Source organism: Bacillus sp. FSL R7-0685 (genome assembly GCF_038002425.1).
GTDB classification, from domain to species: Bacteria; Bacillota; Bacilli; order Bacillales; family Bacillaceae; genus Bacillus; species Bacillus subtilis.
In genome coordinates this window covers 921,111-1,036,453 of sequence record NZ_JBBOCN010000001.1, presented here as the reverse complement: position 1 = coordinate 1,036,453, position 115,343 = coordinate 921,111, and the positions used below count along the sequence as shown (strand labels likewise).

Below are 115,343 nucleotides of genomic sequence, written 5' to 3'. Positions count from 1 at the left end.
CATCTCCCTGCTTTACTTCGCCCTTTTCTGTGTACACGCTTAGTTTTTCGGCAGTCCCTTTCGTCCGTTCGATCTTCAGCACCCCATACTCAGGATGTTCAGCTTCAAGAACACCGCCGTAGACACCGCCTGTTTTCGGTTCATATTTTTTCGTTTTCGGAAAACCGAACAGCATGCTTTCAATGAATGACATCATCGTCGTTTTTCCTGCCTCATTTAATCCGTAGATGACTTGGACAGGAGAGGCGGAAAAGTGAAAGGTCCGATTGGAAAATTTTCCGTATTGGTAGATATGTAAAGATATAATTCGCAAAGCTGTCACCGCCTCATGTATCAAGCACCTTAAGCTGTCTTTTCAATAATATCTGTGCCTGCTCTTTTATTTCCTTTACCTCCTCTTGGCTAAACCGGTCCGCGTGCCTTCTATACACTGGATGCCGCTCAAGCCCTTCCAGCACGTCTGACAGATCGCTGCGATCAATGTCTTCAAATAAACCGCCAAAAAAAGGATCAAGGTTTGTTAGGTTTGCTTCGTTTTCTGTCTCATCGTCCAATCTAAGAGGCCAAACGAAATGTTCCTCTTCCGCTTCTTGTTCCTGAAGAGCTTCAAGAAACTCATCCAAGGTGCCTTTTGGCGCCTCCAGCAGCCATTCCGGCGCCGTCCCTTGTAAAACAAGCCTTACACAAACAGGGCTCCCCTTTTTCCGCAGCTTCGAAAACGTGTCCTCCACCATTTGGAAGAGGGCTGTCATATTCTTTGCCTCCGTCACATCAACCGCCGCTTTTTCCCACAGGACATCATGCGCTCTCTGAAATTCATAAGATATATCTCCGTTTGTCACATGAACGAGATAATAGCCTTTATCTCCCGTCTCCTTTATATGGCGTGCTTGCGTGTTTCCCGGGTAAATGACTGCCGGATGCTCGGCAGATAGAACCTGGCGTTTATGTATATGGCCAAGCGCCCAATAATCCATCCCGCTTTTCACGAGGTCGTCATGTGTAAACGGGCAATACGGATCGTGTCCTTCAGATCCTGACAGCGTGCCGTGGAGCATGCCGATATGAAACGGTGCATCAGTTGATCTCCGATAGCGGGCGGCTTGGTTTTCCGTCACTGCTCTGGCTTGATAGCTGAAGCCGTAAATGCTTGCTATGCGCCTGCCTTCTTTAAAAAACGATTTTTCTTCTGGAACAGCGGACGAAAAAATATGGACATTCTCAGGCCATTCAATCGGCGTCCACTCCCCGCCAAGGTGATCGTGATTCCCAAAGATGACGTATACTGAAATCCCGCACTCTCTGAGTCTTTCAAACTGTTTTTTCACAAAGAGCTGAGCCTTTAAGCTTCGATTGGCTTCATCAAACAGATCTCCCGCCAGCAAAATGAAATCAACGTGCTCTCTCACTGCGGCGTCTATCATATGTCTCACGCTTGCAAACGTGCTTTCTTTAATCCGGGCAAAAATCGGCTCCGGCAGATGCGATATCCCGTAAAACGGGCTGTCAAGATGAAGATCTGCCGCATGAATAAAGGTTAGATCAGTCAACATTCTGCTCCTTTCCAGGATGAAGTACCCTTATTTTAGCACCGAATTCTTGCGAATGCACGTTCTGTCAATAAAGAAACAGCCTGAGAATCCCCAGGCTGTTTTCCAATCAGTTTTTCGCTAAACGAAGCGCTTGTTTGATCGCTTTGAACGCGCTTGAATTGCCGTAAATTAATACACCGCCTTTATAAATTCTGGCGCCGATAACGGCCAGTATGACAATGGTGAGCAGTGTGATTCCGATTCCGACAGCCGCCTGCCAGAACGGAATATCAAGCATGCCGACGCGCAGAAACATAATCATTGGCGTAAAGAACGGAATAAACGAAGTTACCGTAATAAATCCTGCGTCAGGCGCATTCAAACCGAACATCGCGATCATAAAACCGGCGACAACCAAAAGCGTCATCGGCGTGATCGTTTGCTGCACGTCCTCTATTCTGCTGACGACACTGCCGAGAAACGCGGCGAGTGTCGCGTACAAAAAGTATCCGAGCAAAAAGAAAATGACAGCATAGATGACAGTGGTTGCAGATACGTCGGTCAAATTAAGGAATCCGCCGACAGATGAAGCCGTTTCGCTCTTTTGGTTCAGCTTAAGCGACAGAGAGCCGGCTCCTATAATAATAGCAAGCTGTGTGATCCCGACAAGCCCGATACCAAGCAGCTTTGCAAACATTTGTTGGATCGGCGGCATACTTGAGATCAGGATTTCCATAACTCGCGAAGATTTTTCGGTTGCGACCTCCATCGCTATCATGCTGGCATACATAATCACCGAAAAATAAATGACGAACAGCATAATGTAAACAAGCCCTACTGTCTGGCCAAGCTCTTCCTCAGACTTCGCCCCTTCTTTCAGCGCCTTCTGCCCCACAGTAACGGGCGCATAAAGGCTGCTGATCGTTTCCTGCGACACGCCGAGCTCCGCTGTTCCGACAGCTGTTTTGGTTTGCGTCAGCGCCTGCTGCAGCGTTTGATACGTGCTTTCATCAGAAATCGTTAACGCTTTATATGTTCCTGAAATGGTCCCTTTTTCATCTCGTTTGATGATGAGCATGCCATCAAGTGATTCATCTTTGACTTGCTTTGTGACCTCATCCTCCGATTGCTTCGACAGCTTCACATCAAGATCGCCGTCTGTATCCACCGCTTTCAGCTGCTTAGAAAAAACCGGATATAATTCGTTTGTTTCATCAACAACGGCGATTTTTTCTTTCGCATCGTCACCTTGAAACAAAGAAATGATCGACTCCAGATTCGTTACAACTAAAACAAGCAGCACCGTGATGACAGTCGAAATAATAAAGGATTTTGCCATAATCTTATTTTTGTATGTATGAGAAAGCATGATCCAAAATTTATTCATAGACGGCCCCCACCTTTTCTATAAAAATATCATGCAGTGACGGCTCTTCAAGCTCAAACTTTCTGATAAACCCTTTTCCTTGGAGCATCGCAAAAATCTCTTGAGAAATGTCTTCATTGGCAATCTGCAGCTTGACGCCGTCTGCCGTTTCCTTCCATTGAAGAATGCCTTCATGGGACTGCAAAAAGCGCAGATCGTCATCGGAGTGAATGGTAACATTCTTTTTACCGAAAGAACGCTTGATCTCCTTCAGCTTGCCTTGCACGACCGGTCTTCCTTTCTGCAATATGCAAAGGTTCTCACAAAGCTCCTCCACATGTTCCATCCGGTGGCTTGAAAATAAAATAGAAACGCCGCTGTTTTTCAGCGAGATCACAGCCTCTTTTAGCAGCTCAACATTGACAGGGTCCAAGCCGCTGAATGGTTCATCAAGAATCAGGAGCTCCGGCTTATGCAAAACTGCCGAAATGAATTGGATTTTCTGCTGATTCCCCTTTGAAAGCTCTTCCACCTTCTTATTCTCGTAATCTGTAATATTGAAGCGTTCAAGCCATGTCCCGAGCTCTTTTACAGCCTCCCGCTTCTCCATCCCTTTTAATCTGGCAAGATAGACGAGCTGATCCCTTACCTTCATTTTCGGATAAAGGCCCCGCTCTTCCGGCAAATAACCGATTTTGTTGCTGATATGATAATTCACAGGACGGCCCTTCCAGCTGATTGAGCCCTCCGTAATGCTTAATAATCCTAGGATCATGCGAAACGTCGTTGTTTTTCCCGCTCCGTTTGCGCCTAATAGACCGAACATTTGCTGTTCCGGAATATCTAAGTCCAATCCGTCAACGGCTTTATAATCTCCAAATGTCTTCGTTACGTGATCAATTGTAAGCACTGAATCTCCTCCTTCCCTGACCCATTATATACTAATTTTGGATTAAGCATAATAAAGGATTTTGATTTCCTATTTAGAATATAAATGAAGAAAGACTGATAAACCTTAAAATGGAGGAGAAACCTGATGGCTGATTATTTCCTTACCGTATTTGATCCTTCGGGGAACACGCTGGTAAACGAGCAATTCGAGGCAGAACATGAAGAAGCGGCAAAAACGCATGGTGAAGCCCTCTTAAAAGAAAAAGAGCTTCATAGTCATACTCATCGTTTAGTCAATGCAGCCGGAAAGCTGATTTTGTTTCACAGATGATCAGCTTTCCGGCTGATCTGTTACGCTTGAAACTTCGGCTCCCGTTTTTCTAAAAAGGCACGGATTCCTTCTTGGTGATCCTTGGTCCTTCTCATTCTCTCTTGGGCGCTGCGCTCAAGGAATAGCACTTTTTTCAGTTCTTCAATTTGGAGGCTTTGAAAAATAGCTTTCGTTTCGATCATCGCCAAAAGAGGGGAGGCCAACAGGGTTTCGATAATGGGTCTTGCGCCTTCGGCAGGGTCTCCGGCAAATGTCCCATCAAGAAGCCCCATATCGGCAGCTTCTGAAGTAGATAGTTTTTTTCCGCTCCAAATCAGTTTTTTCGCTTTTGCTTCACCGATTCTTTTCTTCAGCAAATAATGTCCTCCGCCGTCCGGAACAAGCCCAATGCCGATAAAATTCATCGCGAGAACGGCGTTTTTTTCAGCGAGCACAATGTCCGCACAAAGCGCCAAACTCAGGCCCAGTCCCGCAGCAGCGCCATGAATGGCTGCAATTGTCACTTTCTTCATCTGATATAAATTCAGGGTGACAGCCTCAATCGTATCCATCAGCCGTTTAAATTGATCAGGGTCATGCTCTGATGTCATCATCCTGATATCACCGCCGGCCGAAAAGCCTTTCCCGCTTCCTCTCAGGAGAACGATGAGCGCCTCGCTTGCAGCCGCCATTTCGACTGCCTCCTTCAATTCAGACAGCATCTGTTCATTCAGGGCGTGATGGGCATCAGGCCGATTCAGGATAATCTCTGCAACAGCCCCATTACATGCATATTGAACAAACTCCATATAAAGCACCTCCATGTATGCGCTTACTTTTTTTCTTTCTCCTATACATTCCCCGCCATCCTCAAATAAACCTTTTTATTTTTCAAGGTCAATAGATACTGAAAAATGCATATTGTTTGAATAGAAACATAAAGTTTTATATAGTGAAAAAGAAGGGATATCTTGATGAGAAGGGAGGAAAGGAACATGGATAAATTGCTGATCAGTTTTCTGTTAAGTTTATTTATGGTGTACTTTCCCCCTTCGGACGTGGTTCTGCCTTCTCAGTTTGAAGCAAGCACTGACAGCTATGTGCCTATGACTTCATATCCGCAGGAAACACAATCGGCAAAAACGCCGTCGCCGGGCAGCATGCACCCGGCTGAGCTGATCAAAGAGTACAGCCCGCTGGCGCAGTCTGTCAGGCAGCTCTCTGTCAAACCACTTGACGAACCGCTAATAAACAGGCTGGAAAAGGCTTTGGCCGTCCCTGTCAAATACCAGTCTAATTACCTCCGAATATAATTTGCTCAAGTTTTATTTGTAACTCACCCCATACTGCCAACACTACATTCGGAGGGATTTTCATTGAATATTAAAGAAAACGATCTGCCGGGCATCGGCAAAAAGTTTGAAATCGAAACGAGAAGCCACGAAAAAATGACGATTATCATTCATGATGACGGAAGAAGGGAAATTTACCGGTTTAATGACCGGGACCCGGATGAGCTTCTTTCAAATATTTCATTGGATGATTCTGAAGCAAGGCAAATTGCAGCTATTCTCGGAGGCATGGTCTATAAACCGCAAGCTCTGGAGTCCATCGAAATGGCCTTCAGCGATCTGATTATTGAATGGTTTAAGGTCGAAAAAGGCGCCAAATCGATCGGGCGCACACTCGGAGAGCTTGATGTCCGCCAGAATTACGATGTCACTGTGATTGCCATTATCAAACACAACCAGGAAAAGCTCCTAAATCCCGGAGCCGATTCGATTATTGAAGAAAATGACACCCTTGTCCTCTCAGGTGAGAGAAAGCATCTGAAGAAACTGATTCACGATTTTCTTTCTGGAGAGGGCGTGTGAGCCCCGATGGACCATCTTGTATTTGAAGTCGGAACTGCACTTGTGCTTGTGGCAATCGCCAGTGTGATCGCCAATAAAATTAAATTTTCGATTATTCCGTTTCTGATTGTGCTGGGAATGCTTGTTGGACCGCACGCGCCGAAAATAGGGATTATTGATCTAACATTTATTCAAAGCAGTGAAATCATCGAGTTTTTCGGGCGAATGGGCGTACTGTTCCTCCTCTTCTATCTCGGACTCGAATTCTCTGTCGGGAAGTTAATCAAATCAGGAAAATCAATCGCGGTCGGCGGAACGATTTATATTTTGATTAACTTCAGCCTCGGACTGCTTTACGGGTTTATCACCGGATTTTCCTTTCTGGAAGTCCTCATCCTCGCAGGCGTCATCACAATCTCGTCAAGTGCGATTGTCGCAAAAGTGCTCGTTGATTTAAAAAGGACCGCCAATCCGGAAACCGAATTGATTCTCGGCATCATCATGTTTGAAGATATTTTCCTTGCCGTATATCTGTCCGTTGTTTCCGGGCTTGTGCTAGGTGATGCGACATCCGTAGGGAGTGCGCTCTTGTCCATTTTGATCGCCTTCGGTTATATGCTGCTGTTTTTTATCGCAGCAAGAAAACTCCCGCCGCTGTTGAACAAACTGTTGGACATTCGCTCAAACGAAGTGTTTATTATCGTCATTTTCGCAGCACTCTTTTTTATCGCCGGGTTTTCAGAGACGATTCATGTAGCAGAAGCAATCGGCGCGCTGCTGCTCGGTTTGGTCTTTTCAGAAACAGAGCATTCCGATAGGATTGAACACCTCGTCGTTCCGTTTCGCGACTTCTTCGGTGCGATGTTCTTTTTCAGCTTCGGCCTCAGCATCGATCCGTTTTCGCTTGGTGAAGCGGTTTGGCTTGCGTTGGGTGCAGTGATTTTGACCATTCTGGGAAATTTTATCGCCGGAATGGTGGCAGGACGACGCGCAGGGCTTTCTCATAAGGCTTCATCGAATATCGGGCTGACGATCGTATCGCGGGGAGAATTTTCGATTATCGTTGCGAATCTCGGAATAGCCGGCGGACTGTCAGCCACTTTAAAGCCGTTTGCCGCATTATATGTCCTCATTCTGGCGATTTTGGGACCGCTTGTCACAAAGGAATCAAAACGAATTTACCGCTTGCTGAACAAGGTATTTAAATGGAAGCCTGAGGTTCAGCCCGCAAAAAAACAGGGATAAAAAAAGCAGCACTGTAATCAGTGCTGCTTTGTCGTCTTTTCAAAAATCTGCTCTAAATATTTGATTTTTTCGTCCGTGTAGTGCTCGAAGCGCTCATTGTACGATTTTGGATCTTTCGGATTCGCAAAATGCGTGATTTTCCCTGTATCCCGATCAATAAATTTACTAGCAGCGCCGCAGCCGATTCCGATAATCGTCTGCACCTCTTCCATAATCATAATGTTGTAGATGCTTTCTTGTCCCGGCAAAGAGTATCCGACGTTTTCAAGGTTTCCAAGAATGTTTTTCTGGCGGTATAAATAATAAGGTACGTACCCATGCTCTTTCGTCCAGGCTACCGCGTCTTCCATCATTTGAGAAACCTCTTCTCTGCCGGCAACTTTGTACTTATGCTTGTTTCTCGTCATTTCTGACGCCCGTTTAAATGAAAGAGTATGAACGGTAAGGGATTCCGGCATCAGTTTTTCTGTTTCTGAAAGACTGTGCCTAAACTCCTTCACGCCTTCCCCAGGCAAACCAATAATCAAGTCCATGTTGATATTATTCATGCCGTGCTGGCGTGACAGATGATATTTCTCAATGGTCTCTTCAACCGTATGGTGCCGCCCGATCGCCTTTAGCGTTTCGTTTTCGTAGGATTGCGGATTGATGCTGATCCGATCAATGTCATATTTGTTTAAAACGGCGAGTTTTTCTTCTGTAATCGTGTCAGGACGACCGGCCTCCACCGTAATCTCACGAATGTTTTTCACATCCGGGAAGGAGCGGACCATTTCTTCATACAGCAGATCCATCTCCTCCGCTGTAATGCTTGTCGGCGTCCCGCCGCCAAAGTAAATGGTTGTAACCTTAACATCATGCTCCTTCAGCCATTCACCGATTTTCTGCATTTCGTAATGCAGTCCCCATAGGAATGAGCCGACTCTGCCTGCCTGTCCCTGGATGGCATACGCAGGGAATGTGCAATACGCGCATTTTGTCGGGCAGAACGGAATGCCGATATAAATGCTGACTTCATCCTTTACTCGGTACAAATCCGGCACTGCCGCCAGCTGACGATCAACAATTTCCTGCATTAGCATGATTTTTTCATCATGAATTAAATAGTCTTTTTTCAACTCAGCATGCGCTTGCTCCTTGGACATTCCGCTTTGCAGTTTTTTATGAAGCAGCTTTGTGGGCCGGATTCCTGTGAGGATTCCCCACTTCTGCGTAATGCCCGTATGCGCCTGAAGAAGATTGAGATACACATAAGAAATTGTGTTTTTCACTTGCTTAAAAGCTTCTTTTTCATTCATGCCGGGAGAAAAGAATTTTGTATGCTGTTCCTTTATGCCAGTTCCCTTCACTTCTCCCGAAACCGTCACATGCTCATCCGTTTGTGACAACGCTAAAGAAATGACAAAATCTGCGGGCTCCTCTCCGCCATACGCAAGCTCGCACTCTTCATAAAACAAATTTGCAATATTTTGCAGAGGCCGATGCAGGCGGTCATCATGTATGCCTTCTATTTTAATTTGCAACTTCATCACCTAATTTATCAGATTCAAAACTTTCTTTAGTGTACAGAAATAAACTGCTAAAATCAATCCGGCAAAAAAGCCGCCGCACCTGTCAGGGTGCGAGCGGCTTATTTACACACGTTTCATGTGGAACTTATCAAGAAATCCTTTTCGCTGCTGCATTCGGAAATATTCCTTCATCATATAAGCGACACCTTGCTCGTCATTGGACCTTGTAACCCAATCTGCCTTTCTCTTAATTTCCGGAACGGCATTCCCCATCGCTACCCCAAGACCGGCAAGTTCGATCATCGGCAGATCGTCATACTGATGCCCAATGGCCACGACATCATCCATACTCAGGCCCAGCTCTGAAGCGACGAGGGCCAAACCCGCTTCCTTCGAGACACCCTTCGGGACGATATTCAGTTTCTCATCGTTTACGCGAATCACGTCCACCGCAGGGAAGGCTTTTGTAATCGTTTCTGTAATGTCATGCTGAATGTCGTGCTCCGTGTACACCTCGATGACGGGTGCACTCACCGGCTCATCCATGAGGAGATCGCTTAATGATTCAACGAACTGGACTGGATAAAAGATCGGGTCAGACGGATGAATGAGTGCTTTCCCTAATAAATTCGAATTCACCTTTTTCTTGTTTCCGATGGAATACTTTTCGTGAAGAAGCCGAATATTGCATTGATAGCTCTCCAGCACTTGAACAATGTTAAAGGTATGATCATCAGAAATTCTTTTTTCAAAAAACGGGGCGTCAATTTTCTCAGCGATATATGCCCCGCTATGGGTGATCAGCTTGGCATCAAGCTTTAGCGATTTCGCTATTTTCTGTGCTGAGCGAAAATGACGGTTGGTCACAAGTGTGACGTAAATCCCTTTTTTCTTTACATATTCAATCGCGTCTTTCGTTGCCTGATGAATCTTCCCGTTCGACCGAAGCAGCGCTCCATCTATATTTAAGGCAAGCAATTGTTTTGACACAGAGATGTCCCCCTCCTTGATGACTGTACTTGTGTATAGGATATGACCCTGTCTCTGTGTTTAGAACAACCTTTTCTTAAAGCAAAAAAAGCCTGGCTCAGCAGACTTTATGTATGGCTTGTTGATAGGATACGATCGAAGCAGCCATTCTCCCTAATATCGTTATTTCGATTTACGAAAAATCATGTATCAGGAACCCCTTGTTTGACCAATGATGCGCTCCGAACACTTACTCTCTGTTGCTTATCCCCTCTATATAACGGCATGATATGCGACCGTATCCATTTGAAATAGGTAAGTGTAGGCGCTTTCAATGTTATTATCTCAGTTTTCTTTTCCGATGACAAGGGTTTTTTTAACTAAAAAAAGTAACCAACTTTTGTATATCCGTGGTAGGATCAGTTGTTAATTTTTAGGACTATACACTTGATCCAGAACGTACATTCCCATACAATATAAATAATAAACGAAAAAGCGGTGTTTATATGGCTGATTTAAAAGAAATATATAATGAAGAACTGATATCTCAGTTGATCCATCATGTAAGGTCATCCTATCCTGATTTTAACAAAAACAGATTCTTGGATACTTTACGGCTGGAGGACTGGCCTGAACTCACTTTAAAAGAGCGGATGCGCCGCGTGACAGTTTCTTTATACGAAACTTTGCCAAAACAATACGTTGAAGCGCTCACAATTTTACGGGATACAGCCCCTCATTTTAAAGGACTCAGCGGAATTTTATTTCCAGATTATGTGGAACAGTACGGGTTAGCGCATTGGGAAGAATCAATAAAGGCATTGGAATACTTTACGCAATATTCGACCTCAGAATTTGCTGTAAGGCCTTTTTTGCTGTTAGATCAAGAAAAGATGATTGCACAATTGCTTGCATGGTCTGAGCATAAAAATGAACACGTGAGAAGACTTGCGAGCGAAGGCAGCAGGCCCCGCCTGCCATGGGGAAAATCGATACCGGCTTTGAAATCGGACCCTTCCCCCGTATTGCCGATCCTTGAGAAGCTGATGCAGGACGAGTCTTTATATGTAAGAAAAAGCGTGGCCAACAACCTTAATGATATATCAAAAACGCATCCTCATTTACTGAGAAAAGTCGCAGATCAATGGTACGGAACACATCCCCATACAGACTGGATTATCAAACACGCCTATCGGACCTTATTAAAAAAGGGTGATAAACAGGCCTTAGCGCTTTTTGGTTATGAAAATGCTGATTCGATACAACTACATGATTTAACATGCCAGCCCAAACGTATAGTTATTGGCGAAAGCCTTGAATTTTCTTTCTATATTCATTCAGACAGGGATCAAAAAGTAAGAATTGAGTACGCAATTGATTTTGTAAAAGCAAGAGGCCAGCGTCATCAGAAAGTATTTAAAATAACAGAAACAAATATACGAAAAAACGAAACGAAGTCATACACAAGAATCCAATCCTTTAAGGATTTAACCACCAGAAAGCATTACAAAGGAATTCATACATTATCAGTCATCATCAATGGAGAGGTAAAAGATTCATTGGATTTCCAAGTTTGCTGAGTGAATAAAAAATCCCTTCTTATCCAAGAAGGGATTTTGCTTATTAGCCTTCAACACTGCCGTAAAGCTCTTCTAAAGGCTTCATAATGATTTTGTTCAATTCACCAATCAGCATGCTCATGCGCTGCTCCGCTTCCATCAGCTGAGAAATTTTTTCGTGCTGCTGTACAAGCGCAACTGTTTTTTGAGCCTGCGTCACTTCTTCTTGTGTAATCTCTTCTCCTGCCATTTGTTTTTGCTGGAGTCTAAGCTGTACATCACGGAAGTTTTCGAACATGCGCTTCGCTGATTCATCTGCGTTAACTTCGTCGTAAAGGTTTTTTAAACGGGTGAATTCTTCGCTCCCGCGTAATGCATTTTCCAGATCATACGCTACATCATAAAAATTAACAGCCATTGTAAATAGCTCCTTTCATCATTGCCGTTTGACATACCACTCCACTATAACAGACTATGGAGCTCCTTTCATTAATCAAAAACCATTTCTTCTTAAAAAAGGATGACAAACAATGCTTGAATCGCGCCTATAATTCCGCCGAGAAGGCCCCCCAAATAGGTAATCATTTTAAATTCTTTTTTTGAAATGGACAGCACCATTTCTTCAAGACGCTCCACCGGGAACTGATCCACCTGCTCCTTGACGATTTCCTCAAGACGCAACCGTTTTAAGACACTTTCAAGGTTGGACGAAATCCCTTCAAGCAATTTGTCTAACAGTGCCGGCAGCATTTGCTGGGTCAGCTCAGATTCATAGCGGACGGTAAGCGTGCCAATCGTATTGTCGAAGAAAGGGGCAGTCGAAAATGCTTGCAGCATTCTTCGTTTCAAACTGAAAATGAGCGCCTTTGCATTCCATTTTTCGTCTGCTTCATTAAACGTATACTCCCTCAGCTTGCCCCATTCGTTTTTTAAGAGATCAGAAAGCAATTTATTTGTTTCCTCATTGCGCAAGAATTTCAGCAGCTCCGGCAGCACGCGATCCGCAAGGCTTGAATTGCCAAGAAACATTTGCACCATGCTTCCAAGCATGCCGCGCTCTTTTAAAAAGTCATCAATCATATTGCCAAGACGGATTTTTCCTTCATCACTTTCAAAATAACGGACACTCCGTGACAATATATATCCTGAAATCATCGGAATTTTTTCCTCAAGCTTTTCCTGCACCTCTATAGGCACCAGCTCTTTTAACGATTGATCCCCGTATTGGCGGAAAAGCTCATTCAGCTTATCATCGGTCCAGCTGCTGATCCATGCATCAGCAGCTTTTTCTGGGCGCTTCATCCCGGCTTTTTCAAGCGCTTCTTTTACTGTCACTTCAGAAAGTGACAGCTTTTGAATCAGCTGTTCCCCCACGCGAAGAGCCTGCGTTTTGGCTGCATCAGAGACGAGCCGCTTTTTAATGCCTTCAGGGGTTAAGAGATGATTGACTACCATCAGTCCCATTTGTTTTGCAAGCTCATCTCGCCGTCTTGGAATCAGCCCGGGCGTAAAAGGAACTCGCTTCCCAAACAAATAGTACGCTTTATACGGCCTAAACAGCATTTGAATTGCTAAATGATTGGTCACCGCCCCAATGGCAGCGCCGATCACGATCATAAAAATAAAGGTTCCTGCAATACCCATTCCTATTCATCTTCCTCCATCTGTGCTTCAGCTTTTTTCATATAGATTATGTACCTATACGTATTATAGAGGCTCATGCAATCACTTAGCAAACGAGGAGACAAATTCCTGTTCTTAGAAAATCAGCTTGTTCTTTTGGAATAGGGCAAGGTGGAGAATCGTATTCTGTAAAGTAGAATACCGTCAGCTGCGTTCGTCTTACATGTATTTAGTGTAAAGCTGCGGACACCCGCCGGCAGCTTTTGAATAAAAGGGGGAGTCTCACCATGATAACACTCGGTTTTATGTCCTTATCCCGCCAGCATGAAGCGGATTATTCCGCAGAACTGGCCAAAAGAGCACCCGAATTCGGCATACGTTTCATCCGGTTTACACCATTTGATATTTCACCTGACACTTTGCGTGTCAAAGCATCGGTCTATCATTCGGCCAGCAGCACATGGAACGAAACTGAAATGGCGATTCCAGATTATATTTATGATCGCTGTTTTTACGGCAAGGATTCACATTCCCAAAAAGCAAAACCAATCGTTGAGTGGCTCAAAAAATATCCGAAAACGGAATTTATCGGGCGGGGTCTTCCCGATAAGTGGACCGTCCTTCACGATTTGCAGCAGCACTCTGTAATCAATCCCTATATTCCCGAAACGATAAAGGTGAGCCGCTACGAACAAATTCACTCCTTTTTATCCAAAGAAAAAGCCTGCATCCTTAAACCGGCATTTGGCGCGGGAGGCAGAGGCGTGATTCTTTTGAAGCTGGGCAAGAAAAACATCACTGCTACTTATCACATCGGAAAGGATAAGCAGACAAAAACGTTTTCCAACCAGACTTCTTTTAAAACATGGTGCAAAAAAGTGCTTCAGCATCAATATTTGCTTCAGCCTTACTTAAACATTCAAGATAAGGAACAATACCCTTGTGATATTCGTCTGTTTATGGAAAAAAACGAAGCAGGTGAATGGAATACAGTCGGAAAGGCAGTAAGACGCGGATACAAACACGGGCTGCTGGCCAATTTGTCAGGCGGATCTGATGCGCTGACATTTGACTCCTGGTTTGAAGATATACCGAAAAAACAGCAAGTGGTCTTACTAGATGATGTGTTTTCGATTACCCAATCGGTTCCGTATTATCTTGACGAGCGCTATGGGCCGTTGTTTGAACTCGGTCTTGATATATGTCTTGCTAAGGACGGGAGAATTTGGATTTTAGATATCAATTCCAAACCAGGCAGAAAGTCAATCCTGCGTGTCTCTCCCGAGCAAAAAGAACAGCTGTACACTTGTCCCCTAAAGCGCTGCCAATATCTGTTTTCTGAGCAAAGCCAGAAAGGAGTTCTTCCGCGTGAATCCTAAACGGTTTTTGATCGGCATAGACAAAACCAGTGAAAATACCCTGTTTCTGCCCTCTTCGCTGAAGCAAGACGGACTTTTGCATGCTGCATTCGGAACGAAGGTTGTCAGATGCCACGTTGCTTACAGACGGCATCTGGAACAAACCGTGCTTCTCTCTGAAAATCTGTTTCATGAGCTTTTGCTTCCCCACCGAAGCAGGGCAGATATACTGATTCATGATCATACAGTGCATATCGGGCCGTTAGTCGGCATCTTTACGGCAGGGTTTACTGTATCTCTTGAACGCCCATTTAAGGATCGTTCCCTCTTTTTTTCTAAGCTTGTCACGTTACACGAGCAAGCCGGGGGCTACTGCTTCGTTTTTGGCGCGCACCAAATCAATTGGGAGGAAGGCACGATTGAAGGCCTCCTTTACAGGGAAAACGGCTGGGAGAAAAAAATCGTTCCATTGCCGAACGTCGTTTATGACCGTTTGCCGAACCGAAAAATTGAAGATTCACTTCTCTTGCAACATACAAAAAAGAGGCTGATCGATGAATATCAGATCCCATGGTTTAATAAAACGTTTTTCAATAAATGGAACGTTCATCAATTGCTCGAAAAAGATCCAAGAACGGCACCCTTTTTGCCTAGATCCGAGCTGACACCGTCTGTGGAGCTGATAGATGAGCTCTGTGGCGCATACAAAAAAGTCTATATCAAACCGGCAAATGGAGCACTCGGCACCGGCATTTATCAGCTGACAAGAACAGATGGCGGCCTGACGGTAAAGCATACGAATGACGCCAAAACTTTTACATCAATTGATTATTCCGATGCCGCCTCATTCCTTGCAGAATTTCAAAAACATCACAACCCGTCCGACTTTCTCATTCAGCAAGGTGTTGATCTCATCGAATTTCAAGGCAAACCAGCGGATTTCCGTGTCCATACCAATAAAAACAGAAAAGGAAAATGGACAGTGACAGCAATCGCCGTAAAAATTTCCGGAAAGAACAGCATTACAACACATCTTTCTAACGGCGGCACTGTAAAGACACTTGCGGAAGTATACGATGATCCCGCTGAAAGAGTTGAGGTCATTAAAAAGCTTTCTGCAGCGGCACTGACTGCAAGCCATGTCCTTCATGATCATATCGAGGGGTTTATCGGGGAGATTGGTTTCGATTTTGGCATTGATCAGAACGGTAAAGTATGGATGTTTGAAGCGAATTCGCGCCCGGGCCGAAGCATTTTTTCTCATCCAAATTTGCATCATGTTGATTCTCTTACAAAACGAAGAAGCTTTGAATACGCGTCATATTTATCTGAGAAGGCAATCATATCTCCTGAAGCATTGTGGCCTTCGTAACCTGTCCGCTTTTTTAATAAAGCGGGCTTATCTTTATCCAAGGCTGGGACAAACTGCATATTAAGGCCTCTTCAATGATGTTCTGGAACAATGATACAATGAACATAAGCCGTTTATATTCAGGTCAATTGATACCAAATGTAAGGAGCGTGGCCGTAATGATTTCTCATTTCAGCTGGAAACCTTTGTTCCCAAAAGAAAAGCTGCCCGGATGGAAAATTTCATTTTATTATAAAGGGACCCATTATGAAGGCATCTATCATAAGAGCGGTGAGATTGAATGGGGAGACTTGTTTCCCGCCCGCGCTGACGAGCCTGCTCTTACAAACGAGATACATGAACTGATGCTTTTTCATATTTATGACTAGCTTAGCCGCCTAAACGGCTAAGCTTTTTTTCTTTCTCAAGATTTACCACACAATTCTCCGCATGAGTTTCCGGACATTTTAACATAATACGTAGTAACAAGCCGGCAAAGCATTGGGTTACGCCGAGGCGGCAGTGACACCCGAGAAGGGTTCACAGATTGGTGCAACTCCAGTTAACCCAACCATACTAAACAAAAAAGGAGATTTTACACATGGCTAACCAAAACTCTTCAAATGACTTACTAGTTCCTGGCGCAGCTCAGGCTATCGATCAAATGAAACTTGAAATCGCTTCTGAATTCGGCGTTAACCTTGGAGCGGACACAACTTCTCGCGCTAACGGTTCTGTCGGAGGAGAAATTACAAAACGTTTAGTATCTTTCGCTCAACAGCAAATGGGCGGCAGAGTTCAATAACAATTCAATATATGGCTATAGAGGGCGCGGTTTCCGCGCTCTCTTTATTTTGTCACCCTTTTTTCCTGCTCCACATATCCTAGAAAAAAAGGGAGGGAATCGGGGTGTCATTCATCACCATTGTGAATTGGGAGCTGGTTCAGTTCGTAAGTGTATCCATGATTCATGAATATGTTTCCCATCGTTCTGTTTATTTGTACAGGTATTCTTTCCCGCGCTGTTCAAACTGAGAACATCCTTTTATAATGAAAGGCGAGGAGGTTTTTTGATGAAAATCGCTTTATTAGGAGCCAGCGGCCGCGTCGGACAAGCCTTTTTAACACAAGCTGCAGCAGATGAAAGATTTGATATTTTCGCTCTGATCAGATCTCAACATGCTGATCTTCCCCTTTCAAAAGACAGAACCGTCATGGGGAACGCCCGCCGCTTAGAAGATGTGAAAAAAATAATGGAGAATGCTGAAATCGTGATCAGCTGTCTAGGCACAGATGGTGATGATACCTTGTCAACTGCTATGGCACACATTCTCTCCACTATGGAGGAACAGCATATCAAACGGCTTATTACGATCGGCACCGCAGGGATCCTAGATTCCCGATATGAACCGGGAAAATACCGGTTTGAAACAAATGAATCGAAACGAAAGCAGACCCGCGCAGCCAAGGAGCATGCAAAAGTATACGAAATGCTTAAAGAATCATCATTAGACTGGACAATCATCTGCCCCACTTACCTCCCGGACGGAACAGCAACCGGCGTTTATCGTACGGAGCGTAACGTTTTGCCTGAGGGCGGCACAAGCATTTCGGTCGGCGATACTGCGGACTTTTTATATCGTGAGCTCGTTACAGGTAAGCATGTCGGATACCGTGTCGGACTGGCTTATTGACTACATAAACCAAAAACCCAAAACACAATTGTTTTGGGTTTTTTGAGCATTATGCAATGGAATGTTTCTGTCCCTTTTGCAGTTCATACATTTGATAATATTGGCCTTCTAATGCCATCAATTCCTCGTGGTTCCCTCTCTCAACAATTTCTCCTTTATCAAGAACCAAAATCTGATCAGCATTTCTGATTGTTGAAAGCCGGTGAGCGATGACGAAGGTGGTGCGTCCTTGTTTGACGACATCAAGCGCTTTCTGGATTACGGCCTCTGTCTCTGTATCAATATGCGCCGTTGCCTCATCTAAAATCAAGATCGCGGGATCAAACGCCAAAGCTCTAGCGAAAGAAATTAACTGCCGCTCTCCAGAGGATAGCGTGCTGCCTTTTTCAATCACGGGCTCATTAATGCCCCTCGGAAGCTTCTTAAGAAGAGGCTCAGCACCGACTTGCCACAGTGCATTTTTTATTTCTTCTTCAGTCATTCTTTCGTCATCCAGACTTACGTTAGATCCGATTGTACCCGAGAATAAGTACGGGTCCTGAAGCACAATGCCCATATGGGATCTGAGTTCCTGTCTTGACATGTTGTAAATGCTTCTCCCATCAATCAGAATATCCCCTTTTTGCGCATCATAAAAACGAAACAGAAGATTCAAAATCGAGCTTTTTCCTGATCCGGTATGGCCGACGAGCGCTACGGTTTCGCCTTTTTGCGCAGTAAAGGAAATATGCTTTAATACCTCTTCACCTTCTTGATACGCAAATGACACATCACGAAATTCAACCCGCCCCAGCGCGCGCTCATTCGCCAATTCACCCGCTTCTTCCGTATTCTTTTCTTCAAGCAATTCAAAAACACGCCCGGCGGAGACCCTTGCAAGCTCCAGCTTTGAAAACTGATTGACGATGCCTGTGATCGGCTGAAATAACCGGTTCAAATAATCGACAAACGCGTACAGCACACCGATAGAAACAATCCCGGCCGCATTCAGGCTCGCACCGCCAAAATGCCAGATCAGACAGACGAACGCAAGATTGCGGATGACATTGACCAGATTATGGGACATTAAGGAGTTTAAATTCAGCATCCTGTTTTGGAAATAAAAATGTGATTCATTTAATTCCTCAAATTCTCTCATTGTTTCCTTTTGATGGCGGAAAGCCTGAATAATGGTCATGCCTTGAATTGACTCATTCATTTTTGCGTTAATGTCACTGTTGATCGAGCGGATTTTTTGGTTGTAATATGACGCATATCTCCGGTATATGACCGACCACAGCCAGATAATCGGCACAATTGCCAGACATACAAACGCAAGCTTCACATCAAGCAGAAACAAAGCCGTGAATATCCCGAACATATAGATTCCGCTTGTCACAAATGTTGAAAGCACTGTGACATATAAATCCCTGATAGCCTCCGTATCATTGGTAATCCGCGCAACGACTTTTCCGGCCGGAAGGTTGTCAAAATAGCGAATCGGCATTTTCTGTATGTGCGAAAACACGTCCTGCCTCATCTTTTGAATAATCCGATTGGCGCTCATCTGCAGCAGATAATGCTGTCCGTATTGAAAGAATACCGAAAACACAAGCAAGCCCCCATACAGGCAGATCAGAAACACCATTCCCTTTATTTCCGGCTGATAGAACTGGAAAAGTTCCTGCTTAGTCAGCTTTTCGGCAGCATATGCCCGGCTCTTGTCTCCGTTTGTGATCGTCAGCTTCCCGTCAGAAACCGTTCTATTCCCGTCGAAGCTGACAGCCTGATCAACAAAATAGAATGCCATTCCCACTTGATAAATATGCGCTTCTTTTGCTTTTGAAACAGGCTCCTGCAATCGGTCCTCTCTGACATATGAGACGCCGTGAAACTGAACGGCATTTTTATCTTTTTCCGCAGCTTCATACCATGTTTTCTCAATGCCGAGGATATGGTCGTCTATCATTTTTTTGCCAATAAAGGGCCCAGTCAGTTCTGCACCGACGGCAACAGCTAGCAAAAGGACGGCTGTGATCAGCAATTTTCGATAAAGAAGTGCGTATCTCCATAACGTTTTTCCTATTTTCATGCCCCTGCTCCCCCTTCTTCCGCAGTGAACAGCTGCTGTCTTTCATATTGTTCCCGGTACCACCCATTATTGGCCAGCAGTTCTTGATGCGTGCCACTCTCAGCAATGACGCCGCCGTCCATCACAAGGATCAGGTCAGCGTGCTCTACCGCGGATAATCGGTGCGTCAAAATAAATGTCGTTTTTCCTTTGCGGTTTTCTCTGATGTTCTTGATAATTGCAGCCTCTGTTTTGGCATCTACAGCGGAAAGCGAATCATCCAGGATCAAGATTTCCGGATTCGCCATGAGTGCTCTCGCAATCGAAATTCTTTGTTTCTGCCCGCCTGACAGTGCCACGCCTTTTTCACCGACCATTGTCTCCAGACCGGACGGAAGCATGTGCAAATCTTTTTCAAAATGTGCTTCGGCAATCGCTTGCTGAACCTCTTTATCAGTTGCATCCTGTTTTCCGTATAAAATATTTTCTTTTACAGTCCGTGAAAACAGTAAATGATCCTGCGGCACATATCCGATCCACCCGCGGAGCCGGTCAAGAGGGATTTGCTGAATCGGTACGCCTGAAAATGTAATGCTCCCTTCACCTGGAGGGTACTGGCGCAAAAGCTGCTTAATAATTGTCGTTTTTCCGCTCCCGGTTTTACCGGCAATCCCGACAGTCTGCCCTTTTCGCACCGTAAATGAAATATCCTGAAGATTGTCACTTGTTGAGCTTGGATATGTAAAGCTGACATGACTGAAAACGATATCTCCAGGCTCTTTAAGATCAGCGGGCTGTTTTGGATCTGTCACATCCGTTTCATAAGAAAGAGTTTCATTTACCCGATCTAATGACGCATTGCCGCGTTGCATCACATTAATGAGTTCACCGATTGCAAACATCGGCCAAATCATCATGCCGAGATAAACGTTAAAGGACACTAACTCTCCAAGCGTCAGCTCGTTCCGGAATACAAGAAACGCTCCGTAGCCGAGCCCAATCAGATAGCTTGCGCCGACAAGCAGTTTCACCGTCGGCTCAAACAGTGAATCAATAAAAGCCACTTTCATATTTTTCTGATAAACATCAGCGGTCATTTCATTAAACCGGCGAACATCGTTTGTTTCCTGAACATACGCGCGAATCACCCGCACGCCTGAAACAGATTCCAGCACTCTGTCATTCAGCGCCCCGAACGCGTTTTGGGCCTCAGTAAACCGCTCATGAATTTTACTTCCATATAGACTGATTGCAATCGCCATGACTGGAAGCGGGATAATGGCGGCGAAGGTCAGCTTCCAGCTGATCAAAAACCCCATCGTCAAAAAGATCGTCATCATAAACATCGTAGAATCGACTAACGTCAAGATGCCAAACCCTGTCGTTAAACTGACGGCCTGAAGATCATTTGTCCCTCGTGCCATTAAATCGCCTGTCCGGTTTTTTTCATAAAACGGCGGCGACATAGTCAGCAAATGCCCCATCAGCTTCGTACGAAGAATTTTCTCCATCAGATTCGCTCCGCCAAACAGCTGATGCATCCAAAAATAAGACAAGATATACACTGCCGCCGTCAGCACAAAAAAGATACCGATATAAAACAGCAGCCCTTCCGCAGTAAACGCCCCTGCTTTCATATCATCTATGGCGTTCCCCAAGAGCTTAGGCGGAAACATTTCAATGACATTGACTGCTAATAAAAGGACAATCGCAATCGTATAGCGCAGCCAGTACGCCTTAAAAAACCAGCCAAGCTTTTTCAAAACTGAAAACATCTATCCCCATCTCCTTATCAGCCGCCTTCTATTTTTTCCTTGCAGCTTTTTTCATCCAGTTTGGCACGAACAGCCCTCGCCTCTGTATTTGTCTTCACATCCCATACACCTGTCTTTCCTTAGATTTTGTATATAAAAAAGGCATGAAGCGTCAGCTCCATGCCTTTTTTAACCGATATGTTACGCACAGCGCTTTTCAGCGCGCGGTCCGACCTAAAAAACCGTTCACGAAAACAGAACAAAAGGTTTGCCGCGCCAATATGAAACTGTTTGATAAACACGCAAATTCCTTGGCATAGCAAACCCTCCTTCCATTCTGATTTCATCTTTTTATCATCATATAAACAAAACCTTTTATTGTCAATCATTACTTGAATAGGAAAAGGTTAATTGTGCTCAAATTCGGGTAGTAGTGTTGTAAGACGCTTTGAAAGGGTGAGAAGGATGTTCCATGCTGACCGTATCATCGTTGCGTTTGACGGAAGTGAAAATAGTAAGAAAGCGCTTCAGACAGCCATTGATCTTGCTAAAACCGTAAATGCCGCTATTACCGTCGCCCATTCACATGATATGAAAGACAATCAGACCGTCATCGACCCGCCCAGACCCGCAGCTGAGGCAAGCTATATCAGCGGAGGCATGACAAGTGTTCCTGATCCGCTGATATCGGATGTAACATCACCTGAGACAATGATCTATGAAGACCGTACGGAAGAAGTCATCGCCGAAGCCAGAATGATGCTTAATGAACAGCAGGCAGATGGAGATATCGATATATTAGAAGGCGATCCGGCTGAATCAATTATCGAGCATGCAAACCGCATTTCTGCCGATATGATCGTAACCGGAAGCAGAGACCAAAACAGGCTGAAAAAGCTAATATTCGGAAGTGTAAGTGAAAAGCTTTCAGCGAAATCGGATATACCCGTCCTGATTGTAAAGTGAGCACGCCCTGTGCTCACTTCTTTTATATTCATAATTGTGAAAAAACATAGATTTTCGTTTTTTTCTGTTATAATGCTTTCGTGCCCAAAAGCACAAAAGCATTAAAGATAAATATGGGGTGTTATTTTGGATTCTCAAAAAAAGCTGACGTTTCCGTTAGCCGTCGGTTTATTTATATTGATGTTATGCATTATTATTTCTTGCTTATTCTTGCTTCATGTAGAACCTCATATCCCGCTGTTTTTAAGTGTTGTCATGCTTTCAGCAGCAGCTTTATGGTTTGGATTTTCCTGGAAGAGTATTGAAAAAGGGATTGTAGACGGGATCAAAAACGGCGTACAGCCGATTATTGTTCTAGCGCTGATCGGCATCTTAATCGGCGCCTGGATGTACAGCGGCGCAATACCGACTGTGACAGTTTATGCCCTATCCTTTATTGAACCAAGCCACCTTCTGTTGACTGCTTTGTTTTCATGTATGATCATCAGCACACTTGTTGGCTCAAGCCTGACAACTGTAAGCACAATCGGAGTAGCGCTGATCGGCGTGGCGAGCGCGGCTAGCGTTCCGCTTGAATGGACAGCAGGCGCAGTCATATGCGGCGCTTGTTTTGGGGATAAAATGTCGCCGATGTCGGACACAACCAACTTTGCAGCCGGAATAGGCGAAATACCAATCTTTGAACACATTCGCCATATGATGGGCACAACCATTCCAGCTTTGCTCATCACTGTCGTTCTGTTTTACTTTCTCGGTTCATCAGTGTCAGCGGACGCTGCTTCAACCGATAATATTCAGCAGGTCATAACCGGAATAAAAGATGCTGCAAACGTGACACCGTGGGCCCTTCTTTCTCCGCTCTTAGTCGTTTTGCTGGCAATGAAACGGGTATCAGTAATCCCCGTTCTGACTGCCGGAATTATTTCCTCGGGAATTTTGACTGCTATTTTTGTACCCGACAGCAGCCTGCAGGCGTTTATGACAGCTTTACAAAATGGCACAACTTTCGAAACTGACAATGAGGCAGCCGCTAAAATTATTAACAGAGGCGGACTGCAATCCATGATGGGCTCTGTCTCTCTCATTATGATTGCTTTTGCACTCGGCGGATTGATGGAGAAAATCGGATTGATTTCTGCACTATTGGAAGGCGTCATGAAAGGCATCCGCTCAAAAGGCCGTCTTGTTGCAGCAACTGTCTGCTCAAGCATCGGCGTCAACTTGGCAACGGGCGAACAGTATTTATCGATATTAATACCGGGACAATCATTTAAATCTTTATATGACAAACGAAACATCCAGCGAAAATTTCTGACAAGATCATTAGAGGACGGCGGAACATTAATTAACCCATTGATTCCTTGGGGCGTCAGCGGCGCATTTATGGCGAGCGCACTTGGTGTTCCAGTCATAGACTACATCCCATTTACGTTCTTCCTCTATATATCGCCAATGATCTCCATTTTGATTGGATTTGTTAAAAAATAAAAAGAGCCCCGCTGTAAAAAGCGGGCTCTTTTCTTCGTTCATTTATGAAATGCTAGCAGCCTGTTGAATGCTTTCTTGAAAAGCAGCCTGAAGCTGTTTGGTCACCGGTCCGGGTTTCCCGCTTCCGATCGATTGTCCATCGAGCGTCACGACCGGAATAATTTCTGCCGTCGTTGACGAAATAAAGATCTCTTCCGCCTGTTTCAACTCTTCTTCACTGACAGGAGTCTCATCCAGTTTGATCCCATTCTTCTCAATCAGTCCTAAAATATTCATCCGTGTAATTCCATTGAGAATGAGCCGATTAGCCGGATGTGTTCGCACTGTGCCGTTGATAACGGCATAAACGTTAGAGGATGTACCCTCCGTAACAACGCCGTCCCTAAGTAAAATGGCTTCAAATGCTCCGGCTTCATAGGCCCTTTGCTTCGTCATGACATTATACAGTAAATTCAGACTTTTGATATCACATCTTAACCAGCGAAGATCCTCATCTGTAATGGCCGCCACTCCGTATGCCTGCTCTTGCTCCGGTTTTTTCACCGTAAACGTATAGGCAGTAGTCTGCGGCTCGAGGCCGGCTTCATACTGGTGTTTTCGCGGGGCCACACCTCTTGTTGTCTGAATGTATACCGCTCCCTCACTGACCGCATTTTCCTGTACAAGCTTTTGCAGGTCCCACTCGAGATCTTCTATACTGAATGGCAGTGAAATTCCGATTTCAGCAGCACTTCTGAAAAAACGCTCTGCATGCTCACGTAAGCCGAACAATACTCCTTTGTACACCCTGATCACTTCATAGATGCCGTCACCAAACTGATAACCGCGATCTTCCAAATCGATTGATGCTTCACTGCGCCCAATCAGCCGGCCATTGACTAAAACCTTCATAAAAGCCCTCCCTTTTCGAGATGTCCCTGATGTCATTCAAGCTGTCATTATCACTAATTCTACCATATTGGACAAGCTGAAAAACAGAAAGATCAAGAGATCTATAGCGGAAAGGAGTTTATTTTTTCCTTAAAATCTGACATTTCGACAAATTTTCTATGTGCTTTCCAGTTTTATTCCTGTATACTTGACTGGTAATACATAGGTTGTAAACATAAGGCATCTTCATAAGCTGCCTGCTGTACAGCATTATGTAGAGATTTTATGCCAATGGAGAGATTGTTATGCGACAAACGAGAGGAGAGGCTTCTCCTTCTGCAGTTTCGCTTGCTTTTAAATTTGCAAGTTTAGCAGTTTTATGTGTGCTGCTTTTGCTTATGGTGATTTTGGGTTATTCCAACAGTTCAACGAAAGCAAAGGAAGTCACTGTCACAACAAACGGCCAGCTTCGAGATGAGAAGGAAAGCCTTAAGCTGAAAAACGACTCCCCCGATCTCCTGATAAAACATCTGCAGACAAAGCAGAACATGGGAGATAAAACGGTTTACTTAACCTTCGACGACGGCCCTTCAGCCGTTACAACCCGCTTGCTCGACGTACTGAAAAGCGCTGATGTAAAAGCGACGTTTTTTATGCTGTCACCGCGGATGAACGAATTCAAGCAGGCTGTGAAAAGAGCAGAAAAGGAAGGCCACGCACTCGGTTTACATGGCGTTACCCACAATAACAGATTGTTCTATCAAACACCGACATCTCCGCTAAAAGAAATGCAGGAGGCGCGTGACACGCTGCAGGACATTACAGGATATAAAACCGATCTTGTCAGAACGCCATACGGAAGCAAGCCGTCACTAACCGCCTCACAAATTCGCAATCTGGAGAAAGATGGGTTTGTGTACTGGGATTGGACGATCGACAGCATGGACTGGAAATACCGGAATTCACAGTATGTGACCGCCGTATTACAGCAGCTTGAGAATATGGAACACAGCTCTTCAAGCCGCCCAAATGTAATTCTCATGCATGATCTTCCTGCTACTGTAAATGCGCTGCCGGTACTAATCAATAAATTAAAAGAAAAAGGCTATTCCTTCGGAGTGTTAGAGGACACAATGGTTCCTGTTCATGAATAAAAAAGTGAGGCGCATAAAGCGGCTCACTTTTTCATGCCCAAACTTCGGGCAAACTCGCCGATTTTTTGATGGATGACCATGTCAAACAAGCTGTCGCAATACGTTGGTTCAAGGTTTATGATGACTTTCTTCATGCCGGGAATCAGGCTTGCATCCTCAGGCACAAATCTAGCCGGAGCCACTTCGAGAGACGTGCCGATAACCAATAAAAGATCTGCTTGATCCAGCTTTTCATAAAGGGTGTCAAAGTGCATGACGGCATCGCCAAAGAGAACAACATCGGTTTTTAATACCGTTCCGCAAATGTCCCCATTGTTTCCGGCCGCCGTGCACTCCGGCACCTCCCGCTCCAGCAAATGGGGAAGATCATATCGGGCGCCGCATGCCGGACAAGCTGCTGTCTGGATAGAACCATGCAGTTCGTACACATGCCTGCTCCCCGCTTTTTTATGAAGACCGTCAATGTTTTGCGTGAAAATATCGACCTGCTTCCCTTGCTTCTCCAGCTCAGCTAAAAGCAAATGGCCTTCATTCGGTTCAAAGCTGCCGCTCATTTTCATCTGGAACAATTCTTTGAATTTGGGCCAAAACAGACGCGGATAACTTAAAAAATAATCAAGGCTCATCGCTTCCATTCTTGAGGCATCCTCCGTCCAAATGCCCCCTGCTGAACGAAAGTCGGGGATCCCTGATTCTGTGCTCATTCCCGCTCCGGTCAGCACAACAATTCTCTGTGCTTCATGTAGAATACTTTTGAATGTTTCCAACTCAACACCGCCTTTTTCTCTTATTTTACCATGAAAAAGACTCCGCCTCTGTCAGACGAAGTCTCTCTTTTAAGCCCGTTCCTTTTCCTCTTTATTTAGATTCACCTGGAATTGGTCGCTTTCGTGCTTTTGCTTGACAACAACCATTTGGCCGGGATATGCAAACTGAACGCCTTCTGCACCTAAAATCTCAATAATTTTATAGTTGATATCCTCTCTAATATTAAGGTTTTCAGCCCAAACCGTCGTTTTTGTATAGAAGTTAAAAAATAAATTGTAGTAGCTGTCGGCAAACGTATCAAAGTTGACCATGATTATTTCATTATCAACGCCCTCATGCTCTAAGAGCATTGTTCTGAGAGAATGAATGGAGCGTTCAAGGTTCTCAATCGGCGTAGCGTAGGACACATGGATGGAAAACGTAATCTGGCGTTTGGTCATTCTTGTCCAGTTCGTGATCGCTTCCATCGACAGCGTAGAGTTCGGCACCGTTACAAGCGCCCCCTGTGCTGTTCTGAATCTCGTGCTCCTAAAGGTAATATCCTCGACTGATCCTGTTACTGTCGACGTCTCCACCCAGTCACCAATTGTAAACGGCTTTTCAGTAATAATGATAATACCGCCGAAGAAGTTGCTGATGGTATCCTTCGCGGCAAGCGCAAAAGCCAGTCCGCCAAGACCAAGGCCCGCTACAAATCCGTTGACATCATAATTGAATTCCTGAGCGATCACACTGACACTGAGCGCAATGATCACAAAACGGAGCAATTTGGATAAAAACGGGGCCAGAATGTCATCCATGTCAAGCTCGAAGCGCTGGTTCACCTTATGGAAGATAAACGACGATGTTGCGGTCAAATTACAAAGACCCCAACACAAGAGCGCCACAATCAGTGAGCGGTATATTTTGCTGATGACCGGCATTTGCTCATCTAAAAACGGTGAATACCGGATCGCTAAAAACAGCCCAAGGGCAACAAAAAACCATCTGGCCGGCTTATCAAACGCCAGAACCACCTGTTTAAAAATTTCTGTTTTCGGCCGGTTTGTCAAATTAAAAAGCAGGTTAAAAAAATATCTTGTGAATAATTTTCTAAGTATAAGAAACACCAGCAAAATCGCCAAGCTGATGCCGATTTGTATGATGTTATCAAGCGTAAAATACTGCTGCAGATAATCCGGCATGACTGTCTCCCCTCTATCCCAATCAATTGTTTATTATACTAAAATATTCGTAAGGATGTTCATTTAAATGTCTTATGCAGCACAAAACCCCGGCGAAACGCCGGGGTCATTTCTCAATTCATCTATCAGCCAGATTCAATAGGGACAGTCACTTACCTTTTTTCGTTTGTGTCTGATCAAGGAGAGTTGCTTTTTGCATTTCAGCATCCGTTTCGGCTTTAATTCTTTCCTCCACTCTGATTCTCCCTTTTCCCATGATCTCGCCTCCTTTTTTGCTATTATAAAGGATCATATTTTGTTGTGAACATGTCGAAAGACCTAATTTTCTGACGAAATGTGTTCTGATACGCTGAGTGTCTTTTTTTAGTTATACGCATTCCTCAGCCCGGACCATTCCGATATGGCAGAAAAAATTCACCAGTTTGTATCGCGGTGCATATATGGATTTGATACAATAACAGAAATGCCCATACGAGGAGCTGACTTAGCTTGTACATCATTGCCCATCGCGGAGCATCCGGCTACGCTCCGGAAAATACGATTGCCGCATTTGACCTTGCGGTGAAAATGAATGCAGATATGATCGAACTGGATGTCCAGCTTACAAAAGACAGGCAGATTGTTGTGATACACGATGACAGGGTTGACCGAACAACAAACGGATCGGGCTTTGTTAAGGATTTTACCTTGGAGGAATTGCAAAAACTCGATGCAGGAAGCTGGTACGGTCCCGCTTTTCAAGGAGAGCGTATTCCAACCCTGGAAGCGGTGCTCAAGCGCTACCACAAAAAAATCGGCCTTTTAATTGAACTAAAAGGCCATCCGTCTCAAGTCGGAATTGAAGAAGAGGTGGGACAGCTATTAGGGCAATTTTCTTTTTCTATCAATAATATTGTTCAATCCTTTCAGTTCCGCTCCGTCCAAAGGTTCCGCGAGCTTTATCCTTCGATTCCGACAGCGGTCATTACAAGGCCCAACTTTGGCATGCTGTCCAGAAATCAGATGAAGGCCTTCCGCTCTTTTGCAAACTATGTCAATATAAAACACACACGGCTTAACCGTCTGATGATCGGCTCCATCAATAAAAATGGCTTAAACATATTTGCATGGACTGTCAACAATCAAAAGACAGCGGCAAAATTACAAGCCATGGGCGTGGACGGCATCGTTACAGATTACCCGGATTTCATCATAAAGGATGGCAAACATGAAAATATATAGCGCGGTTTTTATCGGAGGCGCGCTTGGCGCCTGCCTCCGATACGGATTAAACTTATGGATACACACCGGTCAGTTCCCGGCGGCAACCTGGCTGGAAAATGCGGCAGGCAGCCTTCTATTAGGCATTTTGACCGGATTTTTTATGATCGGGGCAAAACGGCCTCTGCTGTCGGCTTTTTTAGGCACCGGCTTTTGCGGAGGCTTCACAACAATGTCCACGTTTTCTAAGGAAACGGTGATGCTTTTGCAAGGACAACCCTCATTGGCTCTTTTATATGTGGCAGCCTCATTGATATCAGGGATCATATTTGCACTGATTGGTGTTTTTGCGGGACGGCGCATAGCAGGCATTCAGCAAAGAAAGGGGCTGCAGGAAAGATGACACTAGCGGGTATTTTCATAGGGGGCGGACTTGGCGCAATGCTTCGGTTCTGGCTTGGCAATGTCATAACCGCCAAAACCAAAGGTCTGAGCCTGCCCATTGGCATACTGACAGTCAATATTCTCGGAGCTCTCGGGCTCGGAATATTTACAGGACTTCACGTTGCAAATGCTTCGGTCTCGCTTATCATCGGCACGGGGTTTTTTGGCGCCTTTACGACCTTTTCCACCTTCAGCGTTGAAAGTATTCAACTCCTTATGGCCAAACGTGTAATAGAAAGCATCTTGTACATCGCCCTGACACTTTGTGGGTCGCTTTTGGCATTTTGGTGCGGCTGGACAATCACAATATAAAAAAACCTTGAGCTTATTTCTCGCTCAAGGTTGCACTGTTCAGCATCACAGGCTCAGGCAGCGGCAGCTTGTGGTGCGCCATAATCCCGGTTGTGTTGCCGGCTTCTTCTTTTATATCGATTTGCTTGATTAATCGGCCGTCCATCTTCAGCACCTTTATCGTATATGAACCGATGCGAATGGATTCACCAGCCTCAATATCGATGTTTTCTTTTAATATCAGCCCGCCGATCGTATCGACATCTTCTTGAATCGATGCGCCAAGAAGGCTGTTCACCTGATCGATCCGAACCTTTCCATCCATCACATAATGTCCGTCGCCAAGCTTTTGGATCAGCGGCTGTTCATCTTCATCAAATTCATCTCTGATCTCTCCGACAATTTCCTCAAGAATATCCTCTGTCGTCACAAGTCCCGAGGTTCCTCCGTATTCATCCGACAATATAGCCATATGAATGCGCTCGCGCTGCATTTTAATCAACAAGTCATGAACCGGGATCGTTTCAATCACTTCGATGACCGGCCTCACATACGGATGGATCGTCATCTTCATTCGTTCTTCTTCTGTCATAAACAGCAAATCAGAAAACAAATGCTTCGTATTGACCAAACCGATCACACTGTCTTTGTCTCCATCTGTGACTGGCCAGCGCGTGTATTTTTCCTTCAGCATGACTTCGAGCATCTCGGCCATCGTCATCTCAGTTGACACAGCAGCCATTTCCTTCCGCGGTATCATAATTTCTTTGGCGATCCGATTATCAAATTCAAAAATCTTATTCACATATTTATATTCAGACGGATTAATCTCTCCGTTTTTTAAACTCTCAGATAACAGCATCCTGAGTTCTTCCTCAGAATGGGAACCATCATGTTCTGACGCAGGCTTCAAACCGAACATCCCGCATAAAAACCGCGCCGATCCATTGAGGATCCAAATAAATGGAAACAGGAGCAAATAGAATAAACGCAAAGGGCCCGCTATCAGTAAAGTCAGCTGTTCTGCCTTTTGAATCGCGACCGTTTTCGGGGCCAGTTCACCTACAACAACGTGCAGGAACGTGATCAAGCCGTACGCGACTGCAAAAGAGGCTGCATGTGAAACCGAGTCTGGCAAGCCGAGCGGTTCAAACAGTGGATGCAGCAGCCGTTCAAAGGCCGGTTCACCCAGTACGCCAAGTCCAATTGATGTCAATGTAATGCCCAGCTGGGATGCGGATAAATATTCATCCAAATCTGTAATGACACGCCTTGCGAGTATCGCCCGTTTGTTTCCTTCTGTGATAAGCTGATCTATTCTGGATCTCCTTACTCTAACAATCGCAAACTCGCTTGCAACGAAAAACGCGGTTAAAGCAATGAGCACGCCAATTAAAATCAGACTGTCAATATCGTCCATTTAACCCTATCCTCTCAACAAAGGATAAGGAGTCACCTCCTGATATAATCATTTTTCCTTAACATTGAGGTACGCGGTGTATTGTTGCCTAAGCAGAGGGCCCCATCATACCACCTCCAAAAGTCAAAGTTTGATTATAAATTGTATATTTTATTGTAACACAACTCATTCCAAAAATGATTTTTAATTTTTAGACTTTTATCATGAAGAAAGCCTTAATTGCCTGCACTGCTTTTCAATTCCTGCCTGTCTGGATTGGAAGAGGAAGGTTTTTGCGGATATAAAAAGAAAACAGCCTTAAAAACTGTTTTCTTTTCTTTGCCTTCTTAAGCAAAATCTTTATATAAAGAAATGAAAATGTCCCGTGAGTTTTTAATCTGCTCGATCGGCACACTGAAGGATAATCGGAAATGCCCGCTCATTCCAAAACTGCTGCTCGGCACAATTAATAATTTGTATTTTTGGGCGGCATGCACGCAAAATGCAACTTCATCTTCAATCGGCGATTTCGGAAAAACAAAGAAACCTCCCTTTGGCATTTCAAATTCAAAACCGGCTTCTTTTAAAATGTCTACCATTAAATCCCGGCGCTCTTTATAAGCGCTCGCGTCTACTCTTAAATCATCCATTCGTGCCACAGCCCGCTGCATCATGACAGGGGCATTCACAAATCCAAGCGTTCGATTACAATACACAAAAGCGTTGATCAAAAGGTCCGCATCCGGCATTCGGCTGTCCAATCCGATATACCCGAGCCGCTCCCCGGCTATGCCTAGATCTTTACTGAATGAGCTGGCCAATATCACACGATGGTACGATTGAAACGGATTTGCCAGTTCTTCATCATAGATTAATTGACTGTACGGTTCATCAAACAGCACATAAATCGTCTGGCCGCTCTTCTCTTCTATTTCTTTTAATAAAGCGCCTAAATCGTCTATATTTTTCTGGCTGAGAACCGTGCCTGTGGGGTTATGCGGTGTATTGAGGATCAGCCCTTTCGTCTGTGGAGTGATCGATTGCCTTACCGCTTCAATGTCGATCTCAAACCGGCCTGTCAATGGGCAACTGACGGCCTTTCCCCCGTAGTTCTCAATATACAACTTATATTCGGCAAAATAAGGTGCGAGAATAATGACCTCTTCCCCAGGGTTTACGATGCTTTTTAACGCAACATTCAAAGCGCCTCCCGCGCCCACCGTCATGACGATGCGCTCCGCTGAGAAATCAGCTTCAAAACGCGAGCCCAGAAATTGCGCGACTTTTTCTCTCGCTGCAGGAAGCCCTTGATTTTGTATGTATCCGTGGCTGCCTTTTTCAGCTTCCTCTATTAACGCTCTCTTAAAAGCTTCAGGCGGTTCAACAATCGGGTTGCCGAGTGAAAAATCAAATACCTGGTCTTCCCCGAACTCCTTCTTCAGCCTTGCACCTTCATCAAACAGCTTGCGAATCCATGATCCTTTATTTAAATTTTCTTCAACTTCCCGGGATAACCCAGCCAATTTCATCTGTCCCTTCCGCATATAAAAATTTGAAAATTCTATCTTCCTATGTTACTTCAATCAGATGATGAATTCCACAACTTCCAATTCCGGTCTGAAAAAAACAATAAACTTGTGCAAGACACCGTTCATATATTAAACTATTCTCATAACTATAACGTGATGGTTGGGAGGGATATAGATGGGGCTGAGACTTATCGCATCAGTGAACTAGCGGCACTCGCCGGAGTAACGAAACGGACAGTTGATTATTATACGAATCTCGGTCTGCTTACGCCGGCCAGATCCTGTTCAAATTACCGTTACTACGACGAAAATGCACTCAAACGACTTATATTTATTGTAGATTGCAAGAAGCAGCGATTGGCCCTGTCCGATATTAAAGATCGACTGGAGAACCAGTTTCCCTCTTCAGCTAAACTTGATGATGAAATTGGAAATCTGGCATTAGAAATTGATCATATGAATCAAAACATCTCCGGAATCTTGCATCGGTTTGAACGGCTGAAGCCCGAGGATCGTGACAAGCTGAAAAGCAAACTCCCGCCTGAAAAGCTCGCCGTGTTCCAATCATTTATGCTGCTGTTAAGTTAAAACCATTTTATCTAACAGGAGGTGTTACCTTCATTCTCATTGCTAGAGTGAAGGTTCTAATTGGACATAGTGAATTTGATTTTAGTTGCTGTTTTAATCGCCCTGACGGCATTTTTCGTGGCATCTGAGTTTGCCATTATCAGAATCAGAGGCTCACGGATCGATCAGCTGATCGCGGAAGGAAATAAAGCAGCAATAGCCGTAAAAAAAGTGACCACGCATCTTGATGAATATTTATCTGCGTGTCAGCTCGGAATTACATTGACTTCCATCGGATTAGGGGTTTTAGGTGAATCAACGATTGAAAGGCTGCTTCACCCGCTTTTCGTCCAAATGAACGTTCCAGGTTCCCTTTCACATGTCATATCGTTTATTTTTGCGTATGCCATTATCACGTTCTTACACGTTGTTGTCGGAGAACTTGCACCTAAAACAGTCGCTATCCAAAAGGCGGAAGCAGTGTCTATGCTGTTTGCGAAACCGCTGATTTGGTTTTACCGCATCGCGTTCCCATTCATTTGGCTTTTGAACAATTCCGCACGGTTATTGACCAAAGCATTTGGCCTGGAGACCGTTTCAGAAAACGAACTGGCTCACTCAGAAGAAGAACTGCGAATCATTTTGTCTGAAAGCTATAAAAGCGGTGAAATCAACCAATCAGAGTTTAAATATGTGAATAAAATCTTTGAATTTGACGACAGGCTCGCGAAAGAAATTATGATTCCGCGGACCGAAATTGTCAGCCTTCCGCATGATATCAAGATTTCTGAAATGATGGACATCATTCAGATTGAAAAATATACCCGCTACCCTGTGGAAGAGGGCGATAAAGATAACATTATCGGGGTTATTAACATTAAAGAAGTGCTGACAGCCTGCATAAGCGGTGAGGTATCTGTTGATTCCACCATTTCTCAATTCGTCAACCCGATCATTCATGTCATTGAATCTGCGCCAATCCAAGACCTGCTTGTCAAAATGCAAAAAGAGAGGGTCCACATGGCCATTTTGTCTGATGAATACGGCGGTACTGCCGGGCTTGTGACGGTTGAGGACATCATTGAGGAAATTGTCGGTGAAATCCGCGACGAATTTGATATTGATGAAATTAGCGAAATCCGCAAAATCGGCGAAGGCCATTATATTCTTGACGGAAAAGTGTTAATTGACCAAGTAAACGACCTGCTAGGCATTCATTTAGAGAACGAAGAAGTCGACACAATCGGCGGCTGGTTCCTTACTCAAAAATACGATGTTGAAAAAGATGATTCCATCATCGAAGAGGGCTGCGAATTCATCATTAATGAAATTGACGGCCACCACGTGGCATATATTGAAGTGAAAAAGCTTCAAGAAGAAGAACTTCTGGAGACAGCTAACCAGCAGGAAGCATAATAAGAAAAGCACCTTGTATAAGGTGCTTTTCTTATTTTCACAGTTCAGGGCAATCTCTCAGAACGCCTTATAGCTGATCAAGTTTATTCTCTAGTTCTTTAATCCGCTGATTCAAAGCCTCTGTCATTGCTGCAAGTCTTTCCTTTGAAGGCAGGTGGGCAAAATCTGCCTGGTGAAGAGGCTCACCGATAATCAGCTTCATTTTTCCTTTTTTGAATAATTCTTTTCCGCTTGAAGGGCCCTGATATGCAGCGGGGACAAGCGGCGCTTTCCCCATTTGCGCAATTGTCACCGCACCTCTTTTCAAAGGCACATCCTCAGAGGTTCTTGTTCCGCTTGGGAAGATACCGACGATCTCTCCTTCTTTCAGCAGCTTAATCGGCGTTTTAATACTGCTTGGCCCGGGATTTTCCCGATCTACCGGAAAGGCATGAATTTTCTTCAGAAACGAACCGATCCATTTATTTTGAAAAAGCTCTTTTTTCGCCATGTAGTGTATTTGATAAGGAAGAATCCCGACTCCGAGTGTAATCACATCAACCCAGCCGGAATGTGTACACGCGATGACAAAACCTGAATCGGCCGGAAGGTTTTCTTTGTTATACACCTTCACTCCTCCGCGAAGAGAAAGAATAACTTTTAAAGCATTTGCACAAAACTTATACATATCGCACTTCCTTTGTCGTAATCAATGATTCTTTCTGTCATCTATTATAACAACATTTTTTATTACCTGGTACTAATTTTTAAGATTTCTCCCGTTAAAACGCCAAAAAGCTGAGGATTCGCCCTCAGCTTTTGTTATATTTCCTCTCTGGTCGGCGGGGCCATAAACTCCGGTCCGACAGGGTCTGATATCGTATTTTCCAATATAGTATTGATATCTTTCTGATCTTCACTGTTCAGCGTCCAGCCTGTAATCTCAGATAGGGCCTCAAGCTGCCCAGGCTTTCTTGCCCCCCAAAGAGCGATATCCGCTCCCGGCTGATCTAAGATCCATCTGACAGCCAAGTGAATCACTGATTTTCCATAACGTGTCTTCGCCAGCTTATCCAATTGATTGACAGCAGAAAGATACTCTTTAAAGCGGGGCTTCTGGAATTTTGGATCGTGATTACGCAGATCATCGCCCTCAAATGTATACTCTTCGGTCATTTTGCCTGTTAACAGCCCTCTGCATAAACTGCCGTATAATAATGTTGTTATCTTGTTATCTTTCGCATAAGGAAGGACACTCTCTTCCATCTCTCTTTCAAACAGATTATATGGAGGCTGAATCGTATGGAGAGGTGCGACGGCGCGAAATGTATCCATTTGCTCAATTGAAAAATTGCTGACGCCAATCGCCCGGATTTTTCCCGCATCATATAATTCCTTCATGACTTCAGCCGTTTCTTCAATTGGCACAAGCGGATCGGGCCAATGCACCTGATAAAGATCAATATAGTCTGTTTGAAGCCGCTTCAAAGAATTCTCAACTTCCTCTACAATTCTCGCTCTGTTCGCATGGCGGAACAGCTGGTTGTTCTTCCAGTCCAGAGCCGTTTTCGTTGCGAGAATCACCTGGTCTCTTTTGCCGTACTCTTTGATTGCCTTTCCGACGATTTCCTCGGACTGCCCGAAGCCGTAAGCCGGCGCGGTGTCAATCAGTGTAATCCCCTGATCAAGAGCGGCGCGGATTGTTTCAATCGATGTTTTTTCGTCAGTGCCTCCCCACATCGTTCCGCCAATGGCCCATGTGCCGAGGCCGATTCTGGAGGCTTCTATTCCTGTATCTGCTATACTGGTATATTCCATTGTGCCACTCCTTCACTTTTTCACTATCTTTTCCCCTCTGGAAAAAATGTTAAACATTTCTCCGCACTATCTTTTGCGGCCATTTTTGGGTACTATATAGTAATGGTGTTTGATTAGGTATAAAAAAGCCGTTTGCATGTAATGTGCAACTTTAAACCTTTCTTATGCGTGTATAACATAGAGGGGAGAAAAGGCAGTGACGATCGATGAAATTTACCAAATGTACATGAATGATGTTTACAGGTTCCTGCTCTCCATGACAAAAGACAAGCATCTTGCTGAAGACTTGCTGCAGGAAACCTTTATGCGGGCATACATACACATTCACTCCTATGATCACAGCAAAGTAAAGCCCTGGCTTTTTCAAGTGGCGCGAAACGCCTTCATTGATTACGTCAGAAAGCATAAGAAAGAAGTAACCATTTCTGATGACTTAATCGGAAGCCTCTTTCAAAATGCTGTTCAAAGTCCTGCCCATCAGGTAGAGATAAAGGAAGTGCTGACTGGTTATATGTCCGAGCTCCCCGATAATTACCGGGAGGCCTTAACGCTATATTATTTAAAAGAGTTAAACTACAAAGAAGCATCCCATATTATGAATATTTCAGAGGCGAATTTTAAAAGTGTTTTATTTCGTGCCAGACAGCGGCTGAAAGCACTTTATAATAGAGGTGTTAATGATGAATGAAGAATTTAAAAAGCGTTTTGATCAATATAAAAATGGGGAAATGAGCGACCAGGAAATGACTGCATTTGAGGAAGAACTTGAGAAGCTCGAAGTATATCAGGAACTGATTGACAGCGAACTAGAGGACGATAACGATTGGGAACTCAGCATCAGTCCTGAAAAACAAAAAGCGATTTTAGCCTACGGCAAACGCAAGTCTTATTTGCGAATTTCTGTGCTTGCCGTCATTTCGACATTGATGATTTTGCCGCTTTGTACGCTGGGAAGCTACCTCTATTACGGAATGGGTGGAAAACACAGCACCGGCAATGAGTTTATGGAAACTGCCGCGGTCACTGTAGCCCTGACCATGCCGAATGTTCTTGTTGATACTTCCGGACTGAAAAGCCAAGTGAAGCTATTTGGAATGAATACGGAATTCCCGCTGCAAAAGCAGATTGGCACGAAGACGGCTGCCGTAGGGAATGAACGGGTTGAAATGTTTTATAACAAAGTAAAAGCGCCGGCAGTAAACTACTATGACTTAGAAGTGAATAAAACCGGCCATTACTTTACACATCCTTCAAACAAGTCTGAACAAACGACCGCAAAAGCAGAAAAAACGTTAAGCACATTGCCTGAAGGAACGGTATCAGAGGTCTACCTTTCATATGACCGTGCATATCCGACAAAAGACGTGTATAACAAATTCAAAGGCTATGATGTGAGCTTTTTGTGGAACGCAATCGAAACAGAGAAAAACACAAATAAGACAGCTTCCACAGAACCTCTTGGCTATCCTGGAAAGGATTCAAAGTTCTTGGCCGCCCTTAATACAAAAGGCAAGTCGAATGGCGATCAGTTTATCAACGCCCTGAAATTCATGTCCAAACACGAAAAATGGGCTCAGGTCATTTCAAAACGGAAAGACCTGAATGTAGATAACCGATTAGATTATGTAGAGAAAAACGGTGTCAATGTATACGGTTCGGTCGTTACAGGGCCAACCAAGGAAATCCAGCGCATGCTGAAAAATAAATCTGTAAAATCAGCGAATGTCGGCGAGGTGGAATTATGGAATTGGTAAGAATTTTTAAAGAACACAATGTATTCGGCTGGATCTCTGTCGGGACAGCGGTTCTGTCCCTGCTGTTGCTGAATTTGGCCATTATCAGCAACGTCACGTTTTATTCCTATCAAATGCTTCCGTTCGCCATGGCTGCCGTTCCGTTCGGCGTTGTTGAACTCTTCATCAAGAGAGGGCGCACAGGTCCAGGCCTGCTCGGCGTCATCCTTAATCTCTTTGTGATTATTTGTGTGTATACCATTGTATCTGTAGATACGAATTTACAGTTTGGCTTTTAAAAAAGACGCCTTTTCAGGCGTCTTTTTTTCATTACACCGGTTTTTGGAACAAATAACTTTCTATAGTAAAACCCATTTTATCTGTATAAAATCGATGTGCGTCTTTACGCTGAAGGCCAGATGAAAGACTGACAAAACCAAGTCCGGCTTTTCTCGCCCAGTCTGAGGCATAATCCAAAAGCATTTTGCCGTATCCCTTTGATCGGCAAGGTGCCGTTGTAACAAGATCCGCAATCCACAAGTGCTCTCCTTTATGAATGGAAACTCTCGGCAGAGCCCCGCATAGCGCTCTGATTGCTGTATCTTCATATAAGGCAAACAGCATATACGATTCTTTCTGCACACAGGCTTCAAGCCTTTGTAAATACGTCTCTATATCCAGTTCTGTTCTCAATTCACTCATAATCGGATACGACTCAGCCCATTCTTCTTTCGAGGTTAATTGTTTCATATGGATCATCTTCTCAATCCCCTTTCCTTTCGTTACAATGATCATAGCTAATAAATGGCATTTGCCAAATAGCCAATATCAGAAAAAATGACCATGCCAGCTACAAAGGAGACATGAGATGGATATTACGCCGTTTCTTGATAAAAAGAGCAAAACACCGCTGTATGAGCAGCTTTATACCTTTTTTAAACAAGAAATTTCACATGCGCGAATAACAAAGGGAACAAGACTTCCGTCAAAACGCAGGCTCTCCAGCTTGCTCGATGTCAGCACGGCAACTATAGAACGAGCTTATGAGCAATTAACTGCTGAGGGCTATGTCAAAAGCAAGCCGAAAATCGGCTGGTTCGCGGCGAAAGTAGAACAAGGATTCCCGACAGCTCCTGACCATTTTCAGCAGTCTGTACAGCCGGGATTACATGAAAAGAACGCACCTGCTATTGACTTCCATCAGGGCAACGTTGATCCGACCCTCTTTCCCTTTAACGCATGGAGAAAAAGCATAGTAAAAAGTCTTGATCGCTATTCAAGATCGTTTCACACCTCTGGCGCCCCTCAAGGAGAATACGAACTCAGGCACATGATTGCCCGATTCGTCAGGCTGTCTCGGGGAGTAAATTGCGAACCCGGCCAGATTATCATCGGCGCAGGAACCACCGTGCTTCTGCAAATTCTTTGCCTTTCGCTAAAGCCAGGTACAAAAATCGGCTTTGAAGAACCGGGCTTTCACCGTTCAAGAAGGATGTTTGAAGCAAATCACATGGATGTCACTCCAATTTGTTCTGATGCAGAAGGCGTCCTGCCGGATGAGCTCTACCGCCAGAAACCTTATCTCATGTATACGACTCCTTCGCATCAGTTTCCGATTGGGACCATTATGACGATTACCCGCAGACAGGAGCTGCTGGCATGGGCGGCAGAAACAAATTCATTCATTATAGAAGATGATTACGATGGAGAATTTCGCTACAGCGGCCATCCCATTCCGTCTTTACAGGGGCTTGATCCGAATGGCAGAGTCATATATCTGGGCACTTTTTCAAAGTCACTTCTGCCTTCCTTGCGGCTCAGCTTCATGATTGTGCCCCCTGAACTCATGGAACCGATCAAAAACAGTGCTCAGTTAATGAAGCAGACCGTCTCTGTCCACTCGCAATTGGCACTGGCAGACTTCATCGAAACCGGAGAGTGGCAAAAACACATAAATAGAATGAGAAGCACCGAAAAAAACACACTATCCTGTTAGAAACCATCCGCTCTGAACTGGGAAACACCGTTGAGATTCTCGGTAAGAACTCGGGGCTTCACATCCTGCTGCGCCTTTTGTTTCCAGCAAGTGAGGAAGAAGCAATACAAGCAGCCGCAGACCACGGTGTAACCATCTATCCCGTGTCTCCCTCATATAAAGAACAGACGCCTTTTGCTTCTGTCTTAATCGGTTATGGCGGTTTGTCAGAAGAGGACATCAGGCTCGGCATCCAAAAACTGAAAACGGTATGGGCACCGTTGATATCATCTTATTAAATAAAAAACAGGCCCCGGAAACGGAGCCTGTTTTTTAAAATGATAAAATTCCGATTAAATTTAAGAACACGATAATAATGGCAAGCGGCACGATAAAACGAAGCAAATAAAACCATGTGTAAAAGAATGCTTTACCTGCATTTGATCCATCTCGCATTTCAGCCAAGAGTTCGCTTTTCGAAATTTTAAGCGGGATAAATAGAGAAATTAACAGAGCGCCTGAAGGCATCAAAACATTGCTGACGGTAAAGTCGGCAATATCAAAAAATGTTTTGCCAAATAGGTGCACATCACTCAAAACGCCATAAGACAAGCAGCATGGGATTCCGACCAAAAAGATCAAAAGCCCGCTCGTCCATGACATTTTTTTTCTCTTCTTTTCGTCCCCTTTTCCGATTGTGGCAACGATAATTTCAACCATCGAAAATGCTGAGGTTAAGGCTGCAAATAAAAATGCAACGAGAAAGCCGATAAAAAACAACGTGCCGAACGGAAGCTGTTCAAAAACGGCCGGAAGCACTGTAAACAGCAGTGTCGGTCCTTCATTTGGCTGAAAACCGAATGAGAAAACCGCCGGAAAAATAGCCAAACCTGCCAAGAGTGTCACAATGATATTCATCAAGACAATGGAGGCTGCCGAACGAGGGATATTTTGTGTTTTCGGCAAATAGGAGCTGTAGGTCACCATCACCGAAACCCCCAGTGTTAACGTAAAGAAGGCCTGTCCCAGCGCGAATAATATGGATTCCGGAGTCAGATCGCCGAAATGAGGCACAAGCAGAAACTTTACGCCTTCCATTGCACCATTAAGCGTAAGAGACCGAAGAACGAGCAGAATAAACAATAAAAACAAAATCGGCATCATCACCGCGCTTACCCGTTCAATCCCTTTTTGAACCCCTCTTGCGACAACGAGTACAGTCAGTGCCATAAAGACAAGCTGAGCCGCGAGCGTCTGCACCGGATTTTGGATAATAGAAGCAAAAAGAGCGCCATACTGTGCTTGAGAAAGCCCGGACAGTGAGCCTGACGCCGTTTTTACTATATACAGCAAAATCCATCCCCCAATTACACTGTAAAACGACAGCACTAAGAAACACGCGGCTACGCCGATCCACCCCGTAAGAAACCAAGCTGATCGCGGCGCTTCTTTTTTATATGCATCAATGGCATTCGTCTGGTTCCGTCTTCCAAAAATAAATTCCCCCACCAAAAGCGGATAGCCTAAGAGGATGGTAAATAACACGAAGATAAGAAAAAAGGCTCCTCCCCCATTGGTCCCCGCTACGTAAGGGAACTTCCAAATCGCGCCCAAGCCGATAGCCGAGCCGGCGGCTGCCATGACGAAACCGATTTTCGAAGCCCATTGGACTGGTTTTTGCTCAGACAATAAACGTCACTTCCTTTCCAGCCTATATTATCTCTTATTTTTGTCTTCATTTCTATAGATTCATTTGCCAAGAACAGAAAAGAGAGCGGCCTGTATGGACGCTCTCTTTATCAAAAGGTTATTGATTTAATTTTGAATGCTTTCTTGAATACAGAAAATAGATTACCAAGCCGATTAACAGCCACACTAGGAAGCGGACAATCGTCACCCATCCCAGATTTAAAATCAAGAACAGGCAGAACAGAATCGCCAGGCCTGGGATCACGGGAACTCCCGGGCATTTAAAAGCTCTCGGAAGATCAGGCTGTTTCTTTCTCAAAACGATAACTGCCACAGAAATCAGGACAAATGCCGACAACGTCCCGATGTTTACCAGCTTTGCAAGTTCATCCAGCGGAACAAGTGAGCCGAGAAGCGCCGACATCGTTCCGAAAAACCAAGTGGCCACATAAGGTGTTTTGTGCTTTGGATGCACTTTAGAAAGTGAACCCGGCACAAGTCCGTCACGCGACATGGCAAACATGACGCGGGTCTGCCCGTAAAGCATCACGAGCATAACTGTTGTCATTCCCAGCACGGCGCCAATATCAATGATGCCTGCCACCCAATTTTGCCCTGCGCTTTGAAGAACAAGAGAAACCGGATGATCCACACCCGCAAATTGAGCAAACGGGATAACCCCAGTCATGATGGCTGATACGGTGACATATAAAATCGTGCAGACCAGTAAAGAGAAAATAATGCCTTTAGGCAGATCCTTCGCGGGATTTTTCGTTTCTTCCGCAGCAGAGGATACAGCGTCAAATCCGATAAAAGCAAAGAATACGAGCGCCGCTGCACTGAACACGCCGCCAAAGCCCATTGGCATAAACGGCTGCCAGTTGTGCGGCTTCACGTAAACGGCTGCCACCGCGATAAACAGCAGAACAACCAGTATCTTCAAGATAACCATGATATTGTTGACTCTTTTTGATTCTTTGATGCCTAAATAAAGCAAATATGTGATCGCCATTACAATGACGAATGCAGGAAGATTAAACAGGGTAAAGGTGCCTTTCACTGCGCCCGGTGCCGCTGTTAAAGCAACCGGAAGATGAATGCCGAGCCCTGATAAAAACGATTGGAAATAACCAGACCAGCCGACCGACACTGCACTTACCGCCAGCATGTATTCTAAAATTAAATCCCACCCGATAATAAAGGCCATAAGCTCTCCCAATGTCGCATAAGTGAATGTATACACCGAACCTGAAACAGGCACACTTGACGCAAATTCCGCGTAAGACAGGGCGGCGAATAAACAAGCCAACGCCGCCACAACAAATGAAATGGTCAGTCCGGGACCTGCCGTGACTGCGCCTGTTCCCGTCAGAACAAAAATCCCTGTGCCAATAATGGCGCCGATTCCAAGCAACGTTAAATCAAATGCCCCTAATTCTCTTTTTAAAGACTTTTCACCGCTCGTCGCAGCGATTAAATCCTGAATGCTTTTCTTCCTAAAAACGCTCCCTTTCATTCCCCTTCAACTCCCGATCATCTATTTTTATATATTTTATTTGAATTTTCTGAATTCATGAGCAACAATGGTCATTTTTCTGTTTTTCTACTATATTTGTCCTGGTCGCGAATCATTCCTTTCTCCTACTCAATATTATATATAAAATTGCAAAAATGAAAACAAAATTGTTAGAAAAATCGACAAATTTTTTATTTTGAAATTTCTCATCACAAAAAAAACCAGCTCTGAAGCTGGTTTTTCGTTGATTACGTTGAAATAAAACGGCCGCCATTCACATGAATGGTCTGCCCTGTCATATAGGAAGATTGGTCAGACGCCAGCAGAACATAGGCGCCTGCATGCTCAACCGGCTGTCCCGGTCTTCCCATTGGGGTATCCAAGCCGTGCTGTTTCACTTTTTCCTCAGGGAATGTCGCCGGAATAAGCGGTGTCCAAATCGGACCAGGCGCCACCGCATTCACTCTGATGCCTTTATCTGCAAGCGACTTCGCCATGGAACGCGTAAAGGAGACAATCGCACCCTTTGTGCTGGAATAATCAATTAACGCCGTATCCCCTTCATAAGCGGTAATCGATGTCGTATTAATAATGGCACTCCCCTCTTGCAGATGAGGCAAAGCTTTCTTCGTCATATGAAACATGGAAAAAATATTTGTGCGAAAGGTTTTTTCCAGCTGCTCTGTTGAAATATTGAGAATGCTGTCCTGCGGATGCTGTTCAGCGGCATTGTTCACTAAGATATCGAGTTTACCAAAATGGTTCACTGTTTGCTGCACAGCTTGTTCACAATGGTTCTCGTCCCCGACATCTCCCGCGATAAGCAGGCAGCGGACATTCTCCTTTTCGATCCGTTTACGTGTTTCCTCTGCGTCCGAATGCTCGTCTAAGTATAGAATGGAGATATCAGCCCCCTCTTTAGCAAAGGCAATAGCTGCTGCTCTCCCTATTCCGCTGTCGCCTCCAGTAATGATCGCGACTTTTCCTTTCAGTTTTCCGCTTCCTCGATAATCCTCGTCCTCTGACAGCGGCAGCGGGTTCATTTTTGATTCAATGCCCGGCTGTCTGTCCTGATGCTGCGGTTCTTGTCCTTCTGTTTGTCTGTCCATTGGGTTCACATTCATCACTCCTAGACATGTGGTTGATACTGAACGTTACCACACGACAGAAATGAATAAACGCCAAAATATGTTATGAAAGTACTTCCTCGGGAATGGCACCGGTATATTTCGCTGACGGGCGGAAAATCATGTTGTTTTCTGCCTGTTCCAGCACATGGGCGCACCACCCTACCATTCGGCTTGCTGAAAAGGTCGGAGTAAACAATTCATCGTCAAAATCGATGGCCTTCATCACTGCAGCCGCGTAAAATTCAACATTTGTGTACAGCTTTCGTCCCGGTTTGTAGATTTCAAGCAAACGAATCGCTTCTGCTTCTACATGCAGCGCAAGATCAAGATCACGGTCATTGCCGGCCACCTCTTCTGCTTTCTGTCTCAAAGCTTCTGCCCGCGGGTCTTTTGTTTTGTACACCCTGTGGCCGAATCCCATCAAGCGCTCTCCTTTTTCGAGTTTTTCTTTCAGATATGCTTCAGCATGTTCTTTTTCTCCAATGTCTTCAAGCATTTTTGTCACCGCAGAAGGAGCGCCTCCGTGCAGCGGACCTTTCATCGTGCCGAGAGCAGACGTGACGGCTGACACTAAATCACTCTCTGTTGATAACGTGACTCGTGCCGAAAAAGTGGATGCGTTCATGCCGTGCTCCATGGCCAGAATCATATAGGTTTCAAGCGCTTTCTTTTTTGCCTCTGAAGGCTGTTCACCTGTGAGCATATAATAGTAGTTTTCGACATGTCCGTACTGGGAAGAAGGTGCAATTGCTTGTTCACCGCGCGTCCATCTTTTTCTGTATGCAATGATGGAAGGCGTGATTGCAATCAGCCGGATTGCTTCTTCTGTTTTCGGATGGAATATGTACGTATTTTCCCCCAATGCTGAAACAACCGTTCTCAGCACCGACATATCGTCCATGTTGTTTGGCAGTGATTGAATCAAGCGCTCAATGTGTTCCGGAAGATTCCGTTCCGCAGCCAGCTTACCTTTAAATACCTGCAATTCTTCAGTTGAAGGCAGTTTCCCAAATAAAATCAAATAAGCTGCTTCTTCAAAGCTGTGATTCAGTGCGATGTCTTTTGCATGATGTCCTCTGTAAATCAGACGCCCTTTTTCACCATCAATATGGCTGATTGATGTTTCCACACATGTAATTCCCTTTAATCCGTAATGTACCATTTGTATTCCCCCTATCCTTTTCTGTTATTATAGTAAATATAATATTTAAAAAATAATGAATATTTTAAAGGGAATTAATTAAAAATATTAATCAGAGGGAGAACAGAAATGGATTTCAAATGGCTTCACACCTTTGTGACCGCTGCAAAATATGAGAACTTCCGAAAAACGGCGGAAACGCTTTTCTTATCTCAGCCTACTGTGACCGTACATATCAAGCAATTAGAAAAAGAAATCAGCTGCAAGCTGTTCGAACGTAAAGGCAGGCAAATCCAGCTGACTGATGAAGGCAGGGCGTATTTGCCGTATGCGCTCAGGCTTCTTGATGATTATGAAAACAGCATGGCAGAGCTTCACAGAGTGAGACAAGGCTACTCTCAAACCTTACAGCTCGCGGTTTCTCCGCTTATTGCAGATACTGTGCTTCCTTCTGTCATGAAACGGTACACAGCAATGAATACGGAAACAGAAATGGCGGTTACGATTTTCGAATCAGCGGAAATCGCGTCACTGATTAAAGCCGGGGAAGCAGATATCGGACTAAGCTGTTTAAAGGTACAGTCTTCTTCTTTAAGCTGCCACTGCTTATACAAAGACCCTGTCGTCCTTGTTGCCCCGCCCGATAAGCGTTTCATAGAAGACAACGAAATTGATGCCAAAGAGGTGCTCGAACAATACCTGCTTTTGACCCACAATCATCCTGATTACTGGGACGACTTGCTCCGTCAAGTCAGAATGACATTTCCATTTGTGAGAACAATGAAGGTCACTCAAACACATATAACGAAACGGTTTATCAAGGAAGGACTCGGAGTTTCATTTCTGCCTTTATCTACAGTAAAGCGTGAATTAGCAGAGAAACAGATGATCAGAATTCCTTATCAGTCTGTACAGCTGCCCTATGCCGGCGCTTACGCGATTGCCCTTTATGAAAATAAGAAAGAAAAAAAATTCTTGGATTTTTTATCACATTTTCATTTTTAGGAGCAACCAAAACGCCTGTGCTCCGTCTAATGAAAAAAACCCGTTCCAATGAACGGGTTTTCTCTAAAAATCAGAATCTTTTCGCACCGAGGTAACGAGGCTTCCAGTAGCTGTTGTTCAGGCTGCTGATTTGTACGCCGTCAGATCCTGCATGAATGAAACTATTGTTTCCAATGTAAATCCCCATGTGAGAAGGGCCGGATTTATATGTTGTGAAGAAGACGAAATCACCAACAGACGGGCTGGCAATGCTCTTCATAGAACTCCAGTATCCTGCAGTGCTTGTTCTGCCCACACTTGTTTGTTTATTCAGTACGTACCAAATGAATCCGCTGCAGTCAAAGCCGGAAGTTGTCGTTCCGCCCCATTTATATGGCGTTCCGACTAACGCTTTTGCATCAGAAACCAGCTTGCTCACATTAAGTGATGTAGATGACGTTTTGCTGCTTGAAGACGATGAAGATGAAGCAGGTTTTGAGCTGCTTGTGCTTGTTCCTTTCACCTTCAATACTTGGTTGACATAGATTACATCTGATTTTAAGCCGTTTAAGCTTTTTAATTTGCTAACCGTAGTGCCGTATTTGCTCGCAATTTTAGAAAGGCTGTCTCCGCTCTTCACTTTATAAGTAGAAGTTGAAGACGATGACACTTTTGATGAGCTGGAGCTGCTTGAACTAGTTGAACCTTTCAGTTTCAGGACTTGTCCAACACGAAGCAAATCTGATTTTAAGCCATTCAGCTTCTTCAGTTCATTGATTGTCATGCCGTATTTTTTTGAAATTTTCCAAAGGCTGTCCCCGCTCTTTACTTTGTATGTAGAAGAAGAGGAAGAAGAACTGCTGCTTTTTGAACTTGTAGATTTGCCGTTAATCGATAAAGTTTGTCCCACATAAATAATGTCTGAACGAAGGTGGTTCTCTGATTTAATTTTACTGATCGTTGTGTCGTATTTTCTTGAAAGATCCCATAACGTGTCGCCTTTTTTCACCTTAATGCTTTGTGCAGATGCCGCTCCTGCAAATAACGTCGATCCTAAAACAACTGCTGTCGTAGCTGTAATGATTTGCTTTTTCATATTTTCCTCCCCAAATGTTAACTCTCTATATATGTATCTCTTTTTTTAAATTAATCTTATTGATTTCTATTATAAGGATAGATTCCCATCAGAAATAGTCTTGACTTCATGTGACAAATTTCTTAATTATTCGTTCTAAAAAAAAGTTTTTAAGGGTATTAAATATTTCATTTTCGTTGCAAAGGTGACAAAAAACGAGTGCTTTTGTCATGTTTTATGGGATGTTTTTCAACATAAAGGAAATAAATGAAAAACTTTCGGGGTCGGCTCACATACCGGAAAAATGAGTGGTAAAGAATATTCGAGGAGAGCTGCGGTTATCCGCAGTTTTTTTATTTAAACAAACATATCATGCAAAGACAGAGAGGTAAAGATTTTTCTGAAAAATGAATGCTTTACATCAAATAAGGCAAGATAACGAAAAGCGTTTTTTCATTTCCTTACAAGGCTTTACTTATTGTTTACATGATCAACAGCCGCATTTAACAAAATTTCCCTAACATGATAAACGGAATACATTAAAGGAGGCATGAAAAAAATGAGTTTGTTTCAAAATATGAAATCAAAACTTCTGCCAATCGCCGCTGTTTCTGTCCTTACAGCTGGAATCTTTGCCGGAGCTGAGCTTCAGCAAACAGAAAAGGCCAGCGCTAAAAAACAAGACAAAGCTGAGATCAGAAATGTCATTGTGATGATAGGCGACGGCATGGGGACGCCTTACATAAGAGCCTACCGTTCCATGAAAAATAACGGTGACACACCGAATAACCCGAAGTTAACAGAATTTGACCGGAACCTGACAGGCATGATGATGACGCATCCGGATGACCCTGACTATAATATTACAGATTCAGCAGCAGCCGGAACAGCATTAGCGACAGGCGTTAAGACATATAACAATGCAATTGGCGTCGATAAAAACGGAAAAAAAGTGAAATCAGTACTTGAAGAGGCCAAACAGCAAGGCAAGTCAACAGGGCTTGTCGCCACGTCTGAAATTAACCACGCCACTCCAGCCGCATATGGCGCCCACAATGAATCACGGAAAAACATGGACCAAATCGCCAACAGCTATATGGATGACAAAATAAAAGGCAAACATAAAATAGACGTTTTGCTTGGCGGCGGAAAATCTTATTTTAACCGCAAGGACAGAAACTTGAAAAAGGAATTCAAACAAGCCGGCTACAGCTATGTGACAACTAAACAAGCATTGAAAAAAAATAAAGATCAGCAGGTGCTCGGGCTTTTCGCAGATGGAGGGCTTGCTAAGGCGCTCGACCGTGACAGCAAAACACCGTCTCTCAAAGAAATGACGGTTTCAGCAATTGATCGCCTGAACCAAAATAAAAAAGGATTTTTCTTGATGGTCGAAGGGAGCCAGATTGACTGGGCGGCCCATGACAATGATACAGTAGGAGCCATGAGCGAGGTTAAAGATTTTGAACAGGCCTATAAAGCCGCGATTGAATTTGCGAAAAAAGACAAACATACACTTGTGATTGCAACTGCTGACCATACAACCGGCGGCTTTACCATTGGCGCAAACGGGGAAAAGAATTGGCACGCAGAACCGATTCTCGCCGCCAAAAAAACCCCTGAATTTATGGCAAAGAAAATCAATGAGGGCAAACCGGCAAAAGATGTGCTCGCCCGCTATGGCAATCTGAAAGTCACATCTGAAGAAATCAAAAGCGTTGAAGCAGCTGCACAGGCTGACAAAAGCAAAGGGGCCTACAAAGCCATCATCAAGATTTTTAATACTCGCTCCAACAGCGGATGGACGAGTACCGATCATACCGGCGAAGAAGTACCGGTATACGCGTACGGCCCCGGAAAAGAAAAATTCCGCGGATTGATTAACAATATGGACCAGGCAAACATCATATTTAAGATTTTAAAAACTGGAAAATAAAAAGGATGCAGAACGCTGCATCCTCTTTTTTATAAATATCTGCGGTGAACACCTTTTCCGTCGTACGAAAACATGACTTCCTTATCCTCAAGCACAGACTCAATGTGCACGCTTCTTCCCCAAAGCTGGAATAAATAAGGGAGCACTTTCTCCAAATATTTCAAATCTAACTCTATTCCTTCATACCAATGCTTAATATAGAGCTCGTTATTTTTCATATAATCGCCGTCGTTTACTGTCAAATATGGAAAACCGCCATTTACCCGCATGCTTACGAGCTGGTCGCGCACCGACTTCCACTGTTTATCGATGATTTTATAATCTCGGCCCTGTTTTTGAAACAAATAAAGATCCTCGCGCATGACTAATTCTTTGGTTAAATAATTGCGGATGAAAGAGATATCGGATTCAATCTCCCTGACCTCAAACATTTTCTCCCGGCCGGAGTCAGGCTGCACGCCCATTTTCTTCATTTCCTCCGTCGGGTTGTTGTACCTCTTTTCAATGTCTTCAAATATTTTCAGCCCTAAATAATAAGGATTAATGCCTGTTTTGGACGGCTGAACGACACCTGCATTCAGCTTGGCGAACTCGATCGCTTCATCAGAGGTTAAATCAAGCTCACGTATAATTCGCTGGTGCCAATAGGAAGCCCAGCCCTCATTCATAATCTTGGTTTCCAGCTGAGGCCAGAAATAAAGCATTTCCTCTCTCATCATCGTTAATATATCACGCTGCCATGGCTCCAGCTCCCGGGAATGCTCCTCGATAAAGAGCAGGATATCTTTTTCAGGCCGCGGCGGGAACGGTTTTTTCGATTTTTTCACTTGTTTTTTCGGTTTCTTTTCATCCAAAGACCATAGATCATCGTAAGGCGTGGCTGCCTCTTCAATCTCCTCTTCCTCATCATCCACACTCCATTGGAGCTTTGGTCGGACCAACGACGGATCGATATGCTCCTGAATCGAAAGGATCGCATCTAAAAAAGATTCGACTTCTTTAATCCCGTGAACCTGCTCATAGTGTTTTATCCGTTCAGCCGTTGCCGCCATGCTTTCCACCATATCGCGCTTCGTGTTTTGGAAACGGCAGTTGTTTTTGAAGAAATCGCAATGGGCAAGAACGTGTGCGACAATCAATTTATTTTGGATCAGTGAGTTGCTGTCCAGCAAAAAAGCGTAGCATGGATCTGAGTTAATGACCAGCTCATAGATCTTACTTAACCCTAGATCATAGTGCAGCTTCATCTTATGAAACTGCTTGCCGAAGCTCCAGTGGCTGAATCTTGTCGGCATCCCGTACGCGCCAAATGTATAAATAATTTCAGCCGGGCAGATTTCATATCTCATCGGGTAGAAATCAAGGCCGAATCCTTTTGCAATTTCGGTAATTTCCTCAATTGCCCGCTGTAATCCCTTCTTCTCCTCCGCGTTCAACCGAATCCCCCCTACTTGGACTTATCTATAATGTATGAGCCCGCCATACAAAAGATGATAGTCTCACTCAGGCAAGAAAAAATTCCCCCGGCACATTCATCTGTTTGCTTATTGGATCAGTGGGTAAACACACACCATACTACGAAAAAGGAGCGATACCAATTGAATGTAGCAGACGTGCTTTCTACTTATCTCAGTAAGCTGCCAAACGTAATCATTGCTTTACTCGTCTTATTAATCGGCTGGGCTATTGCTAAAATCATTGAAAAAGCGGTATACAAAGGACTCAGCAAAACAAAAATCGACGACAAGCTCTTTGCTGGGAAAAAGCCTTCACGCTATTCCTCGGAAAAAGTCATAAGCAAGGTCGTTTATTTTATCGCACTGATCATCGTCTTTATTTTATTCTTTAACATTTTGCACCTGACAACAGTGGCATCGCCGTTTGTCAGTATGCTTTCGGCGATTGCAGCCGCGATCCCAAGCGTACTGAAAGCTGGACTCATTCTGCTGTTAGGATGGGCTGCAGCCTCTGTTTTGAGCTTCCTTGTCAAAAAAATCGGGATGAAGCTGAACACGAGTGACAAACTGCGCAAGTGGAATTTGGTGTCTGAAGGAAAAGATATTCACCAGGCTGTCAATACCGCTTCACAAATTGTCTTTTATCTCGTGCTGCTTGTTTTTCTGCCAGGGGTCTTCTCTTCTTTGAAAATCAGCGGCATTTCAGGTCCTTTTACAAATATGATGGAAAGCGTGCTCGCTTTTCTGCCGAAATTATTTGCAGCGGCGCTTATCGTATTAATCGGCTGGCTTGTTGCCCGCCTTGTCCGTGATATCATTACGAATTTCCTTGCAAGCATCGGCACGGAAAGATTCGCGGCACGTATGGGTTTATCAATTTACTTAAAAGACACAAGCCTTTCAGCAGTCATCGGAACAATCGCTTATGTGCTGATTATGATTCCGGTGGTCATTTCAGCGCTTGATCAGCTGGATGTCGCCGGCATTTCAAAACCGGCTGTCTCTATGCTGAATACGATTTTAAACATGCTTCCGAACATCATGATTGCCATCGTGCTTGTTTTAGCAGGTATCTGGGCAGGAAAATGGGTGAAATCCATGGTGTCCGGACTGCTCCATCGCGCAGGCTTTGATTCTGTCTTAGGGAAAATGGGCATGGAAGCCGGAACGCCTGCAAAGCTGTCCTTGTCTCAAGTTGTCGGTATGATTGCGCAAATCATTGTCATTCTGCTCTTTACAGCTGAGGCTCTTCAAATTGTTCGGCTGCACTTCCTCGTAGAAATTGCCACTGGCATCATCGCGTATCTGCCGAATGTCCTTGTCGCAGTATTCATTCTCGGACTCGGCCTTTACGCAGGAGAATTGGTGAGAAAAGTGCTCGCAAGCATGATAAAAGGCCAGGAATTCAAGTCTTTAGCGCCTATTGCTAAATATACGATTATCGCACTTGCTTTCTTTATGGCCCTGGATCAGCTTGGTGTCGCTGCGACAATCGTCAATTCCGCGTTCATCATCGTTCTTAGCGGCTTCGCACTCGCTTTCGGTTTATCCTTCGGCCTTGGCGGTAAGGATTTTGCATCACGTTATCTGTCTACATTTGAACGCAAAATGCAAAACACAGAAATCGAAAAAAACCGTAAAAACCAAAATCCGCCGAATGACATGTAAGCAAAAAACATGCACCCAGCTGGGTGCATGTTTTTTAATTCCTTTTTTTTCATTTTTCAATCGATTATGATAAGATATAGAAAATGTCTTATTCTGAGGTCTTATTATGAAGTTAACCAATTATACAGATTATTCATTAAGAGTGTTGATTTTTCTGGCTGCAGAGCGTCCCGGAGAACTTTCAAATATAAAACAGATTGCCGAAACGTATTCTATTTCAAAAAATCATCTCATGAAAGTCATATACAGGCTCGGCCAGCTCGGCTACGTAGAAACGATACGCGGACGGGGCGGCGGCATACGATTAGGCATGGAACCTGAAGACATCAACATCGGTGAGGTTGTCAGAAAAACGGAGGACGATTTTAATATTGTTGAATGTTTTGATGCGAACAAGAATCTCTGCGTTATTTCCCCGGTTTGCGGCTTAAAACATGTGCTGAATGAAGCGCTTTTGGCCTATCTTGCGGTTTTAGACAAATATACACTGCGCGACCTCGTCAAAAACAAGGAAGATATCATGAAGCTTTTAAAAATGAAGGAATAGATCCATGATTCCTTCTTTTTTTATGCCCTTTTTCCCCCTTATTGTTAAGATAATTTGGCTATTTTTATAAAAAGGCAAAACGATGAGACAAATGTGCCGATATAAAAAAGAAACAGCAAATGCAAAATCATTGGGGGAAAAAGGAGAGCTAAGATGAAAAAGAAATTAGCAGCAGGGCTGACAGCATCTGCGATTGTCGGCACAACTTTAGTAGTGACACCAGCTGAAGCAGCAACGATTAAGGTCAAAAGCGGAGATTCTTTATGGAAACTGGCCCAAACCTATAACACAAGTGTGGCGGCCCTCACATCCGCCAATCATCTTTCGACTACTGTTCTGTCGATCGGCCAGACGCTTACTATTCCAGGCAGCAAATCCAGCACTTCTTCATCTACTTCAAGCTCAACAACCAAGAAGAGCGGAAGTTCTGTTTACACAGTGAAAAGCGGAGATTCACTTTGGCTGATCGCAAATGAGTTTAAAATGACCGTGCAAGAACTGAAAAAATTAAACGGACTAAGCAGCGATTTAATTCGTGCTGGGCAGAAATTAAAGGTGTCCGGTACTGTTTCTTCAAGTTCCAGTACAAAAAGCAGTTCCAATAAGAGTTCAAGCTCCAGTTCAAAAAGCAGTTCTAATAAGAGTTCAAGTTCTTCATCTTCTACGGGAACATATAAGGTGCAGCTTGGAGATTCACTTTGGAAAATTGCAAACAAAGTCAATATGTCCATCGCTGAATTGAAGGTCTTGAACAACTTAAAATCAGACACCATTTACGTGAATCAGGTGTTGAAAACAAAATCAAGCGGCTCTGATACGTCTTCTAAAGACACTTCATCCAAATCGAACCAAACTTCAGCAACAACTAAATATACCGTTAAAAGCGGTGATTCACTCTGGAAAATCGCAAACAACTATAACCTGACTGTACAGCAAATCCGAAATATTAACAATCTGAAATCAGATGTGCTGTACGTTGGACAAGTATTGAAGCTGACAGGTAAAGCATCTTCAGGCTCTTCATCATCGTCGTCTTCTTCGTCAAATGCAAGCTCCGGCACGACGACTACATACACGGTGAAAAGCGGTGATTCCTTATGGGTGATTGCACAAAAATTTAATGTAACAGCTCAGCAGATTCGTGAGAAAAACAATTTAAAAACGGATGTCTTGCAGGTTGGCCAAAAGCTGGTCATTTCCGGAAAAGCTTCATCATCGTCTTCATCCGGTTCTTCAAACACCACCAGCTCAACGAGTGCGAAGATTAACACAATGATTTCGGCCGCTAAAGCGCAGCTTGGGGTTCCGTATCGCTGGGGAGGCACGACACCGTCCGGGTTTGACTGCAGCGGATTCATTTACTATGTACTGAACAAAGTCACATCCGTATCTAGATTAACGGCAGCGGGATATTGGAACACAATGAAATCAGTTAGCCAGCCTGCTGTCGGAGATTTTGTTTTCTTTACAACATATAAAGCCGGCCCTTCCCACGTCGGAATTTACCTAGGCAACGGGGAATTCATAAATGCCAACGATTCCGGAGTTGTCATTTCCAATATGAACAACTCTTACTGGAAACAGCGCTATCTCGGTGCAAAACGATATTTCTAAAAACAGAAACTGTGCGGCCTTAACGGCTGTACAGTTTTTTATTAGAGCCTAAAGACGTTGATGCTGATCATATGATTTGTCACCGGATGAAAATAGACTTCGGCCCGAACAGAAAAAGTGTCATCTTTCTGTCTGACTGTCACCCGAAAGACATCTTTCGTCTGCTGATCATTCACCTCTGTACGCCCCATATAAGCATAATCAGAAAATGAAGCGCCCTTATATTCATCCTGAATTTTGCTCCAGGCAAGCTGTTCCCACTTTTGAACGGACTCGTCTGTGTCCGTTGAATGACCTTTTGCAGCCATTGACACGATAATCAATCCGCAAAAAAGAAGCGCAATGGTATACGGCAGAGATTTCATTTTTTCAGTCTCCTGTACCCAGAATATGTTCCCTCATAGGTTTACCAAAAGCGATATCTTCATTCAGGCATTTTGATTTTATGTCTCCCTCATATTGCTACCCCTTTACTGACGCAGACGGCAAGTTTTGCCCCGTCAATAACAGAGGATGCGGCATAAACTAATCATGAACTTCTCACCCAAGAAAGGAGAAGCGATTCATGGATTATGCCGATTACGATAAAGCGCTTTATTACACCCATCGTTCTCAATGGGATAATTTATTAATTTTAATGGTGCGTACAGAGGACGATTTGTTATCAAAACGAATTGAGCATTTTCTGCATGCGTATCATTTTGAACAGGATTACGCCGTTTTAGAAAAGATGCTGTATTCCCTTCTCCGATATATTGATCATGCCACAGAGCTGACTTATGAAGATCAAATAGCCCTTCTCACATAAACAAATCCCGGCGTTTAGACGCCGGGATTTCCTGCTTTTGCGAACATGCTGAGTTCTTCGACAAGCTCTTTTATGCTTTCCTTAATGTTTTCAGCCACTGTAGCATTTTCAACATCAATATGCACCGGATCAAGCACCAGCTGCTTCGGAATGACATTGGCGTAGACACCCCGCATCACAGTTCTCATATTGTTCAGCGCATTGATGCCGCCTTTTCCGCCTCCCGCTACTGCCAATAATGCAACGGGCTTATATTTGAATTGTTCGCTGCTTAGAAAATCCAAGGCATTTTTTAAAGCGCCGCTCATGCCGCTGTGATATTCAGGCGATAATAATACAATCGCATCCGCTTTCGTAACGCGTTGCTTAAGCTCCTGTACTTTCAACAGTTCAGATTGTTCCGCTTCACCGTTAAAAACGGGCAATACAAACTCGCTTAGATCAATCAAATCCGTGTGATACAGAGCTGCAATATAGGATGCTGCAATTCTTGTTCTGCCATGTTTTCTTGGCGTGCCATTTATGACTAACATGTTCATTTTGAGATCTCTCCATTCAGGTTATATTTCACTGCGAAAAGCGCTGCTTGCGTGCGATCGGCCACTTCAAGTTTTGCTAAAAGATTCGATACATGGGTTTTTACTGTTTTTTCTGAAATAAACAAGGCTGCTGCGATTTCTTTATTGCTTTTCCCGTTCGCTATTTCAGTCAGAACGTCTTTTTCCCTTCTAGTTAATTGATAGTATTTTTCTTTTTCCGGGTCGTGCTGATTTTTCATATGTGTCAGCACATGGGGCATAATAGCTGTAGAAAGCTTGTATTCGCCACCATGCACTTGTCTTAGTGTTTTCACCAATTCCTCGGGCTCCGTATCCTTTAATTGATACGCCTTCGCGCCTGCCTGAAGCGCGGGGATGACGTGCTCCTGATCAGAGTAGCTCGTCAGCACAATGATATTCGTATCCGGAAATTGCTGTATTGCTTTTTTAATGGCTTGAATGCCGTCCATCTCGGGCATAGACAAATCCATTAGCACAAGATCCGGCTTTGTCTCTTCGATGACACGGAGGGCTTCTAATCCAGTTGCAGCTTCTCCGACGACTTCAATATCATCCTGGGTGGCAAAGAAAAAACGCAGACCCTTTCTGACAACATGATGATCATCAGCAATGACAATTTTCATACCGCCCCTCCTTTTCGGCTTTTTAGCGGAAGCCTGATGGACAGCTTTGTTCCAGTTCCAAGCGCTGACTCAATCCAAAACTTAGCTCCGGCTTTTTCCGCTCGTTCTTTCATACCCTTGATGCCAAGTGAAGGCAGACCGGTATGCGCTTCATAGCGAAATCCTGCCCCATGATCGATGATATCCAGCTCCGCATGGCCCAAAGAAGCAGTCAGACTAACATACGCCGTATCCGTTCCGGCATGCTTTTTGCAGTTATTTAAAGCTTCCTGTACGACACGCCATAGCATATGCTCCTGCTCATCAGTCAGAACAGGACATCCTTTTTGTGTAAAAATGATCTTCAATCCAATGAGCGCACCATAGCTTTTAATGGCTTCAGCCAGCCCTTTTTCCAATCCTCCGGGGCGAAGCTGCCAAATTAACGCTTTCATTTCTGCGAGCGCGTCCTGTGATAGGTTTTGGATGAAATCAATCATCTGCTGTAAATTCTCATCTTTTGTTAGTGTCTTTGCAGCTTTGGCAGTTAAACTGACGGAAAACAGCATTTGATTGACTGAATCGTGAAGCTCCTGAGCGAGGCGGTTACGCTCCATTAAAAGAGCATTTTTTTGTTGATATTCAGAAAGCCTCATACGCTGGATTGCCGTTCCGATCTGAAAGGCGACAGACTCGAGTAAATGCAGCTCTTCCTCATCAAACATGGTTTTTCCGGCCGCCGCTACATTTAACAATCCGAATCTTCTGTCCCCGTCTTCTAAAGGCACAGTTGCATGATGCGTAATCCCTTCTGTGTCAAAACAATGCAGGTTTTCTGCTGATTCGATGCGTTTGCAGTTCATGATATTTGCAGCCTTTCTAAGCCCTCCGTTATTGAATTTCGTCAGGCAGTAACACTCCCCTTCGCACATCAGCACTTTTTCCTTGCGGCTTAAAGCCGGGGGCAAATAAGCGTCGGCCGCTAACGTATAAGTTCCATCTTCTTCGATCAGAAAAATCCATCCGGATTGAAGGTTTGTCAGACTCAGCAACTCTTTTAAAACCTCATCCAGTGTTGCTTTGATATCGTGCCCTTGATTTAAGGTTTCCGCAATCGTTTTAAGCGTTTTTAATTTTTCCATCCTCGTTTTGCTCACGTTTCTCACTCCGGCATTGATCTTGTATTTAAGATTATACCAGTTTTTTGTATTTCATTACTTCACTGATGGGATGATTTTCTTTCAGACTTTTGAATGAGAAAAAGAAAAAGCCGGATCATTTACAATGACCCAGCTCATACTTGAATTATTTTGCCGTCGACTCAACAATTTCATCCACCGTCTTCATTACATCTTCAGAAAGGACGGCAAGTCGCTTTTCACTGTCTTCCAAAGATGACCCTTTTACGGCGAAATAAAATTTAACCTTCGGCTCAGTTCCAGAAGGACGAAGACAGAACCAAGACCCGTCTTCCAGGAAGTATTTCAGTACATTTGATTTTGGCAAGTCGATAGCTTCTTCTTTGTTTTCAGTCAGAAGCGTCCGTTTGCTTACAGCGTAATCTTCTGCTGTGACAACCTGTTTGCCTGCCATTTTCTGCGGCGGATTTTGTCTGAAGGAAGCAAGAATCGCTTCAATTTGCTCTGCTCCTTGTTTTCCTTTCAGCGTCAGTGATTTCAGCCCTTCACGATAAAAACCATACTCGTTAAAGAGATTGATGAGCGCCTCATACAATGACATTCCCTGTTTTTTATAGAACGCGCAAACTTCAACTGCCAAAAGCGCAGCCTGAATGGCGTCCTTATCGCGGGCAAAATCCCCGATTAAATAACCGTAGCTCTCTTCATAACCGAATTGGAAGGTATACTGGCCTGATGCCTCGTATTCCTTGATCTTTTCACCGATAAACTTAAAGCCTGTCAGCGTATCAATCGTATCAAGGCCGAATGAAGAAGCTACAGCACGGCCGATTTCGCTTGTGACAATCGTTTTGAGAACAACACCGTTATCAGGCAGCATGCCTTGTTTTTTCTTTTCAGAAAGCAGGTAATGAAGCAGCAGCGCTCCGGTTTGGTTTCCTGTCAGCACTGTATATTTGCCTTGATCGTTTTTCACCGCGATGCCGAGGCGGTCAGCATCAGGGTCTGTCGCGATGAGAATATCTGCATTCTGCTCCTCCCCAAGCTTAATGGCATATTCGAATGCCGCATGCTCTTCCGGGTTCGGCGATGTAACAGTGGAGAAGTTTGAATCCGGCAGTTCCTGTTCTTTGACAACCGTTACATTTCTGTAGCCGAGTGCTTCAAGACCGCGTCTGACCGGTTTATTTGCAGTTCCATGCAGCGGTGTGAAAACAACCTTTACATCTACTTCTTCCGATAATTCAGGATGTACAGAAATCGACGTCAGTTTTTCTGTATAAACTTTATCAATATCTTCACCGATGATTTTGATTAAGCCTTTTTCTTTTAACTTATTTTCTTCGTCAACTGTGATCGTCAGCTCATTTTCAATCGCGTTTACCTGCTCAATGACGATGTCCGCTTCCTTTGGAGGCAGCTGGCCGCCATCATCCCCGTATACTTTGTAGCCGTTATATTCAGGCGGGTTATGGCTTGCCGTTACCACAATTCCCCCATAAGCGTTCAGCTGTCTGACAGCGAATGACAGCTCTGGCGTCGGGCGAAGCTCATCAAACACGTATGTTTGGATGCCTTGTGTCGCAAGTGTTTTTGCCGCTTCCATCGCGAACTCCGGAGATTTATGGCGGGAATCATAAGCAATGACAACGCCCCGTTTTTTCGCTTCCTCACCTTGCTTCGAGATGTATGCCGCAAACCCGGCCGATGCTTTGCGCACAGTGTAAATATTCATCCGATTTGTCCCAGCGCCGATTTCTCCGCGCATTCCGCCGGTACCGAATTCAAGGTCTTTATAGAAACAGTCCTCAAGGGCCTGTTCATTCCCCTCTAATTCAATAAGGCGCTCTTTTAATTCCGGATCTAAATGTTCTGTCTGTTTCCAGCGTTCATAGCTCTTTCTCCAAGTCATATTCGTCCTCCTATGTATCAGCTTATGCCATTATTTTATATGAAGCGGGTGCCTCTGTCACTTGATAACCTGAGATCTGGCACTTTCGGCACGTAAAAAGAAATAACGGGCTGCAGACAGCCCGTTATGATTTATTGCTCAAGCGGTACGACCGCATCGTGTAAAAGCTTGTTGAGGTTTTCTGTATGTTTGTTTTTCGCCTGCTCATCCCATTGGAATCGCTCGCTCATAAAATCAATAACGGCATCTTTATATGATCTTACCCAATTGATATCAAAAAATAAACGTCCCGTTCTGCGGACAAAGAAGTCAGCAGGGGTTGCAGTCATCTCTTCTTCTATACTGTATTCTGCCTCAGCAAGAATATGAACCGGAATGTTGCGTTTCGCGGCCTCATCTTTCAGCGCTTCTACCCGGTCAAAGACGCGATCTACGTTAGAGCCGTATCTGATCGCAAGCTGTTTTGCGTCTTTTTCTGATAAACCGGCTGCAATTCCTTCTTTTGTTTTCGCGGTAACGAAGGACATAAGATTTTTCGAACCGCCGACGTGCCCGCCAGAGATTGGCATGTTTTTCGTTTTACATGGTCCAAAATCCTTTTCGCCCTCTTCTTTTAAGCGATCACGGACAAGATCAACGATGTGCTCCGCCATTTTTCTGTATCCAGTCAGTTTTCCGCCGGCAATGGTGATCAGGCCTGAGTCAGATGTCCAAATCTCGTCTTTCCGTGAAATTTCAGAAGGATCTTTGCCTTCTTCATGAATCAGCGGACGCAGCCCCGCCCAGCTGGATTCGATGTCATTCGCAGTGATATTCAGTTCCGGGAACATGTAATTGATTGATTTGATGACATAATCACGATCCTCCGTTGTCATCCGCGGATGCTCCAGCGCCTCTTTGTAAACAGTGTCTGTTGTTCCCACGTATGTTTTGCCTTCACGAGGAATCGCAAATACCATCCGGCCATCAGGTGTATCGAAATATACAGCCTGTTTCAGCGGAAAGACAGACTGGTCAAATACAAGGTGAATGCCTTTTGTATGCTGCAAATGCTTTCCGTTTTTCGAATGGTCTTTTTCTCTGAGCTGATCGACCCAAGGGCCTGTAGCATTGACAATTTTTTTCGCATACACTTTATATTCTTTCTTTGTCAGCACATCTTCAATTAATACGCCGACGGCTTTGCCTTTTTCGTAAAGAAGCTCCTTCACTTTGGAGTAATTCACAGGCTCTGCCCCGAATTTCACCGCTTCCTTCATGACTTCGATGGTCAGTCTCGCATCGTCAGTGCGGTATTCCACATAGTACCCGCCGCCTTTTAAGCCGTCTTTTTTTACCAAAGGTTCTTTTTGCAGCGTTTCTTTTGCTGAAAGCATGCTTCTTCGTTCTGACTTTTTCACACCTGCAAGGAAGTCATAAACCCTTAACCCGATTGATGTTGTAAATGAACCGAATGTGCCGCCTTTATGAAACGGAAGCAGCATCCATTCCGGTGTAGTGACATGCGGGCCGTTTTCATACACAATCGCCCGCTCTTTTCCTACCTCAGCGACCATTTTCACTTCAAATTGTTTTAAATAGCGCAAGCCGCCATGTACCAGCTTCGTTGATCGGCTTGATGTTCCTGCCGCAAAGTCCTGCATTTCGCTTAGTGCGACCTTCATTCCCCTTGATGCCGCGTCAAGAGCTGTTCCGGCTCCTGTAATTCCTCCTCCGATAATAAATAGGTCATATGTTTTTTTCGTCATGTCTGTCAGCATGCGATCTCTTTCAAGACTTGAAAATTGATGTTTCATCATTACGTTTCCTCCTTGTTGTCACGGTAAATAGAAAAAGAGACCACAACAGCCAAAGTGCATGCTTACTTACACTTTGGTGCTGTGGTCTCTCCTCATCTCAGGACCGTTCTTATTAACTTGTAACCATTATACCATAGTATTACTTTACTTGAAAGCCATAGCTGCTTTTACGGCTTTTTGCCAGCCTTTATACAGCTCATTTCGTTTTTCTTCTTCTAATTCAGGTTCAAACCGTTTATCCAGATTCCACTGGTTCGCGATTTCAGAACGGTCCTTCCAGAATCCCACAGCGATACCTGCCAAATAAGCCGCGCCAAGTGCAGTCGTTTCATTAATTTCCGGGCGCTCCACAGGAACATTCAACAGGTCTCCTTGGAACTGCATTAGGAAATTGTTTTTTACAGCTCCTCCGTCTACACGAAGCGTCTTTAATGAAATGTTTGAATCTGCTTCCATTGCGTCAAGCACATCTTTGGTCTGATAAGCCAATGACTCCAGTGTCGCACGGATAAAGTGCTCTTTTGTTGTCCCTCTTGTCAGGCCGAAAACCGAACCGCGCACATCGCTGTCCCAGTAAGGCGTTCCCAGTCCGACAAAGGCCGGAACGACATATACGCCGTCAGTTGAATCCACTTTCTCTGCATAAGATTCGCTAAGCGAAGAGTCCTGGAACATTCTCAATCCGTCTCTAAGCCACTGGATGGCAGAGCCTGCGACAAAAATGCTTCCTTCTAACGCATAGTTCACTTTTCCGTCAATGCCCCAAGCGATTGTTGTCAAAAGCCCATGTTCGGACTTAATTGCTTTTTCCCCGGTATTCATCAGCATGAAACATCCTGTGCCGTATGTGTTTTTCCCCATGCCTTCTTCAAAGCATGCCTGGCCGAACAATGCGGACTGCTGGTCGCCTGCCGCTCCAGCAATCGGGATATTTTTTCCGAAGAAGTGATAATCAACAGTCTCCGCATACACATGAGAGGACGGCTTCACTTCAGGGAGCATGGATTTCGGTACGCCTAGAATGTCGAGCAGTTCATCGTCCCATTTTAAATCGTATATATTAAACATCAGTGTTCTTGAGGCATTGGAGTAATCGGTCACATGCGCTTTTCCGCCTGACATTTTCCAAATGAGCCACGTATCAATCGTTCCAAACAGCAGCTCGCCTTTTTCCGCTTTTTCTCTCGCGCCTTCCACATTGTCTAAAATCCACTTCACCTTCGTGCCGGAGAAGTATGGATCGATTAAAAGCCCAGTTTTTTCTCTGAATTTATCATTATATCCTTTTTCACGAAGTTCCTCACAAATGCCGGACGTCTGTCTGGACTGCCAAACGATTGCATTATAGACAGGACTTCCTGTATCTTTATCCCACACAACCGTCGTCTCGCGCTGGTTCGTGATGCCGATGCCGGCAATTTGAGAAGCGCTGATTCCTGATTCAGAGATGACTGAGGCGATAACCGCGAGGACAGAGCCCCAAATTTCATTGGCATTATGCTCAACCCAGCCAGGATGCGGGAAGTATTGTGTAAATTCCTTTTGAGCAGAGTGAACGATTTTGCCTTCTTTATTAAACAGAATCGCTCTTGAACTTGTCGTCCCCTGATCTAAGGATAAAATGTACGTTTCCATAAGATGTCTCCCCTTTGATTAAATATATTTTGAATTTGATAATGTTTTAGCAGAATGTGATTTCGTATAAACATAGAGTCCTAACAATACCACAACCAATATAACGCTTACAATCCAGAAGCTGCTTGTGATGTGCCCTTTAAATGCAGCGTTGTAAAATACGCCGCCGAATGATCCGCCTAAAATCGGGCCGACTACCGGAACCCATGCGTATTTCCAGTTTGATGAGCCCTTCCCCGGAATCGGAAGAAAAGCGTGGGCTATCCGCGGACCTAAGTCACGTGCAGGATTGATAGCATAGCCGGTGGTTCCTCCCAGAGAAATACCGATTGCTACAATGAGGAAACCGACGATTAAAGGATTAAGTCCTTCTGTAAATTGATTTGCCCCAATGGCCAAGATTCCAAGCACAAGGACAAATGTCCCAATCACTTCGCTTAAAACGTTTGCAAATGTATGCGGAATGCTGGGCCCTGTTGAGAAAACACCCAGCTTGGCAGCGGGATCATCCGTTGACTTCCAGTGCGGGAGGTAATGCAGATAAATAATCACCGCACCGATGATCGCTCCGATCATTTGCGCCGCAATATAAACCGGAACCTCTTTCCAAGGAAAATCTCCTACAAATGCAAGCGCTATCGTTAGCGCCGGATTCAAATGGGCACCGCTGATGCCGCCAACCGCGTATGCCGCCATGGCAACACCCAATCCCCATCCAAATACAACAACAATCCAGCCAGACTGGAATGAAAGCGATTTCTTTAAATTGACACCTGCACAAACACCTGCACCAAAAATGATAAGCAGCATCGTACCGATGACTTCTCCCCAAAATGCTGTCATAGCACATTCCTCCTAAAGTCACGATTAAAAAGCATGATAGAGAAGAAGAGAATAAAAAAACCACAACAAACCGCTTTACGGGTGCATAAACATTTGCCGTAAAGAGCTGCTGTGGTCTCCGAGTTCTCCATCACAATGTATTAACCTAGTGCAATTGTATCAGTGCATGAAAGCGGTGTCAATCACTTTCCGTCAAAAAGTTTTCATATTTTTTCCACAATTTGGTATTAGATGTTGTGACAGCTACAGCCCCCGCTTTCAATGCCTGCTCTACATCCTCTTCCGTACGGATGAACCCCCCGGCAAAGATGGGAATCCCTGTTTTCTCTTTTATTTCCTGAATGAGTGACGGAACGATGCCGGGAAGCACTTCGATGAAGTCAGGCTTATGCTTGCCGATAAACTCCATGCTTTTCTCCATCGCGCTTGTATCAAGCAAAAACAGGCGCTGAATGGCATAAATTTTCTTCTGCTTCGCTTTGGCAATCACGTTCGATCTTGTGGAAATAATCCCAGCGGGCTTGATATCCTGACATATAAATTCCGCACCGTATTCGTCATGCTTAATCCCTTGAATGAGATCGACGTGCACCATCATGTTCTTTCCGTGCTTTTGCGCTTCTTTGATCACGCCCTTCAGCTGGCCGAGATGAATATCAAGAATAACACCGTAAGAGAACGAACTGTTCAAAAACTCATCAAATTGCTTCATATTGCGAATAGCCGGTAAGATCGGCTGGTTGTGAAAACTCATCATGTGCTCCTTTAATAATTCACTTTTATATTATATCGTTTGAAAGCTTTCTTTCACCGTTTTCACGATAAAGGAAAGGTCCTCTTCTGTCAGGCAAAATGGCGGCGCAAGCTGGATGACATTGTTGTAGCCGGCGACTGTATCGCCGTTTTTGCCGATGATCAGTCCTTTTTCTTTGCACGCCGCAACCACTTGGTTTACTTTGGCGGCATCAGCCGGCTCTTTAGTCAATTTATCTTTGACGAGTTCGATTCCAATCAGCAGCCCTTTTCCTCTAACATCTCCGACTGCCGGGTGTTCTCTCAGAGCTTGGAGCTCACCTAAAAGCTTTGCTCCAAGATCGCGGGATCGCTGAATCAGCTGTTCGTCCTCCATAATTTGCAGGTTTTTTAACGCCAAGGCACAGGCAGCCGGGCTTCCGCCGAACGTGTTCACGTGGCGGAAACGGTCATAAGGAGCTTCCCCCTGATACGCTTCGAAAATGTCCCGTTTCACAGCAGTCGCTGACAATGGCAGATACGCGCTTGTGATTCCCTTTGCCATCGTAATGATATCAGGCTTCACACCGTAGTGCATAAACCCGAACGGCTCACCTGTCCGTCCAAACCCGCAGATTACTTCATCGCAAATCAAAAGGGCTCCGTGGCGCCGGCAAATGTCCTCCACCTTTTTCATATATCCGTCCGGCGGCATTAGGATGCCCCCGCCTGTAATGATGGGCTCCATAATGACCCCGGCAATCGTTTCGCTTAATTCCCATGTCATGATGCGGTCGATTTCATTTGCGCTTTCAAGCGTGTCTGCATCATCAGGATTCCGGTATATATCTGGCGGAGCTGCATGCAGAAATCCTTGGCTCAAAGGCTCGTATTTATATTTGCGCTGCGCCTGTCCGGTAGCTGAGAGCGCTCCCAATGTATTGCCGTGGTATGCCCGATATCTTGAGATGAATTTATAACGGCTGTGGTCGCCGTTTTGCAGATGGTACTGGCGGGCAATTTTAAAAGCAGTTTCGTTTGCTTCCGATCCGCTGTTGGAAAAAAAGATAACATAATCGCCGCCAAGCCATTCATTCAGCTTTTCCGCCAGTTGAATTGCGGGTGCGTGACTTTGCGTTAACGGGTAGTAAGGCAGCTCCTTTAGTTGCTCATAGGCAGCCTCCGCAAGCTCCTTTCTGCCGTAACCAATGTTGACGCACCACAAACCGGACATCGCATCCAAATAGCGGCGTCCGTCTATGTCGGTTACCCAGGCCCCCTCGGCCTTCTGGGCTATCAGGCTGTCCGTTTGATGCGCTCCCTTCATGGCATGCCACACAAATTGCTCATCTTTTTGCTTTAATCCCTGATTTTGCTGAATGTTTTCCATCCCCATCATCTCCATTTCATTAGCGTTCCCTATAATGCCAATTCAATTGAAACAGACCTTCTCTTTATGTGATGTCTTGGTGATGATTTCCCTGCCTTCAATATAAAGCCAGACCGGGTCAGAGTCAATAAACCGCGTAAATAATAAAACATCCCCTTTCTCAAGAAGAAAGAGGATGCAGCTTCCAAAGCAAAACAGGCAAAGTGACAATGCTCCAGCATCATACTAATAAAGGTCGCACTCGAAACAACTTGGACAGCCATTGCAATAGCAATGTGAAGCCTAGCCGTTTTCTGTATGATATAGGAAATGGCGAAAATACAGAAACTCCATAAGGCACCTCCACTATACCTACTTTTATTTTAAAGATAGCACCTAAACAATTCCGCTTTTGTTTTAAAAAACCCGCCTGAATTGGCGGGTTTTTTGGGAATTATTTTTTATATTGAATATGATAAATATCACGCCGTCTGTCTTTTAGCTGGCGCACTGTACCGTTTTGGCGCTGTCTTCTGAGAATTTCCAGGTCAACATCGCCGATGACGACCATTTCAATATTCGGGTTTGTTTCGCCGACAATGCCGTCACGAGCGAATTCAAAATCAGACGGGGCAAAGATGCCTGACTGGGCGTATTGGATATCCATGTTTTCCGTTTGCGGAAGGTTTCCGACCGTTCCAGAGATAACCGTATAAATTTGATTTTCAACCGCTCTAGCCTGCGAACAGTATCTGACACGCAGATAGCCTTGACGGTCTTCTGTACAAAATGGCGTAAAGATGATTTTGGCTCCTTTATCAGCCGCAATCCGGGCAAGCTCAGGAAATTCAATGTCATAACAGATCTGGATCGCGATTTTCCCGCAGTCCGTATCAAACACGCGAACTTGGTCTCCTGCGCTGATCCCCCACCATTTGCGTTCATTCGGCGTAATATGGAGTTTGTATTGCTTCTCGATCGTTCCGTCCCGTCTGAACAGGTAAGCGATATTATAGATCTTGCCTTCCTCTTCGACGAAATGAGATCCGCCGATAATGTTGACGTTATACTTCACAGCCAAGTCAGTAAACAGGCTGATGTAATCTTCTGTATACTCAGTAATTCTCTGCACCGCCAAGCTCGGTGACCGTTCCTCAAGGAAGGACATCAGCTGGGTTGTGAAAATTTCCGGGAACACCGCAAAATCAGATCTTGCGTCTGAAGCAACATCGACATAGTATTCTACTTGATTCGCAAATTCCTCAAAGGAATAAATTTTCTTCATTTCGTATTGAATCACACAAATTCTAACAGGGAACGCCGATTTATAATAGCGTTTTGTCTGCTGCGGTAGATAATCCACATTATTCCATTCCATCAGCGTCGCATACTTGATCGAAGCTGTATCATCCGGGAGATAGTTCGGGTTAATTCGCATAAGGGTAAAGCCGTTCATCAGCTGAAAAGAAAGAACCGGATCGTAAATTTGGTGGCGTGTCACCTGTTCAACATACTCTCTCGCTGTCATTTCCTCTGCATATTTGTGATAGTTTGGAATCCGTCCGCCTATGATGATGCTTTTCAGGTTTAAGCGTCTGGCTAAGTCCTTTCTCGCCTCGTACAAACGGTGGCCGATTTTCATTCGTCTGTATTTCGGGTGCACCATGACTTCAATTCCGTACATATTCAAGCCGTCAGGATTATGGTTGGTGATATAACCGTCATCTGTAATGTCCTGCCACGTATGGCGGTCATCATATTCATCAAAGTTAATCAGGAGACTTGAGCACGAACCGATAATTTCACCCTCGAATTCTGCACAAAACTGTCCTTCTGGAAAATGCTCCAAATGGCTGATTAAATGCTCCCGCTTCCAAGGCTCCATTCCTGGAAAGCAGTCCTTTTGAAGATCGATAATCTTGTCGATGTCTTTCTCTTCGATATTGCGGATAACCATTTTCTTTTCAAAACGGGTCAAATCTAATTTCTCAGACAACCTACTCGCTCCTTTCTAGTTTTGTGAGTTCAGATGATCAAGCAATAGGGCGAGCTCCATTTCCGCCATTGATTCAAGCCTGTGATCATAGTCTTCAAACATCAAGGTGCCCGTTACTTTATTCGGGACAATGACACACTTCATTCCTGCGCGTTTCGCAGCAATCGAACCATTGACAGAATCCTCAAACGCGAGACATTCCGCTGGCGATACCCCCAGGTTCTTTGCCGCCAATAAATAGAGCTCAGGATTCGGCTTCACCTCTTCCACATCATCCGCCGTTTGAATAACTTCAAAATCATCAAACAGGCCGATTTGCTTCAAATGGCCGGACACCCATTTATAATCAGAGCTGGAGGCAAGGCCTATTTTTAAGCCTAAATCCTTTGCCGCATTCAAATACGCTTCGACACCAGGTCTCGCTTTTTCTGATTCCATGCGTTTGGCAAACCGCTCTCTTCTCAATTGTGTGAGCTCTTCATGGTTCAGCTTTTTCCCGATCTGCTCTTCTAAATATTCAAAAGGCCGGAAACCCGCAGCAGTTCCGATGACCTTTCCCCAGACAGATAGCGGCAGCACTGAGCCGTGCTCTTCAAATATTTCCTGAAGAACCTCATATTCGTGTGTTTCTGTATCTAGAATAAGCCCGTCAAAATCAAAAATTAACGCTTTAATCACTGGGTACAACTCCTTTAGTACGAATTGAGACATATGTATACACTCACTATACCCCGAAACAAGTCTGCTTTCAAAAAGTAAGGTTTTATGTGAAGAAAGAGCCTGCACACTGCAAGCTCTTTCTTATTAATGAATGTTTTGGTGAGAAATGTTTGTCAGCGCTGATCCCGCAGACTCGTTCGACATCTGATTGACTGCCAGGTCTCCAAGCGCAACGATCCCGACTAGATTGTTTTGATCTACAATAGGAAGGCGGCGGATTTGGTGCTGGGCCATCAGCTGCGACGCGTCTTCCAGACTCATATTAGGGTTTCCTGATACGAGTTCTGTTGACATCACTTCTGAAACGGGTGTCTGGCCATCACGGCCCTGAGCTGTAGTTCTTAATGCAATGTCACGGTCAGTCAGCATTCCTTTTAAAACACCTTGCTCTACAACGGGGATCGCCCCGACGTTATGCTGTTTCATTAGAGAAGCCGCTTCCTGAATCGTTTGATTCGGAGAAACGGTTGCCACCTGCGTTGTCATTGTATCTTTAACTGAACTCATTGTCAGCACCCCTTTCAATCATTAGTATGTTCAGACACGAGCCGTTTAAAAAGGGAGTTAGAGGAAAGGTTTTATGATATGATTTCTCTGATACAAAAAGAGCTTTTCTAAAAATAGAAAAGCCCTTGCCGCATGATTATATCAGCCTTCTTTGACCGAAAAAGGCTTTGTTAGTCTTCTTTTGAAAGTCAGAAAAAGCAAACGGAAAATAAATCCCAAAATCATTCAGCATCTTGCTGTTTTTTTCAAAAATCGCCTGATCACTCAAATCAGAGTGCGGCGAAGGCTTGGTCAGGATAATATGTATCATTTGCAGACAAGCCATAATTTGAAATGCTTCTTTTAATGTTCCTTGGTAATAATGGTTATTTAAAGACAGAACGCCTTTCTTTTTAAAGCGCTGAATGTCCAGTTCGGAGAAATAAAGAGGAAATACATCATGGATCAGCTCCATAGACAGCTCCTTGATAAAGCTCTCCTGTTCTGCAGTTGCTGCGTTCACAATTCTCACGTCAATCACCTTTCTTGCCATCGAATATCCTAAGTCTTACTCAAGAATAGCACAGAAAAAAACGCGAAAGCTAAGGTAAGTGTTTCCTATGAGAAACAGCAGCCTTCCGCTTCGAAAAGGAGCCATTTAACATGAACCAAAAAGGCAGAGGGCTTGAGATCCTCATCAATGAAAAACAGGACGGCCAATGGCTGTTTTCCGTACTCAAAACAGCGCTCAAAGCTTCTAAACCAGTGATACAAGACTGGATGTCCCATCAACAGATAAAGGTCAATCACGAATCCGTCTTAAACAATATGATTGTAAAAAAGGGAGACCGCGTGTTCATTGATCTTCAGGAAAGTGAAGCATCTTCGGTCATTCCGGAGTATGGCGAGCTTGATATTTTATTTGAGGACAATCATATGCTCATCATCAATAAACCCGCTGGCATCGCGACGCATCCGAATGAGGATGGGCAAACCGGCACACTGGCTAATTTGATCGCGTATCATTATCAGATAAATGGCGAAACATGTAAGGTGCGCCACGTCCATCGTCTTGATCAGGATACATCTGGCGCTATCGTTTTTGCCAAGCATCGTTTGGCACACGCCATCTTAGACCAGCAGTTAGAGAAAAAGACGCTGAAGCGTACGTATACCGCTATCGCTGAAGGTAAGCTACGGACGAAAAAAGGGACAATTAATTCACCGATCGGCAGAGACCGCTCACACCCGACAAGACGCCGGGTTTCACCAGGCGGGCAAACAGCCGTCACTCATTTCAAGGTAATGGCCAGCAATGCGAAAGAACGGCTGTCGCTCGTTGAATTAGAGCTGGAAACAGGCAGAACACACCAAATCCGTGTTCATCTGGCGAGCCTCGGCCATCCGTTGACAGGAGACTCGCTTTACGGAGGCGGGAGCAAGCTGCTAAACAGGCAGGCACTGCACGCCAATAAAGTACAAGCGGTTCACCCGATAACAGACGAGCTCATAGTTGCTGAAGCCCCTTTCCCTGCTGATATGAAAAACCTTTGCCGCACATATTTTTCATGAAGAAAAGCCGCAGGCACTGCCTCGGCTTTTTAAGTCACTCGTTTTCCATATATAATATAGCGCTTCGGGGCATTTCTGACGTATGAAAACGGATAGCAGGTCGTCAGAATCAGCTCTTCCTTTTCATGCTGGAGCGTGATAATAGATGTGTCATCCTTATCGACAATTTTTGTTTTTACAATTTCATATGTGAATTCTCCATATGACAGGAGAAGACGGAGCTGATCCCCCTTTTCCAGCTCTCCCGTCCGGCGAAACACGGTATCCCGATGCCCTGACAGCACAATTTGTCCGTTTTCATCAGGATAATAGCTGTCCTTGTAATGCCCGACACCTTTTTCTAAATCATCAGCATCGGTGCCCTCCACGATCGGAAGCTCTGCATTGATTTTCGGTATTTCTAAAATGCCGCTCGCTTGGCCGGTCTCAGGCTTAAATGATGCTTTGTTCTTTGCTTGATCTGTGCTATTTTTCGTCCCCGAAGCTTCCTGCGGCTTTTTAGCCGCCAGCTTTGCTTCTTTTAATGTCTGTTCCGTTTTCGTATTCGTATCGATCAATTTAAAGCCTCCATAGCCTGCGATCACTAGGCCGGCAGCAATGATGAATAGTGGAATAACTTTTTTCACGTTCTGGAGGCGCTCCTTTTTCTTCTGACATATAGATAAGTTCCTGACAATGTCACCGCCGCACCGATTACCATAAAGTTATAGTAGCCCGCTGACGTATCCGGAAGCTGATGATCAGACCCGCTTTCCGCAGTCTCGGTTTGTAACGGCAATGTGCTGATGCTATTAGCAGTATCAGCGGTTTTTGTGTTGTTGATTGGTATTTCATTGAATCTCGAAATGGCTGAAGACGGAAGCTGATGAACCGGTGCTGTTCCCGGAGTTTCTTTTATATCAGGCAAATCTTCACCTGGCCTTGGATCCTCTTTAATCGGATCCTCCGTCCCCGGATCATCTCCAGGCTCTTCCGTTATCGGGTCTTCTGTTACAGGGTCTTCAATATCACTGGCTTCAGCAAGCTTAATTCTTCCCTCTTTTGTATACGCAATTGGCTCATCAAAACTCTTCACGTACTCAACTGTCGCTTCCAAATCCTCAGGCCCTGTCACCGGATTTTTTCCCAGCAGTCCGATTGGCTGATATTTGGCTCCTGTCGCCGTCGCCATAAAGTTGTTGACGGTCAATGTATATGTGGCATCGGGCTGGATCTCGGTGCCATCTGCCATTTTCATATCAACTGCTTTTCCGGTTTCTTTATCCCACGTATACGTAAACCCGCTGATGCTGTAGTCAGGCCCAAAAACCGGCGAGATTTGCGCATTGATAATCTCTCTTAAATCTTTTCCTTTAATCTCAAGCTTCGTTAACACATTTCCAAACGGCTGAATATTGTAAAGATCTCCCCACGTAATTGGACCCTTCTTCAGCGCTTCACGTATGCCGCCGCCATTCATAAGGGCAAAATCCGTTTTCATGGCAGCTCTCATACCATCCGCAATCAGGTTTCCAAGAGGTGTATCGCCGTCATTTGAATACCCCCCTTCCATATCAACAGCGGCTTCGCCGACTACCTCGCTGATAATCGGTTCCGCAATTGTTTCGTATTTCTTTAAAATGGCTGACGCGCTGACATCCGGTTCGATTTTACTTTGATCAACATATACGATTTCCGCGGACTTTTTGACAATGTCTTTTGTCGTTTTATCGATCTCTACATCAACGACACCTATCGCTTTTCCATATTCAAACGCTTGAACAATCAGTTTTCCATTCACTTCACCGTTAACAACCTGATGATTATGCGCGGCAAAAATCACGTCAATTTCAGAATCTGTTTTGTTTGCAAGATCAGCAGACTCACCGGTAATGGCGTTGCCGTTTTGTTCAGCTGACATATGTGCGAGAACCGCGATGGCCTTCACGCCTTTTTTCTTGAGCTCTTCGGCCGCCTTATTCACCGCTGTTGCTTCATCTGTAAACTCGATATTTTTTATTCCTTCAGGCATAACCATGCCAGCTGCCGACTGTGTGACAACTCCGATAAAAGCAACGGGTACGCCCTCCACATTAATGATGTCGTAAGCCGGCAAAAAGGGCTCTCCAGTTGATTTCATTTTACAATTGGCACATACAAGGGGAAAGTTCTGTCCATCATATCCGCTTGTGCCTTTCGGATGATCACCGCCATTTAAGATCCTCAGAAGTTCATCCGTGCCTTCATCAAATTCGTGGTTTCCCACGGTTCCGACATCAAATCCGATGTCCTCCATCAGTTCTACAGTCGGTTCATCCTGAAGAAGAGAGGAAACTGGAGAGCTTCCGCCGATCATATCTCCCGCGTGCACAATCAGCGAGTTTTTCTTTTCAGCCTTTTTTTCTTTTAAATATGCGGCGGCATAATCCATGCGTCCAAACGTGCCGTCTACAGTTCCATTTCCATCAAGATCAAGCTCATATTGCTGATCGATTTTGCCATGCAAATCATTCATGCTGAGAATTCTAAGCGGCACATGTTCTTGAGGTGCCGTTTGCCTTTTTTTATATCCCGCGCTCTCCGCTTCACTTGCTGAGGCGAAGAAAATTCTGTTTTCCACAGCTATCTTCTTCCAGTCAGCTGGCTGCACATATGTTTTATTCGACGAGTCCCCCACATATCTTGTCAGGCCTTTCCCTTGCTCTCTGGCTCTGAATTCAAACGGCATTTCCATGAGGGGATCGTTTTCATTCCAAATTCCTTTTTGATCTTTTTTTGCAGCGGCTACTGCGGCCTGAAATTGCTGATAATCCTCTTCATTGTCAACCGGCCAAATAAAATACGTCGGAGCATAGCCGTTTTTTACAAGCTCTAAGTTCACGTTTGAACCTGATTCGGTTATGACTTGTCCGAGCAATCTGCCATAGCTGTCCTTGGCTTCACTCCCGACCTTGACAGTAATTTTATCACCCGGGGACAGAACCGTTTTTAGATAGTCAGATGCTTTTTTGCCAAATCTTAATTGATTTTCATCTGCGTCATTTTTTGGTGTGTGATATGTTTCGGGTGTATCTACATTTACAAACCGGATTTTTGTCGTTCCAAGCACCGGAGATTTAAGATGAATGGTATCGCCGTCAACTACCCGGTCAACAATCCCTTCATATTCTCCCTCTGCAGACGGAGGTGCGGGCTGCTCTTCAAGCAGCTTCAGGTCAGCCGATTTTCGCGGAAGCAGCTGAAAGGTTTGGTATCTGCTTAACACACCGGTAAATTCATACCATTTGCCCTCATCAAGCTCGTTTATCACCCCTGTTTCATTCATAACCCGGAGCGTCATTGCATGATGGTCGTCATCAATCATTGTTACATTGTAACCGCCGCCGGCAGGAGAACTTGGAATTGAGGAAACAAAAGCGGTTAGTTTCACAAGGCGTCCTTCATACTGATCACCTAGGCTGCCGTTAATAAGTTCATTGATTGTTAAGTGTTTGGGGGCGGGGAGGGATTGATTTGACTGGTTGATTTTGATGCCTGATGAGTTTGGAACGATTTCTTTCAGCCCCTGGTAAGACGTGATTTTCCCTGTCACCGTGACATCCATACCCTCTTTTAATTCGGGAAATTGTTCAGGGGATGGCGAATAAATGTTAATGCCTCCGGTTTCATCTTGCAAAAAGGTCGACAGCTTCCCGCCTCCGATTGCGTTTTGATCAGCTGTAATGATCCCTTTTATCGTTACTTCTTCATTCAGCCTTCCCCGTGCTTCATTTATGGTCACTTGCTGTTCAGCCGGCGGAGTTTTTGTGTCATCGGTTACGTTCATCGACTGAACGTTTTTAAGTCCTGTCGTGTTAAAGTAATTTTCAAGCTTTCCTTGAACCGTTATCTTTTTCCCAAGAAGAAGCGGATTGGTTTGCAGCCCAAATTGGCTTCTGAAGGCGGAGGGGATTTGCACAGGAAGGATGTGTTCGGGCGATGTTTCGTTTTTACGGTCTGCCAGCGCAACATTATAATCATTTGAAAAAGGGCTTGTCAGCTTATAATGCTGCGGGGAAACAGCCTGGCCGACTGCATATCCTTCGACAAGCGCCTGTCCTTCTTTTTGCTGTATTGCCTTCTCAATCGATATAGGCTGTTGCGGTTCAGCTGCCTTTACAGCTTCGAACGTGTACATTACATTTAAGAACATTAATGCCGTGATCAACACAATATGCAGAATACGCCTCATCATATTTCCTCCCTTATACACATAATGACAACGATTTTGTTTGCTTATCATTTCGACAGACAGCATATAATTCCTTTCAGGCTTCTGCATAATACACGGCAGACTGACACAAAATACAGCTGATCTGAAAAAAAAGGAGGAATTCGGTTTGGATCAGTTCAATCAGCAGCAGCAATCCCAAATGAACAAAGGTATTCCTGGCAAACCGCATAAAAACCACGGCGGACATGAAATGTTTGATATGCATGAGGTGCTTTCCGGAACACTTACTGTGCTTGATCAGTTTATGATGCTGAGACAATTCTGTAAGGATCAAGAATTACTAAACATCCTTGATCGTCAACATCAATTCATCACATCTCAATACAATATAACTGCAGAATGCTTCAAAACAGGAAGCGAACCTTCACAAAAAACAGCAACTTATATGATGAAGGAAGACAACCAGACTGTTTACGGCATGCAGCCGTCACAGCCTAAAAAACCTGTTCAATCCATGAATGATATTGATGACAGCATCATCAGCCGACAAATGCTTTGCGCGATTAAAGCACAAGCTTCTATGCTGACGATGGCTTCTCTGGAAATGACAAATCCGGCCGTAAGACGCGTACTGTCTGCGCAAATTCAGGAGTATGTTGAAATGGCATTTGAAATTTTCCTATACCAAAACAAACACGGCTATTACCAGGTTCCTCAGCTTGATGCGCAGGATATGGAACAGCTGCGAAATTCATTCGCCCCTGCCCAAGGACAAATGCCTCCGACACAAGGCGGAATGGGTCAGCAAGGACTTCACTAATAACAAAGGCATTGGATAGATACTATCCAATGCCGCACTGTTTTTTTCAAATTTTTTCTTAAAATCTTTTTCAAATTGATCAAGACTTTCCTTTGTTGCTGATTTAAACCCTTTTTCAAAGTCCCCTTTTTTTGCTGTTTCCTTAATCATTTCTGAAATAATGTCTTTCCCATATTTGTCCGTCAGCTCATCGATCATATAAAAGCTTTGCAAATAGACATCAGTGTCATATTCGGCTCTAGCTTCCTGCCAGTCTCGATCAGTCTGCAAACGGTCAAAGGGCACGACAGAAAACGTGATCGGATCTATGAGCAATTCGTAGTTCGCAATCCACTCGCTTAACCCTTCATGAAACCATAACGGAAACTCATCGGGATCCGTCTCAAGCTCCTTCAATTTCTGGTGAAACGCATGGTGCGAGTATTCATGAATCAACAATCTCTGGTACAAATAAACCGCTACCTCGTCCCCTTCTAACAGTTTCTTTTTCTCTTCAGGCAACAATCCGATCAGCTGCTCCCGTTCAGAATAAAAACCAACTACATCCAATAAACCGGAGTAAGCCTCCATCTGTTTTTCATTAGGAAAAAAAATAATGTCAATAGGCTTTTGATTCGAATATCCAATCATAATCTGATTAATACTGACCGCATATTCAAGCGTTTCTTTCGTCAATGGCAGTAAGGACTTTTCCTTAGAAGTGTAATAAATATCGGCCTGTTTGAATGACTCTTTCTTCATGTGCTTCGTCACTTGTTCTTTTGTTATTCCAGATGCCTGACCTGGAAAAGACAGGATATACATCGCGCTTGATACGATGGCTGAGCTCACAGCCAGCATCACAAGGACTCCGCACAGGAATAGAGCGGATGCCGCACGCTTTCCTATGCCATCCCGCAAACGTCTCCCTCCCTGAGCCGGTCCGTCTTGTACCTTTTTATTTTTACTCTATGCAGCCTGAGTTCGCAGTGTGTCATTAACGCAAAGAAAAAGCCGCACAAATTGTGCGGCTTTTTTTATTTATTCAGCGTTAGGGAATACGCGCTGTACAGTTTGTGTAAATTCATCAAATAATCCGGCGATTGGGTCACCATTTTGAATACGTTTTCCATATCCTTGCATACGCTCTACAAAATCAGGGTTAGCTGAAACGTAAACATTATCAATGTTTTTGTCAGTAGATCTTACCTTTTTGGCTATTTTTTTCTTCAGATTGTTTTCTACTGCACCTTTATTTCCATTGGTTAAAACGACTGCAACGTAGGCTTGATTTCCAGCCACAATGATATCGGCATGCTTTACTTCTTTTAGGTCTGTTACTTTATTAGCTGCTTCATCAGCAACCTCAAGTTTTCGGTCGTTGTTATTATCGTCATTTACACGATTGTTATTGACATTATCATTAACATTGTTGTCAACGTTATCCCGATTGTTTACATTCCGCATATCGTCATTGGCCGGATTTCGATAATTTACGTTTCTTACATCATTATTATCACGTCTGCCCTCACCTTGGTCGGCTACACCGCAGCCAGTCATAAGCAAAGGGATAAGAAGCACAGACGCAAGGACTTGTTTTTTTCCAAACATGTGAATTCCTCCTTTATCACTTTACTTATAGGTTTTTCTAACTGGCTTTAATTATGCATGCAAATCTGGAGGAAATGCTTTCCCGGGAAATATAACGGTTAATTTGTCTAACGAGGGGGAAAATATGAATACACTGCAAAGGAGGGATCATGTTGTTCAACCAGCGAAGAGGAATCAGCCCCGCAGCATTGATCATAGGATCAACTATGCTTATTGCTGCATTATCACCTCAGATCCGCCAAAGAATCAGCGGGTTTATCACAGGACAAATGAACAGACGAAATTCAGAAAATAACACGTTTGATGCTTCTAATGTAGGAAACATGGTCAAACAAGCATTTAGCGGAAGCAGCGGTGATAACCAGGACCGTTCGCAGCATCAAAGCCAGCGGCAAAATGGCCGTCAGCACCAGCACGCTGGACAGCAGCAACCACAGCATCAGCATACACAGTCTCAAACTAGGCAAACTGAGACAGCCACGAAAAAAAGACAGCCGCATTATGCTGAACCCATTCATTTTGAACAAAGCGCAATGAATGTCATGGACGACAACACGATGATGGAAATGCTGGAGGACTTAGAACCTGGCCGTTAAAAAAACGTGTAATCCTGTTGGGATTACACGTTTTCATATGTTACGCTTCTTCAGCTTCAATCACTCTGGATTGATCATGAAATGCCCCTTGATCAATTTCCTTTGTGACCTTACTTGTAATAAGACCGGATGTCATGCTTCCGCTGACATTCAAAGCAGTACGCCCCATGTCGATTAACGGTTCAATTGAGATTAATAAACCCGCGAGCGCGACAGGCATGTTTAATGATGATAAAACAAGAAGCGCCGCGAATGTCGCTCCGCCACCGACTCCGGCAACACCGAAGGAGCTGATGGCAACGACTGCAATAACAGTGATAATAAACACCGGGTCAAATGGATTTTGGCCGACAGTCGGAGCAATCATCATCGCCAGCATCGCAGGATAAATGCCGGCACATCCATTTTGGCCGATCGAAAGACCGAACGAACCGGCAAAGTTTGCGATTCCCTCCGGTACACCCATGCTTCTCTGTGTTTTAATATTCAGCGGTAAAGCACCTGCGCTAGATCTTGACGTAAATGCAAATACAAGTACAGGCACCGCTTTTTTCAAATAAATCACCGGATTCAAGCCGCTGAACGTCAGTAGCAGCAAATGAATGATAAACATAGTGATTAACGCGGCATATGAAGCAATCACGAACATGCCCAGTTTTAAAATGCTGTCAAGATCACTCGTGGCAATTGTTTTTGTCATGATTGCCAGCACCCCATAAGGCGTCAGTCTCAAAATGAGTGTGACAACACGCATGACAATGGCATAAACGGCATCAACCAGTTTTTTAAATGTTTCTGCCTGTTCCGGCTGTTTGTTTTTTACGCCGAGGAATGCCACTCCAAGGAAAGCGGCAAAAATAACGACAGCGATCGTTGAAGTCGGTCTAGCTCCCGTAAAATCTAAAAACGGGTTTCCAGGCAGCAGTTCAACAATCTGCTGCGGCAGCGTTTTCGCTGTCATATCCTCTGATTTCTGCTGAAGCTCCTGTCCCCGTGAAAGCTCTGTACTTCCTTGGTCAACCTGAATCGCCTGCAGATCAAATGAAAGCGCGGACGCGATACCGACAGCTGCAGCAACTGCTGTTGTTGCTACTAAAATCCCGATAATCAAACCGCTGATTTTTCCAAGATTTTTTGTCAGCTTCAGCTTTGTAAATGCGCCGAGAATCGAAATAAAGACGAGCGGCATGACAACCATCTGAAGCAATTTGACATATCCGCCCCCGGCAATATTAAACCAGTCGGCTGTTTGAATGACTATATTAGAAGTCGGGCCGTAAATCAGCTGAAGCGCAAATCCGAATACAATTCCCAGCCCCAGCGCAGTAAATACACGTTTAGAGAAGGAAACATGTTTTTTCTGCATAACAAAGAGCCCTAAGATAAGTAAAAATAAAATAAATACATGTAATACAACCAGTAAAGTCTCCAAAGCAGGTAAACTCTCCCTTCAAATTTTCTCATTTACTATATTACACTAATTCCGATGGGTCAAGTGCGAATTATTTTAACTTATCAATTCAAGTAAAAAAACCTTATGTAATGCCTTTTTTGTTCTTTTCTTTCCCTTCCATCTTTAGTACCTTATATAAGGGTGATAATATTGCTGAAAGAACTGTTTGTAAATTTGACCATTTTAATCACATTTAATTATCTCTTCACCCACCTGTTTAAAGAAAGGTTAGTACATAAAAAAGACAGCATATCTTTTCAAGCTGTTAAGGGACTGGCCTGCGGTTTACTCGGGGTTATTCTGATGGTTTTTGGATTTACCTATCAGCATTCAATTATTGATCTTCGAAATATCCCTATTATGATTGCCGCTCTTTATGGAGGCTGGGTTTCAACGGCAACGGCCCTGGCCATGATCACTGCAGGCCGCTTGCTGATTACGATGAACACATCTGCACTATACTCGGTTATTATCATTTGTATCGCTGCCATCCCGTCACTCATTGTTTCTAGAAGAAAAAAAGTTCAACTAAAACATGCTTTCTATCTTTTAATAATCACAAATAGCTTGATCTCCTTTTCCTTTTATTTTCTTATAGATTTACATTCATACGAACTTCATTTGTATTTTTGGATCATATCAATAGCGGGCGGCATGCTCAGTTTATATATTATTGATCATGAAACAAATGCACATCTTCTTTTTAAACAATATAAGTTTCAGGCGCACTTTGACTTTTTAACAGGCGTGTATAACCGAAGAAAGTTTGAAGAAACCACAAAAGCTCTGTATCAGCAGGCGGCCGATACCCCGCATTTTCAATTTGCACTGATTTATATGGATATCGATCATTTTAAGACCATTAATGACCAATATGGCCATCATGAAGGAGATCAGGTGCTCAAAGAGCTAGGGTTACGTCTGAAGCAGAGCATCCGAAATACTGATCCTGCCGCTCGGATCGGCGGTGAAGAATTTGCCGTGCTCCTGCCGAACTGTTCTCTTGATAAAGCAGCCCGGATCGCTGAACGGATCAGGAGAACTGTAAGCGATGCACCGATTGTATTAACAAACGGCGAAGAGCTTTCAGTTACGATATCACTAGGGGCCGCTCATTACCCCAATAATACGGAACAGCCAGGATCCTTGCCCATTCTTGCCGATCAAATGCTTTACAAAGCGAAAGAAACGGGACGGAACAGAGTGTGTTTATCAGAAAAAAAAGAATGAATTCAATGTTCGAATTCATTCTTCCAATCTGAAAGACGTTTCAAAGGCAGAAAAGCCGGGACAAGATCTCCCTGATATTCTTTTTCTATAAATGCCGCTGTATCATCTGCTTGATAAAGCTCAAGAATGGTTTGCAGCGCTTCCCGATCTTGATCCTCCGCTCTGACAACAATCAAATTCATCTCTTCCTCAGACATGAGTCCGCCGCTCTTTAGGGTATGCTTTTTCGGGTTCAGGCCCGCTTTATTTGCTTCTGATGGTTTCATGACAAACACGTCGGCACCGCTCACTGCATCCTGTTGCCGGACAGCTTTTAATTTCAGGTGTCTCGGATTATCTTTAATCATATCAACTGAACCTGTTCCGTTAAATCCGTTTTTCAGCGTTAGCAAACCCGCTTCCTGGAGCACTGTAAGCGCCCTGCCAAAATCGAACGCTTTATCCGGAACAGAAACGACAGCTCCTCGCGGTATATCTTGGATTCGGTCATATCGTTTTGAATAAATGCCCATGGGCGTTATGTATGTCGTCCCGAGCGGCGTCAAATTAAGTTTGTATTTTTGGGTGAACGACTGAAAATATGAAATGGTTTGAAAGGCGTTGGCATCAATTTCTTTGTTAGCAAGTGCGATATCAGACTCCGCATAATCAGAAAAAGGGATCAGCTGAATATCCAGCCCTGCCTCTTCAGCCTTTTGAGCAATATAGTTCCATATTGCCCCGTCAGACTCAGCAATCCCGATTTTTATCGATTCATGTTCTGCAGACGGTGAACATGCAGTAAATGAAACGAGAAGAACAAGGACGAAACTGCATATAAGCCACTTTTTCATTGTGACCATACTCCTATCTATGTATTAGAGCATGCAAGCAATATCAGACATAAAAATCATACGCTCTCTTAGTTGATAAACGTTGTCATTTGTAATATTGATTAACTTTTACCTTACTCATATCCAATAAGGTTGTCAATTCCTATTACTTATCTTCCCAAAATGAAGGAATACTGAGGCAAACGTATGATCACATATCGAGAAAGCAGATGAATTTCCGCAAATAAATATCAAATTGAAAAATAAATATGGTATTTTCCGAAAAAAGTTTCAATAAGCAGTTGTTTTTTCTGAAGATTACTGGTAGAGTAAAGGTAATTATTTTTGTTCGAACTATCTTTAAGAAGAAAGTTTTGTAAGAGTTTTCGTCTTGAAAGTTTGTTAAGAGCAAGAATAGTGAATTTAAGCGTTATGATCGCTTTAGGAGGAAATTTCATGTTAGAAGGTAAAGTAAAATGGTTCAACTCTGAAAAAGGTTTCGGATTCATCGAAGTAGAAGGTCAAGACGATGTATTCGTTCATTTCTCTGCTATTCAAGGCGAAGGCTTCAAAACTTTAGAAGAAGGCCAAGCTGTTTCTTTTGAAATCGTTGAAGGAAACCGCGGACCACAAGCTGCTAACGTTACTAAAGAAGCGTAAGCATAAATTGATATGAAAAACTGCAGGTGCAAACCTGCAGTTTTTATTTTGACAAAAAAGCTGTTTTGCATAAGCAAAACAGCTTTTTTTATTAGTTTGCAATATCCCGCTTCATGAAGATTCCGAAAGCAAGCAACAGGAAGATGATAAAGTAGATCGCCAGCATGACGAGAGAAAACGTCATAGTCATCCCTTTTATTAACGGTGTGCCATCCACATACTGAGTCAAGTCGACATTAGCAAACAATATATACTTTGCCCAGTCAAATTTCGCTGCAATAAATGCAGTTGCAGTCGTACCGGCAACCAACAAGAAGATGGAAAAACCAACCGCAAGAGAGCTGTTTCTGAATACCGCAGACAGCATAAACGCCATCGTCGCCACCATTAAAGCCGAGACGGATTCAGAAAGATACGTTGTGGCCAAATGCCCCATCATGTTTTGCTCAATGACATGGCCATCCTTATAGATTAAATGAATGTTCGCGGCGGTTTCACCACCCGTCCCGAAGAAGATCAACCCTAATAAAGTAGAACCGATAAATAAAATCAACAGCAATAGGAGCCCAAACAGGAGAACTGTAATATATTTGGACAGCAAAATTTGAAAACGGCTGAGCGGCCGAATCATTAATAGCTTAATCGTTCCCCAATTAAATTCGTTCGCGACAATTCCGGCCGCGATGATAATAGTAAACAGACCGGTAAGGATGGTAAAGTTTGCTGAATCCGTTACATAAGACCATACCGTATAGCCCGTGTCACTAGGGATATTATGCTCGATGCGATAGTCGTTGAGTGTGATTGTTTCTTTATACCCATCTTTCAGTGAAGGATCTTCTTTGATTTCTTTCTTTAATTCGGCGTTTTGTGCTTGAAGTTCTTGTTTCCAATGGGAATTTGATTCACCATCAGAAAAATGATTCGCCAAAAATGCAAATCCAACCATTGTCAGCCCCAGAATTCCGATCATCACCCATGTTCCGGCACGGCTGAAAATTTTGAGCCACTCATTATAAATCAAATTAAGCATGCTGAACCTCCTCTTTTGTTTCACCTGTCATTTCTAAGAAACGGTCCTCTAATGATTTTGTTATGACCTTGACCTCATAAATACGGATTTGCTGCATCACCAGCAATTCAATAACCGCAGGGACTTCTTCTTTAGCCAGTTTGATTTCTACACCATTTGTCTTACTCAGCAAATCGTACTGATTTAAAACAGCAGCGGCTTCATTCGGCTGCTCAACCTGGAAGAAATATGTATCGTTTTCATCAATGTTTTCATCTTTTACATTTTGAATATCGATCAGCTTTCCTTTTTGCAGAATCGCAATTCGATCACACATCAGTTCCATTTCTGACAGCAGGTGGCTTGAAACGATGACAGCCATTCCTCTTTCTCGGGTCAGCTTCTTTAAATGATCTCTGATTTCTCTGATCCCCGCCGGATCAAGGCCGTTTGTCGGTTCATCCAAAATCAGCACTTTCGGATCGTGCAGAAGGCATTGTGCCAAGCCAAGACGCTGTCTCATCCCCAGAGAATATGTTTTCACCTTGTCGTGGATTCTGTCTGTTAAACCGACCAGCTCAACAACTTCATCAATTTTTTCCTTCGTGACACCCTTGACCATCCTTGCGTATTGCTGGAGATTTTTATATCCGCTCAAAAATTTATACAGCTCGGGATTCTCAACGATCGCTCCAATATGCTTAATCGCCTTGGCATATTCTTTCGTAATTGATTGGCCGCAAATGAGGACATCACCTTTCGACAGCTTCATTAACCCCACCATCATCCGGATGGTTGTCGTTTTCCCCGCTCCGTTTGGTCCCAAAAAACCGAATACCTCGCCTTCACGAATCGTAAAACTGAGATCATCAATGATCGTTCGGCCTCTGATGTTTTTAGTCACGTTTTTCAATTCCAACACTGTTTTCATCATATTCCTCCTCTTTCTAGCAAACTTCCATTTTTGATTTAAACCATTGCAAAACAGACATGCCTTCCTGTTCACGAATATCTTCTACTTCACGCTGCGCAACTTTTTCTCCATTGGCGAGGATGATTACTTCGTCTAACAAAGTCTCAATTTCATCAATTTCATGTGTCGCGATCACGACAATCTGCTGCTCAAAATCAATGTACGACACAAGGCTGTTTACGATGGAATCCCTGACCATCGGATCAAGCCCGGAAAAAGGTTCATCAAGCAAGATGACGTCTGCCCGTCTCGCTAAAGCAAGAACGATTTTCAGCCTACCCCGATTTCCTTTTGATAGCTTTTTGATCTTTTTTTCCGGATTCAGCTGCATCTCATTCAATAGCTTATAAGCCTGTTCTGTTTGAAAATCAGGAAACTGCGACTGATAAAAATTCACCATATCTTCAACAGTGAAATGCGGATAAAACATATCAAGCTCAGTAAGATAAGCCGTTTGACGCACCATTTCTCTCGTAACCTGCTCTTCATCAACTTTCACAAATCCTGAAGTCGGAAACAGAAGGCCAGCCATCATTTTCAGGGTCGTTGACTTGCCGCTGCCGTTCGGTCCGATCAGGCCATAAATCCGTCCGGATGATAGGGTGATTGACACATCATTGACGGCCGTATGGCGGCCGTATTTTTTTGATACATGTTCTAGCTTGATTTCCATTTTAGCCTCCCTCTGTGAATGTTTTAATCCCTTCTACCATTTCCTCTTTCGTTAGCCCCAGCTCTTTCATTTGCTTGAAAAATCCTTCCAGCACCTCTCGTGTCAGCTTGTCTTTCAGCTCGTCTACGATTTCTGCTTTTTCCGCAATAAACGTCCCTTGACCTCTTCTTGTCTCCACAATACCCAGCCTTTCCATTTCACTGTAAGTTCTTTGAATTGTATTGGGATTTACCTTAGTTTGAATCGCCATTTCTCTTACTGAAGGAAGCTTGTCTCCTGGGAGCAGCTCCTTCCTGACCAGCCTATAAAAGATCTGATCAGCGATCTGCAGATAAATCGGTTTCGAGGATTGGAATTGATTGTCCATATTTACACCTCTACTTTACGATCAAGCAGTTTTGAAGCCATAATGAGCAGCAAGAATGTGATGACTAAAGTAATAGGAAACCCTGGCACAGACAGATGGATAGGTTTTAATTCCAATCTCCAAACATTGTGGAAGTGGAAATCAAAATTGCAATAGACTGTTACAGGCCAGAAATGCTTTTGAGATTCAACCAAAGGGCTTATGATGTATTCATCGAAGAATAACCACATTGCGACCAACAGAACCATCGCTGCCCACCGCATTCCGCGCCAATTTCTGAGAGAGTGAAAAACAGCCCAAAACACAATGACTGTTACTGACATATCTAACGAAGAAATAAGCCCATACATATTCAGCAAAGCAACTGTACTCGTTATATCAACTTGATGCTCCAGCAGATTTTTTACAAAGAGCATATGATACATCCATATGCCATAGGCTGTTAATGCCAACTGAATCACAAATTGATAGAGCAAAGATGCTGCCAATTTAGAAGAAAACAGCCAGAAGCCGCCATTTGGATTGTACAGCCAAAGCTGTGATTTCCCTTCCTTGCGAAGGTGATAAAACACAAAAACAGGAGATAAGAAAAGCAGAAAAAAAGCAACTGCAACAAAAAAACCAAAAATGACTAGAGGTTCTTTCGTGCGAGAAGCTATAATATGGCCTGTTCCCAATAAGAAAATGATTCCGCATATCCATACTAGCAGCCACATTCTTGAAAGCTTGATATCTTTCTTTAATAAACCTAAAAAAGAATTCATGTCTTTACCTCCCAGAAAAAACCCTCGGTGTATGAGTAACATAGTACACTAGATCAAGATGGAATACAACATATTCCATGGATTTATTTGATAAAAACCGAATTGATGGAAACAGCAAAAAAGGCAAACCCGCATGAGTAAACGGATTTGCCTTTTTCATTACTTTTTCTTATTTTTCATAGAGAGCAGCGCATCACGATAGCTGCGGTCCTGCATTTTGTCACTTTCCTCAGTGACCTCTTCTTCTGCATGAACTTCATCAGAATGCTTAAACTTTTGCAGCGCCTGCCTGTAAATATCATCACCCATTGTGTCACGCTTCTCTTTTGGAGAATCGTTTTTGACAACGGATGGCGTATGCTCGGCAGCCCTTGCTTCAGCAGGGTAATGCGCTTCGTTTTTTTCCTCTTCTGGAGGTGCGATTCTATCGGTTGCTTCTTGCTTCTCAGGTCCAGGTGAGGCGTTGCGGACGTTAAATGTAATAAGGGCCGCAATGACAATGACAGCAGCAATTATTGCTATAATAATGGCCATTTCAACCTCTCCTTACTGTCCTGCTGTTAGGTTTCCTGTAACTTGGCTGACACGTCTTCCCAACGCGCGTCCAAGCTGAATACCTTCCTCAGACATTAACTCATCACTGTCTACCGGACAAGTGACACCTGCTCCGTAATAAGAGCCATAAAGTGCGTTTTCAGGCACGTTGCCAGGCAGTCCGACAACAATCATGCCTTGGTGGAACATCGGCGTGATTAAATTGTGCATTGTCATTTCCAAGCCGCCGTGTGTTGTTGCCGTTGTGCAGAAGACAGCACCGACTTTGTTGATCAGCTCGCCTTCAGCCCACAAGTAGCCAAGTCTGTCGATCCAAGTTTTAAGACCGGAGCTGATTGTTCCGAAATGCCCTGGGCATCCCCAAATAATCGCATCCATATCTTTAAGCTTGCGGATATCAGCCTGATCTACATGGTCGATGAACACTTCAGCCGCGTCGTTTTCTCTCGCGCCTTCAGCAATCGCTTCTGCAAGCACTTTAGTATGTTCGCCTTCACTATCATACACTACATAAATTTTCATTCAGGAAACCTCCCTGTACAGATTAAGATTCCTTAGCTTCTTTTGGAGCAGGAAGTAATGAAAGCTCCTCTTTTTTCTTCTTACGCAATTTATCTTTTCTGACGTCACGCAGGAAGATACTTAAAATCAAACCTGCTACACAGAATAAGGTTGCCCACATAAAGGCATCATTTATCCCCATGACATTGGAATCGAGTGATGCGTGTTTATAAATATGTGAGTACACATATGTTTTCGCCGTATCATAAGACACATTCATATTCACCATTAAATTCGAAACTGCATTTTGGAACGCATGGAGGAAGTTCGGGTCCGCCGTGCTTGTTTTATCTGCAATTTGTGAATAATGGAATGTCGTCCGGTTTGTATAAATCGTCGTAATTAAACTTGTTCCGATTGATCCGCTGATTTGGCGAAGCGTGTTACTCATCGCCGTTCCGTGGCTGTTCAGACGGGCAGGAAGCTGGTTCATCCCGGCTGTCATGACTGGCATCATTAAGAGAGACATACCAAATGCACGAATTGAATAGATCAGCATGATGTGTGTATATGGTGTATCAATTGTCAATTGCGTGTATTGATACGTTGTTACCACTGTCACGAGAAGCCCGATAATCGCAAGCGGTCTCGGTCCGAATTTATCGAACAAAATACCTGAGATCGGTGACATAATCAGCATAACGATCGCACCCGGAAGCAGAAGCAGACCGGATTGAAGCGCCGTAAAGCCGACCAGGTTTTGCAGATAAATCGGTAAAAGGAACATACCAGTGTAAAGTGCCACTGTAATAATGATATTAATGACACTCGAGAGTGAGAAAATGTCATATTTAAACACTCTGAAATCAAGCATCGGATCATCATGACGCAATTGCTGAACAACAAAAGCAACAATTGCAATGGCTCCGATAATAACTGTAGACAATACAATCGGGTCGGTCCAGCCGTCAGACCCGGCTTCACTGACTCCGTATAATAAGGAAGCGAATCCGACAATCGAGAGGATTGCGCCAAGAGTATCGAGTTTGATTTTTTGCGGCTCCACCATATTTTTAAAGATGAAGAAAGCCACAATGATAACAATTGCGCCGATCGGTACAAGTCCGTAAAACATAATGCGCCATGTATAATGCTCAATAATCCACCCGGAAAGAGTCGGGCCGACCGCTGGAGCAAACATCATCGCTAGCCCGAAAATCCCCATTCCTTTCCCCCTGCTTTCAGGCGGGAAAATTAACAGAATGGTTGTCATAACGAGCGGCTGCAAGATACCTCCGCCCACGGCCTGAATCAAACGGCCGATCAGCATTGTAGAGAAGTTAGGTGCGATACCGCAGACTAACGTACCGAGCGTAAAACAAAACATCGCGACGAGAAAGAGACTCCGCTGGCCAAATCGTGTAATCAGGAAAGCAGATAACGGAATCAATACACCGTTAACAAGCATGTAACCTGTTGTCAGCCACTGAATCGTCGTTGCACTTACGCCAAATTCAGTCATTAAGTGCGGCATTGCAACATTAAGCAGTGTTTGGTTTAGAATTGCCAAAAATAAACCCGCCATTAGCACAATCAGCAATGACATAGGGTTTTTTGCATTTTTTTCTTTGCCTGTAGCCATCTAAGACAACCTCCTTTCATGGTTTGATGACTGATCTGTTTTACTCAGAAATTTTAACAGATGCATTCATTCCAGGAAGCACCTTATCAGATGGGTTTTTGATTGAAATTTTCACAGGAACTTTTTGTGTTACTTTTGTGTAGTTTCCGCTTGAATTTGTAGAAGGAAGCATATCAAAAGTTGAGTTAGTCGCATAACCAATTTCTTCTACAGTACCGTCAAATGTAGTATCAGGGTCTCCGTCAACTACTACGTCTACACTATTTCCTACTTCAATATCCGCAATATCTGTTTCTTTAATATTTGCTGTGATGTATAGGTTGTCCATGTCAATCGTTTGTGCAATTGTTGTACCAGCTTGTACGGTTTGTCCGTTTTTCACTTCGTTTTTCACAATTGTGCCATCCATAATGGATTTTACGTCAACAGTTTGTTCACCTTTGATTTTTGCAACTGTGTCGCCTTTTTTCACTGTTTTTCCTTCGTCCAGATCCCAGTCAGATACTTTACCTGCTGCTGGAGCAGTAATAGCAGCCATATCACCCGCTACTTTTGCTTCATCTGTTTTTACGTAGTTTGTGCTTTGATAATAGTAGTAAGCACCTCCAGCTATAATTGCAAGAACAACAATCAAACCGATAATGTTGGTCAGAATTAAACGTCCTCTGTTCATTTTGTTTTCTCCTTTCGTTTCATCCTCTATCATTTTGCGGAAAGCTGGTGAAAATATGTGAGAAGTTTTTAATTACCGCTTTTTTCTGAACAGCCTTCAGCAAGCTTCGTTAAGCTTCCGGCTAGTTTGCGCAAATACTGCAGCTGGGAGGTATCAAGCTTTTGGTACAAGCCAGCACCCATTTTTGCATATTGCACAGCGGCTTTTTCTATCAGTTCTTCCCCCTCTTCGGTTAACTGAATCATGACGATACGGCGGTCATCCGGACTGTCATATCGATTCATCAATTGGCGCTTATACAGAATATCTGTCATCCGCGTCACAGAAGCAGGCTTAAGATCAAGCGACATTGCCAGCTTGCTTAGCGGGGTGCTTCCGCTTTGATGAATTTTAAACATCAGCAAATATTGAAGGACTGTAATTTCAAAAGGCTCAAGCACAATCTCCAATATCTTCTTCTGTTTTTTATATATCGCCCGAGACGTATCGAAGAGCTGTTCAAAAGTGAGCAAAGCACGTTCTGATTCAGTCAACTCCTTTTCACCTCATTCCTCAATAATAGTTCACAAGATAAAATATTAATAAATGAAAGAAGATTTGTCAAAGGAAAAATTTCTTTTTCTCCCGTATTTTTTTCGCAAGCGTTTTCTTGCTTTTATTAAATAAAAAAAAGCCCTGAAATGGGCTTTTCATTACGAAAATTGATGGCTTACACCAGACTCTTCATTTCTGAAAAAGTTCTTTAGAGCCTGAAAAACATCAGATTTCTGTTTTAAAATATAGTACTTAAATTTCTCATCTTTTACATTTTTATATGCAGACATTAACGTTGAATGCCTGTTGTACTGATTGACCTCGCCGTAGCAAAACAGATTGGCCTTCTTCATAATATCATTGACCAGCTTCACACAGCGCGCGTTATCAGATGTCAGGTTGTCACCGTCAGAAAAATGAAACGGGTAAATGTTATAGCGGGCGGGATTGTACTTTTCATCAATAAGCTCAAGCGACTTCCGATATACGGAAGAACAAATGGTTCCGCCGCTTTCTCCCTTTGAGAAAAAATCCTCCTCCGAGACCACTCTTGCTTCTGTATGATGGGCAATAAATTCAATTTCCACAGTCTCGTATTTTGTCCGCAAAAAACGGGTCATCCAGAAAAAGAAGCTTCTGGCCATGTATTTTTCCCAAACCCCCATACTGCCGCTTGTATCCATCATGGCTAAAACGACGGCTTTTGATTCGGGCTTTGTGATGTCATTCCACGTCTTATATTTCAGGTCCTCCGGATAAATTGGGTAGAACGACGGTTTTCCTGACATTGCGTTTCGTTTAAAGGCTGACATCATCGTTCTTTTCTTATCAATATTACCGGTTAACCCTGTTTTACGGATATCATTAAACTCGATATCTGTATGAATGATATTGTCCCGCTCTTTTTGCTGGAGATTCGGAAGCTCTAATTCTTTAAAAAGCGCTTCTTCTAAATCCATTAATGAAACTTCCGCTTCATAATAATCCTCGCCTGCCTGATCACCGGCACCCTGCCCTTTTCCAGGCCCTTGTTTTTTGTCTGATCCATCCCGGGCCACAACATCTCCAACCTGGCTCTCGCCGTCTCCTTGCCCTACATGTTTATTTTTATCATAGTTATAACGGATTTTATACTCATCAAGTGAACGGATTGGGATCTTCACTACATCTTTTCCATTAGACATAATAATGCTTTCCTCAGTTACGAGGTCCGGAAGATTGTTTTTGATCGCTTCCTGCACTTTTTTCTGGTGGCGCTGCTGGTCATCGAAGCCTTTGCGATGGAGGGACCAGTTTTCCTCAGAAATCAAAAAATGGCCGCTGTCATTTTGGGACATGAATTCCCCTCCTTAACCATTTGTGGTCGTGATACATACGTATTCCGGCTTGTGCCAGATTATGAAACAAGTCTTTTGAAAAGATTTATATTCATCATATGCACATATGCACGTTTAATTGACAAACTATTTAGAAAATGGGACAAAATAACCCGCCCTATTCGGACGGGTCACGTTGCTTATCGGTTCAGCAGGCTGCCGACATATTTCAGCAGCTCATTGGCGCTCGTCGAGTTGTAGCCGTGCTCATCAATTAAACGGGCCACGACTTCATTTACCTTTTTCAGCTGCTGCTCATCCGGCGTTTTTGTTGAGGTCGTAATTTTAACGACATCCTTCAGATCAGCAAACAGCTTTTTCTGAATAGCTTCACGCAGTCTTTCATGGGAATTGTAATCAAACCGCTTGCCTTTTCTCGCATAGGCCGAGATGCGGATTAAAATTTCTTCGCGGAACGCTTTTTTGGCGTTTTCCGAAATGCCGATCTGCTCTTCGATGGATCTCATCAGCTTTTCGTCAGGGTTCATTTCCTCTCCTGTCAAAGGATCACGAAGCTTGTTTTTATTGCAATAAGCCTCTACGTTATCGAGGTAATTGTCCATAAGTGTTTTTGCTGATTCTTCATACGAATACACAAACGCTTTTTGAACTTCCTTTTTCGCAATGTCGTCATATTCCTTGCGGGCGGCAGAAATAAAATTCAAATACCGCTCCCTGTCCTCGCTTGAAATTGATGGGTGCTGATCAAGACCTTCTTTTAAGGAGCGAAGGACATCAAGAGAATTAATCGATTCCATATTTTTTCTGATAATCGTTGAAGAAATCCGGTTGATCACGTATCGCGGATCAATGCCGCTCATGCCTTCATCATTATATTCTTTTTTCATATCCTCAACGTCGACAGAATTATATCCTTCCACACTTTCTCCATCATATAGTCTCATTTTCTTGACCAGATCAATATCCGACCGCTTCGGCTCTTTTAACCGGGTAAGGATTGAGAACATCGCGGCGACCTTCAACGTATGCGGGGCAATATGAACATCCGCCACATCGCTTTCTGCGATCATTTTTTCATAAATTCTCTCTTCCTCAGACACTTTTAAATTATAAGGAACCGGCATCACGATGATTCTCGAGTGCAGGGCTTCATTCTTCTTATTAGCAATAAATGAGCGATACTCCGTTTCATTCGTGTGAGCCACGATCAGCTCATCAGCAGATATTAACGCAAACCGCCCAGCTTTAAAATTCCCTTCCTGTGTCAAGGAAAGCAAATGCCAGAGAAATTTCTCATCACATTTCAGCATCTCCTGAAACTCCATCATCCCGCGGTTCGCTTTATTCAGCTCTCCGTCAAACCGGTAAGCGCGCGGATCCGATTCTGAACCGTACTCGGCGATTGTTGAGAAATCAATACTCCCCGTCAAATCGGCAATATCCTGAGATTTAGGATCAGAGGGACTGAATGTTCCAATTCCCGTACGCTTATCTTCTGAAAAGAAGATGCGCTCCACCTTCACATCCTCAATTCTTCCTCCGTACTCTTCCTCCAGCCTCATGACATTTAAAGGAGAAAGACTTCCTTCTATTCTAATGCCGTATTCCCTGTAAAAGTCATCGCGTAAATGATGGGGGATTAAATGTAGAGGGTCCTCGTGCATCGGGCAGCCTTTAATCGCATATACAGCGCCATTATCTGTCAGCGTGTACGCTTCGAGACCTTTTTTAAGCATTGTGACCAGCGTGGATTTACCGCCGCTCACAGGCCCCATCAGCAATAGAATCCGCTTTCTGACATCTAGACGTTTGGCAGCCGGATGAAAATACTCTTCCACAAGACGCTCCAGAGATTCTTCAAGCCCGAACAGCTCGCGGTCAAAAAAACTGTACTTCTTGCGTCCGTCAATCTCCTCTATCCCGCTGTCTTTTATCATATTAAAAACTCGAGAATGAGCAGATTGCGCGACCATCGGATTTTCTTTAATAATCTCCAAATAATCGGCGAAAGTTCCTTCCCATTTCAGCCGCTGCTCTTCCTCTCTGTACTGTTCAATTTTCTTTAATATATCCATAAGGACCTCCTCTATCATGTTTGATACACTATGCAAATAAGGTACTTTGATACAATCTATGCCGCCATCCCGTGATACATGCTTTGGTTTCTTAAAAATAAAGATACTTATACATCGTTGACAAGGCAGACCGCGACCGTTCATAATAAAGAAAAATACAGAATCATCCAGACTCGGACAGCACGGAAAAATTGAAGAGGGGGAGAGACGGTGAAAACAATCATCATGATGGGTGTCATTGTCACTTTTTTAGTATCAATTTTTACCGCAGGATACGAAAGCAAGCCTGGAAAAGAATAAAAAAGGGTGCTCCTGAAAGAGCACCCTTTTTGTATAACAGAACAATGTTTTACAGTTTTGTTTTTTCTTTAATCTGTGAATGCGGATCGCATTCATATTTGTTTTCGTACTCAATTGTTCCGATACTGCATCCCGGCCCGATGATCACTTCTTTTCCCCTGACGACTGCCGCTTCGGTATTCTCCAAATAAACCCGATCGCCTTCTATGACATCGGCGATCAGCTTCCCTTTCTTCCGGTTAAAAAAACTCGCGCGTCTTTTCACTGTAATTGTTGTTCCGCCGATTTCCTGCACATAGCTTATATCATGGCTCAATCCCAGCTTGATCTCACCCGAATTTAATAACCCCGATACATCAACACAGCCTGTGACATGGAACATTTCTGTTTCACAATCACCTTTTACGCTAAGCTTCCCTTTCACATCGCAGGATTCTCCAGTCATATTCCCACCAATTTCAGTCTGGCCTTTCAGATTGAATCGATCAAATTGAAGTGAGCCGCTGACTTTCATTATCCCATATATATTGATTTTGCCGGCTGTCAGATCGCCTTTACATTCACTTTCTCCGAGCACACGCAGCCGCTCAGTCTCTGCTTTTCCGAGAAAAAGGCCCGTTCCGTATATGCGGCAGCCTACAGCAGACAACCCTTCTCCAACTACACCTTCTCCTTTGATGCTGACATTGTGATACGCGCCTCCTGCGGCATGCCCAGCGCCATATAATTTTAAATTTCCCAGTTTTGTTGTCTCCATTACGATCCTCCTTACAACTTTGTGGATGTTTCAACCGATGCGCTTGGATCACAGGTATAGTCCCCGCTGTATTCGACAGTTTCAATCTGGCAATCCGGGCCGATGACCACTTTATTTCCGCGCACGGTTTTCGCCTTTGTATTTGTCAATTCAATCACGTCACCTTCGATCAGCTCTGCTGTTAGAACAGGCTGCGGCATCAATCTGAGCAATGTCAGCATTCCTTTTCTGCAGGTCACTTGAAGATGGCGGCAGCCGATCTCCCGCGCATAGCTTTCCCCTGCAGAAAGCTTAATGATCACCTGGTCTGCATTTAAAAGCCCGCTGATTTTGCATTTCCCTTCTGATTGAAAGGTTTCCGTTTCACAATCTGCTTCCATGACAGCTTTTCCGCTAATGTCAATGCCATCAGCCTTGACAGTGCCGCCAAATGTTGATGATCCAGCGATTTTCAATTGTTTTGCAGATACCTCTCCTTGGATAAAACCAGTGCCATTCATCCGGATAGATTCTGCTTCAACGTCTCCATGTATCTTTCCTGAACCGCTGATGGTTACCGCTTTCGCTTTGACGCTGCCGTCAGCTTTTCCGTTTCCATTAAAAGAACTCCACGTCCCCGGTCACTGTCCCGCTGCCATTAATCTCAACAGATTGAAATGTTCCTCCCTTTGAACTTCCTGATCCGTTTATCACCAGCTTTTCCACTACATCCATTGATGGCCCTCCTGCATAAATGTTGTTTTTAATTCCTCTGAAGCTTTTAATAAATCTACCCGTTCCACAACTTTTACGGATGATTCAAACAAAATGCTGTCCGCCGCAGCCGCTATAAAACAAGTTGTGACACCGAGCTTGCGGAGCACAATCAGCTCCGTCTGTTTTTCAATCTCTTCAGTATCATGCTTCTTTAATACCTCTGCAGCCATTTTTGCTTCTGCAAGGCTGACATTTCCAGACTGCAGCAGTCCCTCAAGCACATACAGCGAAAGCAAATCGCTGGATGAAAAAACCGGACTTCCTCCGTCTTCTGAATAGGCTTCAAGAGCAGGCCTTGAAACCAAACCTTTATGAAGCAATTCATCAGCGGTCATGCTGACATCCTTCATTTTCGGCGACAGCATTTCCCTCATTTCATCCAAAGACAAATTTTCTTTCATCTTTTGAATCATTGATATACGTTTTAAAATCTCCTCTCTCGGAAAAAACGTCTCTTGCCCTGTAAATGTGGATTTACGAATAAACCATTCCTCAGGTATTAAGTTTTTCCGCTTCCATCGATACAGCTGACCGTATGAAATCGATGTTCTTTCAAGTAATTCTTTTTTAGAGATTAATTGTTCTTCCATAAGTCCAGCTCCTTTGTTGGGTACATTGTAACATAACACTGTTACGTTGTTAAGCCCAAAAACGAAACAAAGCATTTCAACATCCGCAAAAAAACCCGCCCATCATCGATGAGCGGGTTTTTTCACTATTTTAAATCACGGTAATTTTGCTGGCGCAGCGCTTCATAAACAAGAATCGCGGCAGTATTGGACAGATTTAACGATCTGACGTGCTCTGTCATCGGAAGACGCAGGCAGCGGTCCATATTATTTTGAATTAAATCCTTTGGCAAACCGCTTGTTTCTCTTCCGAACACGAAGAAATAATCCTCGTCAAGATCAGTGTAATCAAATGATGTATGAGGCTGCTGGCCAAATTTTGTAATAAAGAAAAACTTGCCTTTTTTATATGCCTCAAACAATTCTTCTAACGAATCATGATACACAACGTTAACAAACTCCCAATAATCGAGTCCGGCACGCTTCAGCATTTTATCATCCGTTGAAAAGCCGAGCGGACGAATCAGGTGTAGCGTTGTATTGGTTGCTGCACAAGTACGTGCAATATTCCCTGTGTTAGCGGGAATTTCTGGTTGATATAAAACGACATGTAATGCCACAATGTTCACCTCTGTTTTTCTTATCCGCCCATCATTATAACATTAATTACTCTTTTGTCGTATCATCAACGATATGAAAAAAGGCATATCGTATTGACGGCGTGTATGCCGTAGAATCCTCATATGACCAATACCTCATCCGGCTGTCATAAGTCTGGGCGTTGACAAGCGGCATATTGCCTTTGTCCTTTGCCACGACAATCGTTGTATGATTAAACCGGCCGTCTCCTTCGAAGTCATAGCAAATCACATCGCCCGGCATCAGTTCTTCCGCTGATTTCATCCGCACCGCACGCAGTCCGGCCTTTGAATTCGACAAATACATTTTCATAGAGTGAGCCACCGTCCAGCTGTAGCTCCATGAGCTTTGTTTCATCCACCAGCCTGATCCCCTGTTCGGATGACCGCGCATCGGCGCGCCTCCTGCATGAAGACATTGAGAAATAAAATTTGTACAGTTATCGCTGAAATTTTTATAAGCAGGATTGCGCTTGTTCCAAAATTTCTCGGCATATTGGACAGCGCCGAGACGATCGTATTGAAAAGCCCTGCCAAACGCTTCTCTTTCCTCTTCAGCTTCAGAATAGTCAATAATACTGGTCCCTTCATGAAATCCAGCCGGCTTTTTCGCAATTTCCTGATCACTAATCAAAATGTGATCATACAGGAAAGCCATTCGCTCCTCTATGTGCTCTTCTATATACAAGCTGTCATCTTGTTCCTTACACACGTATTCGTAATGAATGGTATACGAAAGGCAGGTCGTTCCGTCATCCTCAACCCGCACATGATTAATCACGGCCTTTGCTTTCGCTTTTATGATGTCAACTTTACGTTTTTCCAGAAGCTTTTTCTTACGCTCCATGACTTTAAGGTCTCCGACTTGAGACTCCTGTCTCATAGCATGCCCGTTAACCAGAAAGCCCAGCCGCTCCTCCGCTAATTGTTCTAAAATGTGCTTCAAGCTCACCCCACCCGCCATACTTTTTTATAGAGAAAAAACACTTGGATGATCTCAAGTGTTTTTTCCTTCTGCTCTATACGTATGTCAGGACAAGCCTCGTTTAGTCATGCCTGAAGCTTTTAGCAAATCAATTCCTTTTTCAATTTCCAGCTTTACCTCTTCATCCTTCTCTTTTTCCAGCGCTTTTTCAAGCTCTTCCGCGTATGCGGGGTCTCCGATTTTTCCGATTGCCCATGCGGCTGTCCCCCTGATGACAGGACGCGGATCCTTGTGCATCAGTTCCGTCAATTCAGGCAGTGCGGAAGCATCCTTAAAATGCGCAAGCGCGAGAATGGCGTTTCGCTGAATCGGTTTTTTTCCGCGCCAAGAACCTGAGACATGCCCGAATTTCTCCTTAAATTCCCGATTGCTGATGGTCAAAAGCGGCTTCAATAACGGTTTGGCAATCTCAGGATCAGGCTCCATTTCCGGATGAAGATGAAAATCCTTCCCTTTATTGAGAGGGCATACCGTTTGGCACGTATCGCACCCGTACAGGCGGTTTCCGATTTTTGTCCGGAATTCATCAGGTAAAAATCCTTTTGTCTGGGTCAGAAAAGAGATGCAGCGCTGCGCATTAAGCTGCCCGGGATTAACCAGTGCTCCCGTCGGACAGGCGTCCAAGCATTTCGTGCAGGACCCGCACATATCTTCAATCGGCACATCAGGCTCAAAAGGGATATTTGTGATCATTTCCGCCAAATACACATAAGAGCCATACTCGGGTGTTGTGATCATACAGTTTTTCGCACTGAATCCAATTCCGGCACGTTCCGCAACGGCGCGATCAGACAATTCACCTGTATCAACCATTGACTTCGTTCTGATATCCTCATGCTTGCTTTTTAGAAAATCCTCCAGCAGATCAAGCTTTTCCCTCAGCACATCATGATAGTCTTTTCCCCAGGAGGCTCTGCAAAAAATGCCCCTGCGCTCAGTTCTCGTGCTTCTCGGCGCATCCTTCATTCTGGAAGGATATGCGAGAGCAATTGCCACTATTGATTTCGCTTTCGGCAAAAGAAGCTTCGGCGTCACCCTTTTTTCGATATCCGGCTCTTCAAAGCCGGAGAGATAGCCGAGTGATTCTTGAAGAATCAAACGGTCTTTTAAACTGTCAAAAGTATCAGCGGTCGTAAAACCAATCTTGTCCACGCCAATGCTTTTCGCGTATTCAATTAATTCTTCTTTGAGCTGATAAACGTTCATGTTTTGCACAGCCTCCTTTCTTTGTGATAAAACGATACAGCGTTTATAATAGGTTGATATCACGTAACTGGAGTGAATGCTAGTGAATATCAAACTTGATTCTGTTATTACTGAACGTGCGGCCGACTTACATGCAGCTGCTGTCATTTATGAGAATATCGAAGTCGGCTCCTCACCGCAAATGCTGAAAGGCAGACTCCGCCTGTTTCAAGAATCCTTGTTTTTCGACTATGCGGACGGCGGTATATCCGATGAATCCTTCGTCAAGGAATGGCAGAAACTCTTTAAACAGCTTAACCCTTCATTTGAGGGAGAAACAACCCCAATGGAGGACATGCTGGTCCCGATATCCAAGGAACAATTCATGGAAAGTAAGGACTCGGCCCATGACACAATCGATTTTTTCGCATTAAAATATTCTCTGCCTATTATGATTTATGATGCCAGAAAGCTTCATGAGCCGGTCCGGATCTCATTGGGAGAAAAAGAAAACATACTGCTTTTCTCTGATGAAAACGGCATTTTTGGCGATTTCAAAAACAGCATCAACCACTATCCCGTTTCAAACGAGACTAAGAATATGCTGCAAATCATTTTTTTCCCGCCATCTATTGAGAAAAGCAGCGCTGTTAACCTCTTATCATCATTAACGAAAATGTTTGAACAAATTCACGGCGGCACCCATACAGTACATTGGCTTACGTAAAAGAACACGAATGTCGTGTTCTTTTTTACATAAAAAAACGCAATACTTCGTTTATCTGAGAAACGAAACACTGCGTTAATAACGTATGTATGGAGCGGGTGATGAGAATCGAACTCACGACATCAGCTTGGAAGGCTGAGGTTTTACCACTAAACTACACCCGCATTTGTGGTTGTCAGTAACAGTACCGCTCTGACTTTTTTTATATTACATGTTTATTTATTTTTCGTCAAGGGAATATAAAAATTTTGTCGAAAAAAAGTTATCTTTTTGTAAAGTTGTTAAGTTTCATTTACATAATGTTAAGTATACTATACAATATAATAAATAGAGAAAGTGAAGGGGACAGACGTCATGATGAAAAATAAAGTAAAAGAGCTGAGGGCACGCTTCGGCTATTCTCAGGAAAAACTCGGAGAAACGGTCGGCGTCACAAGACAGACTGTGGCAGCGATTGAAAAAGGCGATTATGTTCCCTCACTGCTGTTAGCACTGAAAATCTGCAAAGCCTTCTCCATGAAAATGGAGGATGTCTTTTGGTTAGAGGAGGAAAACTAAGATGAGCATGAAAACAAAAGCAGCTTTTCACCTTGTTTTATTTGGCCTTGCATGCTGGGCGCTGATTTCATACTTTGAAGCCTCAGAAGGCATAGCATCTTTTTTCGGCACAAAGAGCGGCGGGATGGTATTTGATTTAAACCTCACTCCCTTTATTCTGTTTGTTGCGGCGTCTGCGGTTTATTTGTACTTACAGAAAAAAAGCCGCCCTGCCAGAAAGCAGCTACTTCTGCCTGATGAGTTTGAAGAGCAGGATGAAAGAGAGCAGATGATGACGGCAAAAGCATGTCGCGCGTCATATATCGCTGTCTACTTCTCGCTGCCTGCCGCAGCGGTTCTTCTCATTTTTTATCCGCTATTTCAATCGCGCATTCCGTTTTTCCCTATTATTATTGTGTTTATCATCATGATCATCCAGCACCTTTCCTACGTCATCTCTTTCAAGAAAAACGAAAAAAACTCCGGCGCGCTGTAATCGGCCGGAGTTTTTCTTACCAGCTTGCTTTTTTCACACCGGGAATCTGGCCTTTATGGGCCAGCTCCCTGAAAGCGATTCTGGACATTTTAAACTTCCTCATATATGCTCTCGGGCGCCCCGTTACCATGCAGCGGTTGTGAAGCCTTCCCGGTGCTGAATCTCTTGGCAGCTTGCTGAGTGCCTCGTAATCTCCTTTTTCCTTCAACTCGCGTCTAATACCAGCGTATTGCTCAACAAGCTGTTGGCGTTTTAACTCTTTTGCCACTTTTGATTTTTTAGCCAAGTCACATAGCCTCCCTTTAAATCGAAATTGTTACGATTTAAAATGTATCATGCACCATTCAAAAAAGCAAGCATACCGCTTTGTAAAACAGACGGCCTGAAGCCGCCCATTCTAATGATGCAATTCCACATAATACAGTAACGCATCTTGATGCTTAATGAGCTCTTTTTTATGTTCAGAGGTGTGCATTGTCTCGTCAGTCCCTCTAATACTGCTGCCGATCAAAGCAGGCTTCTCGAAAGTAATCGGTTCCGGCGATGAAATATTCTGAGTCATTTCCTGTGTTGTGCTATCGTCGCGTTTCACCGATGAATCAGCCGCTATAGTTCCCTGTTTATCCACAATGCCAAAATGAATGGTGGTATGTTTATTCTTTCCTTCCCCCTCTTCATTCTCAAAATAAACAAATTGTATGGTATCAGTTTTTTCCTCTGAATAATCTGCACGAACCGGTCCAAACCTCTCAACAAGCTTTCCCTTTTGATAATGTTCGATGTACATGTCAGCTGAAGAAATACCTTCACCGATATTGACGGCTTCGGCAGTGAATGCCTGTGAAGCTGCGACATCCATTCTGTTTTTTTCAAGATCTGATATGTCCGCCGCTTTGATTTCCATCTGTTTTGAATGTCCGCATGCTGACAGCATAGCTATGAGGCAAATGACTGCCGCGCTTCTCAATGTTTTCAGAAAAAAAGCCCCCTTTTTTTGAATATCATACCATGTTCGGGGGGCTGTATTTTAGTTAAACTCATGCATTTTTCTCTTTGACAAAATAAGTGTTTCCTACCGCTTCTCCCCTTTTGTTCTGAAGCTTTCTCGTCCGATCATTTTCAAACGGCAAAAGCGGAAATACAAGCTCTGCAAAATAATACGCTTCTTCTAAATGCGGATAGCCTGAGAATATAAACGATTCTATGCCGAGTGCCTGGTACTCCGCTATCCGGTCGGCAATCGTCTGCGGATCACCGACAAGAGCTGTTCCTGCCCCTCCTCTGACTAGGCCGATCCCCGCCCACAGATTCGGACTGATTTCAAGCTTCGTCCGATCGCCTTGATGAAGGACGGCCATCCGCTGCTGGCCTGAAGAGTCGTAACGGCTCAAAGCTGCCTGCGCTTTGGCAATGGTGTCATCATCCAAGTGGCTGATCAAGCGCTCAGCCGCTTCCCACGCCTCTTGTTCAGTTTCACGGGCAATGACATGCAGCCTAATGCCAAATCGAACGGATCTCCCTTCTTTTGCCGCTTGCTTTTTGACTCTCTCTATCTTTTCTTTTACTTGTTCAGGCGGCTCCCCCCATGTCAAGTACACGTCTGTATGCTTTGCGGCAGCTTCAATTCCAGCCTGTGACGAACCACCGAAATAGATGGGCGGATGCGGCTCTTGCTGCGGCGGGAAAAGCAGATTGCTGTTTTCCACTTTTATATGCTTTCCTTCATAGGAAACCGTTTCTCCCTGCAAAAGTCTCCGCCAAACGGTTAAAAATTCGTCTGTTGCCTCGTAGCGCTCATCATGGCTGATAAACAGGCCATCGCCTGCCAGCTCATACGGATCGCCCCCTGCCACAACGTTGATCAGCAGCCGCCCGTCTGAAATGCGGTCTAGGGTGGATGTCATTCTGGCTGCCAGAGAAGGCTGCATTAAACCAGGTCTTACCGCGACTAAAAACTTTAAGTCCTTTGTTTCTCCTGCCAGTGCCGACGCTGTAAGCCACGGGTCTTCGCACGATCTTCCCGTTGGCAGAAGAACTCCTGTATATCCCAGCCTGTCTGCCGCCTGGGCGACTTGTTTAAAGTAAAGATGATCCGCAGTCCGTCCATCACTTTCAGATCCTAAATATCTCGCGTCTCCATGAGTCGGTATAAACCAAAGAATTTCCATATTCATCTCCCCTTTATATCTTTTATCCTTCGTAGCTGTTTCTCCACTTTAACAGCTTTCGTTCCAGCAGCCTGACGAAGGAATCCGTCAGCTTTCCAACCACTGCAAAAATGATAATCCCTGCAAAGACTTTATTCGTTTGTGAAAACTGTCTCGCATCCATGATCATATAGCCGACTCCCGAGCTTGAGCCCATCAGCTCTGCCACAACGAGCCCGAGCCATGCAATGCCGAGCGATAAGCGAATGCCTAGCAATATATTGGGCAGGGCTGCCGGCAATATCACTTTGGATATCTGCTGATGCCATTTAAATTCAAGCACCCGGGCGACTTCAAACAGCTTCGCGTCAACCCCGCGGATGCCGTTAAACGTATTGATATAGACAGGAAAGAAGGCACCGAGCGCAATCAGCAAAATTTTAGATACTTCGTCAAATCCGAACCATAAAATAAACAGCGGCGTGACGGCCAGATGAGGTACGGTTCTAAGCATTTGCAACGACGGATCAAGATACAGCTCCGTCCGTTTGGAGAATCCGGCCAAAATCCCGATCATCAATCCAAGCCCCGCGCCAAGCAAAAAACCAAGCGCCGCCCGATAAATGCTGATTTGCAGATGGCCGAACAGCTCGCCGGACAAAATAAGCTCCTTAAAGGTCAGAACAATCGTAACAGGTGTAGGCAGCACTGTAGCGGACACAACCCCCAGCCCGCCGATGACCTGCCAGATAGCTATGATGACAGCGGGCAGTAAAAGCCCCTTCATCCAGCCGTATCTCTTCCTTCCGGGCTTTTTTCGCACCGCTTCCGCATTCGTTTTGGGCAGCGAGCCCGCAGCCTCTGCTTTCATCATTGATCACCTCCTGAGGAATGTTCCTTTAATGCTTTTTTGATAAAAGTGTTATCGACAACATCCTTCACATCAATTTTCTTATCTATCGCCTTTGTTCGAAATTGAAAATCTGCTGTTTCCTGCTGCGCTTTCACAATGTCGTCACTGATGACCTCATTCAGAGGCTCAGTATTTTTCAGCACATTTTCGACGACCTTTTTATCGAGATCTTTAATGTCAGAATACAAGTCCGCTGCTTCATCCAGATGTTCCTTTTGCCATACAACGGCTTTATTAAACACCTTCAGAAAACGGACCACTTCGTCTGGATGCTCCTCTGAAAACTTTGTTCTTACTAAAGTAAAACCCGGTGAATATAAATCTGTGCTTTCTCCGTTCACAAGGATTTTTGCTCCGTGTTTCATTGTTTCTAAGGACAAGTACGGCTCCCAAATGGACCAGGCATCAACAGATTCGTTTTCAAATGCGGAAGCTGCTTCATCAGGCTGAAGCTGAATAATTGTCACATCGTTAGCTGACAACCCCACTTGATCAAGCGCTTTATACAAAAAATCAAACCCGCTGCTGCCTTTGGCGACTGCAATTTTCTTCCCCTTTAAGCCCTTAACGTCTTGAATGCCGCTGTTTTGATTGACAAGGATGCCGTTTGCTTTCAAACCGTCCTGAGACAAACCGATTTCTTTAAAGTCAATGCCTGCCGCCTGTCCAGCGATCACAGGCGAATTACCGACTTGAGAAAAATCAAGTTTGTCTGCCGCAAGGCCTTCAAATTGGGGGGGACCGCTTTGAAACTCCACCCATTTCACTTTGATGCCTTCTTTTTCAAATGCATCTTCGAACCAGCCTTTTTCCTTTGCGATCAAAAGCGGGCTTAAGCTTTGCTGAATACCAATACGAATTTCCTTCAATTGTTTGTGGTCACCGCTGGCTCCATTTGCTCCACAGCCTGCGAGCAGAAAAATAACGGCAACCAATACAATGAGTCCTTTTTTCATTTCCGCTTCCGCCCTTTCTATATCCCTGATCCTTCTGCGTACTCCAAATCTTCTGTTTTCTCGAATTCCGACAGCACTCTCTGTCTGATCGCTTGGAAATCCGGAGTCGTCCGGTTTCGCGGATACGCCAGGTGAATGGGCATCAGCTTATGGATTTTCCCCGGTTTGGCCTTAAGGATCGCAAGCTCATTTCCTAAATAAACAGATTCATCTATATCATGAGTCACGAGAATCATCGTTGTTTTTTTCCTCCTCCATATATCCAGCAGCACGTCCTGCAGGTGTTTTCTTGTAAAAGCGTCGAGTGCACCAAACGGTTCATCTAAAAGCAGCACCTCAGGCTCCCGCAGCAGGGCCCGGGCGATGGCTACTCTTTGTGACATGCCGCCTGACAGCTCGCGCGGATATGCTTTTTCCGATCCTTTCAATCTGACAATCTCGATCAGTTCATCCACCTTTTGTTTGACTTTTGGGTCCTTCAAATTCAAGTCGGCTGCAATATTCTGCTCAACAGTCAGCCAAGGAAAGAGGCGGTGTTCCTGAAAAATAAATCCTTGCTGAATACCCGGAGCTGTTACGCTGCGGCCGTTAATTTCAACACTCCCGTCATATTCAGAATCAAGCCCTGCAATAATCTTTAACAGGGTGCTTTTTCCGCACCCGCTCGGTCCGATAAGCGTTAGAAATTCGCCTGGTGCGATTGATAATTCTATGTTCTCTAAGACCGTGTTTTTGCGGCCCTCTTGAACAAATGCCTTTTCTTTGATGCTGATGGTCACAGCCACTTTTATCCCTCTCTTTCTGCCAACCCCGCCTTCAAAAAAACAAAAAGGCCCCCATCTCTGTTCTTGTAGAGATGAGAGCCTTCGGCGGTCCGATCAGCTGCCCAATTGTTTTTTTGTTTGAATAACATGTTAATTCAAATTATTCCGATATGTCAACTCTTTTTTAAATGCGATTTTTGATATCCTTGTTTATCACTTACTCTGCTTGTTTCGCAAATAGAGAAGGAAAAATTATTTCTCTAAAAATTATTAAGTGTCATTAAAAGCTGTTACAACAAGGTTTTTCAACACTTTCGATACTAAATATCGATTAATAGAGATAACTATTTTATAATAATTATAAAATAATATTGACTTTTTACTTAGAGATGATATTATGTTCTTATAAATTCCAAGAGGTGATAACATGAGTTCAAATAAACTGACAACTAGCTGGGGCGCTCCGGTTGGAGATAATCAAAACTCAATGACTGCCGGTTCTCGCGGACCAACTTTAATTCAAGATGTACATTTACTCGAAAAATTGGCCCATTTCAACCGAGAACGTGTTCCTGAACGTGTTGTTCACGCCAAAGGAGCAGGCGCACACGGATATTTTGAAGTGACAAACGACGTAACAAAATACACGAAAGCCGCTTTCCTTTCTGAAGTCGGCAAACGCACACCGTTGTTCATCCGTTTCTCAACAGTTGCCGGTGAACTTGGCTCTGCTGACACAGTTCGCGATCCGCGCGGATTTGCTGTTAAATTTTATACTGAAGAAGGAAACTACGACATCGTCGGCAACAATACGCCTGTATTCTTTATCCGCGATGCGATTAAGTTCCCTGATTTCATCCATACACAAAAAAGAGATCCAAAAACACACCTGAAAAACCCTACGGCTGTATGGGATTTCTGGTCACTTTCACCAGAGTCACTTCACCAAGTGACAATCCTGATGTCTGACCGCGGAATTCCTGCAACACTTCGCCACATGCACGGCTTCGGAAGCCATACATTCAAATGGACAAATGCCGAAGGCGAAGGCGTATGGATTAAATATCACTTTAAAACGGAACAAGGCGTGAAAAACCTTGATGTCAATACGGCAGCAAAAATTGCCGGTGAAAACCCTGATTACCATACAGAAGACCTTTTCAATGCAATCGAAAACGGTGATTATCCTGCATGGAAACTATATGTGCAAATCATGCCTTTAGAAGATGCAAATACGTACCGTTTCGATCCGTTTGATGTCACAAAAGTTTGGTCTCAAAAAGACTACCCGTTAATCGAGGTCGGACGCATGGTTTTAGACAGAAATCCGGAAAACTACTTTGCAGAGGTAGAACAAGCGACATTCTCACCTGGAACACTCGTGCCTGGTATTGATGTTTCACCGGATAAAATGCTTCAAGGCCGACTGTTTGCTTATCATGATGCACACCGCTACCGTGTCGGTGCAAACCATCAAGCGCTGCCAATCAACCGCGCACGCAACAAAGTAAACAATTATCAGCGTGATGGACAAATGCGCTTTGACGATAACGGCGGCGGATCTGTGTATTACGAGCCTAACAGCTTCGGCGGTCCGAAAGAGTCACCTGATGATAAGCAAGCAGCATATCCGGTACAAGGTATCGCTGACAGCGTAAGCTACGATCACAACGATCACTACACTCAAGCCGGTGATCTGTATCGTTTAATGAGTGAAGATGAACGTACCCGCCTTGTTGAAAATATCGTTAATGCTATGAAGCCGGTAGAAAAAGAAGAAATCAAGCTGCGCCAAATCGAGCACTTCTACAAAGCGGATCCTGAATACGGAAAACGCGTGGCAGAAGGCCTTGGATTGCCGATTAAAAAAGATGCTTAATGTAGAAATGCAAAAACCCGCTGTAGTCAGCGGGTTTTTTTATATTTAGTTACACATTGCGTATGCTTCTCATCAATCTTCATATAAATTTCTTCCATGAGTTCCGCGCTGTTTATAATCTCTCGTTTGTTTTTTTCAATCAGCAGCTCAAGCGGCAAAATCTGATTCCCATAGGTTTTTCGCTTCCTGAATCGTTTTCTCCCTTTTTCTTTTTTGACTCCCATCAATAATCCCTCCTTTTTCATACAAAAAAGGCCCTTATCTAAACGATAAGAGCCTTCGGTGTTCCGATCAGCGCGAAAAATTTGAAAAATTTGTACTGACCATGTTAATTCATACAATACCGACCTGTCAACTTTTTTAGGGTGTTGACACTGTATCAGATTGCGTCCCCGCTTTTTCCTTATACACTCTTTTCCCCTGACGCATAAACTAGAGAAACTAGAATACGAGAGAAAGAGATGTGGGAGTGTGGAAAAGACAAAATTGACCGGACGTATCGTGACACGGGATGATCCGGACTATAACGAAGCAAGAACCAATATTAACCTAAGCTTAGAAAGGTATCCTGACATCATTGTGTTTTGCCAAAACAAACAGGATGCACTCAATGCGCTGAAATGGGCGCGTGAAAACCGTGTGCCTTTCCGTATTAGAGGCGGCAGACACAGCTATGAGAACTTTTCCCTTTTAAATAACGGTCTTGTTATTGATTTAAGCGAAATGAAAAAAATAACTGTGAATCAGGATAAAAAGCTGGCCTATATTGAAGCGGGGGCTGAATTGGGAGAAGTCTATCGGACACTCTGGCAATACGGCCTGACGCTTCCCGCAGGCACCATTGCTAATGTAGGGCTCACAGGTTTAACTCTCGGAGGGGGAATTGGACTTTTAACAAGGGCTGCCGGCCTTACTTGCGACAGCCTCGTGCAGCTTGAGATGATCGTAGCAGACGAAAAAGAGGGCGCTGATCTGATTACAGTCAGCTGTTCAAATCATCCAGACTTATTTTGGGCGTCTCAGGGAGGCGGAGGAGGCAATTTCGGCATAGTCACCTCCATGACATTTAAAGCAGTGCCCATCTCTCAAGTGTCGATTTTTTCTATTACATGGGGATGGGATGATTTTGAGGAAGTATTTAACACGTGGCAGCACTGGGCCCCCTATACAGATGACCGGCTTACATCATCAATAGAGTTTTGGCCTAAAGAAGCAAACCGCATAGAGGCCCTCGGCCAATTTGTCGGTCCAAAAACAGAGTTAAAAAAACTGTTAAAGCCTTTATTGAAAACAGGAAGCCCGACAAGCGGAATGGTAAAAACAACGCCATTCATTGAAGCGGTAAACTTTTTTAACAGCCCGGGAGGCAATCAGCCTCAAAAAATGAAACGCTCCGGCTCTTTCATTGAAAAGCCATTATCAGAACGTGCGATTTCAACACTAAAACACTTTTTAGAGCACGCTCCGAATCAAAACGCCAGTGTCTGGCAGCAAGCACTCGGCGGGGCAGCCGGACGGATCGCTCCCGACCAAACGGCATTTTATTATCGTGACGCAATCATTGCCCAGGAATACTTAACAAACTGGACATCCCCTGGAGAAAAAAGACAAAATGTCCGCTGGATTGAGGGGCTGAGAACGTCCCTTTCGAAAGAAACGATGGGAGACTACGTAAATTGGCCAGATATCGAAATCAGAAACTGGCCAAGAACATATTACGGCGAAAACGTTGAACGACTCCGCCGTGTCAAAACGAAATATGATCCAGAAAATGTTTTCCGCTTTGAACAGAGTATTCCTCCGCTTCGACGCTCTCTGTTTTTCTAAAAAAATGAAGATGGAGCATGCTCCATCTTCATCTTTTTTATTGATATAAATTGCTTCCCGTATCGACAAACTCTTTTGCTTTTTCTTTTAATCCTTTATTTATGGCTTCTGCTTCACTGAGATCGTTTTTCTTCGCATAATCCCGAATATCCTGTGAAATTCTCATGCTGCAAAATTTCGGACCGCACATGGAACAAAAGTGAGCGGTTTTTGCTCCTTCAGCAGGCAGGGTTTCATCATGGTATTCAAGGGCTCTCTCCGGATCAAGAGATAAATGAAACTGATCCCGCCAGCGGAATTCAAAACGGGCTTTCGATAACGCATCATCCCGGATTTGCGCTCCGGGATGCCCTTTTGCAAGGTCCGCAGCGTGCGCAGCGATCTTATATGTAATGACTCCTTCACGAACATCATCACGGTTTGGCAGCCCCAAATGCTCCTTCGGCGTTACATAACAAAGCATTGCTGTCCCGTACCAACCGATCATCGCCGCTCCGATCGCTGAAGTAATATGGTCATATCCCGGAGCAATATCCGTTGTCAACGGCCCCAATGTGTAAAAAGGCGCTTCTTTACAAATGTCCATTTGTTTATCGACGTTCTCTTTGATTTTATGCATCGGAACATGTCCAGGACCCTCAATCATCACCTGAACATCATGCTTCCAGGCAATTTGCGTCAGCTCTCCAAGCGTCTCTAATTCAGCAAACTGCGCTTCGTCATTGGCATCAGCAATTGATCCGGGACGCAAACCATCCCCAAGAGAGAAAGCAATATCATACATTTTCATAATCTCACATATTTCTTCAAAATGTGTGTATAAAAAGCTTTCTTGATGATGAGCCAGACACCACTGCGCCATAATCGCTCCCCCGCGTGACACAATACCAGTTGTCCGTTTGGCAGTCAGCGGTACATACCTAAGCAAAACACCCGCGTGAATCGTAAAATAATCCACTCCCTGCTCTGCCTGCTCGATTAGCGTATCACGATAAATCTCCCACGTTAAATCCTCCGCTACGCCGTTTACTTTTTCAAGCGCCTGATAAATCGGAACAGTTCCCACAGGCACGGGGCAATTGCGGATAATCCATTCACGCGTCGTATGAATATCTTTTCCGGTAGAGAGATCCATCATTGTATCTGCTCCCCAGCGGATGGCCCACGTCATTTTTTCCACTTCTTCTTCAATGGATGACGTAACCGCTGAATTCCCGATATTTGCATTAATCTTCACATGAAAATTCCGGCCGATAATCATTGGCTCACTTTCAGGGTGATTAATGTTTGAAGGAATAATCGCCCGGCCGCTGGCTACCTCGTCTCTGACGAATTCAGGAGACACATGCTCACGAATGGCGATAAATTCCATCTCAGGTGTAATGATCCCCTTTTTTGCATAGTGCATTTGAGTAACATTTTGACCTGCCTTCGCCCTCAGCGGTTTCCGCTTTAATCCTGGGTAGCTTACGTTTGGATTTGCTTTTTTATAACCGTTATCTTCTGGTTTTATAGCCCGACCTTCATACTCTTCCACGTCACCGCGCTCTGTGATCCATTTTTGGCGGAGCGGCTTTAATCCTTCTTGAATATTAATGGTTACTTCAGGGTCCGTATACGGTCCGCTTGTATCATAGACACGCACAGGCGCGTTTTCCTCTTCGCCGAACGATCCCGTCGTCGGACTCAATAGAATCTCCCTCATCGGCACTTGGATGTCCGAAGAAGAGCCCTCCACGTATACCTTCTTGCTGCCTGAAAAACTTGACATAATGGAAATGTTGGCTTGCTGCACTGAATTGTTTTGCATTACTTTTCCTTCCCCTTTCTACGTTTGAAAGGACAAAATCAAGCCCATAACCAGCACAAAAAACCGGATTCATATAAATGAACCCGGTTACAGTCAGAAAGAAACATATTATTGCCCAGCAAGACAATAACAAAAACAATTCCTCTACTTCCCCACGCTGGTACGAACCAGATCAGGTCCAAAGGGTTAAGAAGCTTACCTTCTCTCTCAGCCCGAAAGCGGGCACCCCCAGTAACTATTGATTTCGCACTCATCTTATCATAAAATCAATCTGAAAAAAAGAGGAATATAGATAATATTCAGCCAATTTCACCCTAAATATTTGACCGGCAACGGGATTTCAGCTATTTCATGTTCAGCCATCATCACCCGATATGCCTTTGCACCCGACCTTGAACTCACAGTCTGAAACAGCTGATCATTTATGAAATGGAGAGCAGCCCCATCATCCACTGCATAGCCACTGCATAAGAACTTGTTAGATATCAGCTGGTGGTATGCCGGTCTCCGATCCTTTTCCCCGTCATAATGGGGACAAAAGCTCCCTTGCAAAAAACCTAAACTTTTCAAACTTGTCAGCGGTCCGACTGAATCCGTCACCCCTTCTTCAAACCAGCAGATCGCACCGGCACTTAATCCAGCTAAAACCACACCGTTCTTCCATGCTTCCCTGAGAATCTGGTCAAGCCCCCACTCTTTCCATAACACAAGTAAATTCCGCGTATTTCCCCCGCCAACATAAATCACGTCCAATTCCATAACAAAAGAAGTTAAATCTGTTGATGGCGGCTTAAACAAAGATAAGTGAGACGGCACACAATCCAGTGTTTGAAATGCATGATAAAACCGCTGAATATAGTTTTGGGAATCTCCGCTCGCCGTCGGCAAAAAACAAATACGAGGCTGCTCTCGTTTTGATTGATTGAGGATATATTGATCGAGGGACAAATTATCCGGCTCCATCGAAAAACCCCCGCCCCCCATCGCAATAACCTGCTTCATCATCACACCTCCAACAAAATTTGTTGCTTATTATAGCATTTTGTATAGAAGCAAGAAACAAAGCCAAATACTTTCTTATCAGGAGCTGCTAAAAAAACAAAGGAGGTGGTTTCCCATTGAACAAAGTCTTTGTCCCAAAGATATTCTTGATTTGTTGACAACAATAAAAACCAGCATTAACAAATACACTGTCGCAATAACAGAAGCCGAAAATCCCCACATCAGAAGAGCATTGCATGATCAATTAGATACAACTGTATATCTCCATGATGAACTGTCAGATCTTCTGTTAGAAAAGGGGTGGCTCGGGTGAGCAATTCCAAATCGATTCGCTTTTATCTTACAGCAAAGACCACAAAAAGAGACGGGATCTCAAAGATGAGATGCCGTCTCTTTTTTATTGCTCCACTCTTCTTAAAGCCTCATTTACCGTTTCTTTTATAAACGCGTCTTCACCGCTTAATCGGTCTAAACTGAGATCGCCGTTTCTCAGCCTTTCGGAAATATTGTTTATATCCTCCTCTACTGTGATTTGCAGCTCACCAGCCAAAAACATTCTGTGTAATTCATCTGCAACCAAACTTTCTTTATTCACTTCCATCCACTCCTTTATTTTCAATATTATTCTTAGTCTGTCCCTAGGCCGAGACGAATAATAGGAAAAAAGTATGAATCAGATGAATCTTTTTTCCTCCTTCTTACGTATATCTGTTGAGAAAAAAGAAAAAGGGGAAGATCTAACATGTCATTTTTTAAGAAGCTTGCGGCAAGTGCCGGAATTGGAGCTGCAAAAGTAGATACAATTTTAGAAAAAGACGCATATTTTCCAGGAGAAGAAGTACAGGGAACGGTACATGTCAAAGGCGGAAAAATCGCTCAGGACATCCGTTATATCGATTTACAGCTTAGCACACGGTATGTCATTGTAAAAGACGATGAAGAGCACCGGAAATACGCTACAATTCATTCTTTCCGGGTCACTGGTTCATTTACCATACAGCCTGGTGAAGAGCATCAATTTCCGTTCACATTCACTCTGCCTCTAGATACGCCGATCACTGCAGGGAAAGTAGAGGTTGCCGTGGTGACAGACCTTGACATTCAAGGCGGTATCGATAAATCCGATCATGACCGCATTTTCGTTGAAGCGCACCCTTGGATTGAAAATGTGCTTGAAGCAATCGAAAACCTGGGCTTCCGTCTTAACGAAGCAGACTGCGAACAAGCGCCCTACTTCCAGCGTCGTCTTCCGTTCGTTCAAGAATTCGAATTCGTTCCGACTTCCGGATATTATCGTCAGATGCTTGATGAATTAGAGCTCATTTTCCTTTTAGACGAAGACGGTTTGGAAATCATTTTCGAAGTCGACCGCAGAGCAAGAGGACTCCGAGGGTGGCTGGAAGAGATGTATAATGACGGAGAACAGCTTGTACGCGTCCGTTTCAGCCAATCAGAGCTTGAAGATACAGAAGAGCTAGAAGAGGTGCTAGAAGAGATCCTAGACCAATACGCTGAGTAAGTATAAAAAGGAGCCTCGGCTCCTTTTCACTAATAAAAAATAAAAACCCGTTCCTGTTAAGAAACGGGTTTTTCAGTATACCGGTGGTCGGGGTCGAACCGACACTCCAGAAGGAACACGATTTTGAGTCGTGCGCGTCTGCCAATTCCGCCACACCGGCAAGTTTTACGTCGTATCTAACCGACGAATATAAATATATCATGGATCTCATAAAGTGTCAACGTATTTCAAAAAAGTTTTTATGGAAATATAAAATAAAAGTGTTGAAAGACTAGCTATACAGCCGCTTTATAATTAGGCCTCGGAACTTAACTTGTTATGATAAATCAAAGCATTAAAAAAATGATCTACATAAGTAGATCATTAATATGATTAGTTATAATGATAAAACACAAACACCAATTCAACTTACCATGTAAGTAAAATTGGTGCCGAGGGCCGGACTTGAACCGGCACGGTAGTCACCTACCGCAGGATTTTAAGTCCTGTGTGTCTGCCAATTCCACCACCCCGGCAATAAGAAGGCGACACCCGGATTCGAACCGGGGATAAAGGTTTTGCAGACCTCTGCCTTACCACTTGGCTATGCCGCCGTAATTGGAGCGGAAGACGGGATTCGAACCCGCGACCCCCACCTTGGCAAGGTGGTGTTCTACCACTGAACTACTTCCGCATTTTTAATGGACTTAATACATTATATGCAGTTGATATAAAAAGTGAGACTGGGCTAGCTGGATTCGAACCAACGCATGACGGAGTCAAAGTCCGTTGCCTTACCGCTTGGCTATAGCCCAATGATAATATGGGGCGATTGATGGGAATCGAACCCACGAGTGCCAGAGCCACAATCTGGTGCGTTAACCACTTCGCCACAACCGCCATAATCTCAAGATGTCATAAATTTGGCAGGGGCAGTAGGAATCGAACCCACACCGGAGGTTTTGGAGACCTCTGTTCTACCGTTAAACTATGCCCCTATAAATGGTGGAGGGGGGCAGATTCGAACTGCCGAACCCTGAGGGAGCGGATTTACAGTCCGCCGCGTTTAGCCACTTCGCTACCCCTCCACATTAAATTTTGAAAAAACAGTGCCGGCAAGAGGACTTGAACCCCCAACCTACTGATTACAAGTCAGTTGCTCTACCAATTGAGCTACACCGGCATAGGTGGTGGCTCGGGACGGAATCGAACCGCCGACACACGGATTTTCAGTCCGTTGCTCTACCAACTGAGCTACCGAGCCTAAGTATTTAAATGGCGGTCCGGACGGGACTCGAACCCGCGACCTCCTGCGTGACAGGCAGGCATTCTAACCAACTGAACTACCGGACCATTTTGAAATTTGGTTGCGGGGGCAGGATTTGAACCTGCGACCTTCGGGTTATGAGCCCGACGAGCTACCGAACTGCTCCACCCCGCGATGATATAATGGTGGAGGATGACGGGCTCGAACCGCCGACCCTCTGCTTGTAAGGCAGATGCTCTCCCAGCTGAGCTAATCCTCCATCATATAATGACCCGTACGGGATTCGAACCCGTGTTACCGCCGTGAAAGGGCGGTGTCTTAACCGCTTGACCAACGGGCCCAGACTTTCAATTGTAATTATGTATAAGTATCAGTGGCGGAGAGCAAGGGATTCGAACCCTTGAGACGGAGTTGACCGCCTACACGATTTCCAATCGTGCTCCTTCGACCACTCGGACAGCTCTCCAATAATGGCTCCGCAGGTAGGATTCGAACCTACGACCGATCGGTTAACAGCCGATAGCTCTACCACTGAGCTACTGCGGAATGAAGTCTGCCTGGCGATGTCCTACTCTCACAGGGGGAAACCCCCGACTACCATCGGCGCTGAAGAGCTTAACTTCCGTGTTCGGCATGGGAACGGGTGTGACCTCTTCGCCATCATCACCAGACAATTTCAGTGACATTTAACATTATACTATGTATTCTTGAGAAAATCAAGTGTTTTTTTGAAAAACTTATTCTCTCAAAACTAGATAACAGGTGTGACATCATTCAAAAATATGGTTAAGTCCTCGATCGATTAGTATCTGTCAGCTCCATATGTCGCCACACTTCCACCTCAGACCTATCAACCTGATCATCTTTCAGGGATCTTACTTCCTTGCGGAATGGGAAATCTCATCTTGAGGGGGGCTTCATGCTTAGATGCTTTCAGCACTTATCCCGTCCGCACATAGCTACCCAGCGATGCCCTTGGCAGAACAACTGGTACACCAGCGGTGCGTCCATCCCGGTCCTCTCGTACTAAGGACAGCTCCTCTCAAATTTCCTGCGCCCGCGACGGATAGGGACCGAACTGTCTCACGACGTTC

115 protein-coding genes, 17 tRNA genes, 2 rRNA genes, 2 pseudogenes and 1 riboswitch (2 of these 137 cut by a window edge) are annotated in these 115,343 nt (G+C 44.2%); of the genes and pseudogenes, 41 read left to right on the top strand and 95 right to left on the bottom strand.

The features are described from left to right. The 4 genes from sbcE to MKY50_RS05410 form a co-directional block, all read right to left on the bottom strand. Positions 1-322, bottom strand: partial view of a DNA repair/recombination ATPase SbcE gene (gene sbcE / locus MKY50_RS05425; RefSeq protein ID WP_341116273.1) — the start only. The gene continues 2,570 nt to the left of window position 1, outside the view; 322 of the gene's 2,892 nt are visible here — the first part of the coding sequence; it begins with the start codon at positions 320-322; the stop codon falls past the left edge of the window. Positions 323-326: 4 nt separating this feature from the next. Continuing rightward, positions 327-1,553 (bottom strand): metallophosphoesterase family protein, encoded by a 1,227-nt coding sequence (locus MKY50_RS05420; RefSeq protein WP_341116272.1) that lies wholly within the window; start codon positions 1,551-1,553, stop codon positions 327-329. Between the two features lie 106 nt (positions 1,554-1,659). Continuing rightward, positions 1,660-2,919 (bottom strand): ABC transporter permease, encoded by a 1,260-nt coding sequence (locus tag MKY50_RS05415; RefSeq protein ID WP_003244912.1) that lies wholly within the window; start codon positions 2,917-2,919, stop codon positions 1,660-1,662. After that, positions 2,912-3,808: an ABC transporter ATP-binding protein gene (locus tag MKY50_RS05410; protein WP_128473765.1), complete on the bottom strand. Its 897-nt coding sequence runs from the start codon at positions 3,806-3,808 to the stop codon at positions 2,912-2,914. The genes MKY50_RS05415 and MKY50_RS05410 overlap by 8 nt, the downstream gene beginning before the upstream one ends. A gap of 126 nt (positions 3,809-3,934) precedes the next feature. Here MKY50_RS05410 and MKY50_RS05405 point away from each other — a divergent pair, with 126 nt between their 5' ends. After that, a complete protein-coding gene (locus MKY50_RS05405) occupies positions 3,935-4,120 on the top strand; it encodes a YhzD family protein (RefSeq protein WP_003233264.1) in 186 nt (61 codons plus the stop codon). Positions 4,121-4,140: 20 nt separating this feature from the next. On the opposite strand, the gene MKY50_RS05400 is transcribed toward MKY50_RS05405, so the two are convergent. Beyond that, the gene (locus MKY50_RS05400) at positions 4,141-4,908 is read right to left on the bottom strand and encodes an enoyl-CoA hydratase (RefSeq protein ID WP_251186873.1); all 768 of its coding nucleotides are present in this window, start codon (positions 4,906-4,908) and stop codon (positions 4,141-4,143) included. A 165-nt stretch (positions 4,909-5,073) separates the two neighbouring features. Between MKY50_RS05400 and khtS the strand changes: the two genes are divergently transcribed. From khtS to khtU, 3 genes are all read left to right on the top strand, one after another. Next, positions 5,074-5,412, top strand: a complete 339-nt coding sequence (gene khtS, locus MKY50_RS05395; protein WP_077670575.1) for a K(+)/H(+) antiporter modulator KhtS — start codon at positions 5,074-5,076, stop codon at positions 5,410-5,412. 63 nt (positions 5,413-5,475) lie between these two features. Then, positions 5,476-5,973: a K(+)/H(+) antiporter subunit KhtT gene (gene khtT, locus MKY50_RS05390; RefSeq protein ID WP_003233269.1), complete on the top strand. Its 498-nt coding sequence runs from the start codon at positions 5,476-5,478 to the stop codon at positions 5,971-5,973. Between the two features lie 6 nt (positions 5,974-5,979). Then, the gene (gene khtU, locus MKY50_RS05385) at positions 5,980-7,197 is read left to right on the top strand and encodes a K(+)/H(+) antiporter subunit KhtU (protein WP_063334972.1); all 1,218 of its coding nucleotides are present in this window, start codon (positions 5,980-5,982) and stop codon (positions 7,195-7,197) included. Positions 7,198-7,214: 17 nt separating this feature from the next. On the opposite strand, the gene MKY50_RS05380 is transcribed toward khtU, so the two are convergent. Continuing rightward, positions 7,215-8,720 carry a coproporphyrinogen III oxidase gene (locus MKY50_RS05380; protein WP_014479327.1) on the bottom strand — a complete coding sequence of 502 codons (1,506 nt, stop codon included), beginning with the start codon at positions 8,718-8,720 and terminating at the stop codon, positions 7,215-7,217. Positions 8,721-8,831: 111 nt separating this feature from the next. Continuing rightward, positions 8,832-9,698, bottom strand: coding sequence for a Cof-type HAD-IIB family hydrolase (locus MKY50_RS05375; RefSeq protein ID WP_003233277.1), 867 nt, complete (start codon positions 9,696-9,698; stop codon positions 8,832-8,834). A 485-nt stretch (positions 9,699-10,183) separates the two neighbouring features. On the opposite strand from MKY50_RS05375, the gene MKY50_RS05370 reads away from it, so the two are divergent. Beyond that, a complete protein-coding gene (locus MKY50_RS05370) occupies positions 10,184-11,257 on the top strand; it encodes a DNA alkylation repair protein (protein WP_015252449.1) in 1,074 nt (357 codons plus the stop codon). Positions 11,258-11,300: 43 nt separating this feature from the next. Here the strand turns inward: MKY50_RS05370 and MKY50_RS05365 are convergent, their stop codons facing one another. Further along, entirely contained in the window at positions 11,301-11,654 is a 354-nt protein-coding gene (locus MKY50_RS05365; RefSeq protein WP_003224239.1) for a YlbF family regulator, read from the bottom strand. Between the two features lie 92 nt (positions 11,655-11,746). Then, the gene (locus MKY50_RS05360; RefSeq protein ID WP_033883048.1) at positions 11,747-12,880 is read right to left on the bottom strand and encodes a DUF445 domain-containing protein; all 1,134 of its coding nucleotides are present in this window, start codon (positions 12,878-12,880) and stop codon (positions 11,747-11,749) included. A gap of 266 nt (positions 12,881-13,146) precedes the next feature. Here MKY50_RS05360 and spaC point away from each other — a divergent pair, with 266 nt between their 5' ends. The 6 genes from spaC (at position 13,147) to MKY50_RS05330 (ending at position 17,262) form a co-directional block, all read left to right on the top strand. Then, positions 13,147-14,238, top strand: a complete 1,092-nt coding sequence (gene spaC, locus MKY50_RS05355) for a spore coat associated protein SpaC (protein WP_003245845.1) — start codon at positions 13,147-13,149, stop codon at positions 14,236-14,238. Then, positions 14,228-15,589, top strand: a complete 1,362-nt coding sequence (gene yheD / locus MKY50_RS05350; protein WP_015715592.1) for a spore coat associated protein YheD — start codon at positions 14,228-14,230, stop codon at positions 15,587-15,589. The genes spaC and yheD overlap by 11 nt, the downstream gene beginning before the upstream one ends. A gap of 149 nt (positions 15,590-15,738) precedes the next feature. After that, on the top strand, positions 15,739-15,957 hold the full coding sequence (locus MKY50_RS05345; RefSeq protein ID WP_010886462.1) for a YheE family protein: 219 nt from the start codon (positions 15,739-15,741) through the stop codon (positions 15,955-15,957). Positions 15,958-16,169: 212 nt separating this feature from the next. After that, positions 16,170-16,373 carry a beta type acid-soluble spore protein SspB gene (gene sspB / locus MKY50_RS05340; RefSeq protein WP_003233287.1) on the top strand — a complete coding sequence of 68 codons (204 nt, stop codon included), beginning with the start codon at positions 16,170-16,172 and terminating at the stop codon, positions 16,371-16,373. Between the two features lie 104 nt (positions 16,374-16,477). Beyond that, entirely contained in the window at positions 16,478-16,603 is a 126-nt protein-coding gene (locus MKY50_RS05335; protein ID WP_003245136.1) for a hypothetical protein, read from the top strand. Between the two features lie 38 nt (positions 16,604-16,641). Next, positions 16,642-17,262: an SDR family oxidoreductase gene (locus MKY50_RS05330; protein ID WP_121591588.1), complete on the top strand. Its 621-nt coding sequence runs from the start codon at positions 16,642-16,644 to the stop codon at positions 17,260-17,262. 49 nt (positions 17,263-17,311) lie between these two features. Here MKY50_RS05330 and bmrD read toward each other — a convergent pair whose 3' ends face one another. The 3 genes from bmrD to MKY50_RS05315 all read right to left on the bottom strand — a co-directional run bounded on the left by bmrD (position 17,312) and on the right by MKY50_RS05315 (position 21,368). Beyond that, entirely contained in the window at positions 17,312-19,333 is a 2,022-nt protein-coding gene (gene bmrD / locus MKY50_RS05325) for a multidrug resistance ABC transporter ATP-binding protein/permease BmrD (RefSeq protein ID WP_341116270.1), read from the bottom strand. Continuing rightward, positions 19,330-21,087 (bottom strand): multidrug ABC transporter ATP-binding protein BmrC, encoded by a 1,758-nt coding sequence (gene bmrC, locus MKY50_RS05320; protein WP_341116269.1) that lies wholly within the window; start codon positions 21,085-21,087, stop codon positions 19,330-19,332. The genes bmrD and bmrC overlap by 4 nt, the downstream gene beginning before the upstream one ends. Before the next feature lie 119 nt (positions 21,088-21,206). Further along, positions 21,207-21,368, bottom strand: a complete 162-nt coding sequence (locus MKY50_RS05315; protein WP_010886461.1) for a hypothetical protein — start codon at positions 21,366-21,368, stop codon at positions 21,207-21,209. Positions 21,369-21,531: 163 nt separating this feature from the next. Here MKY50_RS05315 and MKY50_RS05310 point away from each other — a divergent pair, with 163 nt between their 5' ends. Beyond that, a complete protein-coding gene (locus tag MKY50_RS05310; protein ID WP_101172523.1) occupies positions 21,532-22,032 on the top strand; it encodes a universal stress protein in 501 nt (166 codons plus the stop codon). A 126-nt stretch (positions 22,033-22,158) separates the two neighbouring features. Further along, positions 22,159-23,520: a Na+/H+ antiporter NhaC gene (gene nhaC, locus MKY50_RS05305; RefSeq protein WP_341116268.1), complete on the top strand. Its 1,362-nt coding sequence runs from the start codon at positions 22,159-22,161 to the stop codon at positions 23,518-23,520. A 42-nt stretch (positions 23,521-23,562) separates the two neighbouring features. Here nhaC and dat read toward each other — a convergent pair whose 3' ends face one another. Beyond that, positions 23,563-24,411, bottom strand: coding sequence for a D-amino-acid transaminase (gene dat, locus MKY50_RS05300; protein WP_003233305.1), 849 nt, complete (start codon positions 24,409-24,411; stop codon positions 23,563-23,565). A 284-nt stretch (positions 24,412-24,695) separates the two neighbouring features. Between dat and MKY50_RS05295 the strand changes: the two genes are divergently transcribed. Then, positions 24,696-25,544, top strand: coding sequence for a polysaccharide deacetylase family protein (locus MKY50_RS05295; RefSeq protein ID WP_003245705.1), 849 nt, complete (start codon positions 24,696-24,698; stop codon positions 25,542-25,544). A 23-nt stretch (positions 25,545-25,567) separates the two neighbouring features. On the opposite strand, the gene srtN is transcribed toward MKY50_RS05295, so the two are convergent. The 3 genes from srtN to MKY50_RS05280 all read right to left on the bottom strand — a co-directional run bounded on the left by srtN (position 25,568) and on the right by MKY50_RS05280 (position 27,752). Then, positions 25,568-26,311 carry a sirtuin NAD-dependent deacetylase gene (srtN, locus tag MKY50_RS05290; RefSeq protein ID WP_003233309.1) on the bottom strand — a complete coding sequence of 248 codons (744 nt, stop codon included), beginning with the start codon at positions 26,309-26,311 and terminating at the stop codon, positions 25,568-25,570. A gap of 69 nt (positions 26,312-26,380) precedes the next feature. Next, on the bottom strand, positions 26,381-27,496 hold the full coding sequence (mscY, locus tag MKY50_RS05285; protein WP_003245529.1) for a small-conductance mechanosensitive channel protein MscY: 1,116 nt from the start codon (positions 27,494-27,496) through the stop codon (positions 26,381-26,383). A 148-nt stretch (positions 27,497-27,644) separates the two neighbouring features. Then, positions 27,645-27,752 (bottom strand): YhdX family protein, encoded by a 108-nt coding sequence (locus MKY50_RS05280; protein ID WP_009966908.1) that lies wholly within the window; start codon positions 27,750-27,752, stop codon positions 27,645-27,647. A gap of 233 nt (positions 27,753-27,985) precedes the next feature. On the opposite strand from MKY50_RS05280, the gene MKY50_RS05275 reads away from it, so the two are divergent. From MKY50_RS05275 to crcB, 3 genes are read left to right on the top strand one after another with little or no spacing between them, the layout of a single operon-like run. Further along, positions 27,986-28,717, top strand: coding sequence for a glycerophosphodiester phosphodiesterase (locus MKY50_RS05275; RefSeq protein WP_003244958.1), 732 nt, complete (start codon positions 27,986-27,988; stop codon positions 28,715-28,717). Next, positions 28,704-29,099, top strand: coding sequence for a fluoride efflux transporter FluC (locus MKY50_RS05270; protein ID WP_014479308.1), 396 nt, complete (start codon positions 28,704-28,706; stop codon positions 29,097-29,099). The genes MKY50_RS05275 and MKY50_RS05270 overlap by 14 nt, the downstream gene beginning before the upstream one ends. Further along, a complete protein-coding gene (crcB, locus tag MKY50_RS05265; protein WP_003233320.1) occupies positions 29,096-29,452 on the top strand; it encodes a fluoride efflux transporter CrcB in 357 nt (118 codons plus the stop codon). Before MKY50_RS05270 ends, crcB begins: the two co-directional genes overlap by 4 nt. A gap of 13 nt (positions 29,453-29,465) precedes the next feature. Here crcB and MKY50_RS05260 read toward each other — a convergent pair whose 3' ends face one another. After that, positions 29,466-30,851 (bottom strand): hemolysin family protein, encoded by a 1,386-nt coding sequence (locus MKY50_RS05260; RefSeq protein WP_061891223.1) that lies wholly within the window; start codon positions 30,849-30,851, stop codon positions 29,466-29,468. A 326-nt stretch (positions 30,852-31,177) separates the two neighbouring features. Continuing rightward, entirely contained in the window at positions 31,178-32,359 is a 1,182-nt protein-coding gene (locus MKY50_RS05255; protein WP_341116266.1) for a pyridoxal phosphate-dependent aminotransferase, read from the bottom strand. A gap of 156 nt (positions 32,360-32,515) precedes the next feature. Between MKY50_RS05255 and cueR the strand changes: the two genes are divergently transcribed. Continuing rightward, a complete protein-coding gene (cueR, locus tag MKY50_RS05250; protein ID WP_010886460.1) occupies positions 32,516-32,947 on the top strand; it encodes a Cu(I)-responsive transcriptional regulator in 432 nt (143 codons plus the stop codon). Between the two features lie 60 nt (positions 32,948-33,007). After that, a complete protein-coding gene (locus MKY50_RS05245; RefSeq protein WP_009966903.1) occupies positions 33,008-34,342 on the top strand; it encodes a hemolysin family protein in 1,335 nt (444 codons plus the stop codon). Between the two features lie 67 nt (positions 34,343-34,409). Here the strand turns inward: MKY50_RS05245 and MKY50_RS05240 are convergent, their stop codons facing one another. Beyond that, positions 34,410-35,009: a 1-acylglycerol-3-phosphate O-acyltransferase gene (locus MKY50_RS05240; RefSeq protein ID WP_003233335.1), complete on the bottom strand. Its 600-nt coding sequence runs from the start codon at positions 35,007-35,009 to the stop codon at positions 34,410-34,412. A 134-nt stretch (positions 35,010-35,143) separates the two neighbouring features. After that, positions 35,144-36,139, bottom strand: coding sequence for an aldo/keto reductase AkrN (gene akrN, locus MKY50_RS05235; RefSeq protein ID WP_003245422.1), 996 nt, complete (start codon positions 36,137-36,139; stop codon positions 35,144-35,146). A gap of 196 nt (positions 36,140-36,335) precedes the next feature. Between akrN and sigM the strand changes: the two genes are divergently transcribed. Genes sigM through MKY50_RS05220 form a run of 3 tightly spaced genes read left to right on the top strand, consistent with a single transcriptional unit; the run spans position 36,336 to position 38,171 of the window. Continuing rightward, positions 36,336-36,827 (top strand): RNA polymerase sigma factor SigM, encoded by a 492-nt coding sequence (gene sigM / locus MKY50_RS05230; protein WP_003224177.1) that lies wholly within the window; start codon positions 36,336-36,338, stop codon positions 36,825-36,827. Further along, positions 36,817-37,893 (top strand): anti-sigma factor, encoded by a 1,077-nt coding sequence (locus tag MKY50_RS05225; protein ID WP_341117288.1) that lies wholly within the window; start codon positions 36,817-36,819, stop codon positions 37,891-37,893. Before sigM ends, MKY50_RS05225 begins: the two co-directional genes overlap by 11 nt. Further along, positions 37,881-38,171 carry an anti-sigma-M factor gene (locus MKY50_RS05220; protein ID WP_003233341.1) on the top strand — a complete coding sequence of 97 codons (291 nt, stop codon included), beginning with the start codon at positions 37,881-37,883 and terminating at the stop codon, positions 38,169-38,171. The genes MKY50_RS05225 and MKY50_RS05220 overlap by 13 nt, the downstream gene beginning before the upstream one ends. 31 nt (positions 38,172-38,202) lie before the next feature. On the opposite strand, the gene MKY50_RS05215 is transcribed toward MKY50_RS05220, so the two are convergent. Then, on the bottom strand, positions 38,203-38,631 hold the full coding sequence (locus MKY50_RS05215) for a GNAT family N-acetyltransferase (RefSeq protein WP_015252470.1): 429 nt from the start codon (positions 38,629-38,631) through the stop codon (positions 38,203-38,205). Positions 38,632-38,740: 109 nt separating this feature from the next. Here MKY50_RS05215 and pdxR point away from each other — a divergent pair. After that, positions 38,741-40,146 (top strand): annotated as a pseudogene (pdxR, locus tag MKY50_RS05210) (MocR-like pyridoxine biosynthesis transcription factor PdxR). A 34-nt stretch (positions 40,147-40,180) separates the two neighbouring features. Here the strand turns inward: pdxR and MKY50_RS05205 are convergent. The 4 genes from MKY50_RS05205 to citA all read right to left on the bottom strand — a co-directional run bounded on the left by MKY50_RS05205 (position 40,181) and on the right by citA (position 45,344). Continuing rightward, on the bottom strand, positions 40,181-41,536 hold the full coding sequence (locus tag MKY50_RS05205; protein WP_341116265.1) for a sodium-dependent transporter: 1,356 nt from the start codon (positions 41,534-41,536) through the stop codon (positions 40,181-40,183). A 118-nt stretch (positions 41,537-41,654) separates the two neighbouring features. Beyond that, positions 41,655-43,052 (bottom strand): branched-chain amino acid transporter BcaP, encoded by a 1,398-nt coding sequence (gene bcaP / locus MKY50_RS05200; protein ID WP_003245791.1) that lies wholly within the window; start codon positions 43,050-43,052, stop codon positions 41,655-41,657. Between the two features lie 248 nt (positions 43,053-43,300). Beyond that, positions 43,301-44,170: an SDR family oxidoreductase gene (locus tag MKY50_RS05195; protein ID WP_341116264.1), complete on the bottom strand. Its 870-nt coding sequence runs from the start codon at positions 44,168-44,170 to the stop codon at positions 43,301-43,303. A 73-nt stretch (positions 44,171-44,243) separates the two neighbouring features. Next, on the bottom strand, positions 44,244-45,344 hold the full coding sequence (citA, locus tag MKY50_RS05190) for a citrate synthase CitA (RefSeq protein ID WP_038427555.1): 1,101 nt from the start codon (positions 45,342-45,344) through the stop codon (positions 44,244-44,246). A 108-nt stretch (positions 45,345-45,452) separates the two neighbouring features. On the opposite strand from citA, the gene citR reads away from it, so the two are divergent. Beyond that, positions 45,453-46,328 carry a transcriptional regulator CitR gene (gene citR, locus MKY50_RS05185; RefSeq protein WP_003233357.1) on the top strand — a complete coding sequence of 292 codons (876 nt, stop codon included), beginning with the start codon at positions 45,453-45,455 and terminating at the stop codon, positions 46,326-46,328. A 70-nt stretch (positions 46,329-46,398) separates the two neighbouring features. On the opposite strand, the gene lytE is transcribed toward citR, so the two are convergent. Further along, positions 46,399-47,403 carry a peptidoglycan endopeptidase LytE gene (gene lytE, locus MKY50_RS05180; protein ID WP_003244816.1) on the bottom strand — a complete coding sequence of 335 codons (1,005 nt, stop codon included), beginning with the start codon at positions 47,401-47,403 and terminating at the stop codon, positions 46,399-46,401. A 529-nt stretch (positions 47,404-47,932) separates the two neighbouring features. On the opposite strand from lytE, the gene phoA reads away from it, so the two are divergent. After that, positions 47,933-49,318 carry an alkaline phosphatase PhoA gene (gene phoA, locus MKY50_RS05175; RefSeq protein ID WP_341116262.1) on the top strand — a complete coding sequence of 462 codons (1,386 nt, stop codon included), beginning with the start codon at positions 47,933-47,935 and terminating at the stop codon, positions 49,316-49,318. A 29-nt stretch (positions 49,319-49,347) separates the two neighbouring features. Here phoA and spoVR read toward each other — a convergent pair whose 3' ends face one another. After that, positions 49,348-50,754 carry a stage V sporulation protein SpoVR gene (gene spoVR / locus MKY50_RS05170; RefSeq protein ID WP_003233364.1) on the bottom strand — a complete coding sequence of 469 codons (1,407 nt, stop codon included), beginning with the start codon at positions 50,752-50,754 and terminating at the stop codon, positions 49,348-49,350. 162 nt (positions 50,755-50,916) lie between these two features. On the opposite strand from spoVR, the gene MKY50_RS05165 reads away from it, so the two are divergent. From MKY50_RS05165 to lytF, 3 genes are all read left to right on the top strand, one after another. Next, positions 50,917-52,443, top strand: coding sequence for a mechanosensitive ion channel (locus tag MKY50_RS05165; protein WP_445662039.1), 1,527 nt, complete (start codon positions 50,917-50,919; stop codon positions 52,441-52,443). A gap of 106 nt (positions 52,444-52,549) precedes the next feature. Next, the gene (gene nsrR / locus MKY50_RS05160) at positions 52,550-52,990 is read left to right on the top strand and encodes a nitric oxide-sensing transcriptional repressor NsrR (RefSeq protein ID WP_014479293.1); all 441 of its coding nucleotides are present in this window, start codon (positions 52,550-52,552) and stop codon (positions 52,988-52,990) included. Between the two features lie 153 nt (positions 52,991-53,143). Beyond that, entirely contained in the window at positions 53,144-54,604 is a 1,461-nt protein-coding gene (gene lytF / locus MKY50_RS05155) for a peptidoglycan endopeptidase LytF (protein ID WP_101501935.1), read from the top strand. Between the two features lie 41 nt (positions 54,605-54,645). On the opposite strand, the gene MKY50_RS05150 is transcribed toward lytF, so the two are convergent. Continuing rightward, positions 54,646-54,969 (bottom strand): YqzG/YhdC family protein, encoded by a 324-nt coding sequence (locus MKY50_RS05150; protein WP_003233371.1) that lies wholly within the window; start codon positions 54,967-54,969, stop codon positions 54,646-54,648. Between the two features lie 200 nt (positions 54,970-55,169). Here MKY50_RS05150 and MKY50_RS05145 point away from each other — a divergent pair, with 200 nt between their 5' ends. Beyond that, positions 55,170-55,412 (top strand): YhdB family protein, encoded by a 243-nt coding sequence (locus MKY50_RS05145; RefSeq protein ID WP_003233373.1) that lies wholly within the window; start codon positions 55,170-55,172, stop codon positions 55,410-55,412. Positions 55,413-55,426: 14 nt separating this feature from the next. Here MKY50_RS05145 and yhdA read toward each other — a convergent pair whose 3' ends face one another. The 13 genes from yhdA to MKY50_RS05080 form a co-directional block, all read right to left on the bottom strand. Continuing rightward, complete coding sequence (gene yhdA, locus MKY50_RS05140; RefSeq protein WP_003244703.1) at positions 55,427-55,951, bottom strand: FMN-dependent NADPH-azoreductase; 525 nt, start codon at positions 55,949-55,951, stop codon at positions 55,427-55,429. Further along, entirely contained in the window at positions 55,948-56,595 is a 648-nt protein-coding gene (yhcZ, locus tag MKY50_RS05135) for a two-component system response regulator YhcZ (RefSeq protein WP_041335631.1), read from the bottom strand. The genes yhdA and yhcZ overlap by 4 nt, the downstream gene beginning before the upstream one ends. Further along, complete coding sequence (gene yhcY, locus MKY50_RS05130; protein WP_264099606.1) at positions 56,592-57,731, bottom strand: two-component system sensor histidine kinase YhcY; 1,140 nt, start codon at positions 57,729-57,731, stop codon at positions 56,592-56,594. Before yhcY ends, yhcZ begins: the two co-directional genes overlap by 4 nt. 148 nt (positions 57,732-57,879) lie before the next feature. Continuing rightward, the gene (gene pgcA / locus MKY50_RS05125) at positions 57,880-59,625 is read right to left on the bottom strand and encodes a phosphoglucomutase (protein WP_080529105.1); all 1,746 of its coding nucleotides are present in this window, start codon (positions 59,623-59,625) and stop codon (positions 57,880-57,882) included. A gap of 131 nt (positions 59,626-59,756) precedes the next feature. Further along, on the bottom strand, positions 59,757-61,424 hold the full coding sequence (gene glpD, locus MKY50_RS05120; protein WP_220396879.1) for a glycerol-3-phosphate dehydrogenase: 1,668 nt from the start codon (positions 61,422-61,424) through the stop codon (positions 59,757-59,759). A gap of 144 nt (positions 61,425-61,568) precedes the next feature. Continuing rightward, positions 61,569-63,059: a glycerol kinase GlpK gene (gene glpK / locus MKY50_RS05115; RefSeq protein ID WP_003233384.1), complete on the bottom strand. Its 1,491-nt coding sequence runs from the start codon at positions 63,057-63,059 to the stop codon at positions 61,569-61,571. An 18-nt stretch (positions 63,060-63,077) separates the two neighbouring features. Next, complete coding sequence (gene glpF / locus MKY50_RS05110; RefSeq protein WP_003233386.1) at positions 63,078-63,902, bottom strand: glycerol uptake facilitator protein GlpF; 825 nt, start codon at positions 63,900-63,902, stop codon at positions 63,078-63,080. 178 nt (positions 63,903-64,080) lie between these two features. After that, complete coding sequence (gene glpP / locus MKY50_RS05105) at positions 64,081-64,659, bottom strand: glycerol uptake operon antiterminator GlpP (protein WP_003233388.1); 579 nt, start codon at positions 64,657-64,659, stop codon at positions 64,081-64,083. A gap of 27 nt (positions 64,660-64,686) precedes the next feature. Continuing rightward, a complete protein-coding gene (locus tag MKY50_RS05100; RefSeq protein WP_341116257.1) occupies positions 64,687-66,039 on the bottom strand; it encodes an aspartate aminotransferase family protein in 1,353 nt (450 codons plus the stop codon). A 418-nt stretch (positions 66,040-66,457) separates the two neighbouring features. After that, on the bottom strand, positions 66,458-67,999 hold the full coding sequence (locus MKY50_RS05095; RefSeq protein ID WP_003245514.1) for a bifunctional GNAT family N-acetyltransferase/carbon-nitrogen hydrolase family protein: 1,542 nt from the start codon (positions 67,997-67,999) through the stop codon (positions 66,458-66,460). A 15-nt stretch (positions 68,000-68,014) separates the two neighbouring features. Next, entirely contained in the window at positions 68,015-68,677 is a 663-nt protein-coding gene (locus MKY50_RS05090) for an HAD family hydrolase (protein WP_003245030.1), read from the bottom strand. Between the two features lie 126 nt (positions 68,678-68,803). Further along, positions 68,804-69,226 (bottom strand): CBS domain-containing protein, encoded by a 423-nt coding sequence (locus tag MKY50_RS05085; protein WP_003245462.1) that lies wholly within the window; start codon positions 69,224-69,226, stop codon positions 68,804-68,806. Positions 69,227-69,362: 136 nt separating this feature from the next. Beyond that, positions 69,363-69,758, bottom strand: coding sequence for a YhcU family protein (locus MKY50_RS05080; RefSeq protein WP_003233401.1), 396 nt, complete (start codon positions 69,756-69,758; stop codon positions 69,363-69,365). 110 nt (positions 69,759-69,868) lie between these two features. Here MKY50_RS05080 and MKY50_RS05075 point away from each other — a divergent pair, with 110 nt between their 5' ends. Beyond that, complete coding sequence (locus MKY50_RS05075) at positions 69,869-70,777, top strand: RluA family pseudouridine synthase (RefSeq protein WP_003244785.1); 909 nt, start codon at positions 69,869-69,871, stop codon at positions 70,775-70,777. Positions 70,778-70,806: 29 nt separating this feature from the next. Here the strand turns inward: MKY50_RS05075 and srtA are convergent, their stop codons facing one another. Continuing rightward, positions 70,807-71,403, bottom strand: coding sequence for a sortase SrtA (gene srtA, locus MKY50_RS05070; protein WP_341116256.1), 597 nt, complete (start codon positions 71,401-71,403; stop codon positions 70,807-70,809). After that, positions 71,400-75,053, bottom strand: coding sequence for an endonuclease YhcR (yhcR, locus tag MKY50_RS05065; RefSeq protein ID WP_341117287.1), 3,654 nt, complete (start codon positions 75,051-75,053; stop codon positions 71,400-71,402). Before yhcR ends, srtA begins: the two co-directional genes overlap by 4 nt. Before the next feature lie 82 nt (positions 75,054-75,135). On the opposite strand from yhcR, the gene MKY50_RS05060 reads away from it, so the two are divergent. Beyond that, complete coding sequence (locus MKY50_RS05060) at positions 75,136-75,789, top strand: spore coat protein (protein ID WP_009966881.1); 654 nt, start codon at positions 75,136-75,138, stop codon at positions 75,787-75,789. Here MKY50_RS05060 and MKY50_RS05055 read toward each other — a convergent pair. Both MKY50_RS05055 and MKY50_RS05050 read right to left on the bottom strand, forming a co-directional pair. Next, positions 75,721-76,689: a hypothetical protein gene (locus MKY50_RS05055; protein ID WP_003245770.1), complete on the bottom strand. Its 969-nt coding sequence runs from the start codon at positions 76,687-76,689 to the stop codon at positions 75,721-75,723. The genes MKY50_RS05060 and MKY50_RS05055 overlap by 69 nt on opposite strands. 120 nt (positions 76,690-76,809) lie before the next feature. After that, entirely contained in the window at positions 76,810-77,379 is a 570-nt protein-coding gene (locus tag MKY50_RS05050) for a YhcN/YlaJ family sporulation lipoprotein (RefSeq protein WP_033883018.1), read from the bottom strand. A gap of 149 nt (positions 77,380-77,528) precedes the next feature. Here MKY50_RS05050 and MKY50_RS05045 point away from each other — a divergent pair, with 149 nt between their 5' ends. Next, positions 77,529-77,975: a hypothetical protein gene (locus MKY50_RS05045; protein WP_046160369.1), complete on the top strand. Its 447-nt coding sequence runs from the start codon at positions 77,529-77,531 to the stop codon at positions 77,973-77,975. Positions 77,976-78,015: 40 nt separating this feature from the next. Here the strand turns inward: MKY50_RS05045 and tcyP are convergent, their stop codons facing one another. Next, positions 78,016-79,407, bottom strand: a complete 1,392-nt coding sequence (gene tcyP, locus MKY50_RS05040) for an L-cystine transporter TcyP (RefSeq protein WP_122895229.1) — start codon at positions 79,405-79,407, stop codon at positions 78,016-78,018. A 171-nt stretch (positions 79,408-79,578) separates the two neighbouring features. Between tcyP and dgcK the strand changes: the two genes are divergently transcribed. Continuing rightward, positions 79,579-80,658: a diguanylate cyclase DgcK gene (dgcK, locus tag MKY50_RS05035; protein ID WP_046380874.1), complete on the top strand. Its 1,080-nt coding sequence runs from the start codon at positions 79,579-79,581 to the stop codon at positions 80,656-80,658. 2 nt (positions 80,659-80,660) lie between these two features. On the opposite strand, the gene MKY50_RS05030 is transcribed toward dgcK, so the two are convergent. After that, positions 80,661-81,491 carry a MetQ/NlpA family ABC transporter substrate-binding protein gene (locus tag MKY50_RS05030; RefSeq protein WP_341116253.1) on the bottom strand — a complete coding sequence of 277 codons (831 nt, stop codon included), beginning with the start codon at positions 81,489-81,491 and terminating at the stop codon, positions 80,661-80,663. Between the two features lie 435 nt (positions 81,492-81,926). Between MKY50_RS05030 and cspB the strand changes: the two genes are divergently transcribed. Then, entirely contained in the window at positions 81,927-82,130 is a 204-nt protein-coding gene (gene cspB / locus MKY50_RS05025; protein ID WP_003224086.1) for a cold shock-like protein CspB, read from the top strand. Positions 82,131-82,221: 91 nt separating this feature from the next. On the opposite strand, the gene MKY50_RS05020 is transcribed toward cspB, so the two are convergent. From MKY50_RS05020 to queG, 19 genes and pseudogenes are all read right to left on the bottom strand, one after another. After that, positions 82,222-83,163: an ABC transporter permease gene (locus MKY50_RS05020; protein ID WP_341116252.1), complete on the bottom strand. Its 942-nt coding sequence runs from the start codon at positions 83,161-83,163 to the stop codon at positions 82,222-82,224. After that, positions 83,156-84,073, bottom strand: coding sequence for an ABC transporter ATP-binding protein (locus MKY50_RS05015; RefSeq protein WP_015252493.1), 918 nt, complete (start codon positions 84,071-84,073; stop codon positions 83,156-83,158). The genes MKY50_RS05020 and MKY50_RS05015 overlap by 8 nt, the downstream gene beginning before the upstream one ends. Positions 84,074-84,089: 16 nt before the next feature. Continuing rightward, complete coding sequence (locus MKY50_RS05010) at positions 84,090-84,788, bottom strand: ABC transporter ATP-binding protein (RefSeq protein ID WP_341116251.1); 699 nt, start codon at positions 84,786-84,788, stop codon at positions 84,090-84,092. Between the two features lies 1 nt (position 84,789). After that, entirely contained in the window at positions 84,790-85,155 is a 366-nt protein-coding gene (locus MKY50_RS05005) for a GntR family transcriptional regulator (RefSeq protein WP_340958037.1), read from the bottom strand. A 2-nt stretch (positions 85,156-85,157) separates the two neighbouring features. Continuing rightward, positions 85,158-85,919: a hypothetical protein gene (locus tag MKY50_RS05000; protein WP_340958036.1), complete on the bottom strand. Its 762-nt coding sequence runs from the start codon at positions 85,917-85,919 to the stop codon at positions 85,158-85,160. A gap of 4 nt (positions 85,920-85,923) precedes the next feature. Beyond that, complete coding sequence (locus tag MKY50_RS04995; RefSeq protein ID WP_080332601.1) at positions 85,924-86,079, bottom strand: hypothetical protein; 156 nt, start codon at positions 86,077-86,079, stop codon at positions 85,924-85,926. Further along, the gene (locus MKY50_RS04990; protein ID WP_003233427.1) at positions 86,079-86,453 is read right to left on the bottom strand and encodes a hypothetical protein; all 375 of its coding nucleotides are present in this window, start codon (positions 86,451-86,453) and stop codon (positions 86,079-86,081) included. The genes MKY50_RS04995 and MKY50_RS04990 overlap by 1 nt, the downstream gene beginning before the upstream one ends. Before the next feature lie 12 nt (positions 86,454-86,465). Next, positions 86,466-86,996 carry an NAD(P)H-dependent oxidoreductase gene (locus MKY50_RS04985; protein WP_003233428.1) on the bottom strand — a complete coding sequence of 177 codons (531 nt, stop codon included), beginning with the start codon at positions 86,994-86,996 and terminating at the stop codon, positions 86,466-86,468. A gap of 22 nt (positions 86,997-87,018) precedes the next feature. After that, complete coding sequence (locus MKY50_RS04980; RefSeq protein ID WP_003233429.1) at positions 87,019-88,617, bottom strand: MFS transporter; 1,599 nt, start codon at positions 88,615-88,617, stop codon at positions 87,019-87,021. 40 nt (positions 88,618-88,657) lie between these two features. Next, entirely contained in the window at positions 88,658-89,323 is a 666-nt protein-coding gene (locus tag MKY50_RS04975) for an HlyD family efflux transporter periplasmic adaptor subunit (RefSeq protein WP_003233430.1), read from the bottom strand. 35 nt (positions 89,324-89,358) lie between these two features. Then, complete coding sequence (locus MKY50_RS04970; protein WP_070548741.1) at positions 89,359-89,823, bottom strand: MarR family transcriptional regulator; 465 nt, start codon at positions 89,821-89,823, stop codon at positions 89,359-89,361. 159 nt (positions 89,824-89,982) lie between these two features. Further along, on the bottom strand, positions 89,983-91,161 hold the full coding sequence (gene yhbH, locus MKY50_RS04965; RefSeq protein ID WP_003233432.1) for a sporulation protein YhbH: 1,179 nt from the start codon (positions 91,159-91,161) through the stop codon (positions 89,983-89,985). A 179-nt stretch (positions 91,162-91,340) separates the two neighbouring features. Beyond that, positions 91,341-93,236, bottom strand: coding sequence for a serine/threonine protein kinase PrkA (gene prkA, locus MKY50_RS04960; RefSeq protein WP_014476240.1), 1,896 nt, complete (start codon positions 93,234-93,236; stop codon positions 91,341-91,343). Positions 93,237-93,585: 349 nt separating this feature from the next. Then, positions 93,586-94,293 carry a hypothetical protein gene (locus MKY50_RS04955; protein ID WP_341116249.1) on the bottom strand — a complete coding sequence of 236 codons (708 nt, stop codon included), beginning with the start codon at positions 94,291-94,293 and terminating at the stop codon, positions 93,586-93,588. A gap of 11 nt (positions 94,294-94,304) precedes the next feature. After that, positions 94,305-95,007, bottom strand: a pseudogene (locus tag MKY50_RS04950) (bactofilin family protein). Next, positions 94,998-95,639, bottom strand: a complete 642-nt coding sequence (locus MKY50_RS04945) for a YhbD family protein (RefSeq protein ID WP_167408005.1) — start codon at positions 95,637-95,639, stop codon at positions 94,998-95,000. The pseudogene MKY50_RS04950 and the gene MKY50_RS04945 overlap by 10 nt, the downstream one beginning before the upstream one ends. 125 nt (positions 95,640-95,764) lie before the next feature. Next, positions 95,765-96,247, bottom strand: coding sequence for a tRNA (uridine(34)/cytosine(34)/5-carboxymethylaminomethyluridine(34)-2'-O)-methyltransferase TrmL (gene trmL, locus MKY50_RS04940; protein WP_010886453.1), 483 nt, complete (start codon positions 96,245-96,247; stop codon positions 95,765-95,767). 37 nt (positions 96,248-96,284) lie between these two features. Further along, positions 96,285-97,220 (bottom strand): amidase domain-containing protein, encoded by a 936-nt coding sequence (locus MKY50_RS04935; RefSeq protein WP_341116248.1) that lies wholly within the window; start codon positions 97,218-97,220, stop codon positions 96,285-96,287. 66 nt (positions 97,221-97,286) lie between these two features. After that, complete coding sequence (queG, locus tag MKY50_RS04930) at positions 97,287-98,447, bottom strand: tRNA epoxyqueuosine(34) reductase QueG (protein ID WP_017697507.1); 1,161 nt, start codon at positions 98,445-98,447, stop codon at positions 97,287-97,289. An 82-nt stretch (positions 98,448-98,529) separates the two neighbouring features. Here queG and MKY50_RS04925 point away from each other — a divergent pair, with 82 nt between their 5' ends. Further along, positions 98,530-99,153, top strand: coding sequence for a B3/4 domain-containing protein (locus MKY50_RS04925; protein ID WP_341116246.1), 624 nt, complete (start codon positions 98,530-98,532; stop codon positions 99,151-99,153). Between the two features lie 90 nt (positions 99,154-99,243). Here MKY50_RS04925 and MKY50_RS04920 read toward each other — a convergent pair. Next, positions 99,244-99,317, bottom strand: a tRNA-Gly gene (locus MKY50_RS04920). A 193-nt stretch (positions 99,318-99,510) separates the two neighbouring features. Here MKY50_RS04920 and MKY50_RS04915 point away from each other — a divergent pair. Continuing rightward, positions 99,511-99,711: a helix-turn-helix transcriptional regulator gene (locus MKY50_RS04915; RefSeq protein ID WP_009966860.1), complete on the top strand. Its 201-nt coding sequence runs from the start codon at positions 99,511-99,513 to the stop codon at positions 99,709-99,711. 1 nt (position 99,712) lies between these two features. Then, positions 99,713-100,186, top strand: a complete 474-nt coding sequence (locus tag MKY50_RS04910) for a lipoprotein (protein ID WP_003245008.1) — start codon at positions 99,713-99,715, stop codon at positions 100,184-100,186. Positions 100,187-100,202: 16 nt separating this feature from the next. On the opposite strand, the gene rpsN is transcribed toward MKY50_RS04910, so the two are convergent. From rpsN to MKY50_RS04880, 6 genes are all read right to left on the bottom strand, one after another. After that, on the bottom strand, positions 100,203-100,472 hold the full coding sequence (rpsN, locus tag MKY50_RS04905; RefSeq protein ID WP_003233455.1) for a 30S ribosomal protein S14: 270 nt from the start codon (positions 100,470-100,472) through the stop codon (positions 100,203-100,205). Between the two features lie 111 nt (positions 100,473-100,583). Beyond that, a complete protein-coding gene (locus MKY50_RS04900) occupies positions 100,584-101,120 on the bottom strand; it encodes a hypothetical protein (RefSeq protein WP_003245073.1) in 537 nt (178 codons plus the stop codon). A 103-nt stretch (positions 101,121-101,223) separates the two neighbouring features. Further along, on the bottom strand, positions 101,224-102,354 hold the full coding sequence (gene ssuD, locus MKY50_RS04895; protein WP_003245787.1) for an FMNH2-dependent alkanesulfonate monooxygenase: 1,131 nt from the start codon (positions 102,352-102,354) through the stop codon (positions 101,224-101,226). Positions 102,355-102,376: 22 nt separating this feature from the next. After that, entirely contained in the window at positions 102,377-103,207 is an 831-nt protein-coding gene (locus MKY50_RS04890) for an ABC transporter permease (protein ID WP_010886451.1), read from the bottom strand. Continuing rightward, positions 103,204-104,202 carry an aliphatic sulfonate ABC transporter substrate-binding protein gene (locus MKY50_RS04885; protein WP_339247549.1) on the bottom strand — a complete coding sequence of 333 codons (999 nt, stop codon included), beginning with the start codon at positions 104,200-104,202 and terminating at the stop codon, positions 103,204-103,206. The genes MKY50_RS04890 and MKY50_RS04885 overlap by 4 nt, the downstream gene beginning before the upstream one ends. A 17-nt stretch (positions 104,203-104,219) precedes the next feature. Beyond that, positions 104,220-104,987, bottom strand: coding sequence for an ABC transporter ATP-binding protein (locus tag MKY50_RS04880; RefSeq protein ID WP_021479704.1), 768 nt, complete (start codon positions 104,985-104,987; stop codon positions 104,220-104,222). Positions 104,988-105,393: 406 nt separating this feature from the next. Between MKY50_RS04880 and katA the strand changes: the two genes are divergently transcribed. After that, positions 105,394-106,845: a catalase KatA gene (katA, locus tag MKY50_RS04875; RefSeq protein ID WP_326154118.1), complete on the top strand. Its 1,452-nt coding sequence runs from the start codon at positions 105,394-105,396 to the stop codon at positions 106,843-106,845. Between the two features lie 26 nt (positions 106,846-106,871). Here the strand turns inward: katA and senS are convergent, their stop codons facing one another. Next, on the bottom strand, positions 106,872-107,069 hold the full coding sequence (gene senS / locus MKY50_RS04870) for a transcriptional regulator SenS (RefSeq protein ID WP_003245192.1): 198 nt from the start codon (positions 107,067-107,069) through the stop codon (positions 106,872-106,874). Between the two features lie 247 nt (positions 107,070-107,316). On the opposite strand from senS, the gene MKY50_RS04865 reads away from it, so the two are divergent. After that, on the top strand, positions 107,317-108,672 hold the full coding sequence (locus MKY50_RS04865) for an FAD-binding oxidoreductase (RefSeq protein ID WP_341116244.1): 1,356 nt from the start codon (positions 107,317-107,319) through the stop codon (positions 108,670-108,672). A gap of 37 nt (positions 108,673-108,709) precedes the next feature. Here MKY50_RS04865 and thiC read toward each other — a convergent pair whose 3' ends face one another. Continuing rightward, positions 108,710-110,482, bottom strand: a complete 1,773-nt coding sequence (thiC, locus tag MKY50_RS04860) for a phosphomethylpyrimidine synthase ThiC (protein WP_341116243.1) — start codon at positions 110,480-110,482, stop codon at positions 108,710-108,712. A gap of 132 nt (positions 110,483-110,614) precedes the next feature. After that, positions 110,615-110,722, bottom strand: a riboswitch (TPP riboswitch). Between the two features lie 69 nt (positions 110,723-110,791). Continuing rightward, a complete protein-coding gene (locus MKY50_RS04855) occupies positions 110,792-111,484 on the bottom strand; it encodes a Type 1 glutamine amidotransferase-like domain-containing protein (protein WP_341116241.1) in 693 nt (230 codons plus the stop codon). Between the two features lie 40 nt (positions 111,485-111,524). Here MKY50_RS04855 and MKY50_RS04850 point away from each other — a divergent pair, with 40 nt between their 5' ends. Continuing rightward, the gene (locus MKY50_RS04850) at positions 111,525-111,797 is read left to right on the top strand and encodes a spore coat protein (protein WP_072692951.1); all 273 of its coding nucleotides are present in this window, start codon (positions 111,525-111,527) and stop codon (positions 111,795-111,797) included. 84 nt (positions 111,798-111,881) lie between these two features. Here MKY50_RS04850 and MKY50_RS04845 read toward each other — a convergent pair whose 3' ends face one another. Next, positions 111,882-112,085 (bottom strand): hypothetical protein, encoded by a 204-nt coding sequence (locus tag MKY50_RS04845; protein ID WP_014479229.1) that lies wholly within the window; start codon positions 112,083-112,085, stop codon positions 111,882-111,884. A gap of 141 nt (positions 112,086-112,226) precedes the next feature. On the opposite strand from MKY50_RS04845, the gene spo0M reads away from it, so the two are divergent. Then, positions 112,227-113,003 (top strand): sporulation control protein Spo0M, encoded by a 777-nt coding sequence (gene spo0M, locus MKY50_RS04840; protein ID WP_341116239.1) that lies wholly within the window; start codon positions 112,227-112,229, stop codon positions 113,001-113,003. A 78-nt stretch (positions 113,004-113,081) separates the two neighbouring features. On the opposite strand, the gene MKY50_RS04835 is transcribed toward spo0M, so the two are convergent. The 18 genes from MKY50_RS04835 to MKY50_RS04750 all read right to left on the bottom strand — a co-directional run. Then, positions 113,082-113,163: transfer RNA gene (locus MKY50_RS04835), tRNA-Leu, on the bottom strand. Between the two features lie 266 nt (positions 113,164-113,429). Continuing rightward, positions 113,430-113,518 (bottom strand) — tRNA-Leu (locus tag MKY50_RS04830). Positions 113,519-113,525: 7 nt separating this feature from the next. Next, a tRNA-Cys gene (locus MKY50_RS04825) sits at positions 113,526-113,596 on the bottom strand. 5 nt (positions 113,597-113,601) lie between these two features. Then, positions 113,602-113,676, bottom strand: a tRNA-Gly gene (locus tag MKY50_RS04820). Between the two features lie 49 nt (positions 113,677-113,725). After that, positions 113,726-113,797: transfer RNA gene (locus MKY50_RS04815), tRNA-Gln, on the bottom strand. A gap of 9 nt (positions 113,798-113,806) precedes the next feature. Next, positions 113,807-113,882: transfer RNA gene (locus MKY50_RS04810), tRNA-His, on the bottom strand. A 24-nt stretch (positions 113,883-113,906) separates the two neighbouring features. After that, positions 113,907-113,980: transfer RNA gene (locus MKY50_RS04805), tRNA-Trp, on the bottom strand. Between the two features lie 5 nt (positions 113,981-113,985). After that, positions 113,986-114,070: transfer RNA gene (locus MKY50_RS04800), tRNA-Tyr, on the bottom strand. 22 nt (positions 114,071-114,092) lie between these two features. Next, positions 114,093-114,165: transfer RNA gene (locus MKY50_RS04795), tRNA-Thr, on the bottom strand. Between the two features lie 5 nt (positions 114,166-114,170). After that, positions 114,171-114,246: transfer RNA gene (locus MKY50_RS04790), tRNA-Phe, on the bottom strand. Between the two features lie 12 nt (positions 114,247-114,258). Further along, a tRNA-Asp gene (locus MKY50_RS04785) sits at positions 114,259-114,335 on the bottom strand. Positions 114,336-114,346: 11 nt separating this feature from the next. After that, positions 114,347-114,423, bottom strand: a tRNA-Met gene (locus MKY50_RS04780). Positions 114,424-114,432: 9 nt separating this feature from the next. Beyond that, positions 114,433-114,508 (bottom strand) — tRNA-Val (locus MKY50_RS04775). A 9-nt stretch (positions 114,509-114,517) separates the two neighbouring features. Continuing rightward, a tRNA-Glu gene (locus tag MKY50_RS04770) sits at positions 114,518-114,589 on the bottom strand. A gap of 34 nt (positions 114,590-114,623) precedes the next feature. Next, positions 114,624-114,715: transfer RNA gene (locus tag MKY50_RS04765), tRNA-Ser, on the bottom strand. A gap of 5 nt (positions 114,716-114,720) precedes the next feature. After that, positions 114,721-114,795: transfer RNA gene (locus tag MKY50_RS04760), tRNA-Asn, on the bottom strand. A 9-nt stretch (positions 114,796-114,804) separates the two neighbouring features. Beyond that, positions 114,805-114,920 (bottom strand): 5S ribosomal RNA (gene rrf / locus MKY50_RS04755). Positions 114,921-115,031: 111 nt separating this feature from the next. Continuing rightward, positions 115,032-115,343: ribosomal RNA gene (locus MKY50_RS04750) — 23S ribosomal RNA — on the bottom strand; it runs 2,616 nt beyond the window's last position.

Coding starts and splice junctions, on each gene's coding strand:
- citR (WP_003233357.1), top strand. CDS start 45,453: ATGGATTTCAAATGGCTTCACACCTTTGTGACCGCTGCAAAATATGAG.
- MKY50_RS05150 (WP_003233371.1), bottom strand. CDS start 54,969: ATGAAATCTCTGCCGTATACCATTGCGCTTCTTTTTTGCGGATTGATT.
- yhcZ (WP_041335631.1), bottom strand. CDS start 56,595: ATGAAAATTGTCATTGCTGATGATCATCATGTTGTCAGAAAGGGTCTG.
- MKY50_RS05255 (WP_341116266.1), bottom strand. CDS start 32,359: ATGAAATTGGCTGGGTTATCCCGGGAAGTTGAAGAAAATTTAAATAAA.
- nsrR (WP_014479293.1), top strand. CDS start 52,550: ATGAAGTTAACCAATTATACAGATTATTCATTAAGAGTGTTGATTTTT.
- MKY50_RS05365 (WP_003224239.1), bottom strand. CDS start 11,654: ATGGCTGTTAATTTTTATGATGTAGCGTATGATCTGGAAAATGCATTA.
- MKY50_RS04985 (WP_003233428.1), bottom strand. CDS start 86,996: ATGAAAATTTATGTAGTGTATGATAGTGAAGGCGAACATACTAAAGTG.
- MKY50_RS04900 (WP_003245073.1), bottom strand. CDS start 101,120: ATGCTGTCAGCATGCGGACATTCAAAACAGATGGAAATCAAAGCGGCG.
- MKY50_RS05330 (WP_121591588.1), top strand. CDS start 16,642: ATGAAAATCGCTTTATTAGGAGCCAGCGGCCGCGTCGGACAAGCCTTT.
- MKY50_RS04910 (WP_003245008.1), top strand. CDS start 99,713: ATGAGCATGAAAACAAAAGCAGCTTTTCACCTTGTTTTATTTGGCCTT.
- MKY50_RS05295 (WP_003245705.1), top strand. CDS start 24,696: ATGCGACAAACGAGAGGAGAGGCTTCTCCTTCTGCAGTTTCGCTTGCT.
- glpD (WP_220396879.1), bottom strand. CDS start 61,424: ATGATGAAACATCAATTTTCAAGTCTTGAAAGAGATCGCATGCTGACA.
- pgcA (WP_080529105.1), bottom strand. CDS start 59,625: ATGACTTGGAGAAAGAGCTATGAACGCTGGAAACAGACAGAACATTTA.
- MKY50_RS05145 (WP_003233373.1), top strand. CDS start 55,170: ATGGATTATGCCGATTACGATAAAGCGCTTTATTACACCCATCGTTCT.
- MKY50_RS04975 (WP_003233430.1), bottom strand. CDS start 89,323: ATGATAGAGGATGAAACGAAAGGAGAAAACAAAATGAACAGAGGACGT.
- dat (WP_003233305.1), bottom strand. CDS start 24,411: ATGAAGGTTTTAGTCAATGGCCGGCTGATTGGGCGCAGTGAAGCATCA.
- MKY50_RS05050 (WP_033883018.1), bottom strand. CDS start 77,379: ATGTTTGGAAAAAAACAAGTCCTTGCGTCTGTGCTTCTTATCCCTTTG.
- MKY50_RS05075 (WP_003244785.1), top strand. CDS start 69,869: ATGAACCAAAAAGGCAGAGGGCTTGAGATCCTCATCAATGAAAAACAG.
- MKY50_RS05085 (WP_003245462.1), bottom strand. CDS start 69,226: ATGAGTTCAGTTAAAGATACAATGACAACGCAGGTGGCAACCGTTTCT.
- bmrD (WP_341116270.1), bottom strand. CDS start 19,333: ATGAAAATAGGAAAAACGTTATGGAGATACGCACTTCTTTATCGAAAA.
- MKY50_RS05310 (WP_101172523.1), top strand. CDS start 21,532: ATGTTCCATGCTGACCGTATCATCGTTGCGTTTGACGGAAGTGAAAAT.
- glpP (WP_003233388.1), bottom strand. CDS start 64,659: ATGATGAGTTTTCACAACCAGCCGATCTTACCGGCTATTCGCAATATG.
- citA (WP_038427555.1), bottom strand. CDS start 45,344: ATGGTACATTACGGATTAAAGGGAATTACATGTGTGGAAACATCAATC.
- sspB (WP_003233287.1), top strand. CDS start 16,170: ATGGCTAACCAAAACTCTTCAAATGACTTACTAGTTCCTGGCGCAGCT.
- MKY50_RS04935 (WP_341116248.1), bottom strand. CDS start 97,220: ATGGCGGGTGGGGTGAGCTTGAAGCACATTTTAGAACAATTAGCGGAG.
- lytE (WP_003244816.1), bottom strand. CDS start 47,403: ATGAAAAAGCAAATCATTACAGCTACGACAGCAGTTGTTTTAGGATCG.
- bmrC (WP_341116269.1), bottom strand. CDS start 21,087: ATGTTTTCAGTTTTGAAAAAGCTTGGCTGGTTTTTTAAGGCGTACTGG.
- MKY50_RS05240 (WP_003233335.1), bottom strand. CDS start 35,009: ATGTATAAGTTTTGTGCAAATGCTTTAAAAGTTATTCTTTCTCTTCGC.
- MKY50_RS05225 (WP_341117288.1), top strand. CDS start 36,817: ATGATGAATGAAGAATTTAAAAAGCGTTTTGATCAATATAAAAATGGG.
- MKY50_RS05000 (WP_340958036.1), bottom strand. CDS start 85,919: ATGAATTCTTTTTTAGGTTTATTAAAGAAAGATATCAAGCTTTCAAGA.
- MKY50_RS05270 (WP_014479308.1), top strand. CDS start 28,704: ATGAAAATATATAGCGCGGTTTTTATCGGAGGCGCGCTTGGCGCCTGC.
- MKY50_RS04955 (WP_341116249.1), bottom strand. CDS start 94,293: ATGGAGACAACAAAACTGGGAAATTTAAAATTATATGGCGCTGGGCAT.
- MKY50_RS05005 (WP_340958037.1), bottom strand. CDS start 85,155: ATGGACAATCAATTCCAATCCTCGAAACCGATTTATCTGCAGATCGCT.
- MKY50_RS05260 (WP_061891223.1), bottom strand. CDS start 30,851: ATGGACGATATTGACAGTCTGATTTTAATTGGCGTGCTCATTGCTTTA.
- queG (WP_017697507.1), bottom strand. CDS start 98,447: ATGAACGTTTATCAGCTCAAAGAAGAATTAATTGAATACGCGAAAAGC.
- akrN (WP_003245422.1), bottom strand. CDS start 36,139: ATGGAATATACCAGTATAGCAGATACAGGAATAGAAGCCTCCAGAATC.
- prkA (WP_014476240.1), bottom strand. CDS start 93,236: ATGGATATATTAAAGAAAATTGAACAGTACAGAGAGGAAGAGCAGCGG.
- cspB (WP_003224086.1), top strand. CDS start 81,927: ATGTTAGAAGGTAAAGTAAAATGGTTCAACTCTGAAAAAGGTTTCGGA.
- yhbH (WP_003233432.1), bottom strand. CDS start 91,161: ATGTCCCAAAATGACAGCGGCCATTTTTTGATTTCTGAGGAAAACTGG.
- senS (WP_003245192.1), bottom strand. CDS start 107,069: ATGGGAGTCAAAAAAGAAAAAGGGAGAAAACGATTCAGGAAGCGAAAA.
- MKY50_RS04915 (WP_009966860.1), top strand. CDS start 99,511: ATGAAAAATAAAGTAAAAGAGCTGAGGGCACGCTTCGGCTATTCTCAG.
- ssuD (WP_003245787.1), bottom strand. CDS start 102,354: ATGGAAATTCTTTGGTTTATACCGACTCATGGAGACGCGAGATATTTA.
- yhcR (WP_341117287.1), bottom strand. CDS start 75,053: ATGCTGTCTGTCGAAATGATAAGCAAACAAAATCGTTGTCATTATGTG.
- MKY50_RS04890 (WP_010886451.1), bottom strand. CDS start 103,207: ATGATGAAAGCAGAGGCTGCGGGCTCGCTGCCCAAAACGAATGCGGAA.
- MKY50_RS05420 (WP_341116272.1), bottom strand. CDS start 1,553: ATGTTGACTGATCTAACCTTTATTCATGCGGCAGATCTTCATCTTGAC.
- MKY50_RS05015 (WP_015252493.1), bottom strand. CDS start 84,073: ATGAAAACAGTGTTGGAATTGAAAAACGTGACTAAAAACATCAGAGGC.
- glpF (WP_003233386.1), bottom strand. CDS start 63,902: ATGACAGCATTTTGGGGAGAAGTCATCGGTACGATGCTGCTTATCATT.
- khtS (WP_077670575.1), top strand. CDS start 5,074: ATGAGAAGGGAGGAAAGGAACATGGATAAATTGCTGATCAGTTTTCTG.
- MKY50_RS05400 (WP_251186873.1), bottom strand. CDS start 4,908: ATGGAGTTTGTTCAATATGCATGTAATGGGGCTGTTGCAGAGATTATC.
- glpK (WP_003233384.1), bottom strand. CDS start 63,059: ATGGAAACGTACATTTTATCCTTAGATCAGGGGACGACAAGTTCAAGA.
- MKY50_RS04945 (WP_167408005.1), bottom strand. CDS start 95,639: ATGGAAGAACAATTAATCTCTAAAAAAGAATTACTTGAAAGAACATCG.
- MKY50_RS05220 (WP_003233341.1), top strand. CDS start 37,881: ATGGAATTGGTAAGAATTTTTAAAGAACACAATGTATTCGGCTGGATC.
- MKY50_RS05010 (WP_341116251.1), bottom strand. CDS start 84,788: ATGGAAATCAAGCTAGAACATGTATCAAAAAAATACGGCCGCCATACG.
- MKY50_RS05360 (WP_033883048.1), bottom strand. CDS start 12,880: ATGGGTATTGCAGGAACCTTTATTTTTATGATCGTGATCGGCGCTGCC.
- katA (WP_326154118.1), top strand. CDS start 105,394: ATGAGTTCAAATAAACTGACAACTAGCTGGGGCGCTCCGGTTGGAGAT.
- MKY50_RS04845 (WP_014479229.1), bottom strand. CDS start 112,085: ATGGAAGTGAATAAAGAAAGTTTGGTTGCAGATGAATTACACAGAATG.
- thiC (WP_341116243.1), bottom strand. CDS start 110,482: ATGCAAAACAATTCAGTGCAGCAAGCCAACATTTCCATTATGTCAAGT.
- spo0M (WP_341116239.1), top strand. CDS start 112,227: ATGTCATTTTTTAAGAAGCTTGCGGCAAGTGCCGGAATTGGAGCTGCA.
- MKY50_RS05415 (WP_003244912.1), bottom strand. CDS start 2,919: ATGAATAAATTTTGGATCATGCTTTCTCATACATACAAAAATAAGATT.
- MKY50_RS05020 (WP_341116252.1), bottom strand. CDS start 83,163: ATGCTTAATTTGATTTATAATGAGTGGCTCAAAATTTTCAGCCGTGCC.
- MKY50_RS05370 (WP_015252449.1), top strand. CDS start 10,184: ATGGCTGATTTAAAAGAAATATATAATGAAGAACTGATATCTCAGTTG.
- crcB (WP_003233320.1), top strand. CDS start 29,096: ATGACACTAGCGGGTATTTTCATAGGGGGCGGACTTGGCGCAATGCTT.
- MKY50_RS05045 (WP_046160369.1), top strand. CDS start 77,529: ATGTTGTTCAACCAGCGAAGAGGAATCAGCCCCGCAGCATTGATCATA.
- mscY (WP_003245529.1), bottom strand. CDS start 27,496: ATGCCGGATTATCTGCAGCAGTATTTTACGCTTGATAACATCATACAA.
- MKY50_RS05405 (WP_003233264.1), top strand. CDS start 3,935: ATGGCTGATTATTTCCTTACCGTATTTGATCCTTCGGGGAACACGCTG.
- MKY50_RS04855 (WP_341116241.1), bottom strand. CDS start 111,484: ATGAAGCAGGTTATTGCGATGGGGGGCGGGGGTTTTTCGATGGAGCCG.
- MKY50_RS05215 (WP_015252470.1), bottom strand. CDS start 38,631: ATGATCCATATGAAACAATTAACCTCGAAAGAAGAATGGGCTGAGTCG.
- cueR (WP_010886460.1), top strand. CDS start 32,516: ATGGTTGGGAGGGATATAGATGGGGCTGAGACTTATCGCATCAGTGAA.
- spaC (WP_003245845.1), top strand. CDS start 13,147: ATGATAACACTCGGTTTTATGTCCTTATCCCGCCAGCATGAAGCGGAT.
- MKY50_RS04995 (WP_080332601.1), bottom strand. CDS start 86,079: ATGAAAAAGGCAAATCCGTTTACTCATGCGGGTTTGCCTTTTTTGCTG.
- lytF (WP_101501935.1), top strand. CDS start 53,144: ATGAAAAAGAAATTAGCAGCAGGGCTGACAGCATCTGCGATTGTCGGC.
- MKY50_RS04990 (WP_003233427.1), bottom strand. CDS start 86,453: ATGGCCATTATTATAGCAATAATTGCTGCTGTCATTGTCATTGCGGCC.
- khtU (WP_063334972.1), top strand. CDS start 5,980: ATGGACCATCTTGTATTTGAAGTCGGAACTGCACTTGTGCTTGTGGCA.
- MKY50_RS05100 (WP_341116257.1), bottom strand. CDS start 66,039: ATGGAGATGATGGGGATGGAAAACATTCAGCAAAATCAGGGATTAAAG.
- MKY50_RS04980 (WP_003233429.1), bottom strand. CDS start 88,617: ATGGCTACAGGCAAAGAAAAAAATGCAAAAAACCCTATGTCATTGCTG.
- MKY50_RS04885 (WP_339247549.1), bottom strand. CDS start 104,202: ATGAAAAAAGGACTCATTGTATTGGTTGCCGTTATTTTTCTGCTCGCA.
- MKY50_RS05280 (WP_009966908.1), bottom strand. CDS start 27,752: ATGGGAAAAGGGAGAATCAGAGTGGAGGAAAGAATTAAAGCCGAAACG.
- yhdA (WP_003244703.1), bottom strand. CDS start 55,951: ATGAACATGTTAGTCATAAATGGCACGCCAAGAAAACATGGCAGAACA.
- MKY50_RS05030 (WP_341116253.1), bottom strand. CDS start 81,491: ATGAAAAAGTGGCTTATATGCAGTTTCGTCCTTGTTCTTCTCGTTTCA.
- phoA (WP_341116262.1), top strand. CDS start 47,933: ATGAAAAAAATGAGTTTGTTTCAAAATATGAAATCAAAACTTCTGCCA.
- MKY50_RS05080 (WP_003233401.1), bottom strand. CDS start 69,758: ATGGCAAGAAAGGTGATTGACGTGAGAATTGTGAACGCAGCAACTGCA.
- bcaP (WP_003245791.1), bottom strand. CDS start 43,052: ATGAAAGGGAGCGTTTTTAGGAAGAAAAGCATTCAGGATTTAATCGCT.